This window comes from Taibaiella lutea (assembly GCF_008629695.1).
Classification (GTDB): Bacteria; Bacteroidota; Bacteroidia; order Chitinophagales; family Chitinophagaceae; genus Taibaiella; species Taibaiella lutea.
On sequence record NZ_VWSH01000003.1, the window covers coordinates 1 to 115,343 of the forward strand.

95 protein-coding genes (1 of these 95 running past the window's edge) are annotated in these 115,343 nt (G+C 39.4%); 49 read left to right on the forward strand and 46 right to left on the reverse strand.

The genetic code is table 11. From position 1 onward, the window contains the following. Positions 1 to 579: 579 nt before the first annotated feature. Positions 580 to 2,634, reverse strand: a complete 2,055-nt coding sequence (locus F0919_RS11175; RefSeq protein ID WP_150032856.1) for a M13 family metallopeptidase — start codon at positions 2,632 to 2,634, stop codon at positions 580 to 582. A gap of 169 nt (positions 2,635 to 2,803) precedes the next feature. Between F0919_RS11175 and F0919_RS11180 the strand changes: the two genes are divergently transcribed. Next, the gene (locus tag F0919_RS11180) at positions 2,804 to 3,223 is read left to right on the forward strand and encodes a type II 3-dehydroquinate dehydratase (protein ID WP_150032857.1); all 420 of its coding nucleotides are present in this window, start codon (positions 2,804 to 2,806) and stop codon (positions 3,221 to 3,223) included. Positions 3,224 to 3,320: 97 nt separating this feature from the next. Here F0919_RS11180 and rpe read toward each other — a convergent pair whose 3' ends face one another. Beyond that, complete coding sequence (gene rpe, locus F0919_RS11185; protein ID WP_150032858.1) at positions 3,321 to 3,968, reverse strand: ribulose-phosphate 3-epimerase; 648 nt, start codon at positions 3,966 to 3,968, stop codon at positions 3,321 to 3,323. A 711-nt stretch (positions 3,969 to 4,679) separates the two neighbouring features. On the opposite strand from rpe, the gene dnaB reads away from it, so the two are divergent. After that, positions 4,680 to 6,374, forward strand: a complete 1,695-nt coding sequence (gene dnaB / locus F0919_RS11190; RefSeq protein ID WP_150032859.1) for a replicative DNA helicase — start codon at positions 4,680 to 4,682, stop codon at positions 6,372 to 6,374. Positions 6,375 to 6,502: 128 nt separating this feature from the next. Here dnaB and F0919_RS11195 read toward each other — a convergent pair whose 3' ends face one another. Then, a complete protein-coding gene (locus F0919_RS11195; RefSeq protein WP_150032860.1) occupies positions 6,503 to 7,537 on the reverse strand; it encodes an acyl-CoA reductase in 1,035 nt (344 codons plus the stop codon). Positions 7,538 to 7,669: 132 nt separating this feature from the next. Between F0919_RS11195 and F0919_RS11200 the strand changes: the two genes are divergently transcribed. Together F0919_RS11200 and F0919_RS11205 are read left to right on the forward strand one after the other, a co-directional pair. After that, complete coding sequence (locus tag F0919_RS11200; protein ID WP_150032861.1) at positions 7,670 to 8,017, forward strand: 4Fe-4S dicluster domain-containing protein; 348 nt, start codon at positions 7,670 to 7,672, stop codon at positions 8,015 to 8,017. Between the two features lie 240 nt (positions 8,018 to 8,257). Continuing rightward, the gene (locus F0919_RS11205) at positions 8,258 to 9,577 is read left to right on the forward strand and encodes a TIGR00341 family protein (RefSeq protein ID WP_235903497.1); all 1,320 of its coding nucleotides are present in this window, start codon (positions 8,258 to 8,260) and stop codon (positions 9,575 to 9,577) included. Positions 9,578 to 9,738: 161 nt separating this feature from the next. Here F0919_RS11205 and F0919_RS11210 read toward each other — a convergent pair whose 3' ends face one another. The 6 genes from F0919_RS11210 to F0919_RS11235 form a co-directional block, all read right to left on the reverse strand. Further along, the gene (locus F0919_RS11210) at positions 9,739 to 10,992 is read right to left on the reverse strand and encodes a cation:proton antiporter (protein ID WP_150032863.1); all 1,254 of its coding nucleotides are present in this window, start codon (positions 10,990 to 10,992) and stop codon (positions 9,739 to 9,741) included. Between the two features lie 120 nt (positions 10,993 to 11,112). Beyond that, positions 11,113 to 11,775, reverse strand: coding sequence for a hypothetical protein (locus tag F0919_RS11215; RefSeq protein ID WP_150032864.1), 663 nt, complete (start codon positions 11,773 to 11,775; stop codon positions 11,113 to 11,115). Positions 11,776 to 11,844: 69 nt separating this feature from the next. Beyond that, a complete protein-coding gene (locus tag F0919_RS11220; protein WP_150032865.1) occupies positions 11,845 to 13,377 on the reverse strand; it encodes a carbon-nitrogen hydrolase family protein in 1,533 nt (510 codons plus the stop codon). A 126-nt stretch (positions 13,378 to 13,503) separates the two neighbouring features. Continuing rightward, positions 13,504 to 16,122: a DNA mismatch repair protein MutS gene (mutS, locus tag F0919_RS11225; RefSeq protein ID WP_150032866.1), complete on the reverse strand. Its 2,619-nt coding sequence runs from the start codon at positions 16,120 to 16,122 to the stop codon at positions 13,504 to 13,506. Between the two features lie 203 nt (positions 16,123 to 16,325). Then, a complete protein-coding gene (locus tag F0919_RS11230) occupies positions 16,326 to 16,685 on the reverse strand; it encodes an ArsR/SmtB family transcription factor (protein WP_150032867.1) in 360 nt (119 codons plus the stop codon). Positions 16,686 to 17,037: 352 nt separating this feature from the next. Then, on the reverse strand, positions 17,038 to 18,309 hold the full coding sequence (locus tag F0919_RS11235) for a sensor histidine kinase (protein ID WP_150032868.1): 1,272 nt from the start codon (positions 18,307 to 18,309) through the stop codon (positions 17,038 to 17,040). Between the two features lie 224 nt (positions 18,310 to 18,533). Here F0919_RS11235 and F0919_RS11240 point away from each other — a divergent pair, with 224 nt between their 5' ends. From F0919_RS11240 to F0919_RS11265, 6 genes are all read left to right on the forward strand, one after another. Continuing rightward, a complete protein-coding gene (locus tag F0919_RS11240) occupies positions 18,534 to 19,112 on the forward strand; it encodes a YqgE/AlgH family protein (protein WP_150032869.1) in 579 nt (192 codons plus the stop codon). 40 nt (positions 19,113 to 19,152) lie between these two features. Beyond that, on the forward strand, positions 19,153 to 19,863 hold the full coding sequence (locus F0919_RS11245; RefSeq protein WP_150032870.1) for a YiiX/YebB-like N1pC/P60 family cysteine hydrolase: 711 nt from the start codon (positions 19,153 to 19,155) through the stop codon (positions 19,861 to 19,863). Between the two features lie 22 nt (positions 19,864 to 19,885). Next, on the forward strand, positions 19,886 to 20,407 hold the full coding sequence (locus F0919_RS11250) for a nuclear transport factor 2 family protein (RefSeq protein ID WP_150032871.1): 522 nt from the start codon (positions 19,886 to 19,888) through the stop codon (positions 20,405 to 20,407). 83 nt (positions 20,408 to 20,490) lie between these two features. Beyond that, positions 20,491 to 21,744: a methionine adenosyltransferase gene (metK, locus tag F0919_RS11255; RefSeq protein ID WP_150032872.1), complete on the forward strand. Its 1,254-nt coding sequence runs from the start codon at positions 20,491 to 20,493 to the stop codon at positions 21,742 to 21,744. 129 nt (positions 21,745 to 21,873) lie between these two features. Continuing rightward, positions 21,874 to 22,365, forward strand: coding sequence for a YajQ family cyclic di-GMP-binding protein (locus F0919_RS11260; protein WP_150032873.1), 492 nt, complete (start codon positions 21,874 to 21,876; stop codon positions 22,363 to 22,365). 112 nt (positions 22,366 to 22,477) lie between these two features. Further along, on the forward strand, positions 22,478 to 23,758 hold the full coding sequence (locus F0919_RS11265; protein ID WP_150032874.1) for a prolipoprotein diacylglyceryl transferase: 1,281 nt from the start codon (positions 22,478 to 22,480) through the stop codon (positions 23,756 to 23,758). 14 nt (positions 23,759 to 23,772) lie between these two features. On the opposite strand, the gene F0919_RS18610 is transcribed toward F0919_RS11265, so the two are convergent. Continuing rightward, positions 23,773 to 24,309, reverse strand: a complete 537-nt coding sequence (locus F0919_RS18610; protein WP_235903498.1) for a hypothetical protein — start codon at positions 24,307 to 24,309, stop codon at positions 23,773 to 23,775. 78 nt (positions 24,310 to 24,387) lie between these two features. Here F0919_RS18610 and F0919_RS18615 point away from each other — a divergent pair, with 78 nt between their 5' ends. Further along, positions 24,388 to 24,945: a hypothetical protein gene (locus F0919_RS18615; RefSeq protein WP_235903499.1), complete on the forward strand. Its 558-nt coding sequence runs from the start codon at positions 24,388 to 24,390 to the stop codon at positions 24,943 to 24,945. 93 nt (positions 24,946 to 25,038) lie between these two features. Then, complete coding sequence (locus F0919_RS11275; protein WP_150032876.1) at positions 25,039 to 26,004, forward strand: hypothetical protein; 966 nt, start codon at positions 25,039 to 25,041, stop codon at positions 26,002 to 26,004. A gap of 64 nt (positions 26,005 to 26,068) precedes the next feature. Here F0919_RS11275 and F0919_RS11280 read toward each other — a convergent pair whose 3' ends face one another. From F0919_RS11280 to dtd, 4 genes are all read right to left on the reverse strand, one after another. After that, the gene (locus F0919_RS11280; RefSeq protein WP_150032877.1) at positions 26,069 to 26,674 is read right to left on the reverse strand and encodes a superoxide dismutase; all 606 of its coding nucleotides are present in this window, start codon (positions 26,672 to 26,674) and stop codon (positions 26,069 to 26,071) included. Positions 26,675 to 26,905: 231 nt separating this feature from the next. Next, complete coding sequence (gene porT / locus F0919_RS11285; RefSeq protein WP_235903500.1) at positions 26,906 to 27,601, reverse strand: type IX secretion/gliding motility protein PorT/SprT; 696 nt, start codon at positions 27,599 to 27,601, stop codon at positions 26,906 to 26,908. A gap of 53 nt (positions 27,602 to 27,654) precedes the next feature. Then, entirely contained in the window at positions 27,655 to 28,416 is a 762-nt protein-coding gene (gene ubiE, locus F0919_RS11290; protein WP_216629417.1) for a bifunctional demethylmenaquinone methyltransferase/2-methoxy-6-polyprenyl-1,4-benzoquinol methylase UbiE, read from the reverse strand. Between the two features lie 63 nt (positions 28,417 to 28,479). Further along, the gene (gene dtd, locus F0919_RS11295) at positions 28,480 to 28,995 is read right to left on the reverse strand and encodes a D-aminoacyl-tRNA deacylase (RefSeq protein WP_317132541.1); all 516 of its coding nucleotides are present in this window, start codon (positions 28,993 to 28,995) and stop codon (positions 28,480 to 28,482) included. A gap of 176 nt (positions 28,996 to 29,171) precedes the next feature. Between dtd and F0919_RS11300 the strand changes: the two genes are divergently transcribed. The 7 genes from F0919_RS11300 to F0919_RS11330 all read left to right on the forward strand — a co-directional run bounded on the left by F0919_RS11300 (position 29,172) and on the right by F0919_RS11330 (position 36,845). Further along, positions 29,172 to 30,653, forward strand: coding sequence for a trypsin-like peptidase domain-containing protein (locus tag F0919_RS11300; protein WP_150032878.1), 1,482 nt, complete (start codon positions 29,172 to 29,174; stop codon positions 30,651 to 30,653). Between the two features lie 99 nt (positions 30,654 to 30,752). After that, positions 30,753 to 31,859: an ABC transporter permease gene (locus tag F0919_RS11305; RefSeq protein ID WP_235903501.1), complete on the forward strand. Its 1,107-nt coding sequence runs from the start codon at positions 30,753 to 30,755 to the stop codon at positions 31,857 to 31,859. Between the two features lie 109 nt (positions 31,860 to 31,968). After that, positions 31,969 to 33,240, forward strand: a complete 1,272-nt coding sequence (serS, locus tag F0919_RS11310) for a serine--tRNA ligase (RefSeq protein ID WP_150032879.1) — start codon at positions 31,969 to 31,971, stop codon at positions 33,238 to 33,240. A 32-nt stretch (positions 33,241 to 33,272) separates the two neighbouring features. Beyond that, positions 33,273 to 33,698 carry a DUF4293 domain-containing protein gene (locus F0919_RS11315; protein ID WP_150032880.1) on the forward strand — a complete coding sequence of 142 codons (426 nt, stop codon included), beginning with the start codon at positions 33,273 to 33,275 and terminating at the stop codon, positions 33,696 to 33,698. Between the two features lie 77 nt (positions 33,699 to 33,775). Further along, positions 33,776 to 34,219 carry a regulatory protein RecX gene (locus tag F0919_RS11320; protein ID WP_150032881.1) on the forward strand — a complete coding sequence of 148 codons (444 nt, stop codon included), beginning with the start codon at positions 33,776 to 33,778 and terminating at the stop codon, positions 34,217 to 34,219. Positions 34,220 to 34,311: 92 nt separating this feature from the next. Continuing rightward, on the forward strand, positions 34,312 to 34,698 hold the full coding sequence (apaG, locus tag F0919_RS11325; protein ID WP_150032882.1) for a Co2+/Mg2+ efflux protein ApaG: 387 nt from the start codon (positions 34,312 to 34,314) through the stop codon (positions 34,696 to 34,698). Between the two features lie 92 nt (positions 34,699 to 34,790). After that, the gene (locus F0919_RS11330) at positions 34,791 to 36,845 is read left to right on the forward strand and encodes a ComEC/Rec2 family competence protein (RefSeq protein WP_150032883.1); all 2,055 of its coding nucleotides are present in this window, start codon (positions 34,791 to 34,793) and stop codon (positions 36,843 to 36,845) included. Positions 36,846 to 36,968: 123 nt separating this feature from the next. Here F0919_RS11330 and F0919_RS11335 read toward each other — a convergent pair whose 3' ends face one another. The 5 genes from F0919_RS11335 to pckA form a co-directional block, all read right to left on the reverse strand. Continuing rightward, a complete protein-coding gene (locus tag F0919_RS11335; RefSeq protein ID WP_150032884.1) occupies positions 36,969 to 37,766 on the reverse strand; it encodes an amidohydrolase in 798 nt (265 codons plus the stop codon). A 78-nt stretch (positions 37,767 to 37,844) separates the two neighbouring features. Next, positions 37,845 to 38,741, reverse strand: a complete 897-nt coding sequence (locus tag F0919_RS11340; RefSeq protein WP_150032885.1) for a hypothetical protein — start codon at positions 38,739 to 38,741, stop codon at positions 37,845 to 37,847. Positions 38,742 to 38,767: 26 nt separating this feature from the next. Next, positions 38,768 to 39,562 carry a hypothetical protein gene (locus tag F0919_RS11345; protein ID WP_150032886.1) on the reverse strand — a complete coding sequence of 265 codons (795 nt, stop codon included), beginning with the start codon at positions 39,560 to 39,562 and terminating at the stop codon, positions 38,768 to 38,770. Positions 39,563 to 39,567: 5 nt separating this feature from the next. Further along, positions 39,568 to 40,053: an RNA polymerase sigma factor gene (locus tag F0919_RS11350; protein WP_150032887.1), complete on the reverse strand. Its 486-nt coding sequence runs from the start codon at positions 40,051 to 40,053 to the stop codon at positions 39,568 to 39,570. Between the two features lie 111 nt (positions 40,054 to 40,164). Next, positions 40,165 to 41,778, reverse strand: coding sequence for a phosphoenolpyruvate carboxykinase (ATP) (gene pckA, locus F0919_RS11355; RefSeq protein WP_150032888.1), 1,614 nt, complete (start codon positions 41,776 to 41,778; stop codon positions 40,165 to 40,167). A gap of 271 nt (positions 41,779 to 42,049) precedes the next feature. Between pckA and F0919_RS11360 the strand changes: the two genes are divergently transcribed. Next, positions 42,050 to 43,459: an MBL fold metallo-hydrolase gene (locus F0919_RS11360; protein ID WP_150032889.1), complete on the forward strand. Its 1,410-nt coding sequence runs from the start codon at positions 42,050 to 42,052 to the stop codon at positions 43,457 to 43,459. A gap of 71 nt (positions 43,460 to 43,530) precedes the next feature. Here the strand turns inward: F0919_RS11360 and F0919_RS11365 are convergent, their stop codons facing one another. The 6 genes from F0919_RS11365 to F0919_RS11390 all read right to left on the reverse strand — a co-directional run bounded on the left by F0919_RS11365 (position 43,531) and on the right by F0919_RS11390 (position 46,394). After that, entirely contained in the window at positions 43,531 to 43,905 is a 375-nt protein-coding gene (locus F0919_RS11365) for a GxxExxY protein (RefSeq protein ID WP_150032890.1), read from the reverse strand. A 136-nt stretch (positions 43,906 to 44,041) separates the two neighbouring features. Further along, complete coding sequence (rplI, locus tag F0919_RS11370) at positions 44,042 to 44,488, reverse strand: 50S ribosomal protein L9 (protein ID WP_150032891.1); 447 nt, start codon at positions 44,486 to 44,488, stop codon at positions 44,042 to 44,044. Between the two features lie 9 nt (positions 44,489 to 44,497). Then, complete coding sequence (gene rpsR / locus F0919_RS11375) at positions 44,498 to 44,764, reverse strand: 30S ribosomal protein S18 (protein ID WP_150032892.1); 267 nt, start codon at positions 44,762 to 44,764, stop codon at positions 44,498 to 44,500. Positions 44,765 to 44,785: 21 nt separating this feature from the next. Further along, positions 44,786 to 45,160, reverse strand: coding sequence for a 30S ribosomal protein S6 (gene rpsF / locus F0919_RS11380; protein ID WP_235903502.1), 375 nt, complete (start codon positions 45,158 to 45,160; stop codon positions 44,786 to 44,788). A gap of 221 nt (positions 45,161 to 45,381) precedes the next feature. Continuing rightward, positions 45,382 to 46,005, reverse strand: coding sequence for a SprT-like domain-containing protein (locus tag F0919_RS11385; RefSeq protein ID WP_150032893.1), 624 nt, complete (start codon positions 46,003 to 46,005; stop codon positions 45,382 to 45,384). Positions 46,006 to 46,010: 5 nt separating this feature from the next. Next, the gene (locus tag F0919_RS11390; protein ID WP_150032894.1) at positions 46,011 to 46,394 is read right to left on the reverse strand and encodes a hypothetical protein; all 384 of its coding nucleotides are present in this window, start codon (positions 46,392 to 46,394) and stop codon (positions 46,011 to 46,013) included. A 222-nt stretch (positions 46,395 to 46,616) separates the two neighbouring features. On the opposite strand from F0919_RS11390, the gene F0919_RS11395 reads away from it, so the two are divergent. Further along, a complete protein-coding gene (locus F0919_RS11395) occupies positions 46,617 to 46,865 on the forward strand; it encodes a type B 50S ribosomal protein L31 (RefSeq protein ID WP_150032895.1) in 249 nt (82 codons plus the stop codon). Between the two features lie 180 nt (positions 46,866 to 47,045). Here F0919_RS11395 and F0919_RS11400 read toward each other — a convergent pair whose 3' ends face one another. Next, positions 47,046 to 47,411: a septal ring lytic transglycosylase RlpA family protein gene (locus F0919_RS11400; RefSeq protein WP_150032896.1), complete on the reverse strand. Its 366-nt coding sequence runs from the start codon at positions 47,409 to 47,411 to the stop codon at positions 47,046 to 47,048. Between the two features lie 216 nt (positions 47,412 to 47,627). Here F0919_RS11400 and secDF point away from each other — a divergent pair, with 216 nt between their 5' ends. After that, positions 47,628 to 50,735, forward strand: a complete 3,108-nt coding sequence (secDF, locus tag F0919_RS11405; RefSeq protein WP_150032897.1) for a protein translocase subunit SecDF — start codon at positions 47,628 to 47,630, stop codon at positions 50,733 to 50,735. Positions 50,736 to 50,986: 251 nt separating this feature from the next. On the opposite strand, the gene F0919_RS11410 is transcribed toward secDF, so the two are convergent. After that, positions 50,987 to 52,759 carry a gliding motility-associated C-terminal domain-containing protein gene (locus F0919_RS11410; protein WP_190277357.1) on the reverse strand — a complete coding sequence of 591 codons (1,773 nt, stop codon included), beginning with the start codon at positions 52,757 to 52,759 and terminating at the stop codon, positions 50,987 to 50,989. 372 nt (positions 52,760 to 53,131) lie between these two features. Next, positions 53,132 to 53,650 carry a hypothetical protein gene (locus F0919_RS11415; RefSeq protein ID WP_150032899.1) on the reverse strand — a complete coding sequence of 173 codons (519 nt, stop codon included), beginning with the start codon at positions 53,648 to 53,650 and terminating at the stop codon, positions 53,132 to 53,134. A 171-nt stretch (positions 53,651 to 53,821) separates the two neighbouring features. Between F0919_RS11415 and F0919_RS11420 the strand changes: the two genes are divergently transcribed. Beyond that, complete coding sequence (locus F0919_RS11420; RefSeq protein ID WP_150032900.1) at positions 53,822 to 54,673, forward strand: hypothetical protein; 852 nt, start codon at positions 53,822 to 53,824, stop codon at positions 54,671 to 54,673. Between the two features lie 5 nt (positions 54,674 to 54,678). Here the strand turns inward: F0919_RS11420 and F0919_RS11425 are convergent, their stop codons facing one another. Beyond that, complete coding sequence (locus F0919_RS11425; RefSeq protein WP_150032901.1) at positions 54,679 to 56,592, reverse strand: ABC-F family ATP-binding cassette domain-containing protein; 1,914 nt, start codon at positions 56,590 to 56,592, stop codon at positions 54,679 to 54,681. A 165-nt stretch (positions 56,593 to 56,757) separates the two neighbouring features. Here F0919_RS11425 and F0919_RS11430 point away from each other — a divergent pair, with 165 nt between their 5' ends. The 7 genes from F0919_RS11430 to F0919_RS11460 all read left to right on the forward strand — a co-directional run bounded on the left by F0919_RS11430 (position 56,758) and on the right by F0919_RS11460 (position 63,906). After that, entirely contained in the window at positions 56,758 to 58,611 is a 1,854-nt protein-coding gene (locus F0919_RS11430) for a T9SS type A sorting domain-containing protein (RefSeq protein ID WP_190277358.1), read from the forward strand. Positions 58,612 to 58,627: 16 nt separating this feature from the next. Then, a complete protein-coding gene (locus F0919_RS11435; RefSeq protein ID WP_150032903.1) occupies positions 58,628 to 58,966 on the forward strand; it encodes a DHCW motif cupin fold protein in 339 nt (112 codons plus the stop codon). 141 nt (positions 58,967 to 59,107) lie between these two features. Next, entirely contained in the window at positions 59,108 to 59,704 is a 597-nt protein-coding gene (locus F0919_RS11440; protein ID WP_150032904.1) for an acyltransferase, read from the forward strand. Positions 59,705 to 59,996: 292 nt separating this feature from the next. After that, positions 59,997 to 61,793, forward strand: a complete 1,797-nt coding sequence (gene lepA, locus F0919_RS11445) for a translation elongation factor 4 (RefSeq protein ID WP_150032905.1) — start codon at positions 59,997 to 59,999, stop codon at positions 61,791 to 61,793. Between the two features lie 111 nt (positions 61,794 to 61,904). Further along, positions 61,905 to 62,189 (forward strand): 1,2-phenylacetyl-CoA epoxidase subunit PaaB, encoded by a 285-nt coding sequence (paaB, locus tag F0919_RS11450; RefSeq protein WP_150032906.1) that lies wholly within the window; start codon positions 61,905 to 61,907, stop codon positions 62,187 to 62,189. 55 nt (positions 62,190 to 62,244) lie between these two features. Further along, on the forward strand, positions 62,245 to 63,060 hold the full coding sequence (paaC, locus tag F0919_RS11455) for a 1,2-phenylacetyl-CoA epoxidase subunit PaaC (RefSeq protein WP_150032907.1): 816 nt from the start codon (positions 62,245 to 62,247) through the stop codon (positions 63,058 to 63,060). A gap of 60 nt (positions 63,061 to 63,120) precedes the next feature. Next, positions 63,121 to 63,906 carry a polysaccharide deacetylase family protein gene (locus tag F0919_RS11460; RefSeq protein WP_190277359.1) on the forward strand — a complete coding sequence of 262 codons (786 nt, stop codon included), beginning with the start codon at positions 63,121 to 63,123 and terminating at the stop codon, positions 63,904 to 63,906. Positions 63,907 to 64,014: 108 nt separating this feature from the next. Here the strand turns inward: F0919_RS11460 and pnp are convergent, their stop codons facing one another. The 5 genes from pnp to F0919_RS11485 all read right to left on the reverse strand — a co-directional run bounded on the left by pnp (position 64,015) and on the right by F0919_RS11485 (position 71,199). After that, on the reverse strand, positions 64,015 to 66,273 hold the full coding sequence (gene pnp, locus F0919_RS11465; RefSeq protein ID WP_216629418.1) for a polyribonucleotide nucleotidyltransferase: 2,259 nt from the start codon (positions 66,271 to 66,273) through the stop codon (positions 64,015 to 64,017). Positions 66,274 to 66,517: 244 nt separating this feature from the next. Then, positions 66,518 to 68,344 carry a T9SS type A sorting domain-containing protein gene (locus tag F0919_RS11470; RefSeq protein WP_150032909.1) on the reverse strand — a complete coding sequence of 609 codons (1,827 nt, stop codon included), beginning with the start codon at positions 68,342 to 68,344 and terminating at the stop codon, positions 66,518 to 66,520. Positions 68,345 to 68,600: 256 nt separating this feature from the next. Continuing rightward, positions 68,601 to 69,122, reverse strand: a complete 522-nt coding sequence (locus F0919_RS11475) for a hypothetical protein (protein ID WP_150032910.1) — start codon at positions 69,120 to 69,122, stop codon at positions 68,601 to 68,603. Positions 69,123 to 69,415: 293 nt separating this feature from the next. Further along, the gene (gene rpsO / locus F0919_RS11480) at positions 69,416 to 69,694 is read right to left on the reverse strand and encodes a 30S ribosomal protein S15 (protein WP_150032911.1); all 279 of its coding nucleotides are present in this window, start codon (positions 69,692 to 69,694) and stop codon (positions 69,416 to 69,418) included. 131 nt (positions 69,695 to 69,825) lie between these two features. Then, positions 69,826 to 71,199 (reverse strand): pyridoxal-phosphate dependent enzyme, encoded by a 1,374-nt coding sequence (locus F0919_RS11485; protein ID WP_150032912.1) that lies wholly within the window; start codon positions 71,197 to 71,199, stop codon positions 69,826 to 69,828. Positions 71,200 to 71,351: 152 nt separating this feature from the next. Between F0919_RS11485 and pdxA the strand changes: the two genes are divergently transcribed. From pdxA to F0919_RS11520, 7 genes are all read left to right on the forward strand, one after another. Then, on the forward strand, positions 71,352 to 72,401 hold the full coding sequence (gene pdxA / locus F0919_RS11490; RefSeq protein ID WP_150032913.1) for a 4-hydroxythreonine-4-phosphate dehydrogenase PdxA: 1,050 nt from the start codon (positions 71,352 to 71,354) through the stop codon (positions 72,399 to 72,401). A 115-nt stretch (positions 72,402 to 72,516) separates the two neighbouring features. Beyond that, positions 72,517 to 73,158: a ribosome biogenesis GTP-binding protein YihA/YsxC gene (yihA, locus tag F0919_RS11495; protein ID WP_150032914.1), complete on the forward strand. Its 642-nt coding sequence runs from the start codon at positions 72,517 to 72,519 to the stop codon at positions 73,156 to 73,158. Positions 73,159 to 73,515: 357 nt separating this feature from the next. Then, positions 73,516 to 74,400 carry a hypothetical protein gene (locus tag F0919_RS11500; protein ID WP_150032915.1) on the forward strand — a complete coding sequence of 295 codons (885 nt, stop codon included), beginning with the start codon at positions 73,516 to 73,518 and terminating at the stop codon, positions 74,398 to 74,400. Positions 74,401 to 74,540: 140 nt separating this feature from the next. Next, positions 74,541 to 76,124: a T9SS type A sorting domain-containing protein gene (locus tag F0919_RS11505; RefSeq protein WP_190277360.1), complete on the forward strand. Its 1,584-nt coding sequence runs from the start codon at positions 74,541 to 74,543 to the stop codon at positions 76,122 to 76,124. Positions 76,125 to 76,793: 669 nt separating this feature from the next. Then, complete coding sequence (locus tag F0919_RS11510; protein WP_150032917.1) at positions 76,794 to 78,569, forward strand: ligand-binding sensor domain-containing protein; 1,776 nt, start codon at positions 76,794 to 76,796, stop codon at positions 78,567 to 78,569. A 41-nt stretch (positions 78,570 to 78,610) separates the two neighbouring features. Beyond that, on the forward strand, positions 78,611 to 82,156 hold the full coding sequence (locus tag F0919_RS11515; RefSeq protein WP_150032918.1) for an Ig-like domain-containing protein: 3,546 nt from the start codon (positions 78,611 to 78,613) through the stop codon (positions 82,154 to 82,156). Positions 82,157 to 82,178: 22 nt separating this feature from the next. Then, on the forward strand, positions 82,179 to 83,291 hold the full coding sequence (locus F0919_RS11520; protein WP_150032919.1) for a T9SS type A sorting domain-containing protein: 1,113 nt from the start codon (positions 82,179 to 82,181) through the stop codon (positions 83,289 to 83,291). A 96-nt stretch (positions 83,292 to 83,387) separates the two neighbouring features. On the opposite strand, the gene F0919_RS11525 is transcribed toward F0919_RS11520, so the two are convergent. From F0919_RS11525 to F0919_RS11535, 3 genes are all read right to left on the reverse strand, one after another. Continuing rightward, entirely contained in the window at positions 83,388 to 84,134 is a 747-nt protein-coding gene (locus F0919_RS11525; protein ID WP_150032920.1) for a DUF6261 family protein, read from the reverse strand. A gap of 522 nt (positions 84,135 to 84,656) precedes the next feature. Next, positions 84,657 to 86,189, reverse strand: a complete 1,533-nt coding sequence (gene guaA / locus F0919_RS11530) for a glutamine-hydrolyzing GMP synthase (protein WP_150032921.1) — start codon at positions 86,187 to 86,189, stop codon at positions 84,657 to 84,659. Positions 86,190 to 86,237: 48 nt separating this feature from the next. Continuing rightward, positions 86,238 to 86,549 carry a DUF3467 domain-containing protein gene (locus F0919_RS11535; RefSeq protein WP_190277361.1) on the reverse strand — a complete coding sequence of 104 codons (312 nt, stop codon included), beginning with the start codon at positions 86,547 to 86,549 and terminating at the stop codon, positions 86,238 to 86,240. Between the two features lie 216 nt (positions 86,550 to 86,765). On the opposite strand from F0919_RS11535, the gene F0919_RS11540 reads away from it, so the two are divergent. From F0919_RS11540 to F0919_RS11555, 4 genes are all read left to right on the forward strand, one after another. Further along, complete coding sequence (locus F0919_RS11540) at positions 86,766 to 89,162, forward strand: Ig-like domain-containing protein (protein WP_150032923.1); 2,397 nt, start codon at positions 86,766 to 86,768, stop codon at positions 89,160 to 89,162. A gap of 263 nt (positions 89,163 to 89,425) precedes the next feature. Then, positions 89,426 to 92,665 (forward strand): Ig-like domain-containing protein, encoded by a 3,240-nt coding sequence (locus tag F0919_RS11545; RefSeq protein WP_150032924.1) that lies wholly within the window; start codon positions 89,426 to 89,428, stop codon positions 92,663 to 92,665. 181 nt (positions 92,666 to 92,846) lie between these two features. Continuing rightward, positions 92,847 to 95,696: an Ig-like domain-containing protein gene (locus F0919_RS11550; RefSeq protein WP_190277362.1), complete on the forward strand. Its 2,850-nt coding sequence runs from the start codon at positions 92,847 to 92,849 to the stop codon at positions 95,694 to 95,696. A gap of 156 nt (positions 95,697 to 95,852) precedes the next feature. Further along, positions 95,853 to 96,623, forward strand: coding sequence for an AMP nucleosidase (locus F0919_RS11555; protein WP_150032926.1), 771 nt, complete (start codon positions 95,853 to 95,855; stop codon positions 96,621 to 96,623). A 3-nt stretch (positions 96,624 to 96,626) separates the two neighbouring features. On the opposite strand, the gene F0919_RS11560 is transcribed toward F0919_RS11555, so the two are convergent. The 3 genes from F0919_RS11560 to F0919_RS11570 form a co-directional block, all read right to left on the reverse strand. Then, positions 96,627 to 96,812 carry an Arc family DNA binding domain-containing protein gene (locus F0919_RS11560; RefSeq protein ID WP_150032927.1) on the reverse strand — a complete coding sequence of 62 codons (186 nt, stop codon included), beginning with the start codon at positions 96,810 to 96,812 and terminating at the stop codon, positions 96,627 to 96,629. Positions 96,813 to 96,932: 120 nt separating this feature from the next. After that, entirely contained in the window at positions 96,933 to 97,793 is an 861-nt protein-coding gene (locus F0919_RS11565) for an SPFH domain-containing protein (RefSeq protein ID WP_150032928.1), read from the reverse strand. Positions 97,794 to 97,932: 139 nt separating this feature from the next. Then, complete coding sequence (locus F0919_RS11570; RefSeq protein ID WP_235903503.1) at positions 97,933 to 98,793, reverse strand: 1,4-dihydroxy-6-naphthoate synthase; 861 nt, start codon at positions 98,791 to 98,793, stop codon at positions 97,933 to 97,935. 198 nt (positions 98,794 to 98,991) lie between these two features. Between F0919_RS11570 and cmk the strand changes: the two genes are divergently transcribed. Further along, the gene (gene cmk, locus F0919_RS11575) at positions 98,992 to 99,684 is read left to right on the forward strand and encodes a (d)CMP kinase (RefSeq protein ID WP_150032929.1); all 693 of its coding nucleotides are present in this window, start codon (positions 98,992 to 98,994) and stop codon (positions 99,682 to 99,684) included. Positions 99,685 to 99,766: 82 nt separating this feature from the next. Here cmk and F0919_RS11580 read toward each other — a convergent pair whose 3' ends face one another. Beyond that, the gene (locus tag F0919_RS11580) at positions 99,767 to 100,546 is read right to left on the reverse strand and encodes a L,D-transpeptidase family protein (protein ID WP_190277363.1); all 780 of its coding nucleotides are present in this window, start codon (positions 100,544 to 100,546) and stop codon (positions 99,767 to 99,769) included. A 103-nt stretch (positions 100,547 to 100,649) separates the two neighbouring features. Then, positions 100,650 to 101,879 carry a phosphoglycerate dehydrogenase gene (gene serA, locus F0919_RS11585; protein WP_150032931.1) on the reverse strand — a complete coding sequence of 410 codons (1,230 nt, stop codon included), beginning with the start codon at positions 101,877 to 101,879 and terminating at the stop codon, positions 100,650 to 100,652. Positions 101,880 to 102,012: 133 nt separating this feature from the next. Here serA and dapF point away from each other — a divergent pair, with 133 nt between their 5' ends. From dapF to F0919_RS11605, 4 genes are all read left to right on the forward strand, one after another. Then, a complete protein-coding gene (dapF, locus tag F0919_RS11590) occupies positions 102,013 to 102,795 on the forward strand; it encodes a diaminopimelate epimerase (RefSeq protein ID WP_150032932.1) in 783 nt (260 codons plus the stop codon). A gap of 64 nt (positions 102,796 to 102,859) precedes the next feature. Continuing rightward, positions 102,860 to 103,273 carry an EVE domain-containing protein gene (locus F0919_RS11595; RefSeq protein WP_150032933.1) on the forward strand — a complete coding sequence of 138 codons (414 nt, stop codon included), beginning with the start codon at positions 102,860 to 102,862 and terminating at the stop codon, positions 103,271 to 103,273. 116 nt (positions 103,274 to 103,389) lie between these two features. After that, positions 103,390 to 103,836 (forward strand): hypothetical protein, encoded by a 447-nt coding sequence (locus F0919_RS11600; RefSeq protein WP_190277364.1) that lies wholly within the window; start codon positions 103,390 to 103,392, stop codon positions 103,834 to 103,836. Between the two features lie 79 nt (positions 103,837 to 103,915). Next, on the forward strand, positions 103,916 to 104,410 hold the full coding sequence (locus F0919_RS11605; protein ID WP_150032935.1) for a YfbM family protein: 495 nt from the start codon (positions 103,916 to 103,918) through the stop codon (positions 104,408 to 104,410). Positions 104,411 to 104,503: 93 nt separating this feature from the next. On the opposite strand, the gene F0919_RS11610 is transcribed toward F0919_RS11605, so the two are convergent. Beyond that, positions 104,504 to 108,241 (reverse strand): T9SS type A sorting domain-containing protein, encoded by a 3,738-nt coding sequence (locus F0919_RS11610; protein ID WP_150032936.1) that lies wholly within the window; start codon positions 108,239 to 108,241, stop codon positions 104,504 to 104,506. A 252-nt stretch (positions 108,242 to 108,493) separates the two neighbouring features. Between F0919_RS11610 and F0919_RS11615 the strand changes: the two genes are divergently transcribed. The 3 genes from F0919_RS11615 to F0919_RS11625 all read left to right on the forward strand — a co-directional run bounded on the left by F0919_RS11615 (position 108,494) and on the right by F0919_RS11625 (position 112,999). After that, a complete protein-coding gene (locus F0919_RS11615; RefSeq protein WP_216629419.1) occupies positions 108,494 to 110,374 on the forward strand; it encodes a M1 family metallopeptidase in 1,881 nt (626 codons plus the stop codon). Positions 110,375 to 110,512: 138 nt separating this feature from the next. Next, positions 110,513 to 111,091 carry an RNA polymerase sigma factor gene (locus F0919_RS11620; protein WP_150032937.1) on the forward strand — a complete coding sequence of 193 codons (579 nt, stop codon included), beginning with the start codon at positions 110,513 to 110,515 and terminating at the stop codon, positions 111,089 to 111,091. Between the two features lie 6 nt (positions 111,092 to 111,097). Next, positions 111,098 to 112,999, forward strand: a complete 1,902-nt coding sequence (locus F0919_RS11625) for an outer membrane beta-barrel protein (RefSeq protein WP_150032938.1) — start codon at positions 111,098 to 111,100, stop codon at positions 112,997 to 112,999. Between the two features lie 115 nt (positions 113,000 to 113,114). Here F0919_RS11625 and F0919_RS11630 read toward each other — a convergent pair whose 3' ends face one another. The 3 genes from F0919_RS11630 to F0919_RS11640 all read right to left on the reverse strand — a co-directional run. After that, complete coding sequence (locus tag F0919_RS11630; protein WP_150032939.1) at positions 113,115 to 114,245, reverse strand: T9SS type A sorting domain-containing protein; 1,131 nt, start codon at positions 114,243 to 114,245, stop codon at positions 113,115 to 113,117. Between the two features lie 227 nt (positions 114,246 to 114,472). Continuing rightward, complete coding sequence (locus F0919_RS11635; protein WP_150032940.1) at positions 114,473 to 115,111, reverse strand: ClpP family protease; 639 nt, start codon at positions 115,109 to 115,111, stop codon at positions 114,473 to 114,475. Between the two features lie 57 nt (positions 115,112 to 115,168). After that, positions 115,169 to 115,343 carry the end of a ClpP family protease gene (locus F0919_RS11640; RefSeq protein WP_150032941.1) on the reverse strand. 518 nt of this gene lie beyond the right edge of the window, so only the last 175 of its 693 coding nucleotides appear in the window; its start codon lies beyond the right edge, outside the window; the stop codon is at positions 115,169 to 115,171.

Consider the following 115,343-nt stretch of genomic DNA (forward strand, 5'->3'; position numbering starts at 1 on the left):
ACTGAACCCTTAAACTAAAAAAGTAGCAGCGACGCGGCTTTCAGGATGAAATTCCTACCCTTTTCTAAGAACTTTGTCCGCTGCCTTTATCTCTCAGCGGGGTGCAAAAGTAGGACCTCATTTCCAATCGGCAAAATCTTTTGTTATTATTTGCAGCAATAAACATCGACATTTTAATGAAAGCTCCTGTCACAGCCGCTCTCAGGCCAGATATTTATTTAAAACAATCTGTAGCCTCGTTTGTTACGCCCTGATTAGCAAGGATATCATTGACTTTTGGCAACAGGTTATGCAAAGAAACTTTCAGCGGGGGAGCATTTATCCTTCCCGCAGAGGCGCCAAAGCGCGGGAGGAAGGTGGTTTGAAGGTAAAAAACGTGAAGGGGTTGTCATTTATTTGCAGGAAAATTCCTGTAGAGGCGTAATGACGCAAAGTTTGTAGTGATATAAGATGAAAGATGGCTTATTAGCTACTTTAATCGTTGTCTGGTCCGTTCTTTTGTATATCAAAAGCAAAAAGAAATTAAATAAAAATGGCTGCCCGATCGAGCAGCCATTCATTATTATAGGAACAATTTAATTACCATATTTTAGCACGGACACTGTCTGCGCGCCACATCTTATCCCCTTCTTTTACGCCAAAAGCTTTGTAGAAAGGTTCGAAGTTGGACAATGGTCCGTTACAACGCCAGATACCAGGAGAGTGCGGATCTGTTTTGATCAACTCCATTGAAGTTTCAGGCTTCGCTTTACCACGCCAAACTTGTGCCCAGCTTAAGAAGAAGCGTTGATCAGGCGTAAAGCCATCAATCAATTCATTGCTTTGGCCTTGTTTGGTTTTTTTGAATGCTGTATAAGCAATAGTCACGCCACCCAAATCAGCTATGTTTTCACCTTGGGTAAGACTACCATTCACATGAATAGAATCCAATACAGTGTAAGCATCGAATTGATGAACTACACGTTGTGTTCTTTCAGTGAATTTGGTTTTATCTTCAGGAGTCCACCAGTCTTTCAGATTTCCATCAGCGTCATATTGTGCACCTTGATCATCAAATCCATGTGTCATTTCGTGACCAATAACGGCACCGATACCACCATAGTTCACCGCATCATCAGCATTGAAGTCGAAGAACGGGAATTGAAGGATTGCAGCAGGGAAAACGATTTCGTTGAAAGCAGGATTGTAATAAGCGTTAACCGTTTGCGGCGTCATGCCCCACTCTGTTTTATCAACAGGTTTCCCCAATTTGTTCATCATGTAATTGTATTCAAATGCAGAAGCATTCAAGACATTCTGAACATAATTGTTTGGAACGATTTTTAAAGTAGAGTAATCTTTCCATTTGTCAGGATAACCGATTTTTTTGATGAAAGTGTTTAGCTTGGCTAATCCTTTTTGTTTTGTAGCTTCGCTCATCCAATCCAAACCATTGATACGTTCGCTGAATGCTTTTTGAAGGTTATTCACTAATTCAAGCATACGTTGCTTAGCCTCAGGCTTGAAGTGTTTATCAACATATAACTGACCTAATTGCTCACCAATAGCGTTATTAATTATGTTGTTTACACGCTTCCAACGAGGCTGTTGCTGTTCTATTCCTCTTAATTCTTTACTGTAAAAATTGAATCTTGCATCACTGAAATCTTTGCTCAGGTAAGGAGCCATATCGCTTGTAAAGTTATAACTCAGGTACAATTTCCATGTTTCAATCGGCGTAGCGCTTAATTGCTTTGCAAATTCAACAAAGAATTTAGGCATACCCACTAAAACAGTGTCTTGACCGGAAGCTTTTAGTTTATCCATCAGCACCTTCCAATCCATGCCCGGTGTCATTTTGTTAATTGTAGCCAAATCAAATTTGTTGTACAATTTTTGAGGATCACGCATTTCAACAGGTGCTAATGACGCAGATGCAAAAGCTGTTTCAAGCTTGAAAATCTTGTCTGCATTTGCTTTGGCTGTAGCCTCATCCTGACCCATCAACTGAAGAATTTGCTGTATATACAGTAAATATTTCTCTCTGATTTGAGCAGAGCGGGCATCTTTTGCGAAATAATCATCTTTGGTAGATAAACCAAGTCCGCCTTGTCCGAACTGGCAAATCTCTTTTGTTACATTTTTATCATCAGGACCAACACCGAAAGAGAAAACACCACCGACACCTTGTGTGTTTTCCATTGCTATTTCGTCCATTAATTGCTGTGTATTTGTAATCGCGCTAATACGGTCCAGAACAGGTTTCAAAGGAGTGATACCGGCTTTGTCAATTGTAACGGAATCCATACCGCTTTTGTAGAAATCGCCTGCCATACGCTCTTTACTGCCTTCGGCCGCGTTACTCTTTGCAGCATCTTCCAACAGGGTATGAAGATCATTCAGTGTTCTTTCGCCCAATTCATCAAAACTACCCCAACGGCTACGGTCTCCGGGTATTTTTGCGGTATTCAACCATGCACCGTTTGCGTATAAGAAGAAATTATCCGTTGCTTTAACGGTAGTATCCATATTGGCGCGGTCGATGAATTTGAAATCGCTTTTTGCTGCAGTTCCGTCTCCGGTGGACTGACACGATGCAGCAAGGCCTAACGTTCCAACAGCAACACTGCTGAGTAACAAATTTGCAATTCTCATTTTGCTTTATTGTTTTAAATGAATTGCAAATGTAATATTTCATAACACTTTTTAAAATAAAAAGAAGGGGGAATTTTCGGGGGAAATTGAATAAAGATATTTATTGAGTTTTTAAAGGTCGAGAAGGCATCATTAAGTTTGTTTACTTTTGACTTAGAATAATTAAAGAATGAAAATAGCTATTATCAATGGGCCTAATTTGAATTTATTGGGTAAACGTGAGCCCGAAATATACGGCAGTAAAAGCTTTGAAGATTTTTTCACAGAGTTGCAACAAAGATTTCCCGGCGTTGCTTTTGAATATTTCCAAAGCAATCATGAAGGTGCATTGATTGATAAAATGCAATCGTTGAATGAAATTGCAGCTGGTATTATACTAAATGCTGCCGGCTATTCACATACGAGCATAGCTTTGGCTGATACCATTGCAGCTATTAATGTACCGGTTGTGGAGGTTCATATTTCTGATATTCATAAAAGAGAGGATTTCAGACGGCACTCTTATACTGCTTTACAGGCTAAACACATGATAACAGGCCACGGCCTGGAGGGATATGCGGAGGCGGTGGAATGGTTTTTAAAACATTAATGTGATTCTTTCCTGATACACAAATAAATCTTTCCTGACACACAAACAAAAAGACGCATCGTGATGCGTCTTTTTGTTTGTGTGTAGTTTTATAAATTTATATCGCTTTCAGTTTGCTGATCATTTCAGTTGGATTAGCAGCACTGAATACGGTATTTCCGGCAACTAAAACATCGGCACCGGCAGCAATAATTTCTCCGGCATTTTCTAAAGTTACGCCACCGTCAATCTCAATCAGGGCTTTACTTTCACATTGGTTTATCAATGTTTTTAATTGCGCAATTTTAGTCAACGTATGCCTGATAAATTTCTGTCCGCCAAAACCCGGGTTCACACTCATCATACAAACCAAATCAATGTCTGCAATAATATCGGAAAGCAGATGAACAGGCGTATGCGGATTGATTGCAACACCGGCTTTCATGCCTTCGCCATGAATCATCTGAATCGTACGGTGCAAATGGTTGCATGCTTCTATATGAACGGAAAGATAGTTGGCACCTGCTTTTGCAAATTCAGCAATGTATTTTTCCGGCTCTACAATCATCAAATGCACATCCAAAGTCTTTTTTGCTATTTTATTAACCGCATTTAAAACAGGGAACCCGAAACTGATATTTGGTACAAAACGACCGTCCATCACATCAACGTGAAACCAGTCGGCTTCACTTTGGTTTATCATTTCAACATCTTTTTCAAGATTTAAAAAATTGGCAGAAAGCAAGGAAGGAGCAATTAAAGGCATGTTTCTTGAATTTGAGATAATTAGCTATTAGATATCAGACTTTAGATTTTCCCGGAATGCATTCATCGAATTTGTCCTTTTAGAACTTATCTTTCTTCTGAAAAAAATGATTTCCGGTTTAATAAAATCATTGCAAAAGTAAACCTTATATCATTTGAAAAAAAATGAAGGTTGCCGTTAAATCAGAAGAAAAAATTATGGTAATTCCAAAAAAACCTGCGTGCATTTTTTCACACCTAATTGTGGATAAACCGTGAATTCGACTTAGCTTTGCCACAAAACCGGTAATAAGCCAAACGAAGTGTGTGGATAAAGGATAAAAGTACGTGCATAAGCTGTTAGTCATAGGATTAAAAATTTATTGATTGAAATTGGACGCGTGACTGATTTTTGAACTTACCTTAGCCCTCCTTAAAAAAGTAATAACCTTTTCTTAATAGTAGAATTTAAACGATAATTGTGCTTCGCATCGACAAAAACAATAACAGAATACATTGCAGATGCTTTGCGGATACACAAACCCATTGTTGAATAACAATCCATCTTTTTGGAATATAAAAGAAACGAAAATCACCATCATTTCTGCAATAAAAAGAGAATTTGCATAAGTGAAAACCCGATGATTCGAAGAAGAAAAGGTTCTTTGGCTTTGAAAGTTTTTTAAATTATTAAAAACAAGAAGCATTTGCTTCCATCAAAGAAAAGAACGAGATGTCTGTAAACATAAAGAAAGAATTAGGCAATGTGAGAAACAGGAAGCCGGACCTGAGTAATGTGATTTACGGTAAAATTCCTCCACAGGCTAAAGAGTTGGAAGAAGCAGTTCTTGGAGCTATCATGCTGGAAAAAGACAAGTTGACGGATGTGCTGGAAGTACTTCCTTCGGCTGAATGTTTTTATGTAGATGCCCACCAGCGTATATTTTCAGCCATTAAACGACTGCCTGAAAAGGGCCTGGTAGTGGATTTGCTGACTGTTACCGAAGAACTCCGCAAAACAGATGAACTGGAACTGATAGGTGGGGCTTATTTCCTTACCAAGCTCACTATGAGCGTAGTAACCAGTGCGCACGTTATTGCCCACGCGCGTATTGTGATGGAGAAATACATCCAGCGTGAGTTGATTAAGATTTGCGGTGAAATGATGGCCAATGCTTATGAAGACAAAACGGATGTATTCGATTTGCTGGATAAAGCGGAGTCTGACCTTTTTGAAATAAGTAATAATTTCCTTCGTAAAAACTACTCCAGTATGCAAGACATATTGGTGGAAACGATTGAACAGATTTCACAGGCAAGGGAAGAAAAAGATGATGTAACGGGTGTCCCTACAGGTTTCCCTGATTTGGATGCTATTACAGGTGGCTGGCAAAAAACGGATCTGATTATTCTTGCAGCACGTCCGGCGGTGGGTAAGACGGCATTTGCATTGAACCTTGCCATGAATGCGGCAATGGATAAGCACAAGCCGAAAGGCGTGGCTATCTTCTCGCTGGAGATGGGTAATACGCAGATCGTAAAACGTATGCTGAGCTGTACCACACAAGTCCGACTGGAAAATATCAGCCGTGGTAAACTGGAAGATTATGAATTTGCACAGCTTACGCAAAGGATGGAACCTTTAGCCAAGGCACCGATATTTATTGATGATCAGGCGGGTCTGAATATTTTTGAATTACGTGCAAAATGCCGTCGTTTGAAGACAAAGAACGACATAGGAATGGTCATTATCGATTACCTGCAGTTGATGCAGGGAACGGATAAAGGAGGCAACCGTGAACAGGAAATCAGTAAGATTTCGCGAGAGTTGAAAGGACTTGCGAAGGAATTGAATATACCGGTCATTGCACTTTCACAATTAAGCCGTGCCGTAGAAACAAGAGGCGGTGATAAAGGTAAAATTCCGCAACTAAGTGACCTTAGGGAATCGGGAGCTATTGAGCAGGATGCGGATATGGTTATGTTCATCTATCGTCCGGAATATTATGGCATCAGCAATGATGATACTACGGGGCAACCATTTGACGGTGAGACGCATATTAATATTGCGAAACACAGAAACGGGCGTTTGGACACCGTAAAATTAAAAGCCATTCTGGAATATCAGCAATTTGTACCTGCCCCGAAAGATGACTGGAGCGGCGGCTTTAATGGTGGTGGTTTTGGAGGAGGAAATGGCGGTGGTTCAGGTGGCGGATTTACCGGTGGCGGATTTGATGATCCTACGGCGGGCATCAAGAAGCATCCGGATGATTTTGGCAACAGCAAATTGATTATAACTCCTGGTTTCCAGACTATGCAATCAAAAGCCAATAATATGAGCTTTGATGATGATGAATTTTCGGCAGGAAAATCAAAATTAAAAGGCTACAAGCCGCCGCCTGAAGATGATGATGCACCTTTTTAGGATATGAATTTAAATCCCCAAAAAACAAATTTCAAATTCCAATAGATCCAATTATTTAGCGAGATATAGATTTGACAACTTTTCAAAAGTTGTCAAATTTTTTTTGTGCATGGTGGATGTAGCAATTATTATAAACTCGTCAAAAATTCCATAGTATCCACACCATCAGCATAATCAGCAAGTGCAGGCTGCTGATTATCGCCAAAACCCTGAATGGCTTTACCGGAAAATTTCATTGCATCTTCCTGTTTTGTTGTGATGCATTGCAAATCATCATTTGAAACAAGGTTTTTAAGCAATGCTGCCTTGTCTTTGTATACTTCATAATGCAATACGCTGATGGCTGCAAAAGGGCCTTCGCCCGGCACCAGCAACACACTGCCATTGGTCATATATTGTACTTTGTTCAACAGGAAAATAGCCAGTTGAAAATCATAATTGTTCATGTATTTATTATGATTGGTATGGTCTTTATACTTATTGAAAACAGGAATCAAGGTTTCGAAATCATAATTTTCAGGTACAAATATCTTGGTGACATTCCTGCAGCCCAAACCATAATACAAACAAACATCGTCGGCCAATGCTTCCAGTTCCGAAACAGTTTCCGTTCCGTCCAGAACGGCTACAGAGGTGCGGTTGCGGCGAATGATATGGGGGAATCTTTTGAAGTATTGCTCGAAATAACGGGCAGAGTTATTACTGCCGGTTGCAATGTAGGCATCGCAATCTTTCAGCATATCGCTGACAGTGACTGTTTTCGCAAAATCCTCATCCCAGCTACTTAATATCTTAAAGATGTACTCCCATAAAACGGTATCTTTTGATGACAGTTTCACTTTAACATTATTACCCGATAAATAACAACAAAGAAAATCATGAAAACCCACCAATGGTATATTGCCTGCCATTACCAATCCTACGGTTCGGGTGCCGGAGCTTTCATCTGGGAGTTCTGGATATTGTGCCAACCAGGCTTTCAATTTGTCTTCCTCAAGAAATTGTGTTGTAATATTCTGCACGGCCAATTCTATGAAAGGTTGCGTGAACCAGCCATTCATTCTTTCTGCATTATCCTTAACGTATTGCCAATTTTCATCGTTACTGCTAAAATATTGACCCAGGCGCACCATTAATGCAATTCTTTCTGCTAATACTGACATAGAGATTATATTTTTCTGCAACGAAATTGTAACTTTGCTGCTTGATAACCAATTTTAATGCTCAAAATTTTGGAATAATTACCGAAAACCCTTTTGGGCATTGATATATGTTTTTAATTTTCAATTTAGAATATGGCTATAAAAATAACGGACGAATGTATTAATTGCGGGGCTTGCGAACCTGAATGCCCTAATACCGCCATTTATGAAGGTGGCGTTGAATGGAAAATTGCTGACGGAACTTCTGTAAAAGGTGAATACACCATGATGAACGGAGAAGTAACGCCTTCAAATGCACCACACGACCCTGTTGCTGTTGATGTTTATTATATATCTCCCGATAAATGTACCGAATGCCAGGGCTTCCATGAAGAGCCTCAGTGTGCGGCTGTTTGTCCGGTTGACTGTTGTGTGCCTGATGAAATGTATCAGGAAACGGTGGATGAATTGCTTGCTAAGCAAGCCAAGTTACACGGATAACACATATCAACATATTAAAATAATAAAAACAGCTTCTTCGAGGCTGTTTTTATTATTTTATACTCTTTCCGAAAGTTTGGTACGATTTTTGTTCAGTATAAATCAGCTGATATGCCGGAATAATAAAATCAAGACATAACGTATTCTTTAGGGCTATCGAAGTGTCGATAATAACTTGTTTTATATCCCGAAATATATCAGCTGTAACAAATTAACGCTTTAACTAAACCGATATATAAAATGAGGCAATCTATTTTCAACATTATAAAAACGAGATTCGACTTATCTATTGATCAGGCGCACGAAGACAGTATCACATCTTCCCTTAAAAAAAGTGTTGATTTTGTGGGTGCCAATCTCTGGACTTTAATCTTTGCCATCTTTATTGCTTCTATAGGGCTGAATGTCAATTCCACAGCCGTTATTATCGGTGCGATGCTTATCTCTCCGCTGATGGGGCCTATTATGGGCGTGGGGCTTGGGTTGGGCATATATGATGTTGATTTGGTAAAAAAAGGTTTACGTAATCTTTTGGTCGCCACTTTTATCGGGATTGTAACTTCCACTCTATACTTTATAATTACGCCCCTGCATACGGCACAAAGCGAATTACTGGCCAGGACAACGCCTTCCATCTGGGATGTGTTCATTGCTTTTTTTGGCGGGCTGGCCGGAATGGTGGGCGCATCCCGCAAGGAAAAAGGCAATGTTATTCCGGGAGTAGCCATTGCAACGGCATTGATGCCACCATTATGTACAGCAGGTTTTGGTCTGGCAACGGGCAATCTCGCCTATTTTTTCGGAGCTATTTATTTGTATTCTATCAACAGTGTTTTTATTTGTTATGGCACCATCATTATTGTACGTTTCTTAAAATTTGAGAGACGCCATTTTACAGACAAGATATATGAGAATAAGATTTCACGTTATATATACATTATTCTGATTATTACAATTTTGCCAAGTATTTATCTGGGTTACCGCATTGTTGATAAAAGTATTTTTGAAAACAACGCGCAAAAATTTGTAAACAGTAATTTCCATCTCAAAAAAACGCAAGTCGTAAATCAGAAAAATATTTATGGTGGCGATACAAATAAAATAGAGCTATTGCTGATAGGTGCGGAAATGCCGCAATCTACTATTGATTCTATTGTAGCTAAGATGCCTGCACATGGCCTTAAACATACTTTGCTGGATGTGAAGCAAGGATTAGATGCCAAACAGGAAATCGATTTTGCACAGATAAAAGCGAGTATTCTGGAAGATGTGTTCAAAAAAGATTCAAGCAACCGGTTTAACACAGTCCACGAAGGTTTAGGTGACAATCTTCCTGATATAGGCGGGGAACTGAAGGCATTATTTCCGGCAATGAAAAGTTACACTGCCACCAGAACCATAATGCATAGCCTCGATAGCCTGCAACATAAAGATTCCATGACAATGGTGGTTATTGATACCAAAAGATTTCTGACATTGACAGAAAGGGAAAAACTGAATGCATGGCTCAAAACCCGCCTGCAAGCAGATTCTATAAGGTTAATAGTTGAGCAGGAATAAAATTTCCTTTGGAAAAAAATCAAATCACAATAAAAAATGTGGTAAGATTAATAGATTCTTATAGATTTTCAAAACCTATAAGAATTAACAAGAGAAAGAAACCAATAATGGAATTAAACTATTGCTCTAATGCTTTGTGGCTAATATCTAATGCCTGACATCTATTCAGCTTCTCCAGGTTTCTTTTTCCGGTTCAGGTATGTTATTACTTTACCGATAGAAAAACCCTGCACTAATATGGAAAACAATACCACCACAAAGGTTATAGACACTATCATGTCTTTATAACCATTCATGGGCAATGAAAGCGCCAGGGCAATAGAAATACCACCTCGTAGCCCGCCCCAGGTCATGATCTTTAAGGTAGTCATGCCTAATTTTTTCTTGAAGCCGAATGCCAATGCAGGGAAAAACAGTGCGAAGAAACGGATGAAGATAATGACTATGGCCATTACCAAACCTATAAGGATATAGCCTGATTGGAAATTTACAACTACTATTTCCAGCCCTATAAGCATGAATAAAATGGCATTCAGTATTTCATCTGTTACTTCCCAGAATTTACCAAGATAGTCGCGGGTAATATCACTCATAGCCCTTTCACCACGGTTGCCTGTAATAATACCGGCTACTACCATAGCCAATGGCCCGGAAACATGCAAGGCATGGCAAAATGTATAGCCGCCCATAACCATAGCAAGGGTTATCAATATTTCAGTCTGGAAATTGTCTATGGATTTGATCAATGTATAGCCTCCAAAACCAATGGCAATACCCATTATGATTCCTCCGATGGCTTCTTTAACGAAAAGCAAGGTAATATCCGCCGGTCCGAAATTGCCCGAACCTATTGTAATATGTAACAAAGTGGCAAATATTACAACGCCGATACCATCGTTAAATAAAGATTCTCCTACAATATTGGTTTCTACTTCTTTTGAAAGATTGGCTTTTTTAAGTATGCCCATTACCGCAATCGGATCTGTAGGAGCTATAAGCGCTCCGAACAAAAGGCAATATAAAAATGGTATTTGTTGATGAAATATCTGAACCAGATAATAGAAACCTCCGGCAACAACAAAAGTGGATATGACGGTTCCGACAACGGCAAAGCTCAAAATGCTTTTTGCTGATTTTCGCAAGTCCTTAGCTTGTACATGCAACGAACCTGCAAATAATAAAAAGCTCAATAATATACCAAGTATAAATTCGGAGAAATCAATCAAAGCAAGCTTCTCTTTAACCATCTCTGTAAAAGGCGGTGAAAAATGGCTGATTGCAACTATTGCAAGTGAAGCAATGGTTCCCATCAACATCAGGCTTATACCTGATGGTAATTTTATGAACCGGACATTTATATAAGAAAAGAAAGCTGCCAATGATATTAAGACAGAGAATAAGGCAAATATTTCCATAAGATTACTAACTGATTGATTTTAAATATTCTGCAATGGAAGTTACTTAGAACTGTTCAATATTCATATTTAAAGCAGGATATTTTACAATAAAGATTTAAAAAAAACGTAGAAATAAGTCTATTCTACCCGGATAAATGCTTCTCTTTCCTCAAAATTATTGCTTTGTACATATTTTTTGAATTCTTTTTTAGATAGATTCAACGGTTTTGGTGCTGCAATATCTTCCGAAGTAACAGTATCAATTATCAAATGAGTGCTATCGAAAACAGCATTCAGCATTAATTTATTTTTTGAAATGTTTATCATTTTCACAGACCAGTTATGATTGTCTAACTGCTGATTTAAATAATAATTTCCTTTAAACTTCTTTAATAAAACGGTAGATGCATTCAATACAATTACGGTGTCTTGAAAATACGTGTAAACGGATATGCTGTTTTTCTGCTTTATAGCGTAGTATTTCTGTTCAGAGCCTTTTTCAATTACGGAATCATTACTCCATGTAAAAGATGAATCAAATGCAGAATTGGCAATTTTATTCCAGCCTTCATAAACCCTGATAATAAAATTATGCTCTATTTTAATAATCGAACTGTCATCCATGCTCAGATACTTTCCTTGTAGCTCGCCGGGAAACCGAAGCAAGGTTTTCGTATTAACGGGTTGCGGCTGAGTAAAGGTTTGTGCGCTCTGCTCTGTTAAAGCCTCAGTACAGCCTATTACAAAAAGCGCTATAAAAACAGCGGGTAATAATGTTCGTATTCGAATGAAGAGCATCATAAGGATTTTATCCATTCATTCAAAAAGAGCGAAAAAGTAACCCCTTCAAAATTATTGAAACAGAATGTCTTATTCTTTCAATCGAAGTTCCTGTTTTTGCTTACTTACCCTTTTCACTTCATACAAATCAGTTCTTCTGTCTAAAATAGTTCTTACAGAACCATAATGATGCAATTCTTTGAGTAAGTTCAAATCTACATCGACTATTAATGTCATTTCTGTATTCGGCGTAGCTTCCGCTTTTACCGCATTGGTCGGGAATGCAAAGTCAGAAGGCGTAAAGACGGCTGCCTGCCCGAATTGAATATCCATATTGTTGACACCCGGCAAATTACCTACACAACCTGCAATGGCAACATAACATTCGTTTTCGATAGCGCGCGCCATTGCACAATTGCGCACACGCGTATATGCATTTTGAGTATCGGTAAGGTAAGGCACAAACAATATTTTCATGCCATCCAAAGCCATTAACCTTGACAACTCAGGAAATTCGACATCGTAACAAATAAGGATACCAATTTTTCCGCAATCGGTATCTATAGCCTTGATTTTATCGCCGCCGGTTATACCGTAGTATTTTGTTTCGTTAGGTGTGATATGGATTTTTCTGTATTCGCTCAGTTTTCCGTCGCGGTGGCATAAATAGGAAATATTGTACAATTTCCCATCCTCCATTACGGGCATGCTTCCTGCAATGATATTTACATTGTAAGCAATTGCATAAGAAGATATTTTTGCCTGTATCTCTTTTGTTTTTCCGGCCAGCTCCCGCATAGATTCGTATTCGCTCATGTGATTGAATTCGGCTAACAACGGAGAATTGAAAAACTCAGGGAATACGGCAAAATCCGCTTTATATTCACTCAGCACATCCACAAAAAATTCTACTTGTTCAAAGAATTTTTCCATATCCGCAAAAGGACGCATCTGCCATTGCACCAGCCCCAACCTGATAATACTGTCACTCATGGAATTTTTCTTCCTGGAATAATAAATATTACTCCATTCCAGCAATACCGCAAATTCTTTCGACTGCACATCCCCTTTCAGATAATTGGTCAGCACCCTTACAACATGAAAATCATTGGCAATCTGAAAACTTAAAACAGGGTCATAGATCTCTTTAGTTTTTACTTTTTCGATGTATTGTTTAGGTGAAAGTTCTGCACTGTATTTATGGTAATTGGGAATACGGCCACCTACTTTTATCTCCTTCAGGTTCATTAATTCACATAGTTCCTTTCTTGCATCATACAACCTTCTGGCTAATCTTAACTCACGGAAATCAGGATGTACAAAAACTTCAATGCCATACAATACATCACCATCGTCGTCGTGTGTATTAAAAGTATAGTTACCCGTTATCTCTTCATAAGTGTGTTCATCACTGAATAATTTGTACTGCACAATAATAGACAAAGCACAAGCTGCAACCATTCCATCAACTTCTACACACAATTGACCATGAGGAAAAATTTTGAGTAATTTCTTAATATTTGCTTCACGCCAGATACCGCCTGTTCCATCGTAAGCCTCTATCATTGCTGATTTCAGACCTTCATAATCTTCCGCTCTTAACTTTCTTACTATAACTTCCATAAATGTTTTTGCTTTGAAGAAAGATACAAAATAATAACCGACTGAATGTTAGTTTTTTGTAAAAAAAAGGAAGCCCTTACATGTCAGAAACTGTAAGGGCTTTCAAGATTTAAAACCGTCTAAATATTATACATGCTGATAAACCTTCACTATATTCTTCAATTCGTTCAGTTTCATTAAAGCTTCTACAGGTGTCAATGTATTAATATCAACCTCAAAAAGCTGCTCCTGTATGCGGCGCAAATCATCGCCGATACCATCGAAAATATTGAGTTGAAAATTCTGTACCGGCATTTTCTTAATGCGGTCTGTCGTAGAATTACCGGCATGTTTTTCTTCCAGCAAAGCCAGTATCTCATTCGCCCTGTCTGTTAAATCATTAGGCATGCCCGCCATTCTCGCTACCTGAATACCAAAGCTGTGGCGGCTTCCGCCAGGTGCCAACTTTCGCAGGAAGATAACTTTATTCCCTGTTTCCTTATGGGTGATATGATAGTTCTTTACGCCATCCAACCTGGTTTCCAGCTCATTCAATTCATGATAGTGTGTTGCAAATAATGTCTTAGGTTTATGTACGTGTTTTTGAATATATTCAACGATAGACCATGCAATAGAGATACCATCGTAAGTACTTGTACCACGACCGATTTCATCCAGTAAAATCAGGCTGCGCGCACTCAAATTGTTTACGATACTTGCCGTTTCATTCATCTCCACCATAAAGGTAGATTCGCCACCACTCAGGTTATCTGAGGCCCCCACCCTTGTAAATATCTTATCGGTCAGACCAATTACAGCCTCCGTTGCAGGGACATAACTGCCTACATGCGCCATCAATGTAATCAAAGCTGTCTGTCGCAACAAAGCCGACTTACCACTCATATTCGGACCGGTAAGGATTATGATCTGCTGCGTTTCTTTGTCTAATAAGATGTCATTATGAACATAAGTTTCGCCATGTGGTAAATGCTGTTCTATTACGGGATGGCGGCTTTGCTTAAGATCCAGTATCTGCGAATCACTGATAACAGGTTTGCAGTATTTGAACTGTTTGGCGATATGTGCAAAGGACAACAGGCAATCAATACGCGCAATAGCTTGTGCATTCTGCTGCATCTGGCCCAAAGCAGTTTGAATCTTATCAATCAAAGCATCATAAACCTGCAATTCCAGCACAGCGATTTTTTCTTCCGCACCGAGAATTTTTTCTTCGTATTCTTTCAGTTCTTCCGTAATATATCTTTCTGCATTTGCCAAAGTCTGCTTGCGTATCCATGTTTCCGGAACTTTGTCTTTATGCGTATTGGTAACTTCAAGATAATAGCCAAAAACGTTGTTGAAAGCCACTTTCAACGAAGGAATACCTGTTCTCTGGATTTCCTCCTGCTGTATCTTCAACAAATATTCTTTGCCGTGATAGGCTATCTTTCTAAGTTGATCCAATTCTTCATTGATGCCTTCTTTTATAGCTCCGCCTTTGTTAATTGCAACGGGCGCTTCTTCATTTAAAGTATCAAAAATACTTTGCTGAATCTCTTCACAAGAATTGATCTGCTGTGTTAGTTTTTCAAGAAAATTTGTTTCGTTTACAGAAGAGTGCATTGTTTTAATAATGCCGCAATGCTGTAAACTTTTAGCCAGCTGAACTACTTCACGCGGATTAATTTTCTTCAACGGAACCTTTGCCACCAAGCGTTCAATATCGCCAATTGGTTTCAGGTGTTTACGGAATTCATTGGCAATTTCCGAATCTTTCAAAAAGGCTTCCACCCAATCTAAACGCTGTTCTATCTGACGTTTATCACTTAAGGGAAATATAATCCAGCGTTTCAGCATACGTGCGCCCATTGGTGTTATGGTATGGTCCATTGCCTGTAAAAGCGTATAACCATTTTCCACCGGGCTGTGCATCAATTCCAGGTTACGGATGGTAAACCGGTCCATCCATAAAAATTCCGATGCAGTGATGCGTTGAATGGAATTGATATGCTGCACATGCGGATGCTCTGTTTCTTTAAGATAATGCAATGCAGCACCGGCGGCTATTGTAGCGGCATTCCACTCTTCAATGCCATAACCTTTTAATGATTGCGTATCAAAATGCCGCAGCAAAGTTTCGTAACCGAAATGATGCTGGAATATCCAGTCCTCCAGATGAAAAGTATAATATTTCTGATCCAGCCATTCTGCAAAGAACTTCTGTTTTCCTTTGCTGATAAGCACTTCACTCGGCTGGAAACTCTGGAGCAGTTTATCCATGTATTCCACATTGCCCTGCGCCACAAAAAATTCGCCCGTGGAAATATCCAGAAAAGCAATACCATTTTCTTTGTCATCCAGATAAAGCGCTGCAAGAAAATTATTGTTTTTATTGTCCAGCAATTTATCATTCACCGCAACGCCGGGCGTGACCAATTCGGTTACGCCACGCTTTACAATGCCCTTTACTGTCTTAGGGTCTTCCAACTGGTCACAAATGGCAACACGATGACCTGCCTTTACCAGTTTATGCAGATAAGTATCAAGCGAATGATGGGGGAATCCCGCCAGTTCAATATGTGTAGCGGCACCGTTGGCTCTTTTGGTAAGGGTAATGCCCAATACTTTGGAAGCAATGATAGCATCTTCTTTAAACGTTTCGTAAAAATCGCCTACGCGAAAAAGGAGCACAGCATCGGGATAACGACTCTTAATCGCATTATGCTGTTTCATTAAAGGTGTTTCTTCTGCAGTTTTCTTTGCCATGATATTGCTACAAAAATAACTTCGTTTTATTTAACACCCTTCTAATTGTTTATAAAGTTTCTGACAGCCTTTTGAATGAATGTGCATTACTTTTTTTTGAAACGGCATTGTTTATTGTCATTCGTTGTTTATAATGATTGAAAAGGGATGGCAATAAAAAAGCCCTGCAAAAAATTGCAGGGCTTTTTAGTTTTTAGTTCAATTTATTTTTCAGAATTGATCAATTCTTTTACAAAATGACCTACCGCAGCAATACGTGCATGATTCAAACAATAGTGGATGAATTTACCGTCACGTTCTGTAATTACGATATCAGCACGACGCAAAATAGCCAGATGTTGAGAGGCTACTGATTGCTCCAAACGTAATTTCACATAAATATCTGTTACGTTCATTCTTTTATTCTCTTCCAGCAATTTAATAATTTGCTGACGCAATTTGTGATTAATTGCTCTTAAGGTCATGGCAGCACTTTTTACAGCTACATAATCTAATTTTACCGCTTCGGCCGAATTTTCTTCTTTACGAGCAACTAAAGTGTTTGCAGACACTGTTTGTTCCATTTTATATGATTTAAGATAAGTGATTAAAAAATTGTAATTGTAGTTCGATAAGCAAAGAGTTTAATACTTGCTTAATGGTGGTGGGTTACTGGGTACGCAAAGATAGCTACTTTATAATATATCATCATGCATTAAATTTCATTGATGGGGTTAATATGCTGTTAACATAGTCGTTTTTATATAATTTAAGGCCAATCTACCATTAATAATAATTATTTAAAGTGAAAAGCAAATTTAGTGCAAAAATTTAATAATCAACACTTAATGTGTAAAACTAAGAAACGAATTATGAACAAAAGCAGTATAATTTCTACATAAGTATGTGAAAGAGACAAATATTATATTAATTGATTTATGTCATGGCAAATTCCAATGTAAAGGTGCTGCCTTTGCCTATTACGCTATCCACTTTTATTTTCCCGCCGTGTGCATCTACAACCGATTTGACATAACTCAGCCCTAAACCAAAACCTTTTACATTATGAAGGTTTCCGGTATGGGCTCTGTAAAATTTTTCGAAAATATGGCTCATAGTTTCAGTGGTCATTCCTATGCCATTATCCTTTATTTGAATTGTAAGTGTTTTTGCATTTGTATTAAATGTTGCAATGCTTATAAGTATAGGATCTTTTGAATATTTAATAGCATTATCTAAAAGATTGGCAACAATATTGGAAAAATGGACTTCATCGGCTTTTATAAAATATCTTTTCGCATCAAGTTTTTGTTCCAGCTTACCATGCTTTTCCTCGACCTGTAAAATAATATTCGCCGTTGCATTTTGTATAATCTGATGCACATCTATTGTTTGCAGTTTCAAGTCAAGGTTTTCCGTATCCATTTGCGCTGCCTGCAGAATTTTCTCCACCTGTTTATACATTCTTCTGTTTTCATCACGGATAATGCCGGTGTAATAAACAATCTGATCCGTCCTTGAAAGCACCTTGGAATTGCCCAGAGCATCAACCGCCAATGATATGGTAGCCAAAGGTGTTTTAAACTCATGGGTCATATTGTTTATAAAATCAGACTTGATTTCCGAAAGCTGTTTTTGCCGGAGTACCGTCCGTACAGTAACCGCAAAAGCTGAAATAATGATAATGGTAAATACTACAGAAGCGGCAATACTGCCGATGGTGCGCTGTAAAATGTAATTTTTGGGTTTCCTGATATATATTTTCAGGCTGTAACTATTCGTTGGCGTTAAATAGCTGTCAAAAGTATTCTTATCAGTATTCATTTCATAAGTGAACCCTCTGGAACTGATATAATTCAAATCACTGGTTATAATAGCAAATTCAAAATCAAGATCAATATGGTTTTTCACCAATTCCTGCTTTATAATTTCCGTAATATCATCGATAGGCATGTTATTTATCTGGCTCCATAAATATTTTGATGCTTCTGTGCTTTCCCAGGCCGCATCATCAGGCCTGAAACCCAGTCTGGATGCAAGTTTGTCTTTAATTTCCTTTGAAATGCTTACGGATGCAGTGGATAAATCAGCATAATATTTCTGGTTCTGAACCATCAATAAATTCTTTATCCACGACATCTGCAAAAGCATCAGGCCAATAAGCGAAAGTGTTATCAGAATAATTATTGAAGGAAATACTTTTTTCATCTGTTTATTTTATCAAAGTGTGTCAAAATCATTACCTGATTGCTTCTCTTCGGAAAATCAAAGATACAAGATGCGTTTGTGACTTAATTTGGCTAAAAATATATAAAAGAAGTTTTAACACAATACATTTATAAATCGCGTTAATCATTTCCCAATAGTTTACTCCAACCATTTGGAGATATCAATATGTATTTTAATTTTATGAAGCAAAAAAGACAGACATTATGGATATGTTGGATTTACAGAAAAGAACAGATATCAAACCTGCCATTGGCAAGATATTAATAGCAGAACCTTTTCTTATTGATTCAGGCTTTGCAAGAACAGTCGTATTGCTCTGTGAACACGGAGCACAGGGAACCATTGGTTTTATCCTTAACCGCGCATCGGAACTGCAATTGCCCGATTTATTGCCAGAACTCAAGCATTTTGATTTTAATATTTACGATGGCGGCCCTGTACAGAAAGACACTTTGCACGTGCTGCATACACTTCCCAATGAGCTAGGCGGACATGAGATTTTACCCGGTTTATATTGGGGCGGTTCTTATACCGAGCTTAACAGGCTGATGGAAAAAAATATCTGCAATGCTTCAAACGTAAAACTATTTTTAGGCTATTCAGGTTGGGACGAAGGCCAGCTGGAAAAAGAAATTGAAGAAGGCTCATGGCTTGTGGCAGATGGCAATACCAATCTTATATTTGATGCAGGACTGAAAAATATCTGGCATAAGTCCATACTTGCTTTAGGAGATGAATTTGCATTTATGGCTAACCTGCCTTTGCATCCGCAATTAAATTAAAATTGCATTTTATCATGCCCGGCTTATATTTGCAGTAAGCATGAATGATAGTTCTGAACATAAAAGCCGGAAGCTGCAAGGTTTTCTCCTGATTGCCATGTTATTGCTGTTTGGCATTGTCTTCAACAGAAAACTGATTGAATCTTATATTTATCCCCAACCCAAAATCACATCAAATACAAGTGCCGCAAGGCGAGCTTCCAATAGCTGGAACAAGCTTTTTGTCGATTCATCTTTCAGATTGGTTCAGGACGGCGACCTGATTTTAAGAACAGGAACAGATGCTGTCAGTGATATGTTTCGCAAGGCAAATACACACGACAAAACATATTCTCATGCAGGGTTGGTTTTTATAGAAAACGGCATTCCCGTGGTTTATAATTTTATGGGAAGCGCTCAAAACCCACGGGCGCTCATGAGGCGCGATTCTTTAAATAGTTATATAACTCCATATAGTAATTCCGGCTTCGCTGTTTACAGGTTTATGCTTTCAAAAAATGAAAAAGAGCAATTGCATGACATTTCCGTAAAATATTTTAAAGAAAGCAGGAAGTTTGATCCTAACTTTAATCTTGAAACAGACTCTTTACTTTATTGTACGGAATACATTTATAAAGCATTAGTTGAAACAACACATAAGGAAGATTATTTCCCCCTAACGCAAATGGCGGATTTCAGATTTATAGCAGTTGATAACCTTTATAGCCGTAAGGACATGAAGCTGATTTGTAAAATAGGCTATAAACAGTAAATTTGCCACATACTACTTAAAAATGAAACAATTTCCGGCATTCCTTCTATTTGTTCTGTTCTCTATTTGTATTTTTTCTTCCTGTAAAAATTCCAATTCTCCGCAAGCAGTAACAGAAAAATTCCTGACAAGTGTAGTGCAGGCAGACTTTGACAAAGCCAAAGCGCTTTCCACCAAAAACACCTGGGGCATGTTGGATATATGGGCGGCATTTACCAAAGAAATTCCGGAAAATGTAAAAGCCGAAAAAGCTGAAAATTTCAAAGTAAAAATTCTTGATACCAAGACCGAATCCGATTCAACCGTAATCGTGACTTACTCCACCGAACCCAAAATTTTACCTTTCAATAAAATCAGGCTGCAAAAGGAACTTGATATAGAAGGACGGATAAAATGGAAAGTAGATATTTCAACCCTGGAGCTGGGCACCGGCGACGAATTATATATAAACGCTGTTGATTCAACCTCCGGCATCCGCCTTGAAATGGAAAGACAGTCGCCCGATACCATAAGCGACAAACAGGAAAATAACCCGCAACAATAAATTGCCTTACCAAATAAAAATTAATTAATTTATTAACCTTCCCTTACCTTTGGGAAATTTTCAAAAAATCTGTTTAAACAAATATGCCTTACTTATTCACTTCCGAGTCGGTGTCTGAAGGACATCCTGATAAAGTTGCAGATCAAATTTCTGACGCACTCATTGACAATTTCCTTGCCTTCGATCCAGAATCCAAAGTTGCATGTGAAACATTAGTTACAACCGGTCAGGTGGTATTGGCCGGAGAGGTGAAATCAAAAGCATATCTTGACGTACAAACCATTGCCCGCGATGTAATTAAAAAAATAGGTTACACCAAGAGCGAGTATATGTTTGAAGCAAATTCCTGTGGTGTGCTTTCTGCAATACACGAACAATCCCAGGACATTAATCAGGGTGTTGATAAAAAGAAAAAAGAAGAACAAGGTGCGGGCGATCAGGGTATGATGTTTGGTTATGCAACCAACGAAACCGACGATTATATGCCATTGGCTTTGGATCTTGCTCATAAAATCCTGATTGAATTAGCTGACCTGCGTCGCGAAAACAAACAAATTAAATATTTGCGCCCTGACGCCAAATCTCAGGTGACGCTGGAATATGATGATAACAACAATCCGGTTCGTATTGATGCTATCGTAGTTTCCACGCAGCACGATGATTTTGATACGGAAGAGAAAATGCTGGAGAAAATCAAAAAAGATATTGTCAGCATTTTGATTCCGAGAGTAAAGAAAAAGTATGCAAAATTCGCACACCTTTTCAATGATAAAATCCAATACCATATCAATCCTACCGGTAAGTTCGTAATTGGCGGACCACACGGTGATACAGGTTTGACAGGACGTAAAATCATCGTTGATACATATGGCGGAAAAGGTGCACACGGCGGTGGCGCTTTCTCTGGTAAAGATCCTTCAAAAGTAGATCGTTCAGCAGCTTATGCAACACGCCACATTGCTAAAAACCTTGTAGCGGCAGGCGTTGCAAACGAAGTTCTGGTTCAGGTTTCTTATGCAATCGGCGTAGCCCAGCCAATGGGTATTTACATCAATACTTACGGTACTGCAAAAGTTGATATGCACGATGGTGAAATTGCTAAGATTGTGGAAGGCATTTTTGATATGCGTCCTTACTTCATCGAACAACGCTTGAAATTACGTAACCCTATCTATAGCGAAACAGCTTCTTACGGACACATGGGTCGTAAAAACGAAGTGGTTACAAAAGAATTCAAAACGCCCGATGGTAAAGTAAAGAAAGTAAAAGTGGAATTGTTTACATGGGAGAAACTGGATTATGTTGCTAAAGTGAAAAAAGCTTTCAACATCAAGTAAATCTTATGCTTATCCGTTAAAATACAAGAGCTGATACCTTTGCAGGTGTCAGCTCTATTTTTGTACCTTTGCGAGGTTTGAATACTGAAATTTGAATTTTCAGATTTTTCATTTTTAAAATTTAAAAACATGCCTTCATTCGATATAGCCAGCAAAGTTGATTTGCAAACATTGGATAATGTAATCAATGTCGTAAAAAAAGAAATTTCAACCCGTTTCGATTTCAAAGGAAATCATGTGGAGATTGACCTTGATAAAAAAACAATGATTATGAAACTTGAAGTGGAAAGCGATATGAAACTGCAACAGGTGGAAGATGTCATCATTTCAAAATCATTGAAGCAAGGCCTCGATGCCAAAGCATTTGATTTCAGTAAAGCACACTACGCATCCGGCAAATATGTGCGTAAAGAAGTAACTGTCCGTAACGGACTCGATAAGGATAGCGCAAAGAAAATAGTAAAACTTATTAAAGACAGCGGTTCCAAAGTTCAGGCTGCCATCATGGATGACATTATTCGCGTAACCGGCAAAAAAATTGACGACCTGCAGGATATCATCCGCCTTTGCAATGGCGCGAACCTTGAAATGCCATTACAATATACTAATATGAAAAGCTAATTAGTGGATAGTAGTTAGTCCTTAGTGGTTAGTAAAACTATCTGCTAACGACTAACTACATAAAAAACGAAACAACACTAACGACTATCCACTAACAACTATCTACTAAAATATGTTTCCTGACTTTCATTATTTGTTTCAATCCCTTTTTGGCATTGACATTCCGGGATTGGCCATTGTCAAAACCTTTGGTTTTTTTGTAGCAATGGGTTTTTTGTTCGGAGCCTGGGTCATCTCAAAAGAACTGCAAAGAAAAAAAGAACAAGGACTTTTTCAACCGGAAATCATTACGGAAGAAATCGGCAAACCCGCTACCTCCTCCGAGCTGATTGGAATGGGCATACTGGGATTTCTCTTAGGTTTCAAATTGATTGGTATGTTCCTCAATTCAGCTGCCGTCGGTCACGATCCGATGGGCTTTATCCTTTCCATGAAAGGCAGCTGGATTACAGGTATTGTGCTTGCCGCCGTTTTTGTTTACTGGAAATACAGCTCTAAAAAGAAACAACAATTACCGCAGCCCAAACAGCAGAGAGTCGCCGTTTATCCCCATCATCGCGTTGCAGATATTATTTTTATTGCAGCTATCGGCGGTTTTGCAGGAGCCAAAATATTCAATGCCTTTGAAACATGGCAGGATTTTATTGCCGACCCGATCGGTAATCTCTTCTCAGCATCCGGCCTTACCTTTTATGGCGGGTTAATTGTTGCTACCATTGCTTTGTATCTGTACGCCCGCAAAAAGAAATTTGATTTCAGGCACCTTTGCGATGCCGCTGCACCCGCCTTGATTTTAGCCTACGGTATCGGCCGTTTGGGTTGCCAGACTGCCGGCGACGGCGACTGGGGTATTTTCAACAGTGCATATACCACACAACCTGACGGAAGCATGGTGAAAAGCAGTTATCAGGATTATCAGGCAATGGTTACTAAATACCCGAATCAATTTATGGATCGTAACCTGAACCAGATTACGCCCAACAAATATGCGTCCGGACCAAGCTGGTTACCCGACTGGATATTTGCACAGAATTTCAAGCACAATGTAAATAATGACGGTATTAAAATTGCAGGCGACGAAGGTGAATATAACCATGTTTTACCGGCAGGTGTTTTTCCCACCTCACTGTATGAAGCCGTAGCATGCATCCTTTTGTTCTTCGTAATGTGGCGCGTACGCAAACGCTTTGGAAGGCCATTGCAAATGTTTGGCCTCTATTTGATTATTGCCGGCATAGAACGGTTCCTTATCGAATTGATGCGCGTAAACTATAAATACAATTGGGGCTTCCTCCACCCTACTCAGGCCGAAATTATTTCCACCTGTCTCGTAATTGCAGGCTTAGGATTGCTTTTCTTCTACAAGCCAAAAGAAAAAACTGAAACAGTATAAGCACCTGATACAATTTAGGGGACGTATGAGTACGTAACAACCATTAATTCTGTATACAATCCAAAGTAAAGAGTGTGTAGCTTCAACCTCGGGTTAATAGACTCGAGTCTTGAGTGAATAGGCTCGAGCATCGGGTGAACAAGCCAGAGGAACGAGTGAACAGGCTCGAGTATCGGGTGAACAAGCCAAAGGAACGGGTGAACAGGCTCGAGGAACGAGTGAACAAGCCAGAGGAACGAGTGAACAAGCCAGAGGAACGAGTGAACAGGCTCGAGCATCGAGTGAACAGGCTCGAGGAACGAGTGAACAAGCCAAAGGAACGAGTGAACAGGCTCGAGCATCGAGTGAACAGGCTCGAGGAACGAGTGAACAAGCCAAAGGAACGAGTGAACAGGCTCGAGGAACGGGTGAACAAGCCAGAGGAACGGGTGAATAGGCTCGAGGAACGAGTGAACAAGCCAGAGGAACGAGTGAACAAGCCAGAGAAACGAGTGAACAGGCCAGAGAAACGAGTGAATAGGCTCGAGGAACGGGTGAACAGGCTCGAGCATCAGGTTAAAAGAAATGAGCGCAGGATAAATGCCTTAAACTCCTACATTAATGGTAAAAGCGCTTATAATCTAAACATCATGAAATATACATTTACAAATATTACACTTTGCGCAGCGCTTTCATTATCAGGACTTTGCTCTTATGCACAAACACAAAACAACACGCCCAAAAAAGATTCAAAGTTCCATTGGGGATTGGGCTACGGAATGGATTATGGAATGTCAGGTATTAAAGCAGAATATTTACCTGTAAAATATCTTGGTGCTTTTGTGGGACTTGGCTATAAATTCAAAGATCCGAGTCTTGGGGTAAATGCAGGCATACAGCTTCGTCCATTACCCGATGCAAAAATTCAACCATTGGTAATGGCCATGTATGGTTATAATGGCATAATCAATGTAAAATACTATACGCCGGTTGATGTAAACAAAACTTATTACGGATTTTCAACCGGCATTGGCGGTGAACTAAAAATAGGAGGCAAAGAAGACATAAGATTATATCTGGGTCTGTGGCTTCCATTCAGGAGCAAAGAATTTAAGGACAATTATGATCTGATAGAAAAAAACATAAGAAATTTATCTGACCGTACCTTACCTGTCGGATTCAGCATAGGTTTTAACTGGGCCTTGTAAAAGCATGATTATTTTTCAATAAAAGCATCCGCCGGGGATGCTTTTACTTTGCATTTCCTCGAAAAAGGAATATCTTTCTTCAAATTTCAATTTATGAAAAACAAAATCCTTTTCTTCCTCCTTGTAAGCTTTCTTGCAACATACAGCCATGCAGGCATCGTTAAACAATTTCCTTTTCAGGATTGTACTATCGAATTATTAGATAGCAAAAGCGCTGCCGAAGCTACAAACCATTCGGATGATTACACAAAAGCCCTGACCTCTTTTGACCTGCAAATAAGATTAGGAAGAAAGGAAAACGTTGCCGAAAAAGATTACCTGAATCTGGCAGCATCTCAGGCATTGACATGGGATGAAGAAGACCAGCAAAAGTTGCAGCAATCTTTTCAGGAAATCGAAAAATTTTTAGAAAGCAATAAAATTCATCTTAATCTTCCTAAAAAGATTCAATTGCTTAAAACCGCCGGAGCTGAAGAATTCGGAGCCGAAGGCTATACCCGCGAAAATCGTATTATGCTTTGCGTTAAAGGCGGCCAGGAGATAAATACCCATGTTGTAGCCCATGAATTATTCCATGTTTTCTCAAGGTTCAATGCTGATACGAGGAATAAAATATATGCCATCTTCGGATTTCAGAAATGCAACCGAATCAATACTGCGACTGCAATGGATAATCGCGTTATTACCAACCCGGACTGCCCTTTCACAGAGCATTTTATTGCATTGAACATAGGAGGAAAAGACAGGCATTTTGCATTGCAGCTTTATAGCACAAAACCATTTGAAGAAAACTTCAGTTTACAAAATGCAAACATAGCATTGCTGGAACTCGAAAATAAAAACAAGCAGGAAACGCCATTAATAAAAGATGGGAAAGGCGTTTTATTACAACTCGACGAAGTACCGGAATTATTTACCAAAATAGGAAAGAATACCTTTTACGTACTACATCCTGAAGAAATTTCTGCCGAACACTTTTCAATGTGGATAATCGCGAAGAAAGTCCCGCAACCTGAATTCTTTGATAAGATGAAAGAAGTTTTATCTGAAGCGAAATAATCAACTAAAAAAGGTGTCCCACAATTGGAATTGCGGGACACTTTTTTTCATTAAATCATATTTCTTACAAAGCAGCTTCGTAACGCTTAGCTACTTCATCCCAGTTTACAACGCTCCAAACCGCTTTAAGGTAATCAGGACGCTTGTTTTGGTATTTCAGATAATAAGCATGCTCCCAAACATCAATACCGAAAATAGGCGTGCCCTTTACTTCTGCAACATCCATTAACGGATTATCCTGATTTGGCGTAGAAGTAACTTCCAATTTGCCGTCTTTTACAATCAACCATGCCCAACCACTTCCAAAGCGTGTTGCACCGGCTGTATTCATTTTTTCTTTTAACGCGTCCAAACCACCGAAAGCTTCATTGATAGCATCTGCCAGTTTACCTTCAGGACCTTCTTTAGCATTTGGAGTCAATACTGTCCAGAACAAAGAATGGTTGAAATGACCACCGCCATTATTACGCACCGCAGCAGGATATTTTGAAATATTTTTTACCAGTTCTTCCAAAGAAAGATCGGCAGCATCTGTGCCTTCAATAGCTTTGTTCAGATTATCTACATAAGCCTGATGATGTTTACCATGATGGATTTCCATAGTCTGCGCATCGATATGTGGTTCCAATGCGTTGTGTGCATAAGGCAATGCAGGAAGTGAATGTGCCATAATAATCAGATTTTTATTTTAAAAATGAAATGAAATGTGTATCCTCCTGATAATGCAGTTTTAAACAAAAAGTTTATTTGCATTAAAGGAAAACAAAAATACAAAATTTGAAATTGGGAATAGTGAATGGTATGTTAGATAATAGATATCAGACGTTAGAGAATAGATATTAGATATCAGATACCTAACATAAGATTGGGATTTGGAATTTACAATTTGGATTTTTTCAAGTTACCCTTCCAGATGAATGGAAAATACAATCATTCTCGTACGGATAGCATCAATTGTATTGGATAAAGGAATATCGGAATCCTTATATTGCGTATTGATAAAACCCTGACTCAGCTTAATTTCCGGAGAAAATATAAAATTAGGATAGAAGAACTCAAAACCTATTCCCACGTCAGCACCCAAGTCTATCGCCTTCACACGCAATAATTCATCCTGACGGCGGCTGCGCGCATTAGATGCAAGATCATAATCAAATTTGCCGCCGAGTATGCCGTAAAAACGGAAGTTGTTAATACGGTCGCTTTTGAATTTTACCTGTAAAGGCAATTGCATATAAATAGATTCCACACTTGTCTTTGTCACCACATTATTCATATCCACCAAAGTCAGTTTTTTCTCTGCAAAAACCAATGCCGGAATAAATCTTAAATCAATAAAATTCGTCAATCGCAGGTTACCCATAATACCCAGGTTGAATCCCGGACCTGAACCCGGCTGAATACTTTTAAAAGTATCATGATCCGCAAAACTTTGCGTATTATTAATACGGAAAGTAGAATAATTGGCACCGAAAGTAATACCGAAATAATATGCTTTCTGGTCGTGCTCCGGCATATTGGGAATATGCGTCTGGGCATGCATTTGCAATCCTGCCATCAGACACAATAATAGTAAAAGCGCCTTTATTCCTTTCATTCTTTGAAGCATATTAACGAAGATAAGTAAATCTTTACATTTGAAATATTATGCTAAACCTTTTCTCCCGTGTACAGTGTTGTAATACCAAAAGTCAATGGCCTTGCTTTTACATTCTTGAAACCACATTGTTGCAATATCTCACAAAAAGCCTGTCCTTCAGGAAATGCAGCCACCGATTCAGGCAAATAAGTATAAGCAGTTGCATCCTTTGAGACAGTTTTTCCCAATGTCGGCAGAATAAAACGGAAATAGAACTGATATAATTGTTTAACCGGAAACTTTTTTGGTTTGGAAAACTCCAGAATTGCCACCCGTCCACCAACACGCATTACACGGTTCATATCCCTGAGCCCGTTTTCAAGGTGTTCAAAATTGCGGACCCCATAAGCACAGGTAATAGCATCAAAATAATTGTTTTCAAATGGCAAAGCCTCGCTATCGCCATATTGAAGGGAAATTTTATCTGTAAGGTTTTTATCCGCCAGCTTCTTTCTGCCGATAGCCATCATACCTTCTGAAATATCAACGCCGGTAATATGTTCCGGTTGCAAATTCAATGCTGCTATAGCCAAATCTCCCGTGCCAGTTGCAACATCCAATATCTGCTTAGGCTGAATAGGACGCAAAGTATTAATAGCTTTTTTCCTCCAACCCTTGTCAATTCCCATTGATAAAAGGTGGTTCAGAAAATCATATTTACCTGCGATACGGTCAAACATACCGGCAACCTGTTCTTTTTTGCTAAGGTGCGAATCAGGCAATGGCATTACTTTGGTTGTTGGCGCTCCGGAAGGAGTAACGGAATTATTCATTGCTGCAAAAATAAGCGGAAAAACGGAGTTTAAATTCCATTTTTCAAATTCCGGTTTCTAATATCAACTTTCTTCTTTGGAATCGATGATTATAGTTACAGGCCCGTCATTTATAAGCGAAACCTGCATATCTGCTCCAAATTGACCGGTAGCAATCGGTTTGTCCAAATCAACACCTAATTGCCGGATCATTTTCTCATAAAGAGGAATAGCCTGCTCAGGTCTGGCAGCTTTTATGAAAGATGGCCTGTTCCCCTTTCTGGTAGCAGCATGCAGTGTAAATTGGCTTACCATTAATATTTCACCCTTAATATCACTTACAGAAAGATTCATCAGACCCGCCTCATCGCTAAATATCCTCATTTGCACTATCTTTTTACTCAGCCATTGCACATCTGCTTCCGTATCAGCTTGTTCAATACCCAACAACACCAATAATCCTTGTTTAACAGCTCCGACAGTTTTCCCGTCAATAACAACCGATGCTTCTTTTACTCTTTGTATAACCGCTTTCATAATATTTGTAATAAAGTTTCCATTCCTGCGTTTAATCACAGAGCGTAAAATTATTGATTCCATTTCTTGCGTTACAATAAAACCGCTTTTTAAAAATTACAAAAAAACAAATTATTAACTACTGAAAATGCAGTATTTAGTATTTTTGGGAAACAAAAAATTTTCTCTACGACAGCAATTATGGTAAAACTCTACATTTAAATTTAATAGTCAATTATCCTTAAATATTAGAGCAGAATATGAAGAAAACAATTGTTCCGGTTATTGTAACCGCAGCCATCACTTCTGTAGCGACTATGTGGGGCTTCCATAAGTTTTCAGACAAACCCCTTTTCGCTACATCAGACAGTAAAATACCTATTCATTACGTTTCAGATGCCGGAGCGACTGCAACACAGCCAGTCGATTTTTCCCCTGCGGCAGAATCGGCCGTTCCATCAGTAGTACATGTCAAAACACTGACACAAGGTAAAACTTATGTAGCACAGGACCCCTTTGGATTTTATGGTCCCCAGCAATACCGCACACCCGACCAGATGGGTGCAGGTTCAGGTGTTATTATTTCCGGCGATGGTTATATCATTACGAATAACCATGTGGTTCAGGGCGCAGACCAGGTACAGGTCACATTTAATGATCGCAATACACAAATTGCAAAAGTTATCGGTACAGATCCATCTACAGATATTGCCGTTTTAAAAATTGACGGAAGCGATTTGCCCTACATGACATTAGGTAATTCCGACAATGTAAAATTAGGCCAATGGGTGCTTGCAGTTGGTTATCCGCTGAATCTGGATGCAACTGTAACAGCAGGTATTGTCAGTGCCAAAAGCAGAAATCTCGGCATGAACGAACGTAGCTCCAAAACCAATGCTGTAGAATCATATATTCAAACCGATGCCGCCGTAAATCCGGGGAACAGCGGCGGTGCTTTGGTAAATGCACAAGGCCAATTGGTAGGAATCAATGCAGCCATTGCTTCCCCGACAGGAAGCTACGCAGGTTATTCTTATGCAATTCCTTCTAATCTCGCTGTGAAAGTAGCCAATGACATTATCAAATATGGTTCTGTACAACGGGGTTATTTAGGTGCGCAACTTGCAGATTTGAATAAAATGAATGAAGAATCAGCAGAGCAATTAGGCTTGAGAAGCGGTGATTTCAAAAATGCCAGAGGCGTATTTGTTATAAATGTATTGCCTAACAGCGGCGCAGCAGAAGCTGGCTTGAAAAAAGGAGATTTGATAACAATGATTAACGGAACAGCTGTAAACAGCCAACCGCAATTGACAGAACAGGTAGCACGTTTTCATCCGGGTGACAAAGTAAGCATTGGCTATATGCGTGGAGGAAAGCCTTATAATGTTTCGGTAGAATTGAAAAACATGTCCGGTACCACAGCTATTAATAAATCATCAGGAACATTTGCTTACTCCGGTGCAAGTTTCAGAAACCTTACAGAAAGTGAAATGTCTAAATATGGCATTAAGGGTGGCATTGTTGTAAATGATATAGTCGCAGGTTCTACGGCACAGCAAGCCAATATCCAAAAAGGTTTCATTATTATCAGTGCCAATGATGAAAAAATAAATGACCTGAATGATTTTCAGAGTATCATAAGCCAATCCGGCAACGGCATACAACTCGGCGGCGTTTATCCCGGCCGCAGAGGCATGTATTATTATGGCTTGAATAACGGATCGGAAAGCAATTATTAACCCCCCTTTTGTGTGAATAAAACCTTGTTGCATTATAGGCAGCAAGGTTTTTTATTGCAAATAAAACAGGATACTTATATTGCAGTATAAAACCAGCATTTGTCGGAAAGCATATCCATATTTAAAAAATTACGTCGTAATAAACCCGGCATGATAGCTTTGTGCGTGATTTTTATAACAATACTTTTAGCCATTTTCGCTTATCCCTTATCGCCCGATAATACGCCTCTGGCCAATAACATGACAGTGGAATTGAGCGCACAAAAAGCAGGTTACAGGCAAACTTTTTTATTGATTCCCAAACAAAGAGTACCTGAACCTACCAATATTTTCAAAGCTTTCTTCCAAGGAAAACCAAGCCCGTATTCATTTCTGCCTGTTAATAATTTTTTCGTAAAGGCTGACACCCTATATGCAAGACATCATGTTGACAACGGCATAGAAGATACCCTTAAATACCCTGTCCTTGCATTCAATGTGCCATCAGGCACAACAAATGTTACTGATTGGATTAGAGAAAACAGAGTAATAAGCCGTCATTATTTATTAGGCACAGACCGATATGGAAGGGATATTCTTTCAAGGCTTTTAATCGGTACAAGAGTCAGCCTGACAGTTGGATTCGTATCTGTTCTCCTTTCTTTAAGCATTGGCTTTTTTCTTGGCTCTATGGCAGGATGGCATGGTGGTTGGATTGACAATCTGGTCATGTATCTCATCAATATCCTCTGGTCTATTCCTACACTTTTATTGGTTTTTGCTATTACACTTAGTATTGGCAAAGGTTTCTGGGAAATTTTTATTGCCATCGGATTAACCTCATGGGTAAGCGCTGCAAGGCTCATCCGCGGACAAGTGATGCAATTGAAAGAAATGGATTTTGTAGTTGCTGCGAAAGCTTTAGGATTGAAAGACAGCAGAATTATTTTCAGGCATATATTACCAAATATTGCAGGGCCGCTTATGGTAATCGCAGCAGCAAACTTTGCAACAGCCATTCTTATAGAAGCCGGACTCAGTTTTCTTGGTGTTGGCGTGCAACCTCCCACTCCTTCCTGGGGGTTAATGATTAAAGAACATTATAACTTCCTTATTGCCGGGCAACCTTTGCCTGCCATCATTCCGGGTTTAGCTATCATGGTTTTGGTTTTGGCCTTCAATCTTTTGGGAAATGCGTTAAGGGATGCCATTGACGTGCGGAATTAATCACATCAATCAAATAAATCATAGTTTCAGACCATTTTCATTATTTTTGCTGCCATAAAAATATAGCTAATTCCGCTTGCAGACATTTGCAGCGCATTTAATATAAATCATGTTACAAATTCAGTTATTCAGAACGGACAAGAACCGCATTATTGAAGGCTTGCAAAAAAAGAACTTCAAAGACCTTCAAATCGTTGACGCTATTATTTCTTTAGACGAAGAAAAAAGAAATATCCAGCAACAAAGCGAAGCACTTGCCGCATCATCCAATGCCATTTCAAAAAGCATTGGCCAGTTAATGGCAACCGGTAAAAAAGAAGAAGCTGAACAAAAGAAACAAGAGGTTGCACAACAAAAAGAAGAAGCAAAAGCATTGGCTGCAAAACTTGCCGATGCAGAACAACAATTGCATGACCTGATTGTAAGTTTGCCAAATCTGCCACATACATCTGTACCTGCCGGAAAAACACCGGAAGAAAATGAAATTGTACGTGAAGGTGGCAAAATGCCTGAGCTTCATGCCGAAGCAAAACCACATTGGGAACTAACTGAAAAGTATGACCTGATTGACTTTGAACTTGGCACGAGAATTACCGGAAGCGGGTTTCCTGTGTATAAAAACAAGGGTGCAAGGCTGCAACGTGCTTTGATTCAATATTTTCTGGATTATAACACAGAAGCAGGTTATACTGAGTTTCAGGTACCATTGATGGTAAATGAAGAAAGTGCTTACGGCACCGGTCAATTACCTGATAAAGAAGGTCAGATGTACCATATTCAGGATGACAAATTCTTCCTGATCCCTACTTCAGAAGTGCCTTTGACTAATATTTACAGAGATGAAATTGTGAAAGAAACACAATTGCCTGTAAAGATGACCGGCTATACACCTTGTTTTCGTCGCGAAGCAGGAAGCTATGGTAAAGATGTGCGTGGACTGAACCGTTTACACCAGTTTGACAAAGTAGAAATCGTGCAGATTGCACATCCTGACAAAAGCTATGATACATTGGAAGGGATGGTAAAACATGTTGAACAATTATTGCAAAACCTGGAATTACCTTACCGTATATTACGCTTGTGTGGTGGCGATATGAGTTTCACTTCTGCATTGACTTATGACTTTGAAGTATATAGCGCAGCACAACAACGCTGGCTGGAAGTAAGCTCTGTATCTAACTTTGAGAGCTACCAGACAAACAGGATGAAGATTCGCTTCAAAGATGAAAGCGGTAAAATACATCTGGCACACTCTTTAAATGGAAGTTCATTAGCTTTACCACGTATCATGGCTTGCCTGATGGAAAACAACCAACAGGAAGATGGCATTCACTTACCTTCGGTTCTTGGCAAATACATGAAGGATTTGATTTTAAATTAATTGATACAATTTTTTAGTACAAAACGAATTTTATGATACAACGTATTCAATCAGTATGGTTATTGGTAGCTGCCATAGTAATGGCAAGCCTGTTTTATTTTCCGACCTACGAATTTACAGGAGGCAGCAAACCTCCCTTAACAATCGGTGAAGATTTTCTGGCTATCATTATGACCGCAATCAGCATCGGATTAAGCCTTTTCACTATCTTCAATTTCAAAAAAAGAAAGCAACAAACCGGTCTGACCTGGCTTAATATTTTGCTATGTATCGGGCTGCAGGTTTGGTTGGTAGTTCGTGTAAATAACATTACCACAAGCGGTATAAACATGAGTATTCCCGGCCATTACTGGATCGGATTGTTTATTCCTTTCATCACTGTCATTTTATTATTCCTTGCCAAAAGCGGCATTAATAAAGATGAAAAACTGGTGAAATCATTGGACAGGTTAAGATAGTTTTTTGAATCAATATGAAGAACGCTCTGTAACCGATTCATGTTATGGAGCGTTTTGTTTTAATAGATTAATGCAAAATGGATTTACAGGCAATTCAATACTATTGTGCCTATCAGGAAAGATGCCATAGCGAAGTAAGAAGTAAATTACTGGAACTGGGTTTCAGGGGCGATGAGCTTGAAGAAGCGATCGCTTCTTTGATTGCCGATAATTTCCTGAATGAAGAACGCTATGCACAACAATATTGCGGCGGAAAATTCAGAATTAATAAATGGGGACGCAAAAAAATAATTCAGGAATTAAAGAAGAAAAAAGTATCTGATTTCTGTATCAAAAAGGGCCTGAAAGAAATTGATGCACAGGAATATTGGGAAACATTGCAACAGCTTACAAAAAAGAAGATGTCAGAAATTAATTCCAAAGAAAAAAACATATGGATACGAAAACAAAAATTGCAACGTTATCTTATACAAAAAGGCTATGAGTCAGACCTGATAAACGACGTTATGAAAGAGGCCTGATTTAACATGTGGTGGAAAAGTAAATTTAAATAATAAGATGAATTGAATAAATTTGCTTTAGACATCTATTAAGACCCGAAAAGACAAAGGATATGGTACAGCAAGTAACAGAAGGGGTAAGTATAACTGTGGAAACATTTTATCAACCGGAGCAAAGTAATCCGCTCAATTCGGATTATCTCTTTGCTTATCGCATCACTATCGAGAATTTTTCTTCCGTGCCTGTTAAATTACTCCGCAGACATTGGCATATTATCGATTCCAATGGCAATCACAGACAAGTAGAAGGTGAAGGTGTTGTCGGGGCTCAACCTATTTTAGAATCGGGAGAAGCTTATCAATATGTAAGCGCGGCAAGTCTCCGGAGCGATATGGGCAAAATGTATGGTGATTATCAGATGGAAAATCTATATAACAAGAAACTATTTTCAGTTACTATTCCCGAATTTGAATTAGTCGCTCCTTTTAAAATGAACTAAAAAAAACAGGCTTAACGGCCTGTTTTTTTATCAGGATCCCCTATCTTTAATTACCAAATCGCATTCATGGAAAGATTGAAATACAATCTTACATGAAAAAAAGAAAATTCAGTTTTCAACCTTATCCGTTTATCATGCTTTTAGCGGCATTGATAACGGGAATTTTATTGCAGGATAATTTACAAAGCATTTCGCTATCAACCTGGCTTGCAGGCTTAATAACATCTGCCGTAATTTCTATCTTATTGCATTTACTTTCTTCAAAGTATGCTATCCAATCATTTTTCGGGAATGCCTTATTGATATTGTCTTTTGTTTTTCTCGGCGGAATAATCTGCTATCTTCAAAATGACAGTAACATCACTTCATGGTATGGTAAGTATTTAAACCGGAGACAGGCATTGAAAATACAATTGGACGAAACACCAATTGAAAAGCCCAAAACCTTATTATTAAAAACATCTGTAAAAGCAATCAGCATAAATAATAAATGGATTGCTGCAGAAGGTAAACTATGGGTCTATGTCTACAAGAAAAACAATAATAAACAATTCAATAACGGGCAAACGTTCATTATTCCAAATGAGTTGGTTGAAATCAAATCATCCGGTAATCCCTTTGCATTCGACCAGAGTAAATATGCAAACAGAAATGGCCTTTATCATCAGTGTTTCCTGAGTAATGAAAAAATACTTCTGTTGGATTCAAATAATTCAAAATCAAGTCTGATAAGTAATCTAAGAACATCCCTGAAAAATGTCATTAGTAAAAACATAGAAGACACAACTACTAAAGCGCTGATACTTGCTATGGTAGTGAATGACAGAACGCAGCTTGAACCAGAATTAGTGAATGCTTACTCCCTGACCGGCACCACTCATATTATTGCGATTTCAGGCATGCACGTTATATTACTGGCATCTATCATTCTTTTTATCATTGGCAAAATACCTTTGAGGCATGTTAAAAACAGTAGATACTTATGGGCAATGGTTCTGGTCTGGATATACATTGCCATAACAGGTTTTCCACCTTCTGCAGTAAGGGCTGCTGTAATGTTCAGCCTGTATGCCATCGGAAACTCTCTTAAAAGAGACAGCCAACAAGTGAATACATGGGCTGCATCCGGTTTTATATTATTATGCTATAACCCCTATTGGATATATGATGTAGGCTTTCAGCTTTCTTTTCTTGCAGTGCTTTCCATCTTGTTATTTACCAAAAGCATTGTTGAATGGTGGCAACCGAAGAACCACATTTTAGATGTTTTATGGAAAACCATTGCCATCGGAATTTCCGTTCAGATTTTAGTTTTCCCATTGGTTATTTATTACTTCAATCAGTTTCCGTTAATGGGTTTCATTGCCAATATTCCGGCTGGGTTATTCAGCACTATTTTAATGATTGGCACTATAATATTGATTACAATAAACAGTCTTGGTCTTTCAGCAATCTGGATTGGAAAATTATTGACGTATCTTACCAAAGCCTTTCACAGCTTTCTTTTCATCCTATCTGAATTATCACCTGAAAGTTTTCGGATGTTATATATTGATGCTGTTGACTATTGGATAACAATGGCGATAATAATTTGCTTTTGCACTTTTCTTTATTTCAGGAAATCAATGCAACTTTTTGCAGGATTAGCTTTCAGCATATTGCTGGTCATTAACTTTATAAGAAAAGATTGGATTGCATTTCATCAGGAAAAGATTATTGTCTATAATACAACCAATGAAAGCAATGTTTCTATCATTAAAGGACATGACATTTTTCATATCTATCCTTACAATGAAAAAACATATAAATATGCTATTAAACCTGCAATACTTGGATTTCGCGTTAAAGAAACCAAGCCGGAAAATGATTCGGGTAATATATTTTATATCAACAACAAGAAAATTCTTTTGCTTGGTTCCGGCGATATACAACAGCAGCAAACTTTTCCGGTTGATGTTTTAGTCGTTTCAAACAATTGCACATTTGAACCTGAAACATGGTTTGAAACCTTTCATCCTAAACTGATAATCATTGATGGAAGTTTACCAAGATGGAAAGCGATGAAATGGAAAGAAACATTGACACATGCAGGCGCAAAGACAAGGTGGGTACAGGATTCGGGTGCATGCGTTTACCCCGGGTTATAATAATAATTCAGATTCCGCATATGTTTTCAGATTTGTGAACTTTTGAAAAGTTGACAAATCTTTTTGAGCTTACAATGGTATATATAGCGACTCGGTCGGGACGGACCGATAGATACTAACTTGTTACAGCAACATAAAATTATCACCGTCGTTCAGAAACGGAAAATGGTTCCTGATTTCTTTTAAAGAATCCGGTTGTAAGGTATAAGTAAAAACAGCTTCTTCATCAGCTTGCTGCCAGATGATTTCACCGACAGGATTCACCAACATGCTATCACCGCTATGGTAAATGCCATTCCCATCTTCCCCTACTCTGTTAACACCAACAACATAACTCTGGTTTTCGATTGCACGTGCTTGCAACAAGGTTTTCCAGGGATGGCTTCTGCGTTGCGGCCAGTTAGCGACATATACCAATACGTCATAAGCCGGACTTTCGTCCGATCCTGATAATGGCTTTTGCCTTGCCCAAACAGGAAATCGCAAATCATAGCAAACCATAAGACATATTTTCCAACCATTTACCTGCACAATCAACCGTTTTTCACCAGCCGTATAATGTTTGTCTTCACCTGCAAAACCAAAGAGATGTCTTTTGTCGTAATGATAAAACTGGCCGTTAGGCAGCATCCAGATAAGACGATTATAATAGTGCCCGGCTTCTTCAATAATAATACTGCCTGATATAATTTTACGATGCTTCCGGGACATATCCTTCATCCACTGAAAAGTAGGCCCTTCCATTGTTTCGGCCAATTCTTCAGGCTTCATACTAAAACCTGTGCTGAACATCTCAGGTAGAAAAACAACCTGTGTTTCATTGGGAATTTTATCAAACTTTGCAGAAAATTGTTCTAAATTTTTTGCTTTATCTTCCCAATAAAGATTGCTTTGGACGAGGCTTATTGTAAGTGGTTGCATGCTGCAAATTAACCAATTTCATAGAAAAAGGTCGTCCTAAACAAGACGACCCTAAACATCTGTGTATGAAAGAGACATTTAAATTCCTAAGAAACGTATTCCGATACAATATGGATTTTGCACCAAACTATTCTGATACATATTGGTAACCTGATAAGTGGCATATAAGCGAATGTAATTTTCAATGCCAATCTCCCCGCTCAGGTTAAGGTTAAAACGTTGAAAGTTAAACTGGTCATGGTTCTTCTGCTTACCACGTTCATCTGATATTTGTTTGGTCCAGGTATCGAAAGCATATCCGCCAATGGCGCCGACGCCATACACCAACCAGAAGCCTTTTGCCATGCGGGTTTTGAAATTCAGCATCAACGGAATGCTTGCATACGCGAAAGCCAGTTTGTTCTTGCTGAAGCTTACCGAATCTTCAATCACCATTGGGCTGGTGGTATTCAGATAAGATATATTTTTGGTAAACCTGAAATTGTAGAACTGCATACCCACACCGGAATACAAAAGGATCTTCTGTCCTTTAGATTTAAACAAAGTATAGTCAAACAACACAGGCCATATGTTTACGTTGATGGACTTGGACGTACGCATTGAAAAAAGATTGCCGTTCTTCCTGTCGCCCGGAACCTGCAGGTATTGTTGCGCTCCGGCGCTGCTGTAATCCGTTCTGTCATTCAATGCATTCACGCCAAGATCAAGCGAGATAAAGTGTACATGGAAACGTTTGGGAGCTAAGCTATCTTTCTTTTTATTCGAAACAACTACCCCGCCGGAGCCAATTGAAATATAGCCTCCCTGCTTTGATGAACTTGCTAACGTATCTTTTTGAAAGTTAATTGCTTTTTTCCCCGATATAGTGGTATCCACACGATACCCATCCATCGTTGGCGCCTTTGAAGTAGAATTTTGTGCATAGATAGCTGAAGCACAGACACAGCAAGCTATAGATAAAATGAGTTGTTTCATCTTTTTGTGATTTTTATTTTATCTGATTATTTTCCTATTGTAAATTCTTTATTGCCAAGTTGTATTGAAACCGCAGAAATACGGAGCGATTTTGTTTTTTCTGCAACCTTATCTTTCAATGTTTCAACCTGTGCAATAAGGTTATTGAAAAGTGTTGATTTTTCTGATTCCAAATCATCGTTATTACTCACCAGGGTATTATTAACCGGAATATTATCAATGTTCTCCACCGGTATTTCCGCTGCAATTATTTTACCATAAGGTTTAACATCCATCATCTTTAAACCGGCTACATGAAGGCTGTTCAGGGGTTGAACTTTAGGTACCGATACAACTGCAATAGTTGATATATTCTTTGCAACAGTAATGTTTTTCTTACTTACCGGATGCCTGGTAACCGGCTTTAATATTTCTTTGGTATCATTTTTCTGTATAGCTAATGATTGCCCGGAAGTGGTGTCCGTTACTATATCTTCGCTTGAATGATATGTCACCAAAGGTTCCGTTACAATAGTTTTTTTATGCATCATTTGGAAGAAAATACCTGCAACTATAATTACTGCAATGGCTGCCGCCCAGGCTGTATAATGCTGCTTCTTTTTAAATAGCAGGACAACAGCTTCTTCCTTCAACAATATTGCTTTGTCTTCAAATACGACTGTCTCAGGCTCAAGCTTTGTCAGCAAATATTCATCCAGCAAAGTTTTATATTCAGGCGAACTTTCTATAAAAGCCATAACTTTTTCTTCGTCCGTTTTACTCAGCTCGCCGTCTAACAACAGCAGCAGATATTCTTCTATATTCCCTTTATTAATGTCCATGATATTTATAGAATGAAATCTTTGTGTACTAAATAATTTTTCAAAACCTTTCTCGCCCTATGCAGATAAACCTTCACTTGTGTCTCATTCAAATTGGTAAGTTTCGCAATCTCTTCGTAACTATATCCTTCATAATCTTTCAGCAAAATCAAATTGCGTGATTGTTCGTCCAGTTTACCGAGCGCTGTTTGCAGAATATATTTCAGATCATTGTTCTTTGGTTGTTCGGATAAAAAATTTTCATGAATATCATTTGTAACAATCGTTCGCTTCTTTAACCTGTGGTAATCCATGCACTTCCGGTAAGCTACTGTGAACAAAAAACTCTTCGCCTTATCCGGCAAAACTTCCAGCCGCTTCTCCCACAAAACAGAGAAAGCATGTTGCGCTACATCCTTTCCGTTTTCACTACAACCGGTACTTTTAAATGCAAACCTGTAAAGGCTGTCAGCCCATTCATGTACGCAATGATTGTATTCGGAAGTAGTCATTTATAAGTATATCGGAGCAGGAAAAAAAAAGTTACAAAATCACGAAAATATTTTTCAAAAAAATAACCCGGCCTTTAAAGCCGGGTTATTTATCAATTATATAAAATCAGATTAAGCCTCTACTGACACTTTTGGTGCAGCAGCCAGAATTTCTTCGTTAGCCTGATCAGCATATTTTTCAAAGTTCTTCACGAATAAACCAGCTAATTCGGCCGCTTTTTTATCGTAAGCTTCTTTATCTTCCCAAGTGTCACGTGGATTCAGGATTTCAGAAGGTACATTTGGAACCGAAGTCGGCATCATTACACCAAATACATTGTTAGGAGTATATTCGACATTATCCAATGCGCCATTCATAGCTGCAGTAATCATGGAACGTGTATGTTTCAGGCTCATACGATGACCTGTACCATAAGCGCCACCGCTCCATCCTGTATTAATCAACCATACGTTTACTTCCGGATGCTCTTCCAGTTTTTTACCTAAAAGCTCCGCATATTTAGTTGGGTGCAAAGGCAAGAAAACTCTTCCGAAACAAGCAGAGAAAGTAGTCTGCGGTTCTGTAACACCTACTTCAGTACCGGCAACTTTTGCAGTATAACCACTTATAAAGTGATACATCGCTTGTCCTTTAGTCAATTTTGAAATCGGAGGAAGGATACCAAAAGCATCGCAGGTAAGGAAGAAAATGTTTTTAGGTTCGCCACCGTAAGATGGATCCTTGGCATTTTCAATATGATAGATCGGATATGCTGCTCTTGTATTCTCAGTAATGCTGCCATCATGATAATCTACTTCTTTGCTTCCTTGTTTGAAAACGATGTTTTCCAGCAAAGCGCCCGGCTTAACCGCCCTGAAAATTTCAGGTTCTTTTTCCGCACTCAGGTCTATACATTTTGCATAGCAACCACCTTCAAAATTGAAGACAGAACCGTTAGCCCATCCATGTTCATCATCACCAATCAAAGCACGGTTAGGATCAGCACTCAAAGTTGTTTTACCTGTACCGCTCAATCCGAAGAATAATGCAACGTCACCATCCTTGCCTTCGTTGGCAGAGCAGTGCATAGACAATACTTTATGGTCATGCGGCAACACAAAATTCAATACACCGAAAATACCTTTCTTCATTTCACCTGTGTAAGCACTACCACCAATCAAAATGATTTTGCGGGTAAAGTTTACAATCGTGAAATTAGCCTGACGAGTGCCGTCAACAGCCGGATCAGCCTGGAAACTTGGAGCTTGCAGAATTAACCAATCATGATTTTGTGTTTTGATTTCGTCTTCGGAGGGACGTAAAAATAAATCGTTGCAGAACAGGTTAGCCCAAGGGGTTTCGTTTACAACGCGGATATTTAAACGATAAGTGGGGTCTGCACATGCATAAGCATCACGTACCCAAACTTCTTTTCCTGAAAAGTGAGCACACACTTTGTCGAACAATTTATCGAAAGCATCCGGAGCAAAAGGGATATTTACATCACCCCAATCCACCGATTTTTCAGTGATGGCATCTTTAACAGTGAATTTGTCTTTAGGAGAACGGCCGGTAAATTTTCCCGTACTTACGCACAATGCGCCTGTATCGTTCAATTCGCCTTGGCCAAGCTCAAGGGTTTTTTGAGTAAGTTCTTCGGGAGATAGGTTCCAATGAGCAGTTGCAACATTCAATCCCATTTCAGCTAAGTTAGCTGATGCATTTTTCAGGCCGTATTCTTGCATGTTTTTTTCATTTTAAAAACTGGCGCAAAATTAATATAAAATCGAATACGGCGTGTATCATTTAACATCAAAGTGTGGAAATACTCACCTAATAATATATGTTGTTTTTGCTCTTTCAAATTTCATTTTCAATCAAAAACCGTTTGAAAGTAACAAACCTTAATCCCTGATTAATTTCCTTTATATGCCTGACTTGTAAAAGATACATTCAATTAAAAATATCTGAACAAAAAGACTCGAAAATGCTTAACTTAAGCAAAAATTAATTCTAATGAAAATAGCGTTTCACGGTGCGGCCCAGACGGTAACAGGTTCCAAACATTTACTTCACATTCATCCCGATAAAAAGGTACTGCTTGATTGCGGCATGTTTCAGGGCATGGGCAGGGATACATTAAAGCTTAATCAGGAATTCGGATTTGAGCCATTGGAAGTAGACATTGTTATTATTTCTCACGCACATATTGATCACGTTGGCTTATTACCCAAATTGGTAAAAGAGGGGTATAGAGGACCTATATATTTGACCAAGGCAACTGCTGCATTAGCCGAGGTATTACTAAGGGATAGTGCTCATATTCAGGAAATGGATTTAAAATTTGCCAACAAGGTAAAAGCACAGAAAGGCATACCCACAGAAAGTCCGTTATATACTACGGAAGATGCGTTGAAGGTATTTCCATTATTCAAAATATTGGAAATGCAGGAATGGAATAAAATTGATGATCAGATTGAATTATTATATACCGATGCGGGTCATATTCTGGGAAGCACATGCGTTCATCTTAAAATAACGGAAGATGGCAAAACAGTACACCTTACTTTTAGCGGAGACATCGGAAGATACGGAGATGATATTTTGAAATCGCCGGAAACTTTTCCCCAGGCAGATTTTATCATTATGGAATCAACTTATGGCGATAAGCTGCATCCGCTTACCGTTCCTCCTTCGCAACATTTGTTGACGCAAATTGAAACTACTTGCCTGCACAAAAAAGGTAAACTGATCATTCCTGCATTCAGTGTAGGACGCACACAGGAATTGCTTTACGCCCTGAATCAACTGGAATTGGAAAATCGTTTGCCGCGGCTGGATTATTTTGTAGATAGTCCTATGTCGGTAGAAGTAACTGAAGTAGTTAAAAAATTCCCTGAATTATATAATAAAAAGGTAAGGGAAGTTTTAGAAAAAGATGATGATCCCTTTATGTTCACGGGATTGACCATGATTGAAGATGTAGAATTTTCGAAAGGACTGAACTTCAGGAAAGAACCTTGCGTTATTATTTCCGCTTCGGGCATGGCAGAAGCCGGAAGGGTGAAACACCATATAGCCAATAACATAGAGAACCCAAATAATACGATTCTGATAGTAGGCTATTGCGAACCTGAGTCGTTAGGCGGCAGGCTGCGAGCCGGTGCGAAGGAAGTTTCCATCTTCGGACAGGAATACAAAGTACTTGCAGATGTTGTAGTTATTGAAAGCCTGAGTGCGCACGGTGATTATGAAGACATGAGCCAATGGCTTGCGTGTCAGGATCCTCAAAAGGTAAGAAAATTATTCCTGGTGCATGGTGAATATGAAGTACAGCAAAAATTCAAGCAGAGATTACATCGCAAGGGTTTTCATGATATAGAAATCCCAAGGCAGCATGAAGTGATTGGGTTAGGGAAGCTGTAATTTTGATCGCCACGAATGCACGAATAAAAAGGTTATAGATTTCCTTTTTATTCGTGCATTCGTGGCATTACCTATAATACAATTCTTTTGTAGTTTAGTCGTAGCTCTCCGAAATTTACAAGTAAGGCCAGGCTGTTACCCGATACCTTTAAATAGTTTAAACATTGGGCGACAAACTCATCTGCAATTGCCGAAACTCCTTTTACTTCTAAAATAATTTGTTTATTAACAACGAAGTCAGCATAAAATTTATGAGGCAAAATGGCTCCTTTATAATTCACCTCATACATTTTTTCTCTTTCATATTCTATTCCGGCTCTTTTGAACTCATATTCCAATGCGTCTTTGTAAACAATTTCTAAAAAACCTGCACCAAGATTATTGTGCACTTCCATACATTTTCCTATAATTGAATAGCTTTCTTCTTTGAATAGTAATTTATCCATAATTCCTACTTGTAAACTTAATTACGATGTACCACAAAAATCATGACATAAATTCTGACATAAAGAAGAAAAGCCGCGCAAAAATGCGCGGCTTCTTTATATTTTCAATTTTCGACGAAATAAATTCGCTTAAATCTTATTCACCTACAACTTCAAACTCAAGCTCTACTAAGTTTTCTTTACCGAAGTCGATTTGAGCTTTGTAAGTGCCGGCTTCCTTTACTTCATCAAGGATAGAGATACGACGACGGTCGATTTCATAACCTTTTTGTTCGCGGATAGCACGAGCTAATTGAATAGCTGTAACAGAACCGAAGATTTTACCGCTTGTACCGATTTTAGCACCTAATTTCACAGGGCTTGCTTTCAATACTTCAGAAACCTTAGCTATTTCAGCCATCAATTTCTCTTCGCGTTTAGCTAATACTTTACGGCGTTCTTCCAATATTTTTTTGTTGGAACCGCTTGCCTCAATTGCATATTTTTGAGGAATAAGATAGTTACGAGCATATCCCGGGCGTACTTCTACTAATTCATGAGCTGCGCCTAAGTTATCTACGTCTTTTATTAATATAACTTCCATTGTTTTATTTTACTTTAAAAGGTCAGTAACATAAGGCAAAATAGCCATTTGGCGCGCCTTCTTAACAGCATGACCCAACTTGCGTTGGTATTTAAGAGAAGTACCTGTGATACGGCGAGGTAACATTTTACCTTGTTCGTTCAGGAATTTTTTCAGGAATTCTGCATCTTTATAGTCAATATATTTGATGCCTAATTTCTTAAAACGACAGTATTTTTTCTGACGTTTTTCCACTCTGGTGGTGGTTAAGTATTTGATATCTGTAGCTCTTGCCATTTTTCAGAAAATTAAATTTGATTAGGAAACAGTTTCTTCTTTCACTTCCGCTTTTGCAGGAGCATTGCGTTTGCGATTGTTGTAAGCCACTGCGAATTTGTCCAGATGAGTAACCATGTGGCGCATTACAGATTCGTCGCGGTTCAATTGGATTTCCATTTTCGCGTTCAAATCTGTCGGAGCAGTGAATTCAACTACAAAATAAAGACCTGTAGTTTTTTTCTGAATCGGGTAAGCTAAGGATTTCAATCCCCATGCGTTCTCATGAACGATCTCACCACCATTTTCCTTGATGAAGGAAGTGAACTTCTTTTGAGCTGCTTTGAATTCATCATCGGCCAAAACCGGCGTGAAAATCAACATCATCTCATAGTTCTGGATGTTTGTTGTTGCCATTACAAAAATTGTTTAAAAATATGATCCCGGATAAATATTCCAACTTGCAACCTGTGGTCAATTCTCCGAAAAGAATTGGTCGGAACGATTTTTCGGACGGCAAAGGTAAGAGGGATGTTTTGAAATTCCAAAAATAAAAATACAAATATCAAAATCCCGTTTAGCTAAGACGTATTTAACAACTTTCTAAAAGTTGTTAAATACAAATAATGTGAATTTATTTATCCCAACAATTTCACCTCCGAAATAGCGGGAAATAAATATAAATGTCCCGTACTTACTTCTTTGCAACGGAAACGGGTACGTAACTTTTCCATTTTTTGAAATACACGTCCGTCATGTGTTTCAAAATGTTCTAATAAAGGAATATCTTCTACAAAACGCATATGCATTTTGCGCTTGTCATGCTTTTTAAGCGCTTTATACAAGTCGGGGTCGCTGCAGGTAGATGCAGTTGTTTTTCCCTGATATTTGATTAAAGCTTCTTCAACATTGTCCGGAAATATACCGCGCCCCATGAACTTCGACAGTAGCTGATTGAAAATATACTGCCACTCCGGGCCGTGTGGAGAAATGCTGCGTTTATATTGAATATAAGCCAGCATATGCGCCAGCTCGTGTAATAAAGTAATGAGGAAACTATATGGATTCAGAGACCCGTTCACGCTGATACGATGCGCAGGATAGCCCTTTTCAGGCGAACGGTAATTACCCAGAATCGAAACGCGGTCGTGGGTAATGCTTAAATGTATATTGTAGTCCTTAAAGAAAGGAGCTACTTTCCTAAACGTACCTTCAGGTATAAACTGCTCCAACACATGAAAAGGAGCTTCCAGCTTGCCCATAATAATTATTCGTCCTTTTTCCGAGCCATTTTTGACAGAGGCACTGCCTCTATTGCATTATAAACAACATACATTCCCAAAAATAAAAATAGGGAAGGCTTATGAACCTGTCTGTTATTTAAAAAAACATAAATGAGCAATGCTGATATACAAACAAAAAATTTTATCAAAGTACCTGTCATCTTTCCGCGTACAAATGCATTGGCATTTCCGCTCTCTATACCACGCTTGATGATATTGAACGAAAGCAACGAAACCACAGCCAACAGCAAGTTTGCGATAATTAACGTAGGAAAATCGTATGCCGGGTTTTGCGTAAACAAATAATAAATGAGTCCAGAAAGAATCAGACAGACAATGACGATGGAAAGGACAAATTTATGTTGCATACCGGAAAAGGAATTTAGGTTTCAGAGTTTACAAAGATAAATATTTACAAACGCCCATGGCTTATCTTTTGTTATTTATGCGTCAATAAATTTATGTATCATTTGAGTATTTCCCTATTTTTGTCTCCTGCAAATTGATTTTTTTGTTCAAATTAAAAAAAGATTTACCTTTGCGCCCTATTTCACGCATGATTAGTAACCATGCACATAAAAATATAACAAATGAAAAAAGGCATTCATCCTGAAAATTACAGACTTGTTGCATTTAAAGACATGTCTAACGAAGAGGTTTTCATCACTCGTTCTACTGCTGCAAGCCGTGAAACACTTACAGTTGATGGCGTTGAATATCCATTGATTAAGGTCGAGATTTCAAATACTTCTCACCCATTCTACACCGGTAAATCTATGTTTTTGGATACTGCCGGCCGTATCGAAAAATTCAACAAGCGTTACGCAAAAAAAGGATAATTATATTTCCTTTTTTATACAAAAAGAAACCGGGCAACAATTATTGTCCGGTTTCTTTTTTTGTGTTCAGGCTTCAGCATCCATTATTATTTTGATGTGATCATTTTATTCATTTCAGACCTGCTTTCCTTACAAAAAATGTTGGTCTCAAGTCAAGGTTTTGCAACGAAACCTACTTTTTTATTTCCTCCGTTTCTTTTTATATTTAATCCTCACTTCTATCACCCCGTCATTTTTCATCCCGATTTTACCTGCTGCTTTTTCACTTAAATCAATAATTCGTCCTGAAACAAATGGCCCTCTGTCATTAATGGTAACTTTCACCGTTTTGCCATTTTTAAGATTCGTTACTTTCACTTTTGTTCCGAAAGGCAGTGTTTTATGGGCAGCAGTTTTTTTATTTTGTTTAAAAATTTCACCGCTGGCTGTTGCCTTTCCCTGAAAAGAATTTGCATAAAAAGACGCTTTGCCCTGTTCGGATATTTTTGGGGAACATCCTGCAATCAGTAACAAAAAGCCAAGCCTGAAAAGGATTCTGATTTTCATATTAAACATTTTTTTACACAAAAAGACATCAAGATATATTGCTGAAAATTTATTTTAAAACCTGCGATATAGTAATTTAAGTTTCTGTTTAAGAACCGAATTTAGCGCATATAATTTTTTTCTTCAAACTCCAAACGTCCTTGCTAATTTTTTTATAATTAAATACTATCTTTGCCCACTTATAAAAAAAAATTATTAAGAATCTAAAGTTTACCTATGCAGCTTAAAGGAATGGTAAAGCTATTTACCGCGGCACTGATTTTATTTTCACTATGGCGCCTCTCATTTACTTTCATTGCTCACAATGTTGATGTTAAGACAAAGGCTAAAGCCGAAAAATTTGTCTCTACTAATTCACCTGATGCCAAAGGCGGAGATCGCGACTATTTGGTTGACAAAGCCGTTCAGCATCTGAACGACAGCATGAGGAATGAAACTGTTTTCAATTTCCTCGGTGCCAAATACACTTATGGTGAAGTAAAAGGCAAAGAGCTTCAATTGGGTCTTGATCTTCAGGGTGGTATGAGCGTTACGCTTGAAGTAGGCCTGGATGGCCTGGTTTCTTCCATGAGCAACAACCCTCAGGACCAAAACCTGAAACGTGCTATTGATGAAGCTTTAAGAATGAAAGCCAACAGTAACGCAGATTTTCCTTCATTGTTCGCTCAGGCTTACGAAAAAATCGTTCCGGGTGGTAAACTGGCTCCTTTGTTCATGAAACAAAGCCAACCTTCCATTACTGCTACAAGTTCTAATGAAGATGTAGTTAAACTTATTCAGAAAGAAGCTAAAGAAGCTATCAAACGTACTTTTAATGTACTTTCAAAACGTATTGATAAATTCGGTGTTGCGCAACCTTCTATCAACCTTGATGCAAACAAAGGCATCATCATTGTTGAGCTTGCCGGTGTAAAAGATCCTGAATCAGTAAGAAAAGTATTACAAGCTACTGCTAAATTGCAATTCTGGGAAGTTTATACATTAAACGATATCGGTCAGCAATTAGGCAAAGCAAACGATGCTTTGAAAATTTATCTTAAAGGATCTAAGGCAACTCCAACAACTGATACTGCTGCTGCTGTTGCTTTAAATGATACTGCTGCTAAAGCTACAGTTGCATCAAACGATACTACCAAAACTGCAAATGCAGATACGGCAAGTCTGACAAGCCTGTTGGGCAAAGACGATACAAGCGCTAAAGGTACTGCTGCTGCAAACCCTTCACAAAGAGATGCTGATTTATTTTCTGTAATGCAACCTGCAGTTGACCAGCAAGGCCGTTCTTACGGAGCTTCTTTCATTGGTTTGGTTGCAAGAAAAGATGCAGCTAAATTGAAAGAATACCTTGCTTTGGATGTAGTAAAAAATCAATTCCCATCTAATACCAAATTTGTATTTGGAGAGATTCCGGGTAAAAAACAAAGCAAAGAACCTCCTTACGCAGTTTATGCCCTTAAAACCGTTAACGGTACTGAGAATGCTAAACTGGAAGGCGATCACGTAAGAAATGCAAGATTTGACTATCAAAGCGGTAAAGCTGAAATCAGCCTTGAGATGGACCAGCAAGGAAGCTCTTTGTGGGCTAAACTTACCGGCGATAATGTTGGCAGACCAATTGCCATCACGCTCGATGATTATGTTTACTCTGCACCGAATGTAAATGAAAAAATTACAGGAGGCCGTTCTTCCATCACCGGTGATTTCACTGCAAAAGAAGGTGATGATTTAGCAAATATTCTTCAGACAGGTAAATTGGAAGCACCTGCTAAAATTGTTCAGGAACAAGTAGTAGGACCTACTTTGGGACAAGAGTCTATTGACGGTGGTATCAAATCATTTGCCATTGCATTCCTGGTAATCTTCTCTTTAATGATTCTTTATTATAGCTCAGGCGGTATTGTTGCAAACATTGCTTTGATACTGAATATGCTGTTTACTTTCGGTATTCTTGCTAATCTTGGTGCAACTTTGACAATGGCAGGTATTGCTGGTATCGTATTAGGTATTGGTATGGCTGTAGATACCAACGTAATTATCTTTGAACGTATCAAGGAAGAGTTGGCGTTAGGCGATACTTATGCTGAAGCTGTGAGTAAAGGTTACAAACGTTCTTATGCGCCTGTATTGGATGGTCACGTTACAAGCTTGATTACTGCAATTATCCTTTATTTGTTTGGCCTAGGTCCAATCAAAGGTTTTGCAACGACTCAGATATTGGCTATCTTATTGTCTTTGTTTACAGGTATCATGGTTTCCCGTCTGATTACAGATACTTACATGAAACGTGGCCGTCACTTTAACTATTTCACCAAGCTTTCCAAATCTATTTTCCAGAAAGCACATTTCAAGTTCATTGAAAAACGTAAGATAGCTTATGTATTCTCTTCTATCTTGATTCTGGCAGGTATCGCTTCTTTCTTCAATGGCTTCAATTATGGCGTTGAGTTTGATGGTGGCCGTAGCTATACTATCAAGTTTGATCAGGTACACAAAGAAAGTGAGCTTCGTGAAAAATTAATGCCGTTCCTTGATAACAAACGTCCGGTAGTTAAGAAAATCGGTGTAAATACACAATTGAACATCACTACGGATTATTTGATTACTGATCCAAGCAAAGATGCTGAACAAAAAGTAATCGGCAAGATTTACGAAGGCCTTCAAAAGAACAATCTGATTCCTGCAAACGTGGATGTAGCTACTTTTGAAAAGAACTATATTCAAAGCGGACAGACTGTATTGCCTACTATTTCCGATGATTTGAAAAGAGGTGCGATATGGGCTACATTAGTTGCCGTAGTTTGTATCTTTATCTATATTGGTATCCGTTTCCGCAAATGGCAGTATTCTTTGGGAACTGTTGTTGCTGTAATACACGATGCTGCAGTTACATTAGCTGTATTCTCTTTCTTCAAGAACATCGTTCCGTTCACATTGGAAATTGACCAGCACTTTATCGCTGCATTGCTAACCGTTATCGGTTTCTCTATGAATGATACCGTTATCGTATTTGACCGTATCCGTGAGTACTTCCGCAAAACGCCTAACGGTAATAAAACAGAAGTAGTAAACCGCGCTATCAACGATACCTTAAGCCGTACTATCATGACTTCATTGACAGTATTTATTACTGCAGTTGTATTGTTCATTTTTGGTGGTGAGGTATTGAGAGGATTCGCGTTTGCAATGGCAATCGGTGTATTGGCAGGTACCTATTCTTCTATCTTCGTTGCTGCTCCAATCCTTGTTGACCTTGATAAGAGCGATTCTTTAAGAGTAGAAGAAGACAAAGAACATAGAATTAAAACGTTGAAAGAACAAGCGTAATTTATTGTTCAGCCACATATTGAAAACAGAAAGGCCTTCCGATTGGAAGGCCTTTCTGTTTTGTATGAATGACAAGGCAAATTTGCCCTTATAAAATCATGAAATAAAATCCTTATATCCAGAGTAAGGTGCCACCGTAGATGGGTTACTACCCATCGCTATTATGTTTCACCCTTTCAGATTTTTCTATAGCCGATTTGAAAATCAATTAATTTGTCTTGCTCCAAATGGTAATTACCTCTTCTGCGATGCTACCTTATCAATGTTACCTCACCATTTAATGTTTTCTCTGTTCCGTCAGAACAGGTATAATGCAGATAGTAAAAATAAACACCTGCATTTGCGGGATTGCTGTTATATGTGCCGTTCCAACCATCTGACATATCAGATGTAAAAAACACTTTTTGACCCCAACGGTTATAAATTGTAAAACTGATAGCCTGCTGCATGCTGCTTTTTGAATACATTTTAAACACGTCATTTAAGCCGTCGTTATCCGGTGAAAAAGCATTTGGCAGGAAAACATCGCAACATGGCTTTGCCTTTATAAAAATGGTATCTGAATTTATACAACCGTCAGAGTTAATCGCTGATAAATAAATAGTACCGCTCGATATTGCTCTTGCTGTTACATTAACACCCGAATTGCCATCAGGAAAAAAATCTGCCGGGCTCCACTCATAAATACAGCCCGGTTCGTGTGTGGCAAACAACGATAAAGCGTCGTTCAGGCATAAGTCATCCACAGCGTTGAATGTATTTATATGAGCCAAAGGCAAAGAAACTATGGTTACCGTATCCTGAACGCTATCCGCTTTACAGCCCGCAGCAGGAACAACCGGAGTATAGGTTATAACATAAGTTCCCGTATTACTTGTATTCGGATCTATAATACCGGTATTGATATCAATTGCCAGCCCATCGGGGCTTACGCTGAAAGTACCGCCCGGTGGGGAAAATACAGGGACACCCGCCATTGCATTTTTACAAAAAACGGCAGTATTGTATTGGAAAACCGGAATTTCAGGAGAAAGGACATTCATTATTACGGCATTGCTCAATACAGTTGCCTTCAGGTTACAACTCGGCGCAGTTCTTACCAGCTGACAGGTTACGGTATCTCCGTTATCCGGTGTAAAACTAAAAGATGCATTTGTGGCACCTGCTATTGCTACGCCATTCACAAACCATTGGTAACCGGGATTATTACCGCCATTAGTAATAGCACTTGTAAATGTTATTACCATACCCGGACAAACCGGATTGTCAGGAGTAGTGATATTTATAGTGGGCGATATGGCCCCTGTGCTCGCCGGAACAGAAGCCATATCATCATTCAAAGTATTAATCGGGAGCAATGGAGGATTGGTATTAAAGTCGATTGTACCTGAACCCAACGGTGCGGAAGGAATGCTTAATGCAGTAGGATTAGTGATTTGATTTATCAGATAGATTGTATTGTTCACAATTCCGAATCCCGGCCCCGAGGTAAAATTATTAGGATTATTGATAGTCCAGCTTTGCAATAATATACCGGCAGGGTTATATTTTCTCAGGTAAGAATTAGTATTATTTCCAGGAAGAAGCAACATTATGTACCAATTCCCTTCGCAATCAACCACCACATCCGCAACGCCACCTGCACCTACCAGACTTCCATAGCCCGGTATACCCAATAAAAGGCTGCCATTTCCCGTACCATCATATTTATACAAGTTTCCGCCGATTGCATCGAAATTATAAATGAAGCCCCCGCCGCCGCCAAAATTTACGGCCATGCCGTTACTACCGGTCAGGTTATGCGTATTTACCCAGTCAGAAGTGAAAGGGTCATAGTACCAATACCGGTCATTTATAATTGTATAAAATGTCAGGATAGAATTGCCTGAACCCAAAACCTCACAAATAGCCAAGCCGTGTCCGGGAGGCCCCGGCAGTTGAATTGTATTAAGGCCTGGATTAGTAGCCGAAACAGGCTGCGTGGGATCATAATTATAAATATCCGAACCCGTTGGCGACCTCATATACAAGAGATTGCTTGTGGGCAGTTGCCCATGAGAATAATAACAGCATATAACGGATAAGGCAAGGAGGGCGCTACCCTTAAGCCAAGATACAGGCATAGTAAATTATAGTTTTAATTTCACTATACAATTCCCAATGTGTAACCGAATAATTAAATTTCTGATAGACTTATGCCAGGCTGTGACTTACAATATACAAAAATATATAAGGAAAGAAGATTAATTATTATACTACATCAATTACATTTCGATAAAGGTTTCCTTTTCATATAGATGAGTAACCAGTGGAAAGTTCTCATTAACCACATGATTATCCATAAAAAAATCCCGGCCTGTTTAATGAGCCGGAATCTTTCTGCCTTTTAAGGAAATCTATTTTATCAGCTTTGATAAATCGTTCATATCCACATCGCCGTCGCCATCTTTATCCAGGCCAAATTTAGCACCGAGATTACTTATGGTATTCATAATTCCACCAACTGATTGCTGACCGCTCTGAGCCGTGTCGCCACCTGTAAAAGATGATAATAGCCCACCTAAATCAAAACCACTATCACCTTGCTGTACGGCACCCATTACCTTACCTAATATGGAAGGTATCAATGAGCCTGCAATATCGGATGCAGCTCCCTCGCTCAAGCCAAATTTCTGCATGATAGCTCCCATAAAATTGTTGGAAATGTTTTGAACAGCCGGATGCCCTGCCAATGCTTGCGGGTTTTGTGCTAATTGATTCAATTCACCGCTGGAAGCTAATTGTTGTAAGCCACCCGTAATAGCACTTTGTGTTTCCTGCATTACTGCTTCGTTATGCTCGTTAGGAACATCGGCATTATTCACTACAGCATCCTGGCCTTGTTGCTGTATCATTTGCATTAATTGATCTAACATGATTTTGAATATTTTTTTAGTCTGACATAAGTACATCAAATATCATACCAAATCCAACCGGGAAACAATTTATTAGTAGAATTTGCCTTAAATAATCCTTTAATTCGACATTCAAACAGGAAAATATTATCTTGTTTAAGCTTTGACAAACGATTAAAAACCCTTACAACTATGAATTGTGCTCTGATGCGTCTGGTAATTGTAATTTTCTTTATTGGGATTTTGAGTTCCTGTAAGGATAAGGAACGAGAAATGCTTTTGCAGGAAATTAATAAAAGGTTGGAACAACAAAACTTTAGCACCGCAAACAGAAATCATTTATTGAGAAATTTCTTTATCTCTATGGAATACAAAGATTATCGGCTAATTAAAGTTAGCTATCTGAAAAGAGATGCTAAAGATTTTTTCAAAATTACAGATGCTTTCCTATCTGAAATTGCCAACTCAAAAAAGCCAAATATAAAACCAGACAAACAATTACTGTATAAAAACTATACCTTATTTATTCAAGCATGTCAACATTTCAAAAAAAGAATTATCGACAGTTCTGATGTGAATTTGCCCAAAATAAATATTAATGGATTTATGAATCTCGATGAAAAGCAATTCAATCAGAAATATGTTGGCAATAAAAATTTAAAGGATGCCAATGCAGTACTTTCTTTGCTGGAAGCAGATGTATTGATGAATGAATCTGCATTCCTGGAAAGTGTTATTTTCCAATTAGAACCCATATCCCCATGCGGAGATAGTCAATTAAGAGCGATTGCAACACCAGGTAATTCTCTTTATAAAAAGGGAGATAAGTTAAAAATCATTTCGCTTCTTGTTCAATATTTGAAACATGGCAACATGTACGCAGTTATTAACAGACAAAAAATTGAACCAAAGGATGGGATATTTGAATATTCCAGAATCATAACCGAATCGCCCGGGACTTATAAAGTTCCCATTGAGATTACCATAAATGAAAACGACAGACAGGAAGTTTACCCCGCAGAAGTTACCTACAGAGTAGAATAACTTCATCATTCACTCAACTCTAACCAACGCATTTCTTTTTCTTCCAGTAAAGCCACGATTGCAGCAATGCGTTCGCCATGTTTCTGCAATGCATCAAAACTTAAAGAGCCGCTGCTCATTTCAGCTTCCAACTGCTGCTTTTCAGCTTCCAGTTGCGGCATTTCTTTTTCAATGGTTTCCAATTCTTTCTTTTCTTTAAATGTCAGTTTCTTTACTTCTTTCTTCTCTGCAGCAGATGCAGATGGAACAGGTTTTGCGGCTTCTGCTTTATTGTAGGCCAGTTCGGCTTCTTTATCCAGTTCGGCTTTGTACTTTTCTTCTTCCTTTGCAATTTCTCTGTATTGCGAATAATTGCCCGGAAAATCTCTTACAACGCCATCGCCTTCAAATACAAAAAGGTGATCCACTATTTTATCCATGAAATAACGGTCATGCGAAACAATAATCAGACAACCCTGAAAGTCCATCAGAAATTCTTCGAGGATATCTAAAGTAGGCAAATCCAGATCATTGGTCGGCTCATCCAATACAAGGAAATTGGGATTGCGGAAAAGAATAGAAAGTAATTGCAAACGTTTTTTTTCACCGCCACTCAGTTTGGAAATGTAAGTATATTGTTTATCAGGAGAAAACAGGAATCGTTGTAAAAACTGTGCTGCGCTGACTTTGCTGCCATCCGCCAAAGGAAAATATTCTGCAATGTTTTTTACATATTCAATCACCCTTACATCCTCTTCCCAAACCAGACCTTCCTGCGAAAAGTCGCCAAACACAATTGTTTCGCCCACATTTATTTTACCACTGTCTGAAGGTTCTTTACCCAACAGCATATTGATAAAGGTAGATTTTCCCGCACCGTTTTTACCTACAACCCCTACCCTTTCACCTCGTTTAAATGTATAGTCAAAGCCTTTCAGGATTGTTTTCTCGCCAAATGACTTATATACTTTTTTAAGCTCCAGAATCTTACCGCCCAAACGGGTCATTTTAACCTGAAGTTCAAGTTGCGCCTGTTCTACCTTTTTAGATGCTTTTTCTTTCCACTCGTAAAAGGCATCCTGTCTTGATTTGGATTTGGTAGTACGTGCCTTCGGCTGTTTGCGCATCCATTCCAATTCTTTTCTGTAACGGTTCCTGGCTTTATCTACGCTTGCCGCATCATTTTCCAGACGGGCAGCCTTTTGTTCTATATATTTTTCATAATTACCTCTGGTAACATATAACTGGCCGTTATCAATTTCAATAATTTCGTTGCAGATATTATCCAGGAAATAACGGTCGTGGGTTACCAGCAATAAGGTTACATTTTCCTGGCCCAGGTAATGTTCCAGCCATTCAATCATCTGCACATCCAAATGGTTGGTCGGTTCATCCATAATCAGCAAAGTATGGCGATGCTCAAAACCCATGTCTATCAGCACCTTTGCCAGCGCAATACGCTTTTTCTGTCCGCCCGATAAGGTTCCGACCTGCTGGTCAAGATGATGAATATTGAGCTTGCCAAGAATTTCTTTTACCTGTGCATCGAAGTGCCATGCATTCAGCTCATCCATTTCTGCCATGGCTTCTGCGAGCTTTACAGGATCGGGTTCCGTATCGCCTTCCGTTATCAGCTCATAATTTTTGATGGCATTCAAAATCGGATGATCGTGATCAAAAATATTTTCAAGAATATTCCGTTTATCATTGATGGACGGATTCTGGTCTAATAATACTACGGTAACATCTTTATGAATCCATACTTTTCCGGAATCGGGAATTTCAACGCCGCAAAGTATTTTCAACAAAGTTGATTTGCCGGTACCATTCAGCGCCACGAAAGCTATTTTATCGCCTTCGTTGACATGGAAAGTAAGGTCTTCAAACAGGGGTTTATCGGAATAGGATTTTGTAAGATTCTCTACTGAAACGTAATGCATGTTGCAAAGGTAAGCCGAATACCTAAAGTCAAAATTAAAAAATACCGTGGTGCGCAAAGTTGAACCATAAAAACAGGATAAACAAAGAGATTAGTGACAGAACAACGATTAGTAATGTAAGCACTATATTTGTCTTTGCTTTTGCAATATTTTAAAATGATTAAGATGAACCGATTATCCAGGCTGTTGCTAATATTATTTGTTTTTCTAAGCCAGCATTCCCGCGCGCAGGAAATGATACTTCCGTTGAAAGAAAATCAAGTGGTAAAAACAAGGTCTATGCAGCGGAATCCTACCGCACAAAAGCCTACAGGATTGACTTTGCCGTTCTTTGAAGATTTTACCGACAATGATCCTTATCCAAACCAAAGCCGCTGGACGGATAAACAGGTTTATATAAATAATACGATGGGCAGAGGCATTATAAGCCGTGGCGTTGCCACTTTTGATGCCCTGAATGAGAAAGGTGTTGTTTATTATGACAGTGTGGGTGCTTTCACTACTATTTTCGCCGATAGCCTTACCAGCCAGACCTTTGACATGTCCGGGTTTCAGCCTTCCGATTCCATATACCTCAGTTTCTTTTACCAATGCGGTGGTTACGGTTTTTATGCCAAACCCTGGGATTCGCTGACTTTGTTCTTCCTCGGTTCAAATGGCCTTTGGAAAGAGGTTTGGTCATTGAAGGGCGATACTGCACAGGTTGGTTTTCAGCAGGCAATGATTCCGATTACTGATACGGCGTATTTCAATGATAATTTCAGGTTTCGCTGGGTAAATCTGGCTACAATAGGCATCAGCAATTCCAACTGGAACATTGATTATATCAGGATGGATAAAAACCGCAACAGATTTGATACGGTACTGCATGACCTTGCTTTTACCGCCGACCCTGAATTTCTTTTGAATGATTTTACTTCTATGCCTTTCCGGCATTTTAAGACAAATCCCGCCAATTTTCTGGCATCCAATACTATTGCCCATCTGCAAAATAATGGCCCCAATAATCTTGCATTTACCGTTCACTACGACAGTAAAGATGTAGCCAGCGGTTCCGGTTTAGGTTCAAGCAATACAAATATCACCATCAGCCCGTTTAATACAGGTACGGCAACTATGTCGGTTTATAATGCTGCCACCTTCAATCCTCCCAACCCCAATGACAGAGTGGTGTTTGAGCAGAAATTTAATTGTGCGGCACAATACCCCAATGAATCACTGGATAATGATACTATAATCAGGCAACAAGTGTTCGACAATTATTTTGCTTATGATGACGGTACTGCCGAGTTAAGTTATTTTCTGAACCTGGCTGTTAATGCACCCGGCGCCACTGCTATTGAATATGCTTTGTATCAGCCCGATACGATAAGAGGAGTTGCCATTCGCTTTGCAACGACACTACCTTCTCAGTCTTATAAGAATTTCAGCCTCGCCGTGATGCGTGACATAGCTTTCAACGGAGGTACAGACCAGACGGTTTATCAGGAAAACTTCCTCACCCCTGCTTACATCGATACTATAAATGCGTTTTATATTTATAATTTCAGTCAGCCTGTAATAATGAATCCCGGTGTATTCTATATTTCCATTATTCAACCGGCAGGTGGCATCAGCGATTCCTTACAGATAGCTTTGGATGCAAACAGAGTTGGCGGCAATCACAGATATTTCAAAGTTGGCGTTAGCTGGGAATCCTCGCAACTGGAAGGCGCTTTAATGGTAAGGCCTATGGTTGGCGCAGCCCTTGTGCTTGGCGTGAAAGACCCGAAAGAGGCAAATATCGATTTTCAATTATATCCCAATCCTGCCGGCCAATACCTGAATATAAGGACGGAAGCAGCTATAAGCAATAAAGCACGGTATGAAATTGTTAATGCAATTGGCAGGAAGTACAGGGAAGATAAGCTTGATACACAGCACAATATTGACATCAGAGAATTACCTGCGGGCATTTATTTTTTCAGGATTATAAATGACGAGCAATTTTCAGGTGTCCGTAAGTTTGTAAAATATTAAACCAATTGTTTGAGTCATGAGCCATATTCCTTTTCAACATATTGACTGGGCTGATGTGCCGAAAGAAGAGCATCCCGGCACAACCGGCACTTCCTTCTGGCAAACAATATTACATAATGGCCTGCGTGTCCGTATCGTAGAATATTCTCCCGGTTACATGGCGGACCATTGGTGCCAAAAAGGGCATATTGTTTATTGTCTTGAAGGTTCCTTCATAAGTGAAGAAGAAAACGGTGGTATTACAAAGCTCGGCAAGGGCGACACATATATTGTTTCCGATAACCTGAGTTCACATCGTTCCACATCAGCCGGCGGAGCAAAGCTGTTTATTATTGACGGAGACTTTTTAAAGTAATAAAGTCTTTTCATTTTCCGGTTAATTTGAAGAATTCACCTATCCTGCAATAACAGGAAAACAAAACGATATTCTGAACCCGATTGGAAATTTTTAAAGCCAAGTTCGAAAACACAGAACCACAATTATCTTAAAAATATTATGATTTATTCATTCAAAGGATTTATTCCGGTTGTTCATCCTTCTTCTTTCATTCATCCGCAGGCAACTGTTACAGGCAATGTTATTATCGGTAAAGACGTTTATATCGGGCCGGGTTGTGCGTTAAGAGGTGATTGGGGCGGTATTGAAATTGCAGACGGTTGTAATGTTCAGGAAAACTGCACCATACACATGTTTCCCGGAGTTACTGTAAAACTGGAAGAATCGGCGCATATAGGTCATGGCGCCATCATACACGGCGCTCATATAGGCAGAAATGTATTGGTGGGCATGAATGCGGTTATTATGGATGATGTGGAAATAGGAGACGAATCTATTATCGGTGCATTGTCTTTCATAAATGCCAATACGATTATCCCCAAACGCTCTTTGGTGGTAGGTAATCCGGGGAAAATCATTAAAGAAGTAAGCGACGAAATGATAGCATGGAAAACGAAAGGAACACAGCTTTATCAATCCTTACCCAATGAAATGACGCAATTCTGGGAACCGTGTAGTCCATTAAATGAAATGCCGGAAAACCGGCCAAGCCAGGAAACGCTTTACAATACCTGGAATGAAATAAAAAATAAATAGTATTATAAAACAAATTAAGGATAGGTTTAAAAAAATCAATATCATTAATTTAGGCACTTATTAAATCCTATGAGGTTTTGAAAACCTTAGGATTTCTGAAATACAGCACAATCAAAACAGGCGGTCTCACCTCTTAAGTTAACAGTCAGTTACATTCTGATTCGTTTAATATTTGAAAAACGGGCAGATTTACAGACTCAATAGGAGGTTTGCTTTAAAATATTCATTTAATGATACTGTTTAAGCCGATAAACCCCAAAATATCCGTAATTTCGCCGCCTATTTTACAAACATGAAGCATATACGCAATTTTTGCATTATTGCCCATATTGACCATGGGAAAAGTACATTGGCAGATCGCTTGCTGGAGCATACCAAAACTATCTCCTCACGCGATATGCAGGCACAGGTTTTAGATGATATGGATTTGGAGCGGGAAAAAGGTATCACTATCAAAAGCCATGCCATACAGATTGACCATATTCACAAAGGCGAAAAATATACGCTAAACCTTATTGATACACCGGGCCACGTCGATTTTTCTTACGAAGTAAGCCGTGCCCTCGCTGCCTGCGAAGGCGCATTGCTTCTGGTGGATGCATCACAAGGTATTCAGGCTCAAACTATATCCAATTTATACTTGGCGCTGGAAAATGATCTGGAGATTATTCCTGTTATCAACAAGATTGATATGGAAGGTGCCATGATTCCTGAAGTTACCGACCAGATTGTTGATTTAATCGGCTGCAAACCGGAAGATATTATCCATGCCAGCGGTAAAAGCGGCATCGGCATTGATGATATATTAGAAGCTATTATCGACAGGATTCCTGCGCCGAAGGGTGATGAAGAAGCGCCTTTACAAGCCTTGATTTTCGATTCGGTATTCAACTCCTTCCGTGGCATCATCGTTTATTTCCGCGTACTGAACGGAACGATTCATAAAAACGATAAAATTAAATTCGTACATACAGGTAAAGAATATGGTGCCGACGAAGTAGGCATCCTAAAACTGACACCAACGCCGAAACAGGAAGTAAGGGCGGGTGATGTAGGTTATATCATTACCGGCATCAAAAATGCGAAAGAGGTAAAAGTGGGTGATACCATCACTACTGTTGCTAACCCGACGCAGGAAATTGTAAAGGGTTTTGAAGATGTGAAACCGATGGTATTTGCGGGTATCTTTCCTGTAAGTACAGATGACTTTGAAGAGTTGCGTGATTGTATGGAAAAATTACAATTGAATGATGCTTCTTTGTCTTTTGAACCGGAAACGTCACAGGCATTAGGCTTTGGTTTCCGTTGCGGATTCCTGGGCATGTTGCACATGGAAATTATACAGGAAAGACTGGAACGCGAGTTCAACCAGACTGTAATTACCACTGTGCCGAACGTTAGCTTCTATGCTTACACCACACGTGAACCTGATAAAAAAATAATTGTAAACAATCCTACCCAAATGCCCGACCCAAGTCGTCTGGACAGAGTGGAAGAACCTTTTATCAGAGCGCAGATCATTACATTGCCGGAGTATATCGGTAATATAATGTCTTTGTGCCTGAACAAAAGAGGTATGTTGATCAATCAGAATTACTTATCAACAACAAGGGTGGAATTGATATTTGAATTGCCTTTGGCAGAGATTGTATTTGACTTCTATGATAAATTGAAATCAAATACACGGGGTTATGCCTCTTTCGATTATCAGCCATTGGATTACCGTGAAAGCGATATCACCAAAATGGACATTCTTTTGAATGGCGATAAAGTGGATGCCTTGTCTGCATTGATTCACAGAAGCCGTGCACAGGATTTCGGCCGTAAGCTTTGCGCCAAATTAAAAGAGCTTTTACCTACGCAACAATTTGTTATCGCCATCCAGGCAGCGCTTGGGGCAAAGATTGTAGCAAGAGAAACGATTTCTGCTATGCGTAAAGATGTTACTGCAAAATGTTACGGTGGTGATATTTCGCGTAAACGTAAATTACTTGAAAAACAAAAAGAAGGTAAAAAACGTATGCGCCAGATTGGTAATGTAGAAGTGCCGCAAGAAGCATTTTTAGCGGTTTTGAAACTGGATGAATAAAATAGATGGTTGAATGGTTTTATTGTTAAATTGCTTTTTTAACTTGAGACCGGCAATTATATCCGAGAGCAATTCAACTATTAAACAATATAACAGTAAAACAATATTATAATGAATAACGAATGGCCTTTATGGGAAATTTTCATCCGTAGCAAAACGGGTCTGGATCATAAACACGTAGGCAGCTTACATGCCGTTGATGCTGAAATGGCAATTGAAAATGCGCGCGATGTTTATACCCGCCGTATGGAAGGCGTAAGCATCTGGGCAGTGGAGAGCAAATACATCCATGCTTCCAATCCTGATGATGCGGGTGAATTGTATGATCCGGCTAATGATAAAGTTTATCGCCATCCTACTTTTTACGATTTACCTATTGAGTTAAAGCACATGTAATGTGATTTTGAACTTTCGCCCTGCGAAGCAAAATTTTTAATTTTTAATTACTGTCATGTCAACCAACAAACTAAAATATCTTTTACAGCTTGCCGACAATGCATTGATTTTAGGTCATCGTATTAGTGAATGGACCGGACACGGACCAGTACTGGAGCAGGATATAGCTATTACCAATACAGCTTTGGACCATTTGGGCCAGGCTCGTAGTTTGTATCAATACGCTGCTGAAACTTATAATCAGTTAAGCGAAAACGACAAGACTGATTTCTTTGCATCACCTGTTTTCTTAAATCATACACAGCCGGTTACAGAAGATACTTTAGCTTACCTGCGTGATGGCTGGGATTTCAGGAATGCGTTGCTTGTAGAGCAGCCTAATGGAGACTGGGCCTATACTATAGCACGTTCTTTCTTTTATGATCATTACAGTGTTTTATTATACACAGCTTTAAAAGACAGTTCAGATGCAACTATTGCAGCTGTTGCAGAAAAATCATTGAAGGAGGCTTTATACCACCACCGCTGGAGCAGTGAATGGGTCATCCGTTTAGGTGATGGTACAGAGGAAAGCAAAGCAAGAATGCAGGAAGCCATTGATGAAAGATGGGCTTTCAGCGGAGAGTTATTAACACCGTCTGAAGCAGACAACACAATGCTGAAAGCTGGCATAGGTATAGATTTGGATGCTTTAAAAGCAACATGGTTCACTAATGTGGAAGATATTTTATCGCAGGCAACTTTAAACATTCCTTCAAAAGAGGCATGGATGCATGAAGGTGGCAAAACCGGTACACACTCTGAACATTTAGGATATATTCTGGCTGAGATGCAGTACATGCAAAGAGCTTATCCGGGTATGGAATGGTAAGAGTAATGTTGGATTTTAGATTATTACTGAAAACTAACCACTATCAACTAACAACTCATTTTGAACTCTAAATTTTCATACTCTTTACTATTTTTTTTACTCCTGTTGGCACATGTTGCAGCAGGAGTTTATTTTAACGGATATTCGCCATGGTGGATACTTTGGTGCATCCTGGCGTATATTACTTTATTGGTTCTGGCAAGCATCAAAATTCAATGGAATTTTTATTTCAAATCATTGAACCTGTTGCCAATCCTCAAAATAACTTTTGAAAAAGGACAGCTACAGCTTGTTCAAAACCAAAAGCAAATTGCATTAACGTTTGATGACGGTCCGGCAGAACAAACCGAAGCTGTATTGGACATTTTAAAGAAGGAAAATATAAAAGCCACTTTCTTCTTAATAGGAAAAAATATTCAAGGCCGTGAAACTCTTGTACAGCGTATGTTTGACGAAGGCCATAGCATTGGCAACCACAGTTTTAATCATGGTTTTAATTTCGACTGGCAAAGCGCTTCGAGGATGACGGATGAATTAGTGCAGACCAATGAAGCTATTGAGAATATTACGAAACAGGAAGTAAAGTTATTTCGCCCGCCTTATGGAGTAACCAATCCTAATCTGGCAAAAGCTGTTACGAATACAGGATTGAAAAGTATTGGCTGGAGCCTGCGCAGCATGGATACTATTGCTAAAAGTGAAAGCGAATTATTGGAGAAGATTTTGAAACAGGTAAAAGCAAGAGATATTATTTTACTGCATGACCGCTGCGCTGTTACTGCCGCTATCCTACCCGATTTGATTAAAGAATTAAAGAAACGTAATTACAGTTTCGCAAGTTTATAAGTTTACAATTTCCAAAATTGTCAGACCATACTGAAAAACAATAAGGCTGCGCAATTGCGCAGCCTTATATTTAATATCTAACATCTGATGTCTGATATCTAAAAAGAATTATCCTTCTCTGTTTTCTTCAGGTTTGCTTTCCGGACGCGGACGACGTTCGCCATCATTGCGGGCAGGACGTTCACGACGTTCGCCGCGATCTCCGCCACGTTCAGGACGCTCTGTACGTTCCGGCTGTTCAACATAACCTTCAGGCTTTTCCATCAACACCTTGCGGCTTAAACGGAATTTGCCGGTTTTAGGATCAAGGCCAACCAATTTAATTTTGATATTATCGCCTTCATTCAAAACACCGTCAAGATTATCAAGACGTTTCCAGCTTACTTCTGAAATGTGCAATAAACCTTGTTTACCCGGCATAAATTCAACAAACGCACCATAAGGCATTACAGATTTTACAACAGAATCATAAGTCTCTCCGATTTCAGGAACGGCAACAATACCTTTGATCCAGCGCATTGCTTTTGCAAGGTCATCGCCATTGCTGGAGAATACTTTTACAACGCCTGTTTCACCGACTTCTTCAATAGAAATCTGAGTATTTGTTTCGCGTTGAATTTCTTGAATGATTTTACCACCCGGTCCGATAACCGCACCAATAAACTCACGATCAATAATCAATTGCTCGATACGTGGTGTTTGCGGTTTCAGTTCAGCGCGAGGTGCATCAATGCATTGGTACATGGCATCGAGGATATGTAAGCGGCCTGCTTTTGCCTGAGATAATGCACTGCGCATTACATCCATGCTCAAACCATCTACTTTAATATCCATTTGGATGCCGCAGATACCATCGCGTGTACCTGTAACTTTAAAGTCCATATCACCTAAGTGATCTTCATCGCCAAGGATATCGGTCAATACGGCCCATTTGCCATCTGATGCACGGCTGATAAGACCCATAGCCACACCACCAACGTGTTTAGGATAAGGTACACCTGCATCCATCAATGCCAATGAACCCGCGCAAACCGTTGCCATTGAAGACGAACCGTTAGATTCCAGAATGTCTGAAACCACGCGCACGGTATATGGATAATCTTTAGGCATCATCATCTCCAGAGAGCGTTTTGCCAGGTTACCATGCCCTACTTCACGACGACCGGGACCACGTTGTGGTTTTACTTCGCCGGTAGAATACGGAGGGAAATTATAATGCAGGTAAAATTTCTGATAATTGGAAGTACCTGCAGTTTCAATCAGCATTTCGTCATCTTTTGTACCTAAAGTAGCAGTAGATAAAGATTGTGTTTCACCGCGGGTAAATAAAGCAGAGCCGTGTGGAGAAGGCAAAATATCTGTTTCCATTTCCAATGGACGAACTTCATCCAGCTTACGGCCATCCAGGCGGCGGCTTTCGTCCAGAATCATATTACGCACTGTGTAATATTGCAAATCCTCAAAATAACGTTTAGCAACTGCTAAATCTTCAGGCAATGTAGTTTCCGGATCAAAAGCAGCTACTACTTCATCTTTCAAGGCTTTATATGCATCGCTGCGTTCATGTTTTGCAGTACCGCCACGGGAAATTTCCGTCATGCGGGCAGCAGCTATGCTTTCCACTTTGCTTTTCACTTCTTCATTTTCATAGAAAGGAGTTACATCTCTTTTAGTTGCAACGCCTACTTTTGCACGCAGCTCTTCCTGTGCTTTTACCTGCACGCGGATAGCAGCGTGTGCTTTTTCAATAGCAATGATTAAATCTTCTTCCTGACACTCTTTCGCATCACCTTCCACCATCATAATATTCTTATCGGTAGCGGCAATGATAAAATCCATATCAGCATCGGCCAACTTACTGGTAGTCGGGTTTACTAAATATTCACCGTTTACGCGGCTAACACGTACCTCTGAAATGATTTCCTGAATAGGAACTTCTGAAACAGCCAAAGCAGCAGAAGCGGCAAGGCATGCGAACGCATCAGGTTGCACTTCAGGGTCGTATGAGATTAAGTTTACGATTACCTGAACTTCACATAAATAAGATTCAGGGAAAAGCGGGCGAAGCGCACGGTCAATCAGACGGGAGATTAGAACTTCATAATCGCTGATGCGACCTTCGCGTTTAAAGAAAGAGCCTGGGATACGGCCTGCCGAAGCAAATTTTTCCTGGTAGTCAACGGTCAAAGGGAAAAAAGACTGACCGGGTTTGGGTTCTTTGGTGGCTACTACAGTGGCCATTATTACGGCTTTACCGCATTTGACGGTTACGGCTCCGTCTGCCTGACGGGCCATTTTACCCGTTTCGATTGTAACTTCACGACCATCGTCCAGTTTGAACGATACGGAAATTGGATTCAGCATCATATTTGCTTGTTTTGTGTTGTCATCTTGGGGCTTTGTTTCAGCTATGTTTGTCCTCTTGCCCCGAGTGTAAAAGGACTGTTTATATTTTTTATACTATTATTATTATAGTTGCACTTTTTTAATGGCGTGTGAATTCCACAAAAAAATCAGCCATGTAATTTATTGAAAAATTACGAAGGCGTTGCAAAAGTCGCTTTTATTGTGTGAATGGCAAAAATTAGCGAGAATTATTATTTAATCATTGTTATTGGATCGTGAATTTTATGCCTTCTCCGTTCAAAGGTTTTAAATAATAAGTACCCGAAATAAAATTGCGCATGTCCAGTCGTTCATTTTTCTGCACAATGCGTATTCTTTTAATCAATTTGCCGTTGAGATTATAAATAGCGCAATCTATCGGTTTTATAAATTGATTTACCGTAATATTTAAAAAGCCTTTTGCCGGATTCGGATATATACTGAAAAACGGAGTATCTATATTAAGTTCCTGAAATCCAACTGAACTGAAATTGATATTTATTGAGTCGCGTGAGGAACATCCAAATCCGTTCGATACTGTAACACTATATAATCCGGGATCATTCACTGCAATGGTCTGAGTTGTTCCCATTGTGTTCCATAGATACACTGCTCCTGCATTTCCTGCGTCTAAGATGATAGTTTCTCCGATTTGAAGTGTCGTATCGTTACCGAGTTGCACAACAGGTGAAGCGTTGACAATAATATTTATAGTATCAGAAGAGGAACCGAGTGCATTTGTGACCGTGACAAAATAAGTGCCTGAAGTAGTTACATTTATGGTTTGGGTCGTGTCGCCGGTGCTCCATATATATTCACTTATCTGGTTTTGAGCATCAAGTGTTATGGGCTGCTGGCTGCAGATCGTTGTGTCGTTCCCAAGATCTGCAATCGGGGCGCTTTCAAATTCATAAGCTCCCATATCTACTGTATTACCAAAAATCCTGCTGACACCCGCTAAGTCCATATTAATTCCTTGTGGTAGAAAGGCGTTATGGCCCGAATTAATACAAGGGCTTGCAGTAGCTAACTTAAAGTTGGCGGCTGATGTATCAACGAATAAAGGGTTTGTATTTCCTGCTATATTGTGGTTGGAGCTATCTGCGGGTGTTCCCTGAATCAGGGAATATCTTGTTTGTGCGGAGCCGGAAACACCTCCATCATTTCCCCATATTATCGAGTTATTAATAACAGCATTAGAGGAAGCATTAAAAATGGTTGGCGTATTACCACCGGCAAAAGAAAAGTTGCCAAAAAAAGTACAATTGTTAATTACCGGGTCAGATGTCACATTATAGATTGCCGTAGCATTACCAAGAGCATAAATGAAGTTTTGATAAAAAAGAGAGTTAGTAATAGATAGGGAGCAGTTGTCGGTATTATATATTGCTGCGCCCTGATCTGCCCTGTTTCCTATAAATGTACAGTTGACAATTTGTGGGGAAGAGCCGCTAACGTTAATTATTGCACCCCCTACATTCTCAATAAAGAAACAGTTAATGATTTTTGGAGAAGAGTTGATATTATAAATTCCACCCGCATAATAGGTATTACTGAAGTTTTGTAGAAAAGTACAGTTCCTGATGGTTGGCGATGCGTTTTCATTATGCATTGCCCCCGCAGCATCGAAATTCATGTAATCATCATATGCTATCGTAACGCCGTCTAAAACTGCTGTGGAATCCAATGCAGTTGTATTGTCAATGACGCAGTTATGTTCGGAACGGCCATTAAGCCTTGTGATATTTTGTTGCCAATTGCGTTGACTCAATTGTGTTTCATCTCCGGCAAAACCCCCATAAACAGCCACATTGTTTTTGAGGCTATAAGCCCAATAAGGATGATCAAGCTCATAAAGGCCTTTTGCTACCCATATAGTGTCGCCCGGGGAAGAGATCAGCAAAGGGTAGAATAGATTATTGTAACCTGTGTTCCAGGTGAGCCCATCCGCATTTGCAATTGTATTTGTATCTCTGACATGCCAGATTGTGGCGTGTGTTTCAAAGAATGATAGAAGAAGTGTAATTAAGATGATGATGGTTTTATGGGCCATATTTAGGTTTTTGTTTAGTCAAAGTGTATCCGGAGTATAAGCCTAATGAACAAAATATAGATTTAGGATAAAATACAATGCTATTTTAAAGAAAATCTTTTCGTTTCAGGTGTCGAATGAACTGATGTTCATTTCAATATCATAAATAATTTGCCCTGATTCGGGATGAAGCTATATTTATAACCTGGTACTTTAGTTAATATTAAAGAGGCCATTCTTCAGGAATGGCCTCTTCGTATAATGTTTGATCTGCAAATTATTTGCCTAAAAAGTTGATGAACACTTTAAGGCCAACCATTGAAGTTGCTGAACCTGAAGTAGTGATGCCAGTATAATGAGCAATTACATCAACCATACCGTCTCCAAAAGAGTATCCTATTTGCGGGCTATAAGCAAAACCTCCGCCTGCTCCTTCTGCAGTAACTTTAGCATATCCGATTCCTGCACCTACCATAAAGCCGGAATTATGATAACGGGCACCAACTAATGCAGGAATTATGCCTGTTGCATCTCCCTTAATAGAAATACCACCAAAATCGTATGATTTTGCAAAGTACTGGCTATAACCAGCCTGTACAAAACCTGCAATATTATCGGTAATACCATAAGAAGCCTGAACTTCACCACCGACACCGAAAGAATAGAAATCTCCGAAATCTCCGAGAGGCAATGCGGCAACAGGGCCAACACCTAATTTAAATCCACCTTTTTCCTGTGCGTTAGTTGCAGCTGCAAATGATGTCAATGCGATAGCTGTTAATAAAATGATCTTTTTCATGTTTTCTGATTTTTTGTTAAGAATTATCAAACGCAATAATATATAATCAACGGAACATAGCAAACGGACGTATTGGAAAAATTATGTTAATGTCTTGAATGCTTTTATAACAGATTAGTTTATAATTATTTAAAAGAACAAAGAAATCAGATAAAAGAAATAAAAACTAACGGTTAAATGATGCCCGGATGCTGATTTAAAATCATTCCATATCATTTAATAAACACAAAAAACCATTCCCGAAACTTACGATCCGGGAATGGCTTTTATATTGTAAAACTACAAGATTGTAATTATTTACGAAGACCTAATTTAGCAATCAGCTCACGGTAACCTTGAAGGTTAGTGCGGCTCAGGTAAGTTAACAAGCGTTTACGTTGTCCTACCATTTTAATCAAACCTAAGTTAGAAGAATGGTCTTTCTTGTTGCCGTTTTTAATATGAGCAGAAATATGAAGGATACGCTCAGTTAACAAAGCGATTTGAGCCTCAATAGAACCTGTATTTTTTTCAGATCCACCGTAGGTTTTGAAAATATTTGCTTTCTTAGCGTCGATTGTTGCGTTAGCCATTATTGTATTAATTAATTGTATTTATTTTATTGTACCTCACAAATTCGGAGCGCAAAGGTAAAACCTTTTAATGAAATTCCAAAAATAAATTTCCAATTTCCAAATTTGAATTTCTGTCACAAGGACTCTTCTTATCCTTTCGATAATGCATTCAACACATCATATTGGGTAAGGATATGATAATCGCCGCTATCATCTTTAGCCAATACTGCATTGTTTTCTTTGCTTAAATAAGAAGTCAGCCTTTCAATCGGCGTATTCATTTCTACCATCGGTATAGATGCTTCTATTACGCTTTCAATGGTTTGCTCCTTTACATTAATATCCTGCATTAGTTTTTTGAACAACCCATGTTGCGAAACTGCGCCTGTCATCTCACCGCCTTTCATTACCGGAATCTGTTCAATATCATATTTCTGCATCAATTCCATTGCTTTTGCAACAGTTTCATTTGATTCAATGGTAACCAATCTTCTTCTGCCTAATCCGCCAATTAAATCCTGAACGGTATGCACATCCAGGAAACCACGATCCAGCATCCATTCGTCATTATAAACTTTACCGACATAGCGGCTGCCATGATCATGAAAAATAACGACAACCAAATCGTCTTTTTTCAATTTGCTTTTCAGTTGTTTTAGGCCAGACAATGCCGAACCCGCACTATAACCCACAAATATGCCTTCTTCTTTGGCAATGCGGCGGGCCATTACAGCGCCATCTTTATCCGTTACTTTTTCAAAATAATCAATACAATCCCTGTCATAATTTTCAGGAAGGAAATCTTCTCCGATACCTTCTGTAATATATGGATGTACTTCCTTCATGTCCAGTTCGCCGGTATTGAACCATTTGGTCAATAAAGAGCCATAGCTGTCAATAGCCCACACCTGAATATCAGGATTCTTTTCTTTTAAATATTTACCTGTCCCCGTAATTGTTCCACCCGTTCCTGTTGCTACAACAAGGTGTGTTACTTTCCCTTCTGTTTGCTCCCATATTTCAGGGCCTGTTTGCTCATAATGCGCCAGGCGGTTTGCAAGGTTATCATATTGATTTACATACCAGCTATTAGGCACTTCCGTTGCCAGCCTTTTTGAAACGGAATAATAAGATTTAGGATCTTCCGGCTCTACATTGGTCGGACAGATAATTACTTCAGCACCTAAAGCTTTAAGAATATCCGCTTTTTCTTTTGATTGCTTATCTGTAGTAGTAAAAATGCAGCGATAGCCTTTTTGAATGGCGGCCAAAGCCAGACCCATGCCTGTATTGCCCGATGTACCTTCAATAATGGTGCCGCCCGGTTTTATTTTACCTTCTTTTTCAGCTACTTCCAACATCTTTAAAGCCATACGGTCTTTGATAGAGTTGCCGGGATTGAAAAATTCCACTTTAGCATAAACAGGACAAGGCAAGTCTGCTGCAACTTTATTCAATTTTATCAAAGGTGTGTTACCAATGGTCTGAAGTATATTGTCGTACACTTTTTTATCAGGTGTCATGAATCGTTTATTGTTTTTTGAGCGGCAAAGTTAATAAATTTAAATAGCTATGTACCGCCACAATATCACAGCCCCAAATTAATTGGATATCATTGTGTAGTTTTGCAACCGCAACAATTGTTGACTTTGCAGCGAAAAATGTATTGAAACTTATGGAAAAACCAATTATCGGCATTACAACCGGCGATTTGAATGGTGTAGGCCTGGAGCTTATTATCAAGATATTTTCAGACAACAGAATGCTGGATATATGCACGCCTGTTATATTTGCATCCAATAAGGCTATTAATTACTATCGCCGGATTGTAACGGAACATCAGTTCAATTTTGCCAGTACCAAAAGTTTTGACGCATTAAATCCCAAACAGGTTAATGTCTTTAATTGCTGGGAAGAAGAAGTTGCTATTACACCGGGCGAGTTAACTGCCGAAGGTGGGAAATATGCCGTACGCTCTCTGATGGTTGCGGCTCAATGCCTGAAAGACGGACAGATTGACGCTATCGTAACGGCACCCATCCATAAAAAAAATACACAGACGCCTGATTTCAATTATACGGGACATACACCTTTCTTCAAAGAGAAATTTGAAGCTAAAGATGTGGTGATGCTTTTATATAATGGTGATTTCAGGGTTGGATTGGTCACAGAACATATTCCGGTTGCAGATGTGGCGAAAACCATAACGCCTGAATTGATTATTCAAAAAACACAAATACTGAAAGAAGCGCTGGTAAAAGATTTCGGGATTTCAAAACCTAAAATTGCCGTTCTTGGCCTGAATCCACATGCCGGCGATGAAGGTTTGATTGGCCAGGAGGAAATTACCATCATTCAGCCAGCTATTCAATCTTTACAAAATGCGGGTGTATTGGCTTTCGGGCCTTTTAGTGCCGATGGTTTTTTTGCCCATCATCATTACAAGCAATTTGATGCAGTTATTGCCATGTACCATGATCAGGGATTGATTCCTTTTAAATCGTTGAACAATGGCGAAGGCGTAAACTATACCTGCGGTTTGTCTGTAGTGCGTACTTCGCCTGACCACGGCACTGCTTTTGATATTGCAGGAAAAAATCTGGCTTCGCCCGATTCCATGCGTGAAGCAGTATATCAAGCCATCGATATTCTGAAGCAAAGAGCTGAATATGCGGAATATACTGCCAATCCTTTGCAAAGACAAAGACTGCAGAAAGAAAGATAATTCAGGAAATTTCTGTGCCACAAGTAAAAAGTTCCAAAATTCAAATCCTAAAATTCACAATCGGATATTAGATACAAGTAGGTACTGACATCTGATGTCTAATATCTTTCCTGTTATGGAAATAAATAACGCCAGCTATGTTATCAGTAGCGCAAAAGTAGAACAATGTCCGCCGCCGGATAAGCCGGAATATGCATTCATTGGTCGGTCTAATGTAGGTAAGTCGTCACTGATAAATATGATAACTAATAATGCCAAACTTGCCAAAGTCTCCAAGACACCGGGTAAAACAACACTTATCAATCATTTCTTGATTAATGGTGAGCGCAATGCTGATACCCCCTGGTATATGGTCGATTTGCCGGGGTATGGTTATGCCAAGCGTTCGCAGACACAACGTGTGCAATGGCAAAAAATGCTGGAAGCATACTTTCGTACAAGAGAAAACCTGCAGACTGTATTTGTATTGATCGACAGCCGCATCAGTCCGCAGCAGATAGATCTTGACTTTCTGGTTTCTTTGGGGGAATGGGGCATTCCGTTTAATATGATATTCACTAAAGCCGATAAGAATACCCAAAGCGAAACGGCTAAAAACGTAAAGAATTTTGTGAGCAGAATGAAAGAGCAATGGGAATATATCCCACGTTATTTCGTCACATCCGCTGTTAAAGCTTTGGGACGAAAAGATTTGCTCAGCTATATTGATGAAGTAAATCTCAATTTCAATCCGGACGAACCCAGAATATTTTTATAGATAAAAGCGTATTTATTATTTTTCTTTCTTCCATAGCGTCTTGCTATGGAAGTTTTTTTTTGTTCTCTTTTGCATCTGTTACTTCTTTCTCCAAAATGATTTGGTAAATCGATGGCGCAAGTAAAATCTAATTATTACTTATAATATAGATGATTACATGCTTTTTTTCAGGGAAACTACCAGTTGTTGTTGTTCTATTTCAATTTTGGCACGATAATTGATATAATTAGCTTTAACTGGCTACTGAAAGGAAATATGCTCAGTTTATATGTAGTGCATTTTATGGATTTAAATCAGTTATAGGTAAGATATACTTATTGAACAATGCACATTTTAATGATATCTCAAATCAAAATTATGAAAAACAATATTTTAAAATTAGCTCTATTAGCTCTGTTGCCTTTTTATGGCAATGTTTATGCACAAAGTAACAATTTAGGAGTAGGTACATCATTGCCTGGATCTAAACTTACCGTAAACGGATCTTTGGCTGCTGCTTATCAATCTGTTACTGCGAATGCATACAGTGTTTCTGAAAACGATTTTTATATAATCTGGAATGGTTCGGCAGCCGGGACAGCAACTTTACCCGCCTCTACAACGGGCATAGACAGAAAGGGGCGTCTATATTTTTTCAAGAATAACTCCGGCACTTATACACTAACAATCGCTGCTGCAGGGACGGAACTGATTGACAATGGGGGAACAATTACAATCTTGCCTGGCGAAACAGCCTTATTGGTAAAAACAAGCACGAATACTGCTGCAGGTACTACCTATGAAGTAGCTCAAGTAACTAAAAATAAGGTGAACTACATTTATAGTGTTTCTTCTTCTACATCTGAAACGCATGCTCAGGGTGTAATTGTTACACAGAATTATTCGACTTTGGATTTAAGTACAAATGGCGGTGCGGACTTTAATCTTACAAACGATACATGGACTTGCCCCCAAACAGGATATTACAAAATTGAAGCTTCTGAGACAGGTTCAATAACAGGATCAAATCTTTCTGTATCCGTCGCCTTGTTCGTTTATAAAAATGGCACATCGACAAGAAGTTCGTTCTATAATCTCGTCAATTTTGCCACCGCCGGTAGCAATACCAGCAAAGGTGATATCAATACTGTACTTTATTTAACGAAGAATGACCAGATTTTCGTCAGGAAAGTTATGTGTAATGGCTGTGGTGCCACAAATATGAGTTCGGTTTTCCGTCAAATGATTATTACGGGTCTGTAACTGCCATCATCAATGATAAATACAACTAATCCTGATTTCAATAATACAAGTATAAACAGTCTGTTATTTGTTTGATAACTGCAATGCAAACAGGTCTAAGCGGTTTTCAAATCCAATTTCAGGACTTTCAAAGTGATGTCATGAAACTTAAATTCTTAATTCAGTTAATCCTCGTTGCCGGATGTACTCCCGTTTATGCACAATGGCATAATGATACTATTGTTGTTAACAGTGGCGGACTGGTAAGCGATTGGTCTGTTCAAACATGGAATGCGGCAAATGGGAACTATAGCACGGTTGGTAGTGCAGGAGGGCCCGGCAGTTATGGTGTTTTTGAACATTACGGGCAAAGTGGAAATAATAACAATAGTGCCTTCAGAAACGATGGAATATACAATGCGGCTGTAAATGGAAGAGACTATTTTAAAGGTCCCGGCAATAACCCCGGCCAACAGAGTATAGGAGGTTCAGTCGCCCCGGTTTTTGGTGAGCTGTTCCTGGAAAACGGAACGGGGCAGCCTTTTGATATCAGCAATGCCAATGGGGCTGATATTGCAGGAAGTGCAAGTTTTGCCAATGGAGTAACAACAACAGTTCGTGGTACAGCATCAACCGGAGCCCTGCGCTTCCGGGACAATGCCATTTACATAAACACGGCTGCCGGAGATGCCCAGTATGTTAATGGTTACGTTACAAAATCGGGTGATGATGCTTTTACCTTCCCCGTCGGAGCACAAGATGGCACTGATTTAAGAACCTTACAAATCAGTGCACCGACATCGATAAACAATACGCTGTCTGTGGCGTATTGGAATGGAAGCGCTGATTCAGGGCTCGACCCAACAACAGTTGGTACTCAAAGCCTCTCTTCTCTTAATCCTTCAGGTATTACAGGTATAGATAAGCTTGCCACAGTTTCTCCGATTTGTTTTTGGGATTGGGTTGCAACAAGCGGTACATCTCCGTTGACCGTCACCGTATCCATACCTTCGTTTTCCGGGAACGGTGGTTACGCAAGTGCTGCCGACATGCGGCTTGCAGGTTGGAACCTGCATACATTGCAATGGGATAATCTTAGCGGTAGTAATGGTGCTACAGGAAACCTTGAAGGCAGTACAATTACAGGAAATATTATTGATATGAGTAACTACGGGGCGATTGCAATAGGCAATGTGCTTTCGTTTCCACTTGCTGTTGATATATTATCATTTAGCGGACACATGGATAGCGAATGTTCAGCACACCTCCACTGGACAACAGCAGCAGAAACCGATATTCAGGCATTTGCGGTCCGATATAGCCCCAATGGTAAAGATTACAAGGATATTGCGGGAATGGATGTCAGCAACTTCACAGCTCCGAACGATTATAACTATACAATGCCGGAGGTGCCTGCCGGCAAAGCCATATTTGGGATAAAGACATTATATAAAGACGGTAATGCCGTTTATTATCAGAAAGAATTGTATCTGAATAGCAGTTGCAAACTGCAAGACTATTTGAAAATCACCCCTAATCCGACACAGAACAATATCATGATCAGCGGATTCAAAGGGAAAAGTGATGTCAGTCTATTTGATATAATGGGTCGCAGGTTATACAATGTCCAAACCGAAGAAAGCGCATTGCAGATAAATATGGAAAATTATCCTTGTGGTATTTATATGGTAAATGTAAGAGATGATAATTTTGGCACGAAATGTGAAAAAATAATCAAGCAATAAAAATCTAAATATCCGGATTGTCTGAAAAAATAAGCTTCACCTCATCATCAATTCTTGAGGTGAAGCTTGTTTTTGAAATAAATAAAATCGAATTACTATCAATCCTCAATGCCCGCCGGGAATATAGCGGCAATTAATATTATTTCCTGCGAATTCCTTTCTCTATTTCTCTTCTTTAAGGCTTCCTTTTGAGAATCTACCAAATATTAGATTCTTCATTTTTTCTTATTCCTATGGTAATAATTTAATCCATCCGGCTAAAATCAGAAACAATCAGATTAAGGATTTGCAGCTCTCAAAGTTCATCAAAAAGGCATTTAATTTATATTTCAATAAATTAAATGCCTTTTTAATTTCGAGAATGACTTACAAATATACTGTTGGTTTAATTCTTATTTAAACGTTTTGATGATAATGTAAAAGATATTATGATTTTTTAAGTGAAAATCATTAAGACTTTAACTTCTTCTTCAATTGTGGCATGATAATTGCAATAGTATAATTATTACTAAGCATTATCATTTTTCGAAAGGTGAATTTAGTAAAGTACTAAGAATACTATATGCAATTAGCTGATTTGATAAAATTTTGGCACGGTTTTTGAACAACTGTTAAGAAACACAAAATATCTGCACTTTTTATAGTATGAATTAATTAAAAAAATACAACATGAAAATTAAACAAATGCACCAAAAAAACATGGTCAAAAAATTTAAAGTAATCTTTACGCTTCTGGCTTTTTTGCCTTTTGCGGCATTGGCACAAAACTGTAATTACAATATTAACTACGGTTGTTGGTTTACACAGCAAACAAGTATTTCCAGCCTTGCATGGAGTCCTGATGGCAACAAGCTGGCCTTTTCTCATGGAGGCACATTCTGTAGCAATACATCAGACAATCTGGTTCTGAATATGGGGCCTGGTATTGTTTCTGTAAACACTACATTGACTAAAAATTATTCTGCCAGTAGCCTGGAGATATTTGGACCGACAGGTGGCCTTTTTTCAGGCTCCTATTATGTAAAACCATCAGGTACTGCAGTTTCTTCGACCCTCGGTTATGCTTACAGAGGCTCCACTGTAGCATCTGTCGATAAGGATACCGTTGTATATGTTGCCTATACGGGCAATGGATCAGGGGGTGCAACCAGCTTTTTGTGCTATGCAAATGTAAGTGATCCTGAAAACCCTGTTTTTACCAAAATAACGCCGCCTGTGGGATCACCGCTTAACAATAGCGTAGTAACTACACTTGCTAATGGTGAAGCTATCGCAACTGCCGGTAATCGTATCTATTTTGCCCAAACGGACGGCAATGTAAATAACCCGACGGTAATTAAATGTGTTGATTTTGCCGGAAATACTTGTCCTAACTGGAGCAATGTTAGTATTTCTACAGGTGAAGTTTATGATATGGGCATCAGGCCGACAGATGGCAAGATTTTCATTCGTGGTAACCTGAAAACCGGTCAGCCTGCACAGCCCGGATTGGTGATCCTTAATCCCAATGGTACCCTGGCTACAGGTTTCAACCATACAGACCTGAGTCTTATCACAGCTTATCCGAATTATCTGAATGGCGGTGGTAAGTTTTTAGTACGCTTTGACAGCGATGGTAATATTTTCGCAAACATGCCTTTGGAAACCGGCGGTACGCATCATGGTATAGGCATGTACAAATTCGATCCCAATGGTAACCTGGATCTGGACTTTATGCGTAATGTAACAAATAGTTACATTTTCCCCGGAGCGACTAAAGCGTCTTATTTCGATGTGAATCAGGTAACCGGAGAATTGGCAATTGCGCTCTACAATGGCGGATTGGGCGACAACCACGCTCTCAATGGTGGCGAACATAAGCACACAAACAATGAAGCCTGGGAAACAGCTTTTCAAAGTATCGGCGGCGGCGATGGCGCTGCCACTACAGGCGCAAGAGCCAGTAGCGGATACGAAACCTTACACATCCTGTATAATAACGGGAAGCTGAAGGTGCAAGGCGAATCAACTGCAACCCAAACTGCAAACTGTGGTACTAAAACCCCTACAGTAGTTCCTAATAAAGATCCCGGAATCGGTACGATTCAATGTAGCGGTTTGTCCTTCATGGCAGCGCCTGTAGCCGGCACACCTTCTACATTGGTAGTAAAAATACCGGTTAATGTTACAACACCGGGCATATTCAAACCTGTTACCGTAAGCGGTTCCGGCATGAGCATGCAGGATCCTTACACCACCTTTACAACTAATACGGTTGGCATAAATGATTTTTACCTGACTTTGAAATATGATGGCTCAGCCTTGGGTATGTTCAGTGTATCAGTTGGAGGGGCCGGTTCCTGTACGGCAGATCTGACAGATCAAACTAAGAACAACCCTTCTATTATCAATATATGGACACCGGAAAATTGTACCTATAAAGTGATAGGCCCTGATTTGAAATAAGACATCCATTGTTCATTAACAAAACAACTAATCTGAAAATTATGAAAAACTCTAAAATATATTTGGGAGTTATAGGTTGGGTTTGCCTGTTGATACTGGGTATGTCTTCAGTAAAAGCACAAACATTCAATCTGAACACTATCGAACCGGACATTATTCCCGCCGGTTCCATACTGGAATGGCATAGCGCCGTGCCGGTAAGCACAGGCAATCTAATAACAAATGATACCGCTGTAAATCCCGGCATTTACTATGCCGTTTACAAAAAGGGAACCTGTTATAGCGCGCCTTCGCCATTTAAAATAGTAAAAACAGATTGCGGAAGTAATTTCACGAATCTGTATAAATCTGTAGATACCACAGACAAGCCTGCCGGTACTATTCTGACATTTCATACCATTAAGCCGGTAGATGTATCAAATTTATATTCAGGCAATGCTCACGTGGCGCCTGTCGGTACTTATTATGCCGCTTTTTACGATCCCGTAAAAGGTTGCTTTACTTTGGCTTCGCCTATCAGGGTGATACCTAATATAGCATGTAGCACGAATCCCGATTTTAATGTGACACATATCAATGTTCCCGTGAACGGAAATGTGCATACAAATGATAATGTACCTGCAGGGACCACCTATGGAACACCGGTAGCGGGCGGCAGTAACCCGAATACAAGTGTGCCGGTAATGAACCCTGACGGCACTTATACCTTTACTCCGACACAAACAGGCGTATATACTTTTTACGTTCCCGTATGTTCTGCGGATACTACTATTGGTTGTGTAAATGAAACATTGACCATAACAGTGACAAATCCTTATGGCAGCAATCCTCCGATTGTAAATCCCGACATTTCAGTTGTTGACAGTGGTAGTATAGTAACGATTCCTGTTTTGGACAATGATCAACCGGGCAATCCGGGTGGCCATTTCGGACCTCCGGTACCAAGTGATCCGCCGAACGGAACGGTAACTACAACTCCCGGAGGGGATATTGTGTATACTCCCGATCCCGGTTTTACAGGCGTAGATTCCTTTACTTATACGGTATGCGATACAACCGCAAATCCTGATTTATGTCGTAGCAGTACAGTAACGGTCAACGTGAATCCGGGGCCATCTCCCAACATTATCCTTGCAAGCGATGATTTTGTGAAAATCTCTATGAATACTATGGCGGCGGGCAATGTGACAAGCAATGATATGGATCCTAACGGAGACCCTATGAAGGTGACTGCCCAGAATATATATACAGCGAGTGTCGGCACTTTTGTGTTAGACACATCAGGTAATTACAGCTTCACACCTGACGAAGACTTTTTCGGTTCTGTGAACTTTCCTTATACCGTATGCGATACAGCAGGCCACTGCGCTACGGCAACATTGTACATACTGGTAGATCCGGTAAACACTTTGAACCCTGATTTTAATATTACCCATTTGAATACTCCTGTAAATGGTGATGTAAGCACTAATGATAATTCTGTATCAGGTACGCTATATGGCACCCCTATTGCAGGTACAGGGAACTCATCGACGGATGTCCCTCAGATGCAGACAAACGGCACCTATACATTTACACCAACGAATACGGGCGTGTATGTCTTTAATGTTCCGGTATGTCCTCCGGGTATGACCATTGATTGTCCTACGGAAACATTGACGATAACAGTAACGAATCCTTATACTCCCGGAGGCAGCAACCCTCCTGTTGTGAATCCTGATATTTCAGTGGTTGACAGCGGCAGCACGGTAACCATTCCGGTTCTGGACAACGACCAGCCCGGCAACCCCGGCGGTTCGTTCGGCCCACCGACGGTAACAGATCCTCCACATGGAACGGTAACTACGACTCCCGGCGGAGAAATTATTTATACACCCGATCCCGGCTTCACAGGAGTAGATACATTTACCTATACCGTATGTGACACAACAGTGGTTCCTTCATTATGCGGCACGACGACTGTTACGGTGAATGTAAATACTCCAGGAGCAGCAAATACTATATTGGCCAACGATGATTATGTCAATATCAAAATGAACACGACCGCAAACGGCAATGTGATGAGCAACGATATAGATCCTGACGGCGATCCTATTATGGTTACAACTCAGAATACTACTACTGCTGCAGGTACTTTTGTGGTAGATGCAACAGGTAACTACACCTTTACCCCTGCTGCCGGGACACATGGCCCTGTGCAGATACCTTATACCGTATGTGACACGGCAGGCAACTGCACTACAGCAACGCTGCATGTATTGATAGACCCCGTAAATACATTGGAGCCTGACTTTAACGTTACGAACATCAATACGCCTGTAAGCGGTAACTTATCTACGAATGATGAATTGGTAAGCGGTAGTACGTTCGGCACCCCTGTAGCGAATACAGGTAATCCCACTGCGGACTTGCCAACCTTAAACAGCAATGGCTCCTACAGCTTTACCCCGGATACGGCAGGTGTTTATACCTTCTATGTTCCGGTATGTGCACCAGGTCAGCCTGCACCATGCCCGACAGAAACGCTTACAATAACTGTGCTTAATCCATTTACTCCGGTATTCCCGCCGGTGGTGAACCCGGACAATGCAACAGGCAGGAGCGATTCTACCATAACAATCAATATAACCGGAAACGATGACCCTACCTCACCGGGAGGTTCATTCGGGACGCCGGGTATTACCACGCCTCCTTCAAACGGAACGGTTGTTGTAAATACAAACGGAACGGTGGATTATACGCCGACACCGGGCTTTACAGGCGTCGATTCGTTCACTTATACAATTTGCGATACAGTACCAACGCCGGACCAATGCGGTTCTGCAACGGTAACCGTAAATGTATTGCCGCCGAACGCCATCAACAGCGTTGCAGCAAATGACGACTACGCAAATACCTATGGTACGGTGCCTGCAACTGGTAATGTATTACTGAATGATAATGATCCCGAAGGTGGAACATTAACCGTAACATCTCAAAATGTTACAACACCACAGGGTACATTGACCTTATCCGACAACGGCCAATACACCTTTACACCCGCGGCAGGGTTTACAGGTACGACCAGCTTTACTTATACGGTATGCGATAACGGTACACCACAGGCATGTGACCAGGCTACCTTGCATATATTGGTAGATAAAGCGCCGGATTATACGCCGCTTGTTTTTGGCTCAAGCACGTTGTTTTCCAATAATGATACAATCAGAAATTTCATCGTGGCTATTTACAACGTGAATAACACCATTAATAAAGGGCCTGTAAAATTTAGGATGAGCCAGTCGCTTCCTAACAAGGAATTTATTATTGACCCTGCTATGGCCTCTATCAATTATAATGGTAATGCTATTGCGGTGAGTAATGCTGACTGGAACATAGTATTGAATGGAAGCTTTTATGAATTTACATTAAAGCCAAATGCAATCATTACTCCGAATGGAAGCAAGTATATTGGATTTACGGTAAAAGTACCGGATACTGCACCTTATAACCAGGTACAGCCTGTCACAGCAAATATTATATACCAAAGCGGTGGTGACAATAATTATTCAAATAACAATTACAGTATTACTATAACCAGAAATTAATAATCCAAAAAAAAGCATTAAAATGAAAAAGTTTTTAACAGTATTCCTTATTGGACTAATTGGTACAGGTGGCATTGCTTTCGCACAGCCGGGAGATTTCGCTATTGCTATAAGCACCATTCCTGCCACAACATCATTAAATCAATTTGTAACATATCAGGTTCAGATATTAAATTACGGACCGGGTACTTATCCTGTACGTAGCGTAATGGCGACTATCCAGGCACCCTCAAATGGCAAAATAGTTGGCTTTGATAATATTGCGGATACGGCCGACTGGGAGATTTACAGTTTGACCACTACCTCCAATCCCGGAGGCGGTGGCAATGTTGCAGTAATTGTCAATAAAGTAGCCATGACGGATGGTTATCAGAAATATCCCAATCTAAAAATGCAGGCTGTAGTTGTTGATGGCCCTAAAACACATATTGCCAATATTGGATATTATACAGATCCTTTAAATATTGATGGGCCTTTACCACCTAATAATGCTATTTATGGAAATAATGATGCCAACAATGATAACAGTCAGTCATCTTTAACCGTAACGATTCCGCTACCGTTGGATTTCACAGATATCAATGCGGTATGGAGCAGTAATGATGCGATAGTTAACTGGGATGTTGCAAGGGAAGTGAACAATGAGTATTTCAGTATCGAACGTTCCTTTGACGGCAAAACCTTTACACAGGTAGGTACGGTAAAAAGCATAGGCAACCACGAAGAAGCAGCGAAATACAATTATACAGACAAAGGCGCAAAAGAAAAGACAATGGATAAAGTTGGTTACAGGATAAAGCAAGTGGATTATAACGGAAAATCAACTACATCTAAAATTGTCTGGCTGATTAACAAGGGAGGAAAAAGCAACAGCGCCTATATCTACCCCAACCCGGTAAGAACCAACAATACCTTTGCATTTGTGTATGAAAACTATGAAGGGGGAAGCGGTGATTTGAACATCAACATCCTGGATGTACACGGCAAGCTTGTATATACCACTACCATGTCTGTCATTAAAGGTAAAAACGAAACAAGCATTAATATATCGGCACTGGCTGCGGGCGCTTACTTCGTGAAATATGATAATGCAGGCATGAACATTAACGGCACAATCAGATTAATCAAAGATTAAAATAAAGGAACAGCAACAAACAAGATGCCACCCCGGATTTCGGGGCGGCATCTTGTTTGTTGCTGCGACTTGCAGAAAAGAGACGCAATATTGCCATTACACTTCGGGAGTTGCAGGTCCATCACCTCCTTTCCCTTTTGAATGTCTTTTAGCGAGGATATCGGCATAATATTTGCGGCCATTATTCACCATGTCCAGCAATTTGACATAGAAATCGGTTTTCTTGCGCTTTGCCATAGCAAGTATGTCCTTTGCTACATCGTCGTACATCAGCTTCATATCTTTGCGCAGCAATTTTGTGTTAAATACTTCTTTGGTACCAAGTGCAGTGGAGCGTTTGTTGAACAGTTCATCGAAAGTGACGGCGGCCTGGCTCAGCCTTTGCAGCAGGACCGAAAGATTCAGTGTTCCGCGGGCAAAATCGCTTGTTTCCTTGTTCCATTCGTCCAGCAGCAGCTGTATGCTTTTGCTTTCCGCTTCATAATTTTCATTTTCAATACCGGTATACTTGCCCATGATAATTTTAGCCTTTGCATAAGCCGCTTGCTCCTCCTCAATATCACTGAATTCATATACCGAAATCATTTTGTTGAGGGCACTGATACGGTAGTCGCGTTGCTGATCGAGCACCAGCAATTGTGCCGATTGCTCCTGTGCTATGATTTGCTGTAAAGCCTTGTCGTACTCCACCGAGAGGGTGTTCAGTTTTTTTAACTGTAAATAAAGTTCCGGGTCTTCGGAAAGGTCCAGATTTAAAGAATCAATGTCATTAGACAAACGGACAATAAACTGGCCGAATTCTACATTATGCAGACGAGCATTGTCGAGAGCGTGTAATTTCATAAATAAGAGATTTTTTATCTCCAAATATACTATTTTATGCAAATCGAATCATATTTATTCAAAAATTTTCATACCGACAGGCTATAATTAAAATCCCCGAAGGTACTCTTGCCCGTCATCGGCTTCTTCTCATCGGAAAGGAAGTATTGTTGTTAACCATTTGGTTCTTCTCAACGGGAAGAAGATATTGTTCTTCCACATCGCATTTTTCTTATCTGGAAGGAGACATTGTTGTTCAATATTTGGCTTTTCTCATAAGGAAGAAATCGTTGTTGTTCAACATTTGGTTCTTTTCACAGGGAAGCGTGCATTGTTCTTCACCAACACCTTCTTCTGATTGAGAATAAGGTGTTGGCCTTTCACATTTGTTTCTTTGGGAAGATGCTATGGCATGTCGCTGTTTAGGACAGGATAGCATTATAACAATTGGCTTTTCCCAGGCACAATTTTACAATGCGCGTCTAACAGAAATGGCTGTCCGGATCCGGACAGCCATTTCTGTTATTTTATTATTTTAATGTTTTATTCCCACTCAATAGTTGCAGGAGGCTTGCTACTGATATCATATACCACACGGTTGATACCGCGGACATGATTGATAATATCGTTAGATACTTTTGCCAGAAATTCATAAGGCAGATGCGCCCAATCGGCCGTCATGCCATCTACAGATGTTACGGCTCTCAATGCAACTGTAAATTCATAGGTACGTTCATCGCCCATAACACCTACACTTTGTACGGGAAGCAGGATGGTACCGGCCTGCCATACTTTGTCGTAGTTTTCAGAATCGCGTAATGCCTGGATGTAGATATGATCTGCATCTTGCAACATCGCTACCTTTTCCGGTGTAATGGCACCCAAAATACGGATGGCTAAACCAGGGCCGGGGAAAGGATGGCGCTTTAAGAAGATATCATCCAGATGCAATTCCTTACCTGCGCGGCGCACTTCATCTTTGAATAAGAAACGCAATGGTTCTACCAGTTGCATATTCATTTTTTCAGGAAGACCTCCTACGTTATGATGCGATTTGATAGTAACAGACGGACCGTTAACAGAAACCGATTCAATAACATCGGGATAAATAGTGCCCTGACCCAGGAATTTTACATCTTTCAATTCAATCGCTTCTTCCTGGAAGATATCGATGAATAATTTTCCGATGATTTTACGCTTTCCTTCAGGGTCGCTTACTCCGGCAAGCTCATCGTAAAAACGTTGTTTGGCATCCACACCTTTTACATTCAGTCCGAGGTGTTTATAACCTTCCATCACCTGTTCAAACTCACCTTTACGAAGCAGGCCGTTATCTACGAATATGCAATATAAACGGTCGCCGATAGCACGATGAATAAGGGTTGCAGCAACAGTGGAGTCAACGCCTCCGCTTAATGCCATCACTACTTTTTCATTACCTACTTTTTCCTTGATGGCTGCGATGGATTCTTCAACAAAATGTGCAGGTGTAAAGCTTTGGCCGCAACCGCAAACATCTACTACAAAGTTTTTAAGAATCTGACGGCCGTCCGTACTATGCGTTACTTCCGGGTGGAACTGAATGCCGTATACGGGATTAGGATAATTATTTGCTTTATAAGCTGCTACAGGAATACTTGCTGTAGTCGCCAGTAATGTAAATGATTCGGGTAATTCTTTTACAGAATCACTATGGCTCATCCATACCTGCGTTTCGTCGGAAACAGTATTGAAAAGAACTCCTTTATCCTTGAAATGAAGATGTGCACGGCCAAATTCCCTGCTGTTGGACTTGGCTACTACTCCTCCGTTCTGCTGAGCAATCAATTGTGCGCCATAACAAACACCTAATACAGGAACCTCCTTTGCAAGCACTGCTATATCAGGCTTTGGAGCATGCGCTTCATTTACGGAATAGGGGCTTCCTGAAAGAATAATGCCTTTAATATCAGGTGTGATTTCCACTGGCTTCAGGCAAGGCACAATTTCGCAATAGATGTTCAGCTCCCTTACGCCACGAGCAATAAGCTGTGTGTATTGGGAACCAAAATCAAGGATAAGAATTTTCTCCGTCATTGTATTATTGGTAAAAATGAAAATTTGGTTTAAGCTTACTGAAGCATATTATGCTTCGGCAGTAGGGCCGCCAAAAGTAAATGGAAGGCTGTTTTGCTCCGGATCTTTAATAACACCAAACTGGCTTTCGTAACGTTTAATGTTATCAATCATTGCCAACATAAATTTCTTTGCATGTTGCGGAGTCATGATAATTCTTGATTTTACTTTCGGTTTTGGAATGCCCGGCATTAAATTGATGTAATCAACTACAAATTCAGCGAAAGAATGGTTGATAATAGCAAGATTAGCATAAGTACCGTCCGCCATTTCTTCCGTAAGTTCTATATTGATTTGTTGTTCCTGATTTTGATTGTCCATTATGAATAAATTATTGATATTTGAAAGAGGTGCAAAGGTAATTTAATATAGTGGAGAAAAAAAGGATTTTAGCTTACATGCTAACTCATGATTAATTTATTCATTTATCGATAATTTTCATTGATTTTTGTTAATTTGTCGTCTATTTTGGTTATAAAACCATCCTCTATCTACCTGTTTAACCAGAAAAAATTTGTCGAGTATAAATCATAGCATATGAAATTAAAATTACTTTTTGCAGCGTTCAGCATCTTGTTTATTCAGCAGTATGCCCGCGCTGCTTATGTTCCCATGGCAGTAGCCTCCGGATATAATGCCGATGTAATAGCAAATGGAGTTGGGACCGGGTTGACCACTACTACTAATGATGTAGATGCTGTGAGCTATTGCTTTGTTTCCACAGGCTGGCAACAGACTTCATCTTCTACTCCTTTTGTTTTAGGATTACCTGCAAGCGGAACTATCAATAGTGCAGCTACGAGCGGACTGACATTTCAAATGGCATCTTATTCAGGTAATAATGATATCAGAATTCCCAATAACAATGTCCCTTATACAATGTCCTTTACTACTCCGCAGGCAGCTCAAAATCTCTACCTATTGGCAGTAACAGGTAGTGGTTCCTGTACAATGACTGTTGTTATTAATTTTACTGATGGTTCCAGCCAGACCTCCACGGGCATAACCGTTGCGGATTGGTATGGTGGTACCGGTATCGCGTTAACAGGAATGCAGCGATTAAACAGGACTACCAATATTGCTGATAATGCTTTCAACGGTCCTAACTTATACCAATATACTTTTGCAATCAATGCCGCTAACCAAACCAAACTGCTTTCAAATGTTATTATAACAAGAACAACGAATACAGGAACTGAAACAACCCTGAACATATTCGCGGCGAGTATTCAGCAATCAACTATTGTATCCTGCCCGGCCCCGACATCGCCAACGGCAACAAGTATCACAACAACAACAGCCTCCCTGAACTGGAATAATACAGGTACACCTATTAATTATCAGATTAAATATGGCGCTCCCGGTTTCAATGTGAACACAGCAGGTACTTCTATTTTTACGCCAACCAAGCCTTATACATTAAACCCACCGTTAAATGTTTCTACTTCGTATGATTTTTATGTAAGATCTGTCTGCACTGCGGGCGATACAAGCGCGTGGTCACCTGTAACTAATTTTACGACTCTTTGTAACGCGCCTTCTGTAGTTTCAAAGAAAGACAGTTTCAATTGCGGAACAGGAATTGTAAACCTTGAGGCAGCCACTACTTCAGGTGCATCCATAAAATGGTATGCAGCTGCAACAGGAGGAACTGCATTAGCCACAGGTAATTCCTATGCCACGCCATCTATCAGTGTAACGACTACTTATTATATTTCCGCCGTTTCCGGTACCTGTGAAAGTACACCCAGACAGGCTGTGGTAGCAACTATCCGACCGATTCCTGCTATAAACCTTGGACATGATACCACACTTTGTCCGGGAATATCTTACACCTTCAATGCAGGAAATGCCGGAGGTGCTTATTTATGGTCACCTGGCGGACAAACTACGCAAACAATAACTACAAATGCGGTCGGACAATATTCCGTATCGGTCACAGTGAATAAATGCGAGAACAAAGACACTATAGTTATCACCCCCGGCCTTGCTCCTGTGAATAACCTCCCCGACACCACGAATCTATGTGAGGGCAGTGAAACAACCCTGAATGCAGGAAACACAGGAAGTACTTTCTTATGGACACCGGGAAGTGCCGCTACGCAAACGCTGAATGTAAGCACAGGTGGTTCTTATTCTGTAAGCATAAAAAGCATGCATGGGTGTAAGCTTACAAGCGGTACTTACGTAAAAATGCGTCCGTTACCTGTAGATAACCTGGGCAATGATACCTCTATCTGTGAATCCACTACGCTGCTATTGGATGCTGGCAATACGGGCTATAGTTATGCATGGAGTACGGGTGCCACAAGTCAGGCCATCAGCGCTTCAGATTCAGGAACTTATATTGCAACTGTGACAACACCTTATACTTGCGTCAACATTGATAGCATACATATCGCTTTCCTTCCTTCTCCGAGGACAGAAGGATTCAATTTTATACCTGAATTTTATGATGCATTAGGTAAAGTATCATTTACCCCATTGAACCCTACAAACGTAAACTCTTTTGAATGGGATTTCGGAGATGGTTCTGCATTAGTAACGGCAATAAATCCGACACATGTTTATAACGCCTCCGGCGAGTACAATGTAACGCTGAAAGTTTATAATGATTGTACTGATTTCTCATTAAGCCAGAAGATAAATGTTGATTTGCCGACAGGCATGGTTACGCTTAATAAAAACGATATCAGCCTGATGATATATCCCAATCCGGCAAAATCTATATTAAATATCAGCAATAAAAGTACAGACTACGAAATGCAGGACGTAATGCTCTTTAATGCCTTGGGTGCAATGGTTTATCACCAAAAAGCAGATTCAAAGGCCATGCACCGGCTATCTGTGGAAAGCCTGAGTTCCGGTGTTTATTTTGTAAGGGTGCTTACAAACAGGGGCTTTGTAAATCAGCAAATACAGATTGTAAAATAAATTCCTATATTATCTTTATATAAAGAAACGGCTACTCTTGAATGAGATAGCCGTTTTTTTATGATAATAGTTTTTTAATTCGAAAAGACGCACCTGATTACCCAACATGAAAGATATAAAAGCTGTCTTTACCTCGATATTTCTACTTAAGTTGTATTTTACAGGCGAAAAAAACAAAGCGTTATTTTTGAAGCTTTTTCAGGGCTTGTAATTTATAAAATGGAGCTTTCAAAATAACCAATAACCAAATAATCAATCTTTCTATGAAGCGTTTTGTTACATTGCTTTTCTTTATCGGTCTGTCTGTTCTTGGTAAAATATATGCGCAGGTTTCGGTAACAGCCACCGGTGGCACATTAGGGCCAACGGCCTATACTGACCTCATTACAGCTTTTACAGCTATTAATAATGGTACACATACGGGCAGCATCACTGTTTCCATTACAGCAAGTTTTTCACAGGGCACCACTGCTATCCTTAATGCAAGCGGTTCCGGTTCGGCCAGTTATACAGCCATAACTATTAAACCTGCGGCTTCAGCCAATCCTGTAATTACAAATACTACTGATAATACGGCTTCCATTAAATTAGACGGCGCCGACAATGTAACAATCGACGGTTCCAACAATGGTACCACTACGCAGAATCTTACCTTTCAAAACAGTAATAGCAGCGGTTCCGGACAAGGAAGCAATATCTGGTTAGCCAGTAACGGAACGAATGGCGCCACCAACAATGTAATTAAAAATTGCAAGATATTAGGTTCAAGTTATACGCTTGGTGCTGCTTATATGGGCGTTTGTATTTACAGCAGTACCACAACGCTGACAGGGTATTGGATAGCTACCTCTGCAACCACAGGAGCTAACAACAATAACCTTATCCAGAACAATTTATTTAATTCCGCGAATGCAGCTGTTGTTTTTAATGGCGGTGCGGGCATCGGGGAAACAGGTAATCAGATCATCGGGAATGTTATCGGTGATCCTACAGCAAATGTAAACACTAAGTTTACCAATGCTTGTATCTTCATGCTGAATCAGGCCAACTTTACCATCAGTCAGAATACTATAAGGTGGCAAAACGCAATAAATACGAACGTAGCTCCTGCTTCTGTTTCCATTGGTGCAGGATGTACAAATGGTAATATAACACGCAATGCAATTACCGGGGCAAGATTCACTACTGCGGTTCTCGAAGGCGGGATATTGTTAAATGCCGGAGCCAGTTCGAATATAAATGTTTATAACAACTTTATATCGGATGTTGCTTCCAGTGGTTCTGCTACGATTGCCAGCAATGCCTACGGTATTGCAATCGGTGCCGGAAGTGGTTACAACATAGGATATAACTCTGTAAATATGAATACAGATCCTACAACTACAGCTACAGGCTATCAGGCCGCATTGTACATAGCATCCGGCATCACAGGACTTAATATCAGGAATAACATATTTGCCCATACAGCTGCAAATACTACTAACAAATTCAGCGTGTATTCCGTATCTGCCAATCCAGGCACTTCGGTAATCAATTACAATGATTATTATACCACGGCTGCGAATCTGGCTTATGCCGGAAGCAATCAGACTACATTGGCAAATGTTCAGACAAACCTTCAAAATGCATTGAACAATTCTAAAAACGTAGCGCCTGTATTTGTTGCTGCGACTGATTTGCATCTGGTAGCTGCCAATGCATCCAATATTGCCAATCTTGCAGGAGCGGCAACGCCGATTGCAGGTGTTACAGTGGATTATGATAACAATGCACGTGGTACATTGCCGACTATCGGCGCACATGAACTTTCGGTTGCAAGTTGCCCTGCACCAACTTCACCGACAGCTACAAGCATTACCACCACTACTGCATCTTTAAACTGGACTCAGCTTGGCACTCCTTCACAATGGCAGATAAAATACGGCGCTCCGGGCTTCAATGTAAATACAGCAGGTACTTCTATATTTACCCCAACAAAACCTTATACTTTAAACCCGCCTTTAACAGCTTTTACTTCTTATGATTATTATGTAAGGGCTATCTGTTCTGTGGGCGATACCAGCGCATGGTCGCCTGTTACCAATTTTACAACTCTTTGCAATGCGCCATCTGTAGTTTCAAAGAAGGACAGCTTTAATTGCGGAACCGGCCCCGTAATACTTGAGGCAACCACGACTTCCGGAGCATCCATCAAATGGTATCCGGCTGCAACAGGTGGAACAGCTTTAGCTACAGGTAACAGTTACACCACGCCTTCCATCAGCGTAACGACTACCTATTATATCTCAGCTATTTCAGGAACATGCGAAAGCACGCCACGGCAGGCGGTAGTAGCAACCATCAGGCCTATACCAACCGTTAACCTTGGCCCTGATACCACGCTTTGTCCGGGTGTTTCGCTTACGCTGAATGCAGGTAATGCAGGCGGAAGCTATCTCTGGTCGCCGGGCGGACAGACCACACAAACTATCAGCACCAATGCAGTCGGACAGTATATCGTAAACGTTACCGTAAACGGATGCTCGAAGAGGGACACTATTTTGATTATACCGGGTATTGCACCTGTAAACAACCTTCCTGATACGACCAATTTGTGTGCTGGAGATGAAACGACCCTTAATGCAGCAAACACGGGAAGCACATTTGTATGGACACCTGGCGGAGCTACCACACAGACGCTTAATGTAGACACCGGTGGCACACGTTCCGTTGTTATAACCAGCACCAACCATTGCAAGCTTACCAGCAGCACATATGTAAAAATGCGTCCCCTGCCTGTGGATAACCTTGGCAACGATACCACCATATGCGAATCTGTTGTACTGGTATTGGATGCAGGCAACCCGGGTTACAGTTATTTATGGAACACAGGTGCTACTACGCAGGCTATCAGCACTGCAGATTCGGGCAGCTATGTAGTTGTGGTAACCACACCTTATGCCTGCAAACACACGGACAGCACGCATATTGCTTTCCTTCCTTCACCAAGGACAGAAGGCTTCAGCTTCATCCCGAGGTTCTATGACGAGATGGGCAAGGTAGAATTCTATCCCCTGAACCCTACAAACGTAAATTCATTTGAATGGGATTTCGGCGATGGCTCGCCATTGGTGACAGCCATGAACCCTGTGCATGTATTTGCAGCATCGGGCCATTACAATGTAACATTGAAGGTATATAATGATTGTACGGATTTTTCGCTCAGCCAGGTAATCAATGTGGACCTGCCGACAGGAACTGCAACTATCAATAAAAATAATTTCAACCTGAATATTTATCCGAACCCTGCAAAATCAGTATTGAACATCAGCAATAAAGATGCGGATTATGAAATGCAGGATGTGATGCTCTTTAATGCTGTTGGTGCCATGGTTTATCACCAAAAGGCAGATTCAAAAGCCATGCATCAGTTGTCTGTCGAAAGCCTGAGTTCGGGCGTGTACTTTGTAAGAGTACTTACCAATAAAGGTTTTGTGAACCAGCAGGTACAGGTGGTAAAGTAAGTATTTTGAAATAACAAAAGTGCCTGTCCTATATTTAAGGACAGGCACTTTTGTTTACCAGTAAGTATAAATATTATATGACTTATAAATGTATTAGCAACAGGAAAATATAATTTTTTAAATCCCACATCAATATGTATTTTTACCCTACCTTTTAATGTGGTCTTTTAAAAAAATTTCTATGAAAAAAATGTTTCCATGCATTTTAACTGTTTTACTTTTAAGTTTTTCTAACGTAGATGCTGCCTATATACCTTTGACAATAACTTCAGGATTAAATGCTGATGTAATAGCTAATGGAGTGGGTACTGCTACTGCAACAACAAGCACGACAGTGGATGGTGCCAGTTTTGTATTAGTATCCAATGGCTGGCAACAAACGGCAACTTCTACACCATGCACTACAGGCCTTCCGGCAAACGGTATTATTAATAGCGCATTAACTACAGGATTAAGTTATCAAATGGCAGCTTATACCGGCAATAATGTTTTGCGTATGAATACTAATACTACAGCTACCCTTACATTTCAGACTGCCTATAATGCCCAGACGCTTTATTTATTGGCAGTAACAGGTAGCGGTACCAGTACTATAACTGTTCAAACGAATTTTACGGATGGCACAAATCAGATAAATACGGGAATAGTAGTAGCAGATTGGTACGGAGGTACAAATGTTGCTTATACAGGCTTTCAGCGTCTGAACCGCACAACAAATGCTCTTAATAGCGGTACTAATGGTCCTAATTTGTATCAATATAGCATTGCTATTAATGCGGCAAACCAAGGTAAGCTAATCAACGGCATTCAAATTACGAGAACAGCATCCACAAGTACTTCTCCCACTTTAAATGTAATGGCTGTATCTATTGATCAAGCTGCTGTTATAACTTGTGCTGCTCCTACTTCGCCAACAGCTACGGGTGTTACATCTACCACTGCAAGTTTAAACTGGAATCAGACAGGTACACCAATCAGCTATCAGATAAAATATGGCACTTCTGGTTTCAATGTCAATACAGGAGGAACTTCTATTTTTACAGCAACGAAACCTTATACTCTAAACCCACCATTGACTCCTTCCACCTCTTATAATTATTATGTAAGAGCAATCTGTACTGCCGGGGATACAAGCACATGGTCTGCTGTTACGAATTTTACAACATTATGCAACGCCCCTGCTATGCCTTCAAAAAAAGACAGCTTTAATTGCGGACCGGGTACCGTTACATTAGAAGCTACTTCCAGTACCGGAGCAAGCCTTAAATGGTATAGTACGGCTATGGGTGGCACTAGTATCGGTGCAGGAAACAGTTTTACTACTCCATCATTGACGGCTACTACTAATTTCTATGTAGAAGCTGTTCAGTTATCATCTATAGGTCAGACAGGCCGGAATGATTATACAGGTATAGCTCAGGCAACTCCTAATAACACAGGTCAGGGTATCCGTTTTAATACCCTTTCCAATATTAACCTTGATAGTGTAGGTGTATGGGTAGTGTCCGACACAGGAAAGATAATCGTTCAACTACAAAATGCAGCCAACACAATATTAAAAACAGATACTTTTACTTTTGCCGGAATAGGCGCCACCGCCACTTCACGTGTTAAAATTTATTTGCCCGTTAATTATAGCATTCCAACAGGAAACGATTACAAAATACTTGCATTAAACGGTACTACTGTTTCTCTGAGCAGGGAACAGTCCATAAACCCGACCTTTGCCAATTACAGTATACCTAACGTAATTACAATGGTATCTTCTTGGGTAAATGGCGCTACGAACGCGGCCAATTATTACTACTTTTATAATTTCTATGTTTCGTCGGGATGCGCAAGTCCGAGAGAGACTGTGGTGGCTACCATTCGTCCAGTGCCGGTTGTAAATCTTGGCAATGACACTACTTTATGCCCAGGGGTTTCACTCACGCTGAATGCGGGCAATGCAGGCGGAACTTATTTATGGTCACCCGGCGGGCAAACCACACAAACCATCACAACCAATGCTGTTGGACAATACATTGCCGATGTTACGGTGAATGGATGTTCTAAAAAAGATACCATTGCAATTACGCCGGGTATTGCTCCGGTAAACAATCTTCCTGATACAACCAATTTATGTGAAGGAAGTGAAACAACATTGAATGCAGGAAATACGGGAAGTACTTTTTTCTGGATACCGGGAAACGCCACTACGCAAACCATTACTGTAGATTCAGGCGGCACACGTTCTGTAGAGATTAAAAGTGCTCACCATTGTAAACTTACAAGCAGTACTTATGTAAACATGCGTCCGCTGCCTGTTGATAATCTTGGCAATGACACTTCAATCTGTTCTTCCGCATCTGTTGTATTGGATGCAGGCAATTCCGGTTACAGCTATTTATGGAATACCGGCGCAACAAGCCAGACTATTAACGCTTCTGACTCCGGTACTTACTTTGTAACGATAACAACACCTTATTCCTGTGTTAATAGTGACACTACACATATAGCGTATTTACCGCCACCACGCACAGAAGGTTTTAATTTTATACCAAAGTTTTATGAAGAATTAGGTAGAGTTGAATTCTCTCCTTTGAATCCGACAAATGTAAATGGCTACGAATGGAATTTTGGTGACGGTTCACCATTGGTACTGGCTATAAACCCAACACATGTATTTGCGGCATCAGGCGAATATAATGTAACATTAAGGGTTTATAATGATTGCTCAGAATACGCTGTAAGTCAAAAAATAAATGTTGATTTACCAACAGGAACAGTAACGATAAACAAAGAAAACTTCAAACTAAATATCTACCCCAATCCTGCAAAATCTGTATTGAACATCAGCAATACAAATGCTGACTATAAAATGAAAGATGTGATGGTCTTTAATGCTCTGGGTGCTATGGTGTATCGCCATAAAGCAGATTCAGAAACCATACATCAACTGTCTGTTGAAAGCTTCAGCACAGGCATTTATTTTGTCAGAGTCCTTACAAACAAAGGTTTTGTGAATCAGCAAGTGCAGATTGTAAGATAAAGAATTATAGAATAATGATTAAAGAGCACTTGTAATATTGCAGGTGCTCTTTATTTTGCAATGTAATGTGAAATTATAATCAGGAATTTATTGCTTTATTGTAAAATGCCGGGAACGAGTGTAAAATGTTTTATCTTTAAGGAAAGAAGAATGGATATGAAAAATAAAAAAGAAATAGTAGAAGACTGGTTGCCGCGCTACACAGGACAAGAATTAAAAAAGTTTGGAAAATATATTTTGCTCTGCAATTTTCATCGATACCTGGAATTATTTTCCGAGATACATAATGAACCGATTGTAGGAATCGGAAAGCCGATGCAATGTGTAACAGCAGAAGGTATTACTATTATTAATTTTGGAATGGGAAGCCCCGGCGCTGCGACTGTTATGGATTTGCTTTCGGCTATAGAGCCTGAAGCGGTTTTGTTTTTGGGAAAATGCGGCGGCCTGAAAAAGAAAAATAAAGTAGGCGATTTAATATTGCCTATTGCTGCTATAAGAGGTGAAGGAACGAGTAATGATTATTTCCCCCCTGAGGTGCCGGCACTGCCTGCATTCGCCTTGCAAAAAGCGATATCTACAACTATAAGGGATTATGCACAGGATTATTGGACGGGAACATGCTATACGACCAACAGAAGAGTATGGGAGCATGATGAAGAATTCAAACTTTACCTGAAACGCTTGCGTGCTATGGCTATTGACATGGAAACGGCTACAATATTCACTACCGGATTTGCAAATAAAATTCCAACGGGGGCGCTGTTGTTAGTATCTGACCAACCTATGATTCCGGAAGGCGTAAAGACATCTAAAGGTGATGACAAGGTAACAAAAACTTATTCCGAACTTCACCTGAAAATAGGAATAGATTCGCTGAAACAGTTAATAAATAACGGATTGACCGTGAAGCATCTTCAGTTTTAAAAATCAGTTATCAGGTGATGACTTTGCCTTTTTAACTTTAGGTTTCGGAAGTCGTTCGTTTTCTTTCAGTGCATTATGAATTATCCATTCTACCTGGCCGTTGATGCTGCGGAAATCATCGGCAGCCCAACGTGCCAAAGCTTCGTAGAGTTGTTCGTCCAATCGTAATATGAAATTCTTCTTCTCCAAATTTTATTTTTTTCTGCACGGTTTGCTTTATACAAAGATGAGATTTACTAAAATATCCTGCAATAACTTTAATTATATCAGATGGTTGTGAATTAAATTAATAATCCACAACCATTTTTGCTATTGATAGATGCTACCTGCATTTATAACAGGCTGCGCACTTTTATCTCCGCAAAGCACCAGCATTAAATTACTTACCATCTGAGCTTTACGTTCCTCATCAAGTGTAACAATATCTTTTTTAGATAGTTGTTCCAGTGCCATTTCAACCATGCCCACTGCACCTTCCACAATCTTGGACCTTGCGGCAACAATAGCGGTAGCTTGCTGACGCTGCAGCATTGCACTTGCAATCTCTTCTGCATAAGCAAGATGGGAAATACGTGCTTCAATGATTACAATGCCTGCAATGGCAAGTCTTTCAGCGATTTCCCTTTCCAGCATCTGGCTCACTTCATCGCCACTGGAGCGCAAAGTAATTTCAGCATTTTCATCCTCAAAATTATCATAACTATAATGACCTGCAAGTTTTCTGATGGCCGATTCACTTTGTGTTAAAACAAAGGAGGGATAATTATCCACCTCAAAAGCAGCTTTGTAAGAGTTATCGACATTCCATACCACCACTGCGCCGATAATAATCGGATTGCCATGTTTGTCATTTACCTTGATGGCTTTGGTGTCAAGATTATTAGCCCTGAGTGATATTTTCCTTTTTGTATAAAAGGGATTTGTCCAATAAAAACCACTTGATTTGATCGTGCCGATATAAGAACCGAATAGCGTCAATACTTTACTGTTGTTAGGCTCTATCGCAATAAAGCCACCCATAGTTATCAATGATGCAATGGCAAATACGATACCTGCAACTACAAACGGCGGATCAGGAAGTTTGCTGAAGCAAAAAATGCAAAAACATATAAGGAGTAAATTAACCAGTAACATAAGCCAGCCACTGGTGGGGCGTATTAGTTTTTCCATAACTGAAATTGTTTTGTGATTTTAATGTGATATCAAAATTATATCATCTTGAAATAACAGCCAAAACATTAACAATTGGCATTTGCAAAAAAAATCAGGAAGGTAAAAACCTTCCTGATTAAAACGCCCACCATTAATTTTATAAATAAACATTGGAAGATTGGGTTCCGGTCAGATTAAGCTTCTGCGCTTTTTTAAATAAAGTATCAACAGCTTTTCTTCCTTCTGCTCCAAGGCTTAAAGAATATTCATTTACATAAAGCTCAATATGCTTGCGCATTACGTCTTCTTCCATTTCCTGTGCATTGTTTTTTACGAAGTCGGATAATTCCGGATAGGTCTTCCAACTAAGTTCTAAACTTTTACGAATAAGATTTTCAACTTGTTTCGCGATCTCAACGGGAATATCTCTTCTGATACAAATACCACCTAATGGAATGGCAGCGCCACTTTCCTTTTCCCACCAATCGCCCATATCCATTATTTTCTCAAGGCCTCTTTGCTGATAGGTAAATCTGCTTTCATGAATCACAAGCCCGCAGTCAAATTCACCATTTAAAACACGTTCTTCTATTTCGCTGAATAGTACTTCTGTTTTATTTTTTGCCTCCGGAAATGCAAGGGAAAATAAAAGATTGGCTGTAGTATGTATTCCCGGAATAGCAATTCTGGCTTGTTTGAAATAATCTGCATGATCTTTTATCTTCTCGAATTCAGAAGCTTTGCAAATGACCAAAGGCCCTACGCCACGACCTAAAGCGCTTCCGCTATCCATTAATGCGTATTTGTCGCTTACTTTCAATAAAGTGTTATAACTTAATTTGGTGACAGCAAGTCTGCCTTCAAAGGCCCATTGATTAAGTGTTTCCACATCTTCCATTACATAATCGAATACTAAATTGCCTGTATCCATTCCATTGTTCACCATTGCATCAAAAATAAAAGTATCGTTGGGGCAAGGGCTAAAGCCTAAGTTTAATGTCAATTTATCGGATGCCATTGTCTGGAGTAATAAAAATTAAAGATAAAATACGCCGCAAAGTTAATGCTTTCAATGGCTGCAAGAGCTTTGGTGTCATAGGTTTTGTGAATACATCCTATCAAAAAATCTGCGCAAAAAATCTTACATTTGCCTGTGGAATCAGAAATGATCTTCTTTTAAAAACAGACCTTTCCCTGAGCGATAAAATTAAGAAATATGAAAATCATCATTGCCATAGACGGATATTCTTCATGTGGGAAAAGTACGCTGGCAAGAGAAATTGCGGCACAGATGCATTATGCTTTCATCGATACGGGGGCAATGTACCGGGCTATAACATTATATTTACTCAGACAAAATGTTTCGATAAAAAATACGGATGAGGTAAAGGAAGCGTTGAAAAATATTACACTTCATTTTGAATCTCATCCGGAAACTAAAAGTTCTGATATTTTCCTGAATGGTGAAAATGTTTCGCGTTATATCCGTGACTTAATTGTTGCTGATAAAGTCAGCGAAGTTGCGGCAATAAAGGAAGTGCGGCAATTTGCAGTTGCACAACAGCAGGAAATGGGTAAGCGCAGAGGAATGGTAATGGACGGCAGAGACATAGGCACCGTTGTTTTTCCTGATGCGGAATTAAAAATATTCATGACTGCCGACCCTGAAATACGTGTCAAACGAAGGTTTCAGGAGATGTATGCTACCAACCCGGATGTTACTTTAGATGAAGTAAGGCATAACCTGGAACTGAGAGATTATATAGATAGCAACAGAGAAGAAGGTCCATTGAGAAAAGCGGAAGATGCAAGAGTGTTGGATAACAGTGACATGACAAGAGAAGAGCAATTGAAGCTTGCTTTACAATGGATTGCTGAAGTTAGGGAAGCAAAGCAAATAGTACTTTAGAGATGAAATAATATATTAAAAGATTAGAGCCGTTGCATTGCAACGGCTCTAATCTTTTATAACTACACTCAAAAAATAATTATCAATAAATATACTTTCCTTCCTGGTTATACATTACAGGATAGAGCGTATGTGTCCTTTCAAAATGGTCATAGCCTGCTTTCAGGTTTATCCAGAAACGCTGACGGTTTACATCGTCCGCATATTCACGTCCTAAAAAGTTAAGCCCGGCCTTATTGAATCTTGTTGGAAAAATATGAACCGGAATATTATTTTGCCCGTTGATTTTTGCGTTAAGACACAGTGTATAGATTTCCTGAATGCCTTCATCCTGCATAGGCAGGCATCCTATTGTAACGCAACCTCCGTGAATATAAATATCTCCACCCGGATCTGCTTTATTGCCCAGCAACATGTCGGAATAATTAGGATAACTCAACAACAGGGACAGATAAAAATCACTGCTGGGATTGAAGTTGGAAATGAAATAATAGCCTTCCGGAACCTGCCTGTCGCCTTCCCAGCGTTTAGGACCTAACGAGCCAGAAAGCGCACAGATTTTATATTGCTTAAACAAAGTAAAAGTATCGTTATCATTGTTTTTCACCCAAATCTCCAATTCATTCTGCGCCTTGAAAGCACGGATGTAAATATTCTTTGGAGGATAATTCAGGCCCTTGGCTTCAAATTGCTTTTTAAGCAAATCATTGTATTGTGCATAAGCTTTGGCAACACGGGGAGCAGCCAACTGATAATTTTTGAAATTGGAATTGTCAGCCTGGGCAAATATTTGCACGCTACCGGTAAAAAATATTAAAACGAACGCTAAGAAAGAATAAGCCTTTTGAAGGGAAAATCGCATCTGGTATTGGAAATAATTTATAAATGAGTCGTAAAGATATTGATTTTTTGAAAAGCTGAGATATAGTCCTCTCCCAATTAACAACCCGATAGTTGCCGGACAGTTAATAAAGCAACCGTACTTTGATTGTTTCATCAACGTTTTTTAATACTTCAATCGCCTGATGCGAAAGACTTTTATTGACATCTAAAACCACATAACCAATTTTGTCATTGGTTTTTAAATATTGCGAAATAATGTTTACACCCGAATTGGAAAGCGCTGTATTAATGGCGCTCAAAACACCCGGGACGTTATTATGTATATGCAAAATACGATGTGCTCCTTCTACAGGAGGTAAGCCGATAGGCGGAACAGTATGCGAACCGGAAGATTCACCGGTCTCCAGGTAGTTGAAAAGTTTGGCGCTTACATCTTCGCCGATATTTACCTGTGCTTCTAAAGTGGAACCGCCGATGTGCGGTGTAAGGATTACATTTTCCAAACCTTGTAAAGGTGATTTAAAAGCAGCCCCATTATGATCCGGCTCCTCAGGAAAAACATCGACAGCAGCCCCCGAAATGTTCTTATTTTTAATGGCTTCTGCCAATGCATTCAAATCAACCACTTCACCTCTGGCACAATTTATCAGAATGCTTTCCTTTTTAAAATATTGAAGTGTTTCTGCATTTATCATATTTTCAGTCAAAGCGCCACCCGGAACATGCAGCGTAACAATATCGCTATTTTCAATCAGTTCCTTCAGGGTCTTGCAGGATTGCGCATTGCCCATGGGCAGTTTCTTGGAATGATCATGATACAAAACTTTCATGCCAAGCGCTTCGCTGATAACACTTACCTGTGCGCCAATATTACCGTAACCAATAATGCCAATTGTTTTGGAACGCAGCTCGAAGCTGCCGCTTGCATCCTTGTTCCAGATGCCGAGGTGAGCAGAGAGATTTTTGTCGGGAATCCTGCGCATAAGCATAATGCTCAAGCCAATAACTAATTCCGCCACGCTTCTGGTATTGCTGTAAGGTGCATTGAACACAGCAATGCCAAGCTCTGTAGCTGTTTCGAGGCTCACCTGATTTGTGCCTATGCAGAAACATCCGATAGCTTGTAATTTATTGGCTGCGGCCAGTACTGCAGGCGTGATTTGCGTTTTGGAACGGATGCCCAGAATATGAACATTTTTGATAGCCGTTATAAGCTCAGCTTCATTAAGCGCACCGCTTAATTTCGTGATATTTACATAGTCATGCTCTTTGAAAAAATCAACAGCTTTATCACTGATATTTTCGAGGAATAGAATATTGATTTTTTCCTTCGGGTAACTCGTATCGCTCATCTTTAAAATTGTATGATGCGAAATTACCTTTTTTGAATTATTAAATGTAAGCTTCTATCTGAGTATTAGTAATGCCTATTACTTTTAATACTTATTCAGGCTTTTGAGGCAAATGATTTAATTTTGCGCTGCAATGAACATCCACTTTTATAAATATCAGGGAGCAGGAAACGATTTCGTTATTATTGATAACCGCGAGGCTTCTATAGCACTTAATACATCACAAATAGCATTTCTTTGTGACAGAAGATTTGGTATTGGAGCAGATGGTTTGATGTTGCTGCAAAATACGGCCGAAGCAGATTTTGAGATGATATATTATAATGCCGATGGCAACGAAAGCACTATGTGCGGTAATGGCGGGCGTTGTATTGCTGCCTTTGCGTATCATTCAAATATTGTCGGAAAACAAACAACATTTAAAGCCATTGATGGCATCCACGATGCCGTTATTTTACCCAATAATAACGTGTCTTTGCACATGTCGGACATTAACACCATTCAATTTGAGAATGGTTACACCATCATGAATACGGGCTCGCCACATTATATAAAAGAGGTTGTTGACACGGATTTGGTGAATGTTTTTGAAGAAGGCCGCAATATCAGGAATCAGGCAATATTTCAACCAAAAGGCATTAATGTAAATTTCGTTACACCAAAAGAAAAAGGCCTTAAAATAAGGACTTATGAGCGTGGTGTGGAAGACGAAACTTTAGCTTGCGGAACCGGTGTCACTGCTGCTGCAATAGCTTCCGTAAAACAACAAACAGGTATTTTCCAAGTTGCCGTTAAAGCAAAAGGCGGTGACCTTTCCGTGATGTTTGAAAAGCGAACTGCCGATACAGCGGAAAATATAATTCTTACCGGTGGCGCAAAATTTGTGTTTGAAGGAAATATTGAAATTGAAGATTAAAATTCCATGAATTAAATTCTAATTCATCATATCAAATCTAATATCTAAAGTCTAATATCTAACAATGAATTACTGGCTTATAAAATCCGAACCGTTCAAATACAGTTGGGACCAATTTGTAAAAGATGGAGAAACTTTTTGGGATGGTGTTCGCAACTATGCTGCCCGCAATAATCTTCGTGATATGAAAAAAGGTGATAAGGCATTTTTTTATCATAGCAATGAAGGGCTGGAAATAGTTGGAATAGCAAAGGTTTCAAAAGAAGCATATCAAGACCCTTCCACAGAAGATACGAATTGGGTTGCCGTAAACTTTCAACCTGTAAAAGCTTTGAAGAATTCTGTTACACTTGCAGAAATGAAGCAAACGCCCGGATTGGAAAATATGGATTTGATAAGATTGGGACGTTTGTCGGTAGGTAAAGTAACAGAAGCAGAGTATAAACTTATTATGAAAATGGCAGGAGAGAAAGCCTGATGTTTCAGTTCAGAACTGACAACTTTTTAAAAGCTCTTTATACATTATTGATTGATCATGCTATTTAATGAACCTAATGTTATCTTTATGAAATGAAGCAGCAGGAATACATAATAATGGAACCCGATTTTCGCGAAGAAATAAGAGGCAGATATATTAGGCCTTACAAGCGTAATATGACTGTATTAATCTCCTGCTTGATCCTTGCTTATATTGTTATTACCGGAGGTCAGCTATTAGCTGGCCAACCGGAAAATAAAATAAATTTCGCTCCTTTGATTGTAGTTACTATTGGCTTCATCTTCGCTTTCTGGCTTGCTTATCCGAAGTTTAAAAAGATGAATATACATTACAAGCATGATGCAGAATATGGCATGATTGTAAAAGAACAAACTTCCGTCATAAAAGTATTCGATACACCTGCTGGCATCAATATTTATTGGCTTGATTGCGATGCTATCAAAACATTTACGCCCGACCCATACCGGGCTTTCAGGGAAGGAGATGTTGTTACGATTTATTATCTGAAATTCTCGAAAGAATATCTGGCTTATGATCTATAACTATCGTAGTTATGAAGTTACTATCAGCTATAATCTTTCGCTTTGCTTAATTTCGTCCCCAAAATATAATTACTGATTTATGGGTATGCATCTCCAGATTTTGCGGGCCAGCGCCGAAGAATTGACAAACTACTTATCGGACAGCAATTTATTGACCGAAAGAGTTTTGAATGAAGCAGCAAATGATACAAGAAGATATGATATTGACAAAAGTTGGGATGGTATTATTTATCTGCTGACGGGTAAAAATTCTTCCGATACATCCGAGCCTTTGTCCAGATTAATATTCAGTAATCAACTGATAGATGAAAACCTGAATCTTGGCACGGGGCCAGCTCATTATTTAAGTCCTGAAGAAGTAAAGAATTTGCAGGAACAAATCAGGGATATTGTTCCTTCTTCTTTAAAAGAGAAATTCAATGCGCAAGACATGAAAGAGATTGGTGTTTATCCCAACAATGTTTGGGATGAAGAAGAGGTAGATGATTATCTTATAGAATATTTTGAAACAGTACAGGAAGTATTTACAACTGCTTCAAAAAATAAAGAAGCCATTATTACTTTCATCGAATAAAATCGGCAACCACAATTACAACAATATTCAATACAAAGAGCGCTGAAATTATATTTCAGCGCTCTTTGTATTATTCTAAACTCTGTCCTGAATCTATTTCATTACTTCAAATTTCTGTACTGCTATACCTTTATCAGTTTCAATTCTGATAGAATATAACCCACTTGAAAGTATGGAAGTATTTAATTGATGATGTTGCGCATTATCAGCTGCCTGGTCAATAATCAGCTGTCCCAAAGTATTGTAAACAGCTACTCTTTTCATTTTGGCATCTGACTTATTGTCAATCTGCAAAGTGTTCTTCGCCGGATTAGGGTAGAGTGATATATCGCCATTGAACTTAGTATTGCTGATACCGGTTCCTTCGCCGCTCGCATTGAATACATCTACTGTCCTTGACTTGGCAACAATCAAGCCGGTACACTCCCCTTCCATTTTAAGCGTGACGGTATATATGCCGTTGTGCGCATACTGGTGCTGTACCATATAACCCGAAACTTCAGGAGTTCCATCGCCAAAGTTCCAGACATAGTTGATAATATAACGCGGGTTTAGCGGATAGAAAGTGTAAAGGCCCGAATCGGCATGTGTAGCGTTGATACCGTCAATAAGCGGGATGTCTTTCATCCCAACAGAAACATTATCGACACCTGTACAACCAAATCCATCTGTTACCTGCGCTTCGTAATCGCCGGCTGTATCTACAGTACGGGTTTGCGTTGTGACACCGTTATCCCACATATAAGTTGCTCCCGGATGACCGGCATCAAAAGTATAAGTCGTGCCTTCACATATTTCAACATCAGGACCCAAATCCACAACAGGCAATGGTCTTAAATAAAGTTTCATCGTATCGACACCTATACATCCATCATAAGCAGTAAGCATTACATAGTATGTACCTGCATTCTGGATAGTACGCGTTTGTGCTGTAGAGTTGTTATCCCAAACATAATTGGAACCCGGATAGCCTGCATTTAAGGTAAGGGTATTACCTGTACAGATAGAATCATCCGGACCTATATCTACAGGAACACTGGTAGAAGATTGCGTCGTAATAGTTAAGGTATCATTCGTAGGAATACCATCTGTCTGGCCGTTAGGCATATATGTCCAGGCCTTGATGGTAACTGGAGTGTTGGGCAGGAACAAACCGTTCCCTAAATTGACAGTGGCATTTCCATTGGGAGCAATATTTCCTGTGAATGCAACAGTAGGTTGTGCTACACCGTTAAGAGTCCATTGCACCTGAGTATTCGTAACATTCAGCATGCCATAATTATGAAGAACGACGCTTACCATTTTTATACTGCTGCAATAGATGCCCAATGGCGATGCAAGAGCCGAAACACCTGCATCTGTAGTAATTTCAAACGCACCGGGAGTCGGAGCAGAAGATCTTTGTCTGCCAAGTATATCTGTTGACACATCTGCCAGAACATTTAATCCGTTACCATACAAAGCATAGTTCAATGGTGTCAAATCGCCCGTTGCAGGTGAAGTATATTGCGGATTAACACTCAACGAACCCACTTCCATTGTAGGGTTTGCAAGCTGAAAAGCAGCCATGGTATTGTAATTCACACCATTATAGGAACCGTAATATTGAGTAGTGGCAGGATTATTCAGATAAAAATTATTACGTTGAGGGTAGATTTCATAATTGCTGTTATTCAGATAATTGTCAGTATAAAGAAAACCAAAAGCTGCATTTGAGGTATTATTGCCCGTAACAGTAACTATATTGTTTCTTATAAACAACGCTTCATCATCATTATTCGTGTTACCATTATAGTAGTCGTTAATATAGTAGATACCAACTGTATTTCCTGCTGTAGTCGAATTGACCATACTCAGGTCAATAGTATTGTGGTAAATCTTTGTAGTATCCCAATCTGTAGTGGAGTTATTATTATAATTATTGCCGCCAATGCAATAAATGCCATACACATAACTTGACGAACTGCTGTTTACGTTATAGATGGCATTATTTGCAATAAGGATATTACTTTGTTCATTGTTATTATTAAGACCATTATACCAGTCAGTCAAAACATAGATACCCATAAAACCGGTATTTGATGACTGATTCGACGGATCATGTATCCTGTTTCCTACAATTTTTATTTTATTTAAGCTGAGTGCGGATGAATTATTGTTATAATCACCTGAATAAACCCTGATACCCATAAAATAAGATGTGCTTGCCTTATTGGTCCTGTGAATATCATTGTAGCAAATAGAAGTTCCGTTATCACCGCTTGTCAGAATACCTCCATAAACAAAATTCTCAATTGTGTTATAGTCCATTACATTACCGCTATCCGTCTGATATTGTTGGTTGTTGTAATAATAATCATCAATAATACCATAATAAGGGCCGCCAATGCCTGTTCCGCCAAGAATATAATTGTGGCCTATATAGCAATTTTCCGTACTTGAATAATCAAAACTGGAGTTATAATAATAATTGGACAAAGAAACACCTGCAGTATAAGCTGAACTTGTTACATTAAGTGATCTCATGTCAACAAAGCAATGCGTAAGGGAATCATATTTAGCAGTGTCAGATATCACCGCACCTATTCCAATTGATGTACTTAAACTTCTTATTGTTAAACTATCTACTGTAATATATCTGGTTCCCAATATATTAAGTATCCCCGGATTTGTGTTATCGACGTTGGCATATTGCAATATCCTGTTGCGACCGTTTATTCTGATTTTATTTACATTACTGGTTCCCGGAATATTATTAAATGCTACTTGCTCTGTATATGGTCCGGAATTAGGGTCAACATTTAGCGTAACAGCTCCTGTAATACCACAACGCATTGCCGCAGCTGCTGCGCTGAATGAAACGAAATTGGTTGCAGAACTTTGTGCATTATTATTAATAGTATAAACACCGCCGGGCAGCCCGCCGCCAATACTTACTGTAAGCGTATTTGAATAAGAAGGTGTGCCTGAAGGTGTACAGCTTGTTTTCAATCTGAATTGAGTAGCGGCAGTAATACCACTAACACAATTATAAGTATTACTTGTTTCCGATGCAATGTCTTCCCATACAAGTGTTACGCTATTATATTTTTGCCATTGATAACTGATAGTTGTTCCGGCAGGATAAGGAGTCGAAGTAAGTGTAAACAAAGCATTGGAACAAACATTCAAAGGCCCCGAAATAGTTGCTGCGGCAGGAGTACCTGTACATGCTACAACCTGTGCAAAAGTTATTTTACCAAGCCATGCAACAGGTGAAAAGTTAGGTGCTGCAGGTGGCGGATTATTGCTTGCATATCCCGAATTGCTGCCACTTATTACATTGCAGCCACCTCCTCCGATACTGAATGCAGGTGAACCAAGGCCACATCTAAGCATGGCTCCCGATCCGGTAGCTACAACAGCTAAACCATAAGTTGTATTGGCTGGAATAACAAGGTTCATACCTGTTAAAAATGGTTGTGTAGTATTATTTGAAATGTTGGCAATACCGCTGACATTTCCGGAGGAAGTATACATAGTCCAGCCGTTAGAAACATCAATAGCGCCGGGACTACCATTAATAGCTGACGTTTTATACCATAATGCCACATAGTTCTGTCCGTAGTCGGCCATGATACCGTCTAAGCCGGTTATTACAACAGCATAACTGTTTGTATTCTGAAAATTAAATGTTACTGTGCTTAGCGTTGTATCATTTGTAAATGAACCTGTGGTAGTAATGGTGGTTTGTGCCCGCCCGACAAAGACAGAAGTAAGCAGAAGGAAGGCCGTGACAAAGGCTACATTGAGTGTACGGCAGCCTTTTTTGACTTGTAAATTGTGCATCATCGATGGTGTTTTTTCGGTTAAAATGTTGTTATTGGAATAGTAACTGCACTAAAAAGACTGACCAAGTTAACAAAAGTTTAAATACAAACAAAATATTGCATGTAAATATGAGATTTATTTAGCTTTCTTTATTCTATTCTCAACAGGAATGATCTTGAATAGAATGCTTTTTATTTTCAGATAGCGCGGATGTTTAGCATTCGAAACTTAAATCTATATTTGCTGTTATCGCACTATTATAAAATTCCTGACATGCTTCGAATACTTTCCCTTTCCTTGCTTTCCGTTTGCACGTTTATTGCCTGCAATTCAAACTCCACCAATAACGCAGATACTGCCAGTACTAACGATAGCCCGAAAGACATTAATAAAGACTGGCATACCTATTCAAACGCAGATAGTGTAAAGGCAACACATCTGTTCCTTGATATTTCTGTAAATTTTGATGAAAAGAAAATAACGGGTTCGGCAAAATGGGAACTTCAGCACCTGAAGCAATCCAATTCTGTAGTATTTGATACCAAAGATTTAACCATCGACAGTATTTTACTGGATGACGGTACGCAAGCAAAATTTACTTTAGGAAAAGATGATGAAATTTTAGGAAGTGCTTTACGCGTTACAATAAAACCAATCAATAAATCACTTACTATATATTACAAAACAGGAGATAATCCTATCGCTTTGCAATGGCTTTCACCTGCGCAGACTTTTGGTAAAAAATCACCATTTCTTTATACCCAAAGCGAATCTATTTATGCGCGTAGCTGGATACCTTGTCAGGATGGACCGGGTATCCGTTATACTTATAATGCAAGAGTTCAGGTTCCGAAAGGCTTGCTGGCACTGATGTCAGCCGAAAACCCTCAAAAGAAATCGGATGACGGCATCTACAATTTTAAAATGGACAAACCCATTCCTGCTTATCTGATGGCATTAGCTGTAGGCGATATTGGCTTTTCAGCAGTAGGGCCTAATACGGGCGTTTATGCAGAACCGGCTATTTTGCCAAAGGCAAGAAAAGAACTGGAAGATCTGGATACATTGGTGCATAAAGCCGAAGCCTTATATGGTCCGTATCGTTGGGGACGTTATGATGTTATGGTATTGCCTTCCGGCTTCCCGATTGGTGGCATGGAAAATCCAAAACTCACTTTCTGTACGCCTACTATTTTAGCGGGCGACAAATCTTTGGTGAATCTGATTTCGCATGAGTTGGCACATAACTGGAGCGGCAATTTGGTGACCAATGCTACATGGAATGATTTCTGGCTGAATGAAGGTTTTACTGTATATTTTGAAAGACGTATTACAGAAGCCCAATATGGCAAAGATTATGTGGATATGCTTTGGGAATTAGGATATCAGGATATGGAAGCAGCGGTAAATGATTTGGGTGCAAAAAGTAAAGATACATGGCTGAAACTGGACTTAAAAGGCCGTGACCCTGATGTTGGGCTGACAGACGTCGCTTACGAAAAAGGAGCAGCATTTCTCTATTTGATTGAGAATATTGTCGGCAGGGAAAATATGGATAAATTCCTTCGCGGTTATTTTGACAGCCATGCATTCAAAACCATCAATACCGAAGATTTTATCGTTTATCTGTATGACAACCTGCTGAAACAAAACTCCGACTGGCAAGCTAAAATCAATATAGACGATTGGGTTTACGGCCCCGGCATTCCTGCTAATTGTCCAAGAGCAGGCAATGCAAGGTTTAAGGCAACGGAAGCACAAAGTGCAGCATTCCTGAATGGAAAACCGGCGTCTCAGCTCAATACAAAGGACTGGAGTACTTTTGAATGGATGCATTTCTTACGTTCTATGCCAAAAGATTTAAGTTCCGATAAAATGAAAGACCTTGATAATGCTTTTCATTTTACCCATACAAAAAACAGTGAAATTGCAGATTTGTGGTTTTTACAATCCATCCGCTCTAAATATGAACCTGCATATCCGGCCATGAAAGATTTTTTATTGGTAACAGGCAGGCAAAAATTCCTGGAGCCGTTATACAAAGCAATGAAAGAAACGCCGGATGGCCTTCAGATGGCAAAAGAAATTTATCAGAAATCAAGGCCTAATTATCATCCTTTGGCTCAAAAAACCATTGATGAAATATTAAAATAATTTTCACCTGTTTGCTTAATGTCAGTTTTATGAAAAAACAGGTACAGAAATACGGTTCAGGCCTTAAAACGCCCAACCTATTGCTTTCATAATCTGTCTTTAAGCACGAGGACGAACAAAAAACCTTAAGCTAAAAGATTGTCCGTAGCATTGGCATATAATAATATTTCGGTAAAAACTGATGAACTTCAGGAACTTATAGCAGGGTGCTCCCGTAACGAACGGAGCGCTCAGGGTAAGTTATACCATTTATTTTATCCGAGAATGATGGGTATGGTGCGTCGCTATTTCCCTGAAATGGCCCAGGCGGAAGAAATTTTAAACAATGGTTTTTTACGTGCTTTTCAAAAAATTGACAGCTATTCCTTCAAAGGTTCTTTTGAAGGTTGGTTACGTCGCATTGTATTTCACGCCGTAGCCGATTATGCATCTTCCAATGTAAAATACAAAGAGAAGATATTGTTGATTGAAAAGGATGAGCTGATACATAAGGATCACGCTAACCGTATGTATTACAATGATTTAATGGATTTGGTTCATGAACTGCCCGAAGCAACGCGGACAGTTTTTAACATGTTTGTGATGGATGATTTACCTCACAAGCAAATAGCCAAACATCTTGGCATTAGTGAAGGAACATCAAAATGGCATGTGTCTGAAGCAAGACGCATACTAAAAGAGAAAATAGAAAGATTGAAATTACATCTAAAAAAATAAAACGGTATGGATAACCCGAATGATTTCATCCATATTGATGAAGTGTTCAGAAAGCTGAAAGACAAAGAGGAGCCGGAAGGAACCGGATCCTGGATGCGCATGAAAGACCTTCTGGACAATGCAATGCCGGTAGGCTCACCTGCACCCGTCAGCGCACTTCGTCGTTATATGATTCCAATGATAGCAATGTTATTGATTGGAAGCGGCTTGTCATATTATGGCATTAGCAAATATAATAGCACGAAAATTCCCCAGGGAGACGAATCTGCTGTTATAGCTTCGAATCATGTCGACGCAAAAGCGAATAATATGCCTTCCGGAAAAATAAATGCAGATAATTATGTTTCCGCGACTGTGAAAACCGGTTCACCGGATTTAAATATTCCATCTGATAAAGGTCATTCCAAAGAAGGTATTGCAGAAAATACGAATCCGAAAATAGCAGGTCAGCATGCTTCAAACCACTATGGTGCCAATAATCCTTCGGGTTCAAAAGAAGTCGGCAAAACAAATGCAAACAATCTGAAAACAGTTACTCCGGGCAATAATGTTAATACGTCAAATAACAACATCGCAGCCTCCGGTACCAATAACGATCATTCAAAGTCTACAATCGGTGGTAATAAGATTGCTGCGGGTAAATCAACGGCTGCCACTAACGGAAAAACTCAAAATGCGGCTCCTCCGGTACCAAAACCTTTTGAAGAGCAAAATGTGATTGAAACAATATATCCTGTTTCAAACGGTAACAAAGCAAACGGAACAAATAATAAGCCTTCTGCAAATACAGCAAATAACGGTGCTGATATGAAAGTAGTTGCTGCGCATTATAACGAGGAAAAAATTGTGAAAGATGAAAATGGCAGCTTCTTTAAAGAAATAAGGGATACTGTCAGAAAGATTGACATGGTACAACGTACCGAAACAAAAGATAACAAAACCGTAATTGATACATTGGCCATTACACGTGTGGAAAGAATCCGCTACACCCCCTTGGCACCAATGGAAATAGCATCTTTACGCAAAGCCAACATTATTCCTAAAGCAGAAGTAATTGTGCCGATGGCAAGAGTAAAAACTATTACAGTTGCCAGTGAAATGGTGAATATGGTTCCGCTTTCCGATTTCAAAGTTGCAAGCCGCAAAGTTGACCCAAGCAAATTCAATCAACTGGTACAGAATACTTCGCAAGGTATTTCCAATTATTTTGACGGTACCAATAAATTCTATGCTGCCATTCTTTTGGGCGGAAATGGTTTCATGGGTAATCCGACAGCTTTTGGTATGCAATTCGGTATTGCCGGCCTTTATCAATTAAGTGAAAGACTGACTTTAGCCGGAGAATTAAAATTTGCCAATCACTATTTCAGTAATTATTCCATCAATGACCAATCTGTGACTTACGATAATGTGAGCGCTCAACAGTCAGGCTTGGAGTGGTTATTCAGCGGTACGCAAAACACAACAACATCCGCTTATAAAATCAATAGTTTCTCTGCATTGGAATTTCCTGTAACATTAAGTTACAGCCTTGGGAGAGTTTCTGTTTTCGGTGGTGTAAATATGACTTATTCATTCCCTGCGAAATGGGATAGAACTAATACTGTAAGCAGCATCAATGTTTCTTCTACTGAAGCACAAAATCAAAATCCGTTCTTAAATTCAGATTTCAGATTGAACGAGCAAAAAGATTTTGCTTCAAGATTCGGGATGGGATATGTCGGAGGCTTGAGTTATGATATTTCAAGGAAATTGTCCTTTGATGCAAGAGTAACTCAAAATCTTTGGAACAACTACAACGGAGATGCAGATGCAGTAAACAAATTGTTTAAAATGCCTACATTCCAGTTCTCTATAGGATATTTCTTCGGAAGAAAAGAAAGAGTAGTTTATATCCTTGATAAATAAAGTCTTGAACAATAACAAAGATTCGCTGTTGATTACAATGAAAAGGTTATTTTTAAAAGGGTCGATATTTTTGAATATCGACCCTTTTTTTATCAGATTAAAATGAATAACCATTTTAATGCTTAATAAAAGCTCTCACACCATCTCTTGTGTTCAAATAGTATAGGCCCGGGTTAAGCATTTGAATATTGATCTCATATTGGTCATCCGAATAATTATTAAAAACAACCTGGCTGGTAACATCAACACCTAAGGAAGTAAATATCTTCAATTTTTTATCTGTTATACCGGTTACATAAAGTGTTCCGGTATAATTTGGATTAGGATAAACAACCAGACCCTGAATTGAAGTATTTAAACCTCTTATGGTCACCATTTCTACCATTGAATAACTACCAACTTCTTCTCTGTCAATCATTTTTAGTTTGTAGTAATTATCACCCGCTACAGGGCTTACGTCTTTCCAGGCATATGTTTTTAATGTTTTGGAATTTCCGGCGGCTTTTATCCTTGTAAGTTCCTGCCAGTTTACGCCATCCGGTGATTGCATAACTGCAAAATATTCGCTTTGCGTCTCACTCTGCGTAGCCCAGTTCAGGTTAACTGTATTTTGCTGAGCAGTTGCCCTAAAATAAGAAAGTACAATTGGCAATGGCACATTTCCCGGCTTGATATTATCAATCTGAACAGTTGCTGAAGCAGATTCGCCATTATATGAAGGTAATGTACTGTTCAAAATGCGGACTGCAGTGGTTGCAGCTAAGGTATTCGCAATATTTGTTCCGCCATCTGCTGTAAAATCTCCGCTCTGAACCGGAATATTTATCTGTTCCCATCCTGAACCTGCAGGAATTGTCACTCCATTTGTAGAACTGAATTGTCCACCGCCACCATCCACACCAATTCTTAATGTTACAGGATTTGCTCCGACATTATTTGCCCAAAAAGAAATGTAAGCTACACCTACTGTTGTCCAATTACCCGTCCATGCTGCTGTATTATTTTGTATAACAAGATTTACATTGGGACCTATTCCTCCTGTAGAAGTTACTACCAATGCATTGTCACCTGCACCCAAGTGGCCGATATCTGCAACATTTAATGGATTTGTGCCGGCCCCTACAGAAGTCCAGCTTTGAGTAGTCCCGTCCTGAAAATCATTCAGGGTAGTCAGTGATATTTGCGCTGAGGCATTATAGCCTGTTAAAACGGCTGCAATCGCAAATAGTAAAAATTGCTTTTTCATAAATTCCCGGTTTTAAAACTTCTTAAAAATGGTTTCTTGTTGATAGCAATTGTCAACACCAATAAAAACAATTTAATATTATTGTTTGTTTTGATTTAAGTTATATTTAAAACAGGAAGTCATTATCATCTATGCATCAACAAGTTCTCAAACCGTGTAATAGACAAAAAAAGAGTTGAATTTCGAAAGAAATCCAACTCTTTTTATAATTTGAAAAATGGCTTATTTTATAACTTGTCTATTATTTTATCAACAATACCATACTTAATGGCAGATTCAGCATCCATCCAATAGTCGCGTTCCAAATCCAGCAATACTTTTTCATAAGGCTGGCCACAAGCTTCGGAAAGGATTTTTGCACCTAATTCTTTTGTTTTTTGAATCTGGATAGCGTGAATTTCCAAATCAGCACTTACACCTTGAAAATAGCCGCCTAAACTTGGCTGGTGAATCATAACTTCTCCATGAGGGAAAATAGAACGTTTTCCTTTTTCACCACCCGCCAAAAGAATAGAGCCCATACTGGCAGCTAACCCCATGCAAATAGTTGAAACAGGAGATTTTATCATTTTCATCACATCGTAAATTACCATACCACTGGTAACTACCCCACCCGGACTATTGATGTAAAATTTAATTTCTTTGCCCGGTTTATCCGCGTCAAGCATAAGCAATTTACTTACGATATCCTTTGCCGATTTATCTTCTACCGGTCCCCAGAGATATACAGTACGGTTCTTAAAAAACAGTTCTTCCTGTTTCTTAATGAAAAGACTACCCGGCTTATCTACAACCGGTTTTTCTTCCTCGTCCTCATCTTCATTCTTATATGGAAGGCCCAATTGAGCCAGTTTATTTGGATTCATTTTGTTTTGTAATTAGAAATTTTGAAATTAAAATTGATATGCCAAAGCAAATTATAATTACGCTTTTTTCTTTGGACTTGGCTTCAACACTTCATCAATAAGGCCATATTCTTTTGCCTCTTCAGCAAGCAACCAATAATCACGATCGCTATCCTTTGCAACCTTTTCAATCGGCTGACCGGAATGGTCGCTGATGATTTGATATAGATTCTGTTTTACACGTTGAATTTCC

Coding starts and splice junctions, on each gene's coding strand:
- F0919_RS11195 (WP_150032860.1), bottom strand. CDS start 7,537: ATGTCAGTATTAGCAGAAAGAATTGCATTAATGGTGCGCCTGGGTCAA.
- F0919_RS18610 (WP_235903498.1), bottom strand. CDS start 24,309: ATGCTCGAGCCTGTTCACCCGTTCCTCGAGCCTATTCACTCGTTTCTC.
- porT (WP_235903500.1), bottom strand. CDS start 27,601: ATGAAAGGAATAAAGGCGCTTTTACTATTATTGTGTCTGATGGCAGGA.
- dapF (WP_150032932.1), top strand. CDS start 102,013: ATGAACATCCACTTTTATAAATATCAGGGAGCAGGAAACGATTTCGTT.
- F0919_RS11300 (WP_150032878.1), top strand. CDS start 29,172: ATGAAGAAAACAATTGTTCCGGTTATTGTAACCGCAGCCATCACTTCT.
- F0919_RS11615 (WP_216629419.1), top strand. CDS start 108,494: ATGCTTCGAATACTTTCCCTTTCCTTGCTTTCCGTTTGCACGTTTATT.
- F0919_RS11505 (WP_190277360.1), top strand. CDS start 74,541: ATGAAACTTAAATTCTTAATTCAGTTAATCCTCGTTGCCGGATGTACT.
- F0919_RS11420 (WP_150032900.1), top strand. CDS start 53,822: ATGAATTGTGCTCTGATGCGTCTGGTAATTGTAATTTTCTTTATTGGG.
- F0919_RS11625 (WP_150032938.1), top strand. CDS start 111,098: ATGGATAACCCGAATGATTTCATCCATATTGATGAAGTGTTCAGAAAG.
- F0919_RS11320 (WP_150032881.1), top strand. CDS start 33,776: ATGGATTTACAGGCAATTCAATACTATTGTGCCTATCAGGAAAGATGC.
- secDF (WP_150032897.1), top strand. CDS start 47,628: ATGCAGCTTAAAGGAATGGTAAAGCTATTTACCGCGGCACTGATTTTA.
- F0919_RS11545 (WP_150032924.1), top strand. CDS start 89,426: ATGAAGCGTTTTGTTACATTGCTTTTCTTTATCGGTCTGTCTGTTCTT.
- pnp (WP_216629418.1), bottom strand. CDS start 66,273: ATGATGCTGAATCCAATTTCCGTATCGTTCAAACTGGACGATGGTCGT.
- F0919_RS11250 (WP_150032871.1), top strand. CDS start 19,886: ATGAAACAATTTCCGGCATTCCTTCTATTTGTTCTGTTCTCTATTTGT.
- F0919_RS11265 (WP_150032874.1), top strand. CDS start 22,478: ATGTTTCCTGACTTTCATTATTTGTTTCAATCCCTTTTTGGCATTGAC.
- F0919_RS11215 (WP_150032864.1), bottom strand. CDS start 11,775: ATGATGCTCTTCATTCGAATACGAACATTATTACCCGCTGTTTTTATA.
- F0919_RS11350 (WP_150032887.1), bottom strand. CDS start 40,053: ATGACTACTTCCGAATACAATCATTGCGTACATGAATGGGCTGACAGC.
- dnaB (WP_150032859.1), top strand. CDS start 4,680: ATGTCTGTAAACATAAAGAAAGAATTAGGCAATGTGAGAAACAGGAAG.
- rpsR (WP_150032892.1), bottom strand. CDS start 44,764: ATGGCAAGAGCTACAGATATCAAATACTTAACCACCACCAGAGTGGAA.
- pckA (WP_150032888.1), bottom strand. CDS start 41,778: ATGCAAGAATACGGCCTGAAAAATGCATCAGCTAACTTAGCTGAAATG.
- F0919_RS11280 (WP_150032877.1), bottom strand. CDS start 26,674: ATGGCACATTCACTTCCTGCATTGCCTTATGCACACAACGCATTGGAA.
- serA (WP_150032931.1), bottom strand. CDS start 101,879: ATGAGCGATACGAGTTACCCGAAGGAAAAAATCAATATTCTATTCCTC.
- rplI (WP_150032891.1), bottom strand. CDS start 44,488: ATGGAAGTTATATTAATAAAAGACGTAGATAACTTAGGCGCAGCTCAT.
- apaG (WP_150032882.1), top strand. CDS start 34,312: ATGGTACAGCAAGTAACAGAAGGGGTAAGTATAACTGTGGAAACATTT.
- rpsO (WP_150032911.1), bottom strand. CDS start 69,694: ATGGCTAACGCAACAATCGACGCTAAGAAAGCAAATATTTTCAAAACC.
- F0919_RS11630 (WP_150032939.1), bottom strand. CDS start 114,245: ATGAAAAAGCAATTTTTACTATTTGCGATTGCAGCCGTTTTAACAGGC.
- dtd (WP_317132541.1), bottom strand. CDS start 28,995: ATGGAATCAATAATTTTACGCTCTGTGATTAAACGCAGGAATGGAAAC.
- mutS (WP_150032866.1), bottom strand. CDS start 16,122: ATGGCAAAGAAAACTGCAGAAGAAACACCTTTAATGAAACAGCATAAT.
- F0919_RS18615 (WP_235903499.1), top strand. CDS start 24,388: ATGAAATATACATTTACAAATATTACACTTTGCGCAGCGCTTTCATTA.
- F0919_RS11395 (WP_150032895.1), top strand. CDS start 46,617: ATGAAAAAAGGCATTCATCCTGAAAATTACAGACTTGTTGCATTTAAA.
- F0919_RS11470 (WP_150032909.1), bottom strand. CDS start 68,344: ATGGCCCATAAAACCATCATCATCTTAATTACACTTCTTCTATCATTC.
- F0919_RS11535 (WP_190277361.1), bottom strand. CDS start 86,549: ATGGACAATCAAAATCAGGAACAACAAATCAATATAGAACTTACGGAA.
- F0919_RS11415 (WP_150032899.1), bottom strand. CDS start 53,650: ATGTTAGATCAATTAATGCAAATGATACAGCAACAAGGCCAGGATGCT.
- F0919_RS11260 (WP_150032873.1), top strand. CDS start 21,874: ATGCCTTCATTCGATATAGCCAGCAAAGTTGATTTGCAAACATTGGAT.
- cmk (WP_150032929.1), top strand. CDS start 98,992: ATGAAAATCATCATTGCCATAGACGGATATTCTTCATGTGGGAAAAGT.
- F0919_RS11205 (WP_235903497.1), top strand. CDS start 8,258: ATGAGGCAATCTATTTTCAACATTATAAAAACGAGATTCGACTTATCT.
- F0919_RS11565 (WP_150032928.1), bottom strand. CDS start 97,793: ATGGAAAAACTAATACGCCCCACCAGTGGCTGGCTTATGTTACTGGTT.
- lepA (WP_150032905.1), top strand. CDS start 59,997: ATGAAGCATATACGCAATTTTTGCATTATTGCCCATATTGACCATGGG.
- F0919_RS11525 (WP_150032920.1), bottom strand. CDS start 84,134: ATGAAATTACACGCTCTCGACAATGCTCGTCTGCATAATGTAGAATTC.
- F0919_RS11515 (WP_150032918.1), top strand. CDS start 78,611: ATGAAAAACTCTAAAATATATTTGGGAGTTATAGGTTGGGTTTGCCTG.
- F0919_RS11220 (WP_150032865.1), bottom strand. CDS start 13,377: ATGGAAGTTATAGTAAGAAAGTTAAGAGCGGAAGATTATGAAGGTCTG.
- F0919_RS11210 (WP_150032863.1), bottom strand. CDS start 10,992: ATGGAAATATTTGCCTTATTCTCTGTCTTAATATCATTGGCAGCTTTC.
- paaC (WP_150032907.1), top strand. CDS start 62,245: ATGTCAACCAACAAACTAAAATATCTTTTACAGCTTGCCGACAATGCA.
- F0919_RS11340 (WP_150032885.1), bottom strand. CDS start 38,741: ATGAAACAACTCATTTTATCTATAGCTTGCTGTGTCTGTGCTTCAGCT.
- F0919_RS11400 (WP_150032896.1), bottom strand. CDS start 47,411: ATGAAAATCAGAATCCTTTTCAGGCTTGGCTTTTTGTTACTGATTGCA.
- F0919_RS11570 (WP_235903503.1), bottom strand. CDS start 98,793: ATGGCATCCGATAAATTGACATTAAACTTAGGCTTTAGCCCTTGCCCC.
- F0919_RS11635 (WP_150032940.1), bottom strand. CDS start 115,111: ATGAATCCAAATAAACTGGCTCAATTGGGCCTTCCATATAAGAATGAA.
- F0919_RS11360 (WP_150032889.1), top strand. CDS start 42,050: ATGAAAATAGCGTTTCACGGTGCGGCCCAGACGGTAACAGGTTCCAAA.
- pdxA (WP_150032913.1), top strand. CDS start 71,352: ATGGAAAAACCAATTATCGGCATTACAACCGGCGATTTGAATGGTGTA.
- F0919_RS11330 (WP_150032883.1), top strand. CDS start 34,791: ATGAAAAAAAGAAAATTCAGTTTTCAACCTTATCCGTTTATCATGCTT.
- F0919_RS11440 (WP_150032904.1), top strand. CDS start 59,108: ATGATTTATTCATTCAAAGGATTTATTCCGGTTGTTCATCCTTCTTCT.
- serS (WP_150032879.1), top strand. CDS start 31,969: ATGTTACAAATTCAGTTATTCAGAACGGACAAGAACCGCATTATTGAA.
- rpe (WP_150032858.1), bottom strand. CDS start 3,968: ATGCCTTTAATTGCTCCTTCCTTGCTTTCTGCCAATTTTTTAAATCTT.
- F0919_RS11230 (WP_150032867.1), bottom strand. CDS start 16,685: ATGGAACAAACAGTGTCTGCAAACACTTTAGTTGCTCGTAAAGAAGAA.
- F0919_RS11435 (WP_150032903.1), top strand. CDS start 58,628: ATGAGCCATATTCCTTTTCAACATATTGACTGGGCTGATGTGCCGAAA.
- F0919_RS11600 (WP_190277364.1), top strand. CDS start 103,390: ATGGAACCCGATTTTCGCGAAGAAATAAGAGGCAGATATATTAGGCCT.
- yihA (WP_150032914.1), top strand. CDS start 72,517: ATGGAAATAAATAACGCCAGCTATGTTATCAGTAGCGCAAAAGTAGAA.
- F0919_RS11550 (WP_190277362.1), top strand. CDS start 92,847: ATGAAAAAAATGTTTCCATGCATTTTAACTGTTTTACTTTTAAGTTTT.
- F0919_RS11610 (WP_150032936.1), bottom strand. CDS start 108,241: ATGATGCACAATTTACAAGTCAAAAAAGGCTGCCGTACACTCAATGTA.
- F0919_RS11235 (WP_150032868.1), bottom strand. CDS start 18,309: ATGAAAAAAGTATTTCCTTCAATAATTATTCTGATAACACTTTCGCTT.
- F0919_RS11410 (WP_190277357.1), bottom strand. CDS start 52,759: ATGAGGTCGCCAACGGGTTCGGATATTTATAATTATGATCCCACGCAG.
- F0919_RS11175 (WP_150032856.1), bottom strand. CDS start 2,634: ATGAGAATTGCAAATTTGTTACTCAGCAGTGTTGCTGTTGGAACGTTA.
- F0919_RS11485 (WP_150032912.1), bottom strand. CDS start 71,199: ATGACACCTGATAAAAAAGTGTACGACAATATACTTCAGACCATTGGT.
- F0919_RS11425 (WP_150032901.1), bottom strand. CDS start 56,592: ATGCATTACGTTTCAGTAGAGAATCTTACAAAATCCTATTCCGATAAA.
- metK (WP_150032872.1), top strand. CDS start 20,491: ATGCCTTACTTATTCACTTCCGAGTCGGTGTCTGAAGGACATCCTGAT.
- F0919_RS11200 (WP_150032861.1), top strand. CDS start 7,670: ATGGCTATAAAAATAACGGACGAATGTATTAATTGCGGGGCTTGCGAA.
- F0919_RS11605 (WP_150032935.1), top strand. CDS start 103,916: ATGGGTATGCATCTCCAGATTTTGCGGGCCAGCGCCGAAGAATTGACA.
- F0919_RS11345 (WP_150032886.1), bottom strand. CDS start 39,562: ATGGACATTAATAAAGGGAATATAGAAGAATATCTGCTGCTGTTGTTA.
- F0919_RS11430 (WP_190277358.1), top strand. CDS start 56,758: ATGAACCGATTATCCAGGCTGTTGCTAATATTATTTGTTTTTCTAAGC.
- F0919_RS11540 (WP_150032923.1), top strand. CDS start 86,766: ATGAAATTAAAATTACTTTTTGCAGCGTTCAGCATCTTGTTTATTCAG.
- F0919_RS11520 (WP_150032919.1), top strand. CDS start 82,179: ATGAAAAAGTTTTTAACAGTATTCCTTATTGGACTAATTGGTACAGGT.
- F0919_RS11500 (WP_150032915.1), top strand. CDS start 73,516: ATGAAAAACAATATTTTAAAATTAGCTCTATTAGCTCTGTTGCCTTTT.
- guaA (WP_150032921.1), bottom strand. CDS start 86,189: ATGACGGAGAAAATTCTTATCCTTGATTTTGGTTCCCAATACACACAG.
- F0919_RS11510 (WP_150032917.1), top strand. CDS start 76,794: ATGAAAATTAAACAAATGCACCAAAAAAACATGGTCAAAAAATTTAAA.
- F0919_RS11180 (WP_150032857.1), top strand. CDS start 2,804: ATGAAAATAGCTATTATCAATGGGCCTAATTTGAATTTATTGGGTAAA.
- F0919_RS11335 (WP_150032884.1), bottom strand. CDS start 37,766: ATGCAACCACTTACAATAAGCCTCGTCCAAAGCAATCTTTATTGGGAA.
- F0919_RS11240 (WP_150032869.1), top strand. CDS start 18,534: ATGGATATGTTGGATTTACAGAAAAGAACAGATATCAAACCTGCCATT.
- F0919_RS11595 (WP_150032933.1), top strand. CDS start 102,860: ATGAATTACTGGCTTATAAAATCCGAACCGTTCAAATACAGTTGGGAC.
- F0919_RS11475 (WP_150032910.1), bottom strand. CDS start 69,122: ATGAAAAAGATCATTTTATTAACAGCTATCGCATTGACATCATTTGCA.
- F0919_RS11555 (WP_150032926.1), top strand. CDS start 95,853: ATGAAAAATAAAAAAGAAATAGTAGAAGACTGGTTGCCGCGCTACACA.
- F0919_RS11365 (WP_150032890.1), bottom strand. CDS start 43,905: ATGGATAAATTACTATTCAAAGAAGAAAGCTATTCAATTATAGGAAAA.
- F0919_RS11275 (WP_150032876.1), top strand. CDS start 25,039: ATGAAAAACAAAATCCTTTTCTTCCTCCTTGTAAGCTTTCTTGCAACA.
- F0919_RS11580 (WP_190277363.1), bottom strand. CDS start 100,546: ATGCGATTTTCCCTTCAAAAGGCTTATTCTTTCTTAGCGTTCGTTTTA.
- F0919_RS11315 (WP_150032880.1), top strand. CDS start 33,273: ATGATACAACGTATTCAATCAGTATGGTTATTGGTAGCTGCCATAGTA.
- F0919_RS11390 (WP_150032894.1), bottom strand. CDS start 46,394: ATGCAACATAAATTTGTCCTTTCCATCGTCATTGTCTGTCTGATTCTT.
- F0919_RS11245 (WP_150032870.1), top strand. CDS start 19,153: ATGAATGATAGTTCTGAACATAAAAGCCGGAAGCTGCAAGGTTTTCTC.
- paaB (WP_150032906.1), top strand. CDS start 61,905: ATGAATAACGAATGGCCTTTATGGGAAATTTTCATCCGTAGCAAAACG.
- F0919_RS11385 (WP_150032893.1), bottom strand. CDS start 46,005: ATGGGCAAGCTGGAAGCTCCTTTTCATGTGTTGGAGCAGTTTATACCT.
- ubiE (WP_216629417.1), bottom strand. CDS start 28,416: ATGAATAATTCCGTTACTCCTTCCGGAGCGCCAACAACCAAAGTAATG.
- rpsF (WP_235903502.1), bottom strand. CDS start 45,160: ATGGCAACAACAAACATCCAGAACTATGAGATGATGTTGATTTTCACG.